The sequence below is a fragment of the Bacillus sp. C-3-6 genome (genome assembly GCF_054509685.1).
Genome location: NZ_CM137247.1, coordinates 2,781,941 through 2,897,283, shown reverse-complemented (window position 1 = coordinate 2,897,283; position 115,343 = coordinate 2,781,941). Strand labels below are relative to the sequence as shown.

Sequence of the window (115,343 nt, the reverse complement as noted above, 5' to 3'; positions counted from 1 at the left end):
ATATCGGATCACCTGATGCTGAATTACGTGATGATTTAATTTATAGTACGCTTCACACATGGATTACAAATGATGTATTTAGACAAAAAGAGTTAAGAGGATTAATGTTACAAGCAATTAGTCCTGATTATTTATTTTATAAAATTGGTGAAAAGGGAACAGACTCTGTATTTAAACGTGCATTCTCCGTATTAATTCCACCACTTATTTTATCTGTTCATGAAAGAGAACCGTTGTTATCGGAAGAACAATTGTACAGTGTGGCAGAACAAGTGTTGGAATATGTATATTTAGAAGAAGATGTAAGGGGCTACGTAGAAGGAAAAGGCTGGGCACACTCTACTGCACATGCAGCAGATGCGCTCGATGCGTTAGCACGTACAATTCAAAATCGTGAGTTTTCATATGCGATTCTTGCGGCTGTTCGTCAGAAGGTTCGATTGAGTGATTACGTATATGTACACTTTGAGGATGAGAGATTAGTAAAGCCAATTATGTCGTTACATAACCAAAAGCTTTTAACTGAAGAAGAGTGGAGCAATTGGCTACATAGTATAGCAACTGTTGAGGACATCCGACATCCGCAGCATGCTATTTTAGTACAAAATATTAGAGCTTTCTTAAGAAGTTTATATTTTAGAGTTTTAGAGACAGAGGGTAATACAGCCTTTACAGATGATGTATTGGAGACTTTGAAAGGGTTGCGTAGGTATTAAAAATTCGTTTTTCTAACAGAAAAGTACATAAAACCAACACCTCCCAACCATACTAATAAAATGTTTTGGAGGTGAGTTTAATGGACAAAAAAGACTTTGAAAAAGTATATAATGATTATTTACATCAAGGGGAAGAGCAAGCTCAATTTGAAATAGCTCAGGAAGTTACTTCAGGAGCAGAACAAATTGTTGCTGTTCGTAAAAATGATGAAGGTGATTTGATTGCTTTTAAAACAAGTAGCGGGAGAGAGTTAGATTATATGACTGCTCTTAATGAAGCGAAATCAGGGAAGTTAGCTCATGTGGACGTATTTCATAAGTATGGCAGAGATATTATACGTAGTGAACCGGATGGAATAAAAGAAAATAACTTAGATAATTTACCTTCATTTTAAACGGGTAAACCTCAAGAAGAGAATGTTCATTACGATATTCTCTTCTTTGTTTTGCGAAGTTTTCCTAGCAAATAGACGATTCATTTTTAAAGTGCGATCATACTTTTAAAGAGCGCTCTAAATTTCTCTTTATCTTCTGCTGTAAATGGTTTCGGTCCTTTTGTACGCTTACCACTTTTTCGAACCATTGCACTTAAATATCGTGTTTGTAACAATTGTTCAATGTTATCATTCGTATACTTATAGCCTTTATGGTGTAGTACGATACAGCCTTTTGCTAAAGCGAGCGAAGCAAGACCGTAATCTTGTGTTACGATTAAATCTTCTTTTTTTGCTAACTGCATAATTCGGTAATCAGCAGCATCTGCTCCGGAATCAACATATATTGTTTCCACACCTTTTGGTTGTTCCGCATTAGAATAATGAGAAAAGCTAGTAACGAGGGTTACAGGGATTTCTGCATTCGTAGCTTCAAAAATAATTACATCTTTTACAGGACAAGCATCTGCATCAACGTAAATTTTCATTTTTATCACTCCTATAACTAGGTTCGTGTTGATAATAATGGTAGATTTTTCTTTTGTCAAACGAGAAAGCTTTATCTCACGTTATTTTTCACAAACCAAAATAGCCTCCCGCAAACGAGAAATACCTTCCTCAATTTGATTAATATTCACTTTTCCATAAGATAAACGTATATAACCATCTTTTGCGCCGAAAATACTACCTGGCATAAAAGCAATTTCTTGTTTTAAACTTTGCATAATAAGTTGTTTTTCGTTTATCGGTTCTTTTAATTTCCCCCAAATGTATATACCACCAGTAGGGTTTGAAAAAGAGATTTTATCATGAAGTTGCTCGTTTAGGGCACGAACGATAACGTCTCTTTTTTCTGCTAGTTGTTTTCGTAACGGTACGATATGCGACTGAAATGGTACAGTTTCAAAAAATTGTTGCATAAGCCACTGTGGGAAAATGCTCATACCTAATTCCATTTGGTGCCTTGCGTCGGATAACCTTTCTACTACAGACTGCGGGGCAACGAGCCAACCAACTCGTAAGCCTGGTGCAATCATTTTTGATAAAGAATGTACATAAATGACAGTTCCATTTTCATCAATTGATTTCAAAGTAGGGCAAGGTTGTTTCTTTTCTAGCGTAAGTAAACTAGACGGATCATCTTCCACAATCGCAATTCGTAAGTCTGCACAAAGTGATAATAGTTTTTTTCTACGGTTTGGATGAAGCATCGTCCCCGTAGGGTTTTGGAAATTTGGATTTAAAAAAATCATTTTAATGCGGTGCTTTCTATATAACTCCTGTACATCATCTGGGTTAATGCCGTGTTCATCAACAGGTAATGGGAAAATACGAGTACCTGCTGATTGGAATAGAGGCAGGGAATAACAGTGTGAAGGACTTTCGAAAGCAACAGCATCACCTGGATTTAATAAACATTGCACGATAAGGTGAAGTGCTTGCTGTGCGCCAGATGTAATCATAATGGATTGTTCAGTTGCCTCAACTTTTAAATATTCCTTCATATATTTTACGACCGCTTGTCTTAGCGGGAGATAGCCTTGCGGATGATCGTAACTTAATGAATGCGTTAACGGTTGTTCACGTAAAATCGCTTGTAGTTGATCGTGGGGATAAAGATTACAACCGAGCTCTCCGTTTGCAAAATCAATAATATTTTCATTTTGTTGTACTTCTGCCCGAATATGGCGAAGTAGTGGTAAGTTTGGTAAAAAAGTACCACCTTCTACGAAATTTCTCCAGTTCGGCGTTAATGTTGGAGAAACGCCCCACATATGTGTACTCACACGTGTACCTTTACCAGTCGTACTTTCTACAATTCCCATAGCACGTAGTTCATTATAAGCAGTCGTTACTGTACTTCTGTTTACATTTAACTGCGTAGCTAATTTCCGTTCTGAAGGGAGGAAGCTTCCTGGAGGAAGTTCTCCATATGTAATACGTTTTTCAATAAAGTCAACAACTTGCTGATAAATAGGGATTTTACTATCGTTATCTAGCTTCCATTCCATAAAAAACGCCTCCGTATCTCTTATATAAATTCAGTATAGCAAATTGGCTGGGTAAAAAAACAGCCAATTGGACGGTGTTATATCCAGCCAATTTTACTATGCTAAATAGGGAAGGGGAGATTCGGATGAAACGATGGCAAATGGAATGGCTCCTAGTATCAGTTGCATTAGTATGGGGAGCAAATTATACAATAGGAAAGTATGGCGTGGCATTTATGTCATCCATTCAATTTAATAGTTTACGATTTTTAGTAGCATCACCGGTATTATTACTTATTACTTTTATAATGGAACGCTCATTACGTATTGAAAGAAAAGATTGGTTACGATTAGTAGCAGTCGGTATCGTTGGTACGACAATGTATCAAACGATGTTTATGCTATCTGTGAAATATACTTCAGCAACGAACGCCTCATTATTAATTGCGATGTCACCTATATTTACAGGGATATTAGCGGTATTACACAAACAAGAACGTTTTTCCATGAAAGTACAGATTGGTTCAATAGTAGCGTTTATTGGTGCAGCATTCGTTTTATTAACAGGACATACAGGAGGAACTACTTACGAATATGCGTGGCTCGGAAACATAATTGGATTAGTCGCAGCGATTGCGTGGGGATGGTATCCAATATTAGCGCAACCTCTTATAACAAAATATTCCGCAATGAGAGTCACATCTTGGTCAACTTTAATTGGAATTGTACCTCTCGTTGTATATTGTTTATTCAACGTAAATACATTAACGTGGCCAGCAGACATGCCAAGCTGGGGGTCTCTAGCATATTCAATCGTCTTCGCGACCATCTTCGGACTTGCAATGTGGTATGTCGGTATTAGTAAAATAGGCTCAACGAAAGTAATGGTTTATATGTATCTTGTACCATTGTTCGCAGTTATCTTCGCGGCATTAACTATCGGAGAGAAAATCAACATAATGCAACTCGTTGGCGGACTTATAATCTTTATCGGTTTATATGTTGTAAAAAAGGGTGGAATTCAAAAGCCAGCTCTCAATTTGAAAAAAGTAAGTTAACAATAAAAAGGATCTCTTTCATATAGAAGGAGATCCTTTTGGTTTTTGTAATAAAAGCGCTTGTTCAACAGCCCATTTTTGATGATCATGAATGAGAAGCTCTACAGCAAGTAAAGGAGACATCCACCGCAAAACATGATCTTCCTCACAGTTTTCAGTTTGTGTCTGCACCATGTTCGCAATATAAAAGAACCCATCGTTTAAAGAATAAGTATCTTCTTTTTCCGCATAAAAATATCGCATTGCATTACCGATATATTGATTAATTTCAATTACCCATCCTAATTCCTCTAGTAGTTCACGATGTAAGCATTCATCTTTTGTTTCGGTACCTTCCATACCGCCACCAGGTAAAAAATAACGGTCTCCTTTTTGGATAATAGCAATGTTTGAAGAAGTTGAGTTAAAAATAATTGCATAACAACTAGGCCGTAATACATATTGCTCAGTAGGCTTTTTATAACCAAAAATAAGTTTAGATATCATAAAACACGTCACCTCTCTATAAAATACACAAAAGGAATAATAAGGTAAAAATAGAATTGTATAAGTATAATCTTACGAGATTGGAGTGATAACAAAATGATAAATCGAAAGTGTTCGCGCTGTAAAGAAATTACAGGTACATTGCACGGTGGTAAAAAAATTAAGGAAGAATTTCTATGTGAGGACTGTTTGCAAAAAGGAATTGCGAGTGGAGAAATCGAATTATCACAAGTGGAAGAAAAACAAACTTCGTATCTTTCTATAAAAATATTAAAAATAATGAGTGTGATTTATTTAATAGGATCTATTTTAATGGCTTTTTCAACTGGTCCATTTATACATAATCTGGGGTTTGATGAAATGTCCATTTCAGGATCAGAATTAGGTTTAATAAGTATTGTTATGCTAGGTTCTATATTTCAGTCAGTTCTCGTATTTTGCGGGATATGGGTATTCATCCTATTAGTAGAAACAGTCATTAAAATTTATGAAAAAATGAAGTGAGTGAGAGGGAGAAACATATGCGAGTAAGAAACATCCAAGGGGAAGATTATGTAAAGATTCATTCTGTTTTAAATGATTGGTGGGGCGGGAGAGACATGGCTGCCATGTTGCCAAAATTGTTCTTCATTCACTTTCAAGAAACGAGTTTTATTATTGAAGAAGAGGGAGAAACGTTAGGTTTCTTATGCGGTTTTTTTTCACAAACATATAAAGATGAAGCATACGTTCATTTTATCGGTGTGAATCCGAAGTATAGAAGAAGAGGAATTGCATCGACATTGTATTCTTATTTCTTTGATATCGCTCGTGCAAATAACCGTAAAGTTGTAAAAGCAATCACGTCACCAGTAAATAAAAAATCAATACAGTTTCATAGGGAGATTGGCTTTCAAATTGAGGCTGGGGATGATGAGATAGAGGGTGTATCGGTACATACAAATTATGATGGGAATGGCGGTAGTAGAGTATTATTTTTGAAAAATGTGTAAAAGTAGGCTAGCACAAAGTTAGCCTTTTTGTTGTGAGGAGCTAGAAATATGGAGAGTAAACAAAGTAGAAATGAGTATTTAAGACGCATACATAAGGTTCAAGATTATATAGAATCAAACATAGACAGTTCACTATCCATTGAAAAGCTAGCGGATATAGCAGGATTTTCGAAGTTTCATTTTCATAGAATTTTTAAAGGAATAGTAGACGAGCCGTTATCACGATATGTAAATCGATTGAAGTTAGAAAGGGCAACAAACCTTCTTACATATCGATTGGATATGACGATTACGGATATCGCTTACCATTTTGGTTTCACAGATTCAGCAGTTTTCTCCCGAACATTTAAAAATTATTACGGTGTAAGTCCGTCTCAATATCGAAATGACAATAGCAAGAATTGCAAAGACGTAAGGGGAATTCCTCAATACAATGAATGTAAGAAGGTTCGAGGAAATGTTGAAATTGTAACAGCGGACGATATAAACGTCGCATACATAAGACATATCGGTACATATGAAGAGTTAACGCTAGCTTTTCCAAACATGATAGAGAAATTATTTCATTACGCAGCAGAGGAAAACTATCATGTATTTGAGGATACGAAAGTATTAACCATTTACCACGATCATCATGAATTTACTGAGGACTATCATTTAAGAACAAGTCTATGTGTAACAATTTCAGATGAATCCACAGTAGAAACGAACGACGTTGGAATAATGGTAATACCTTCTGGAAAATATGCAGTAGGACATTTTGAAATATTCCAAGATGAATATAAAGGAGCATGGGATTTCTTATACGGTGAATGGCTGCCAAATAGCGGATATAAACCGAGAGACTCGTATCCTTTTGAAGTATATAGAAATGATCCAAAGCAGCATCCAAAGCATAAACATTTAGTTGATATATATGTACCTATCGAACCTTTTTAATTATTGGTTAAAGGGGAAGGAATAATGAAAACTGCTGAAAAGTTAGATCAGATTATAAAAGAAGAATATGAAAATATGAATGGTATGTTAGTAGTGCAGAAAGGTAATGTTATTTTTGAAAAATATTATAACGGTTACGGTCCAGATGATGCATTTCACATAGCGTCAGTCACAAAAACGATAATCTCTGCGCTAATTGGGATATGTATAGATAAGGGCTATATAAAAAGCGTTGATCAAAGAGTAATAGAATTTTTCCCGGAATATAACGTTAATTCATCTGAAGTAACAGTAAGCCATCTTCTAACGATGACAGCTCCACATCCATTCGTAGACTGGCAGGAACCGTTAGAAGAACTATGTACACAACAAGATTGGATACAATATACGTTAAATAGGATAGGAAGCGGCGGAGAAATTGGATCTTTTAAATATTCATCTGCAGGAGCTCATATACTATCAGCGATCATAACGAACGCAACAGGAAAAAATGCGCGTGAATTTGCGAATGAATACTTATTTCAGCCACTAGGCATGAGAGAAATTCCAAACTATAATATGAAAGCATTTGGATTTGATGACTTATTCGGAAAAGATGTGAAAGGATGGGTTCACGATCCAAATGGTATTTCGACGGGCGGCTGGGGACTAACGTTAACGGTTAGAGATATGGCGAAGTTTGCACAGATTTATTTGAATGAAGGTATTCATAATGGAAAACAAATACTATCAAAATCATGGATAAAAGAATCGACAGAAATGAACCAAAATCAATATGGTTATTTATGGTGGTTACGAGAAGAAGAGGGTGTCTATTCGTATTGTGCAATGGGTGATGGTGGGAATATGATTTGTTGTATTCCAGAGAAGGAATTGGTTGTAGTAATTACTTCTGAAGTTATGCCGAATGCACGGGATAGATGGGAGTTAGTTAAAGGATACATACTTCCTTATTTAAAAGATTAATATGGGTATTTTTATGAAAATAAGAATGAAAGGTTTAGTTAAACTTGTTTTGTACTTCATGATAGAAAAAAGTGTGGTGTTAACAAAGTTATGTAACTAAGATTATAAAACTTCAACACCTATACGATTATTAAATAATTGCAAGGTGTTGAAGTACTTTTTAATCTATTAAGGCTGCTTTCAACTAAAAGAAGAAACATCTTTTTTCTTAGCTGTTTAACTATTTTTTAACTTTGTGCAGTATAAGATACATCGTGCCCAGCACAATTGCTAGTAAGGTAAATTTAATTAATTCTATTAGGCTGGCATCCCACTTGTTTTGTACTACATCTGTTAAATAAAATACATTAAACATACCATGTAAAATTGCTGGTGATATTACGGAACCACCATATTCCCTTGTGTACGTCAAAATGATAGATAGTATAAATAATAAAGCAAGATAACTTAATATTCCTACAAACCAAAACTCATAGTTTTTATAAAAGATTGCTACTGGAATATGCCATAAAGACCAGAGAAAAGCTATAATAATAGCTGTTTGTTTGAATGAATATTTTTTTCGTAAATAGTAATGAAAATTCCCACGCCATATAATCTCTTCTAATAATGCAGATAAAAATCCGACTGTAAGACCAACGAGCAAGAGAAATCCTAATTCATTCCAATGATGATATAAGAACTTTATATCATCATTATAAAAATAGAAATGGAGACATAGTCCTAGAAGTAGTGGCAATAATATGGAGAAAATTAGTGTTTTTATTTTGGGACGTGAAAATCCAAATGTGTGAACTAAGTTTTGTTTCTTAAATAATTTTTGAAATAAAATAACAGCTAAAAGTGGAACAACCATGGTAAACCCCAAATAATTACGACCATTTTCTATGTTCAGCAAGATGATATATACAAGTGATGTGAGAAAATAAATACATAATGTTGAATGATAAACTATGTGTTTATTAATATTTTTCACCTGCCTAAGTATGTATAAGTGGTTAATCGAATATCCGATATTTTAATTATATATGAAATGGAAATCGACAGAATGAATATTTCTATATTATTGTTTTTAACATAGAAAAAGTGTCGAAATTACATATATTGAACTTGTAGAAAAAATTAAGCTTTCCCCGTAACTTTCCACAACAAAAAATCGTTTAACAAAAGAAAGGATTTTCAATCATGAATGGGGGAGAACTATGAAGATATTAATTCTAGGTGGTACACGATTTTTAGGAAGAGCTTTCGTAGAAGAGGCTTTACAGAGAGGGCATGAAGTTACATTATTTAACCGCGGAACAAACAAAGAAATTTTTCCTGAAGTGGAGCAACTTATCGGTGACAGAAATGGTGATGTATCGAGTTTAGAGAATCGAAAATGGGATGTTGTCGTGGATACATGTGGGTTTTCTCCGCATCACATTCGGAATATTGGAGGTGTCTTAAAAGATAATATAAAACATTATATATTCATCTCAAGCCTTTCCGTATATAAAGATTGGATCTTGCATGACATAAAAGAAGACTATATATTACAACCTGAACCAACGGAAGAGCAAATAAAGGCTGTAGAGAATGGTAAAGTTTCTCCTTATGAGCATTATGGTGCGCTGAAAGTATTATGTGAAAAAGAAGCAGAGAAGTATTGGCCGAGGCGTGTTTTACACGTAAGAGCAGGACTTCTTTCAGGGATGTTTGATTATACAGATCGGCTTCCATACTGGATTCAGCGTGTAGCCAAAGGAGGTAAAGTGTTAGTTCCAGGAAGAAAAGATCGTCCAGTGCAAATAGTTGATATAAAAGATGTCGCGAGCTTTGGACTCAACATGGCAGAAAATAATAAAACAGGTACATTCAATATAACAGGTCCGAATGATGAATTGACGATGGAAGAACTATTAAATACGTGTAAAAAGTTTACGAATAGCGATGCTGAATTTGTTTGGATAGACGAATCGTTTATGAGTGAACATAATGTGCAGCCTTGGACAGAAATGCCTTTATGGATTCCAGAAACTTTTCCATTAGAAGGGGAAACGAAGCCGTGGAAAGGTGGGTTTTCTATTAGTATTGCAAGTGCTGTTAAAGAAGGACTTACTTTTAGAAGTTTAGAACATACAGTTACAGATGTGTATAAGTGGATGAAGAGTATGGAGAATTGGGAATTAAAAGCAGGGATTTCAAGGGAAAGAGAAAAGATGTTATTGGATAAGTGGTATGGAATAAAGAGAGTTTAAATAAGAATCTTGTGAAAAAAGGACTCTGTTTATTGGTTAAACAGAGTCCTAATATGAATCTACCACTCAATCGGTTCTTCCCCGTACATCTCCCATAGCTTAGGAAACATCTTTTTTAAACCTTCCTCATCGTCTTCATCCCAATCTAACTCGATATCAACTTCCTCAAACTCTTCATTTGTTAAGACATGGTATAGTGTAAAGTAAGTATCATCTTCATCCCCAGTCTTCTCCATGTAAACTTCTTGCCCGAAATATAGAGTAAGTTCTTCAATCTCTGGGACGTCATACTCACTCAAGTTTTCTAATACAGGAATTAATCGTTCTGGATTTTCAATACAAGCTTCGTATGTCTCTTTTCCTTGATATAATAACCATCCGCGGAAGTAATCGAAAGTATCATCTGAACAGCCACCCATAATAATGTAGGCTGCTGCCCATAAACGGGTGGTATAGGAATCTTTCAAAATACGATGCATATGCGTATCAAAAGCTACAATTTCATGTACTGTACGTTTAGCAAGGTGGGAAGTAAGCCATTCTATTTGTTCTTCTTGGTCCTCACCTTTCGTTTTTGCCCGATGAAGTAGTTCCCAAAATTCTTCTTCGGTTATCGTCTTTTCTTTTATGTAATCTTCCCCTTGAATAGGGTCTATATATCCTTTTTTACGTTTGGAAGCAACTAGTTTATTAGCTTCTTTCATACATTCTTCTTCTGTTTCAAACTCTTTCGCTTTCACACTGCCAGCTGTGCCAATTTTTCCGTAAAACACAACATAGTCTTTTTCTTTCACAACGATTTTCCAAAACTTATTTGATTTCTCAGTTTGCTGGATTAATAACGTTTCCATCCGTACCCCCATAATGTTTTCTAGTGTGCAATATGATTGTAACATATGTATATACACTTGTAATGATGAAAAATAATAGTTTAGAAAATTCGAAAATCATTGAATGAAGTGAATAAATTTAGTAACCTTATTTGTACAGTAATTACATAATTGTTTTGTAATAATTCGATATTTATATGAGGGGGCATTACGGATGGATCTTACGTTTAAAGTTGAGGAAACATGTTTTAATTACCGCGTTGGAGCAATTTGTAAACAGGATAATAAAATACTTATTCTTCAAAACAAAGGGGAAGATTATTGGTATGTACCAGGCGGAAGAGTGAAAATGCTAGAAAATAGTGAAGCTGCGTTAAAACGAGAACTTGCAGAAGAACTAGCTGTTCCTATGAAAGAGAAGAGATTAATATGGACAGTAGAAAATTTCTTTACACTTTCTGAGCGAAAGTTTCATGAGATTAGTTTTTATTATGAAGTAGAGCTACATGAATTACCTGCGAATGGAGCGGATCAATATATTTTGGAAGAAGAGGGTAGAACGTATTTGTTTAAGTGGGTGCCGGTAGAAGAGTTAGATGCATATAACTTACAGCCTGCATTTATAAAAGAGAAGGTAAAGGAGATAGCAGTTCATACAGAACATATCGTTTTACAAAATTAAATGTATTCGGAGGGGAAAAGGGTGAAGGGGACTAAAAAAGAAATACATATAGATGATAAAGTAATTCGTTACACACATATCGAAAAAGGTTCTAGTAGGATTTGCTTTATGTTCTCAGGTTCAGGATACAATTACGATAAACCGTTATTTTATTATGCAACGATGTTAATGCTTGAACATAAAATAGATGTTATACATATTCATTATTCCTTTGATGGACAATTAATGAATAAACCAATGGAAGAAGTAACGAAAGTAATGATGGATGATATTCATCCTATAATGAAAGAAGTATTAAAAGATGAGCAATACAACGAGACTTTGTTTTTAGGGAAATCACTCGGAACAATTCCGATTGCAAATGATTTAATGAGGAGAGACGATTTTTTACAGTCAAAAATGATAGTACTTACACCTTTACTAACTTTTGAATCTATTTTTGATTCTATTTTACATAGTAGTCACGAAGGGCTTTTAGTTATTGGGGATAAAGATCACCATTATAATGCAAATCAAATTGATCAGTTATATAAAACGAATTTAACGATCGACGTTTTCAAAAATGCAAATCATTCTGTAAATGTTGGGGAATATGAAACAGAGAATTCAATTGAAGCGATAGCAAATATAATAGAAAAGCTTAAAGAAGTTGTTAGGAAAAAATAACTTATCAATACATGCAAAAAGAGGTGCGAATTGCACCTCTTTTACTTTTAATAAGCCTTCAACACATGAAGCAAATAATCTTTTCGGTTCAGCGGATTATAATCAACACGTTTTCGAGTAGGGAAGGGAGCCATAAGCTTTGTGAAACCAGCTGGCTTCGTTGTAAATATGCCTTCTCCTTCTGTAAATGAATGTAGTATTCGTTTGAAACTCTCTGTTTTCGCAACAGGTAATGATCCTGTTAACTGATAAGAATTGTAATGGAATATAGGCTCTGCAAAAGTTGCTGGAACGGCAGCGAGTTTATACATTGCAATACTAATTGCGTGCTCCGGTACAGTTAATTCAAACTCATTTACTGGTTCATATACATATGTTTCAGCTTGCTTTAAAGCATCCATTAATACGATCGGTGTCAAATTTCTAAAGTCACTTGCTGTTGTAACAGGACTAGCATAACCAGTATGTGTTAACGTGACGATAATATCTGTAACTTCCCATCCATATAATCCTTGTTTTAACGTTTGAAATACCGTATCTTCAATTGCTTTATGGAATGCTAAAGGTAGTGATCCGAGTTCAACCCCTAAGTGATATGTTACGCCAGAGTTAAGTTCACCACGTTCAACTTTGAATCCGACTGTTGCGTAAAATGGATTCTCTTTTTCACCCATTACTTCAACAGAATTGCCTAAGCCAATTGGTTTCTCGATACATACAACTCGCGTATTTGAAAAAGTAACTTGCAAATTATATTTCTCATAAAGTGTTGTTTCAATTACTTCTTTTTGTACCTCACCGAAAAGGCGAATGTATAGTTCATTATGAACATCATCTTTCCACACTTTAATAAGTGGATCTTCTTCACATAGCTCCATAAGTGCAGCGTATAAATCATGAATTCTTTCTTTTGATACTGCATCAATGGAAGCTTCCATTTGTGGTTCGGCAAAGTGAATATCTTTTATATAATCCGTACGTTCACCAATAATATCACCAATTTTTATATCATTCAGTCCCCACACTTTGCAAAATTCTCCGCTAGGAACGATAGTAGATTGAACAGCATTTCCGCTATGAAACATACACATTTTTTTAATCTTTTCTTTATGTGGTAGAGACTCATCGCGCTGTATATCAACATATTTTCTAACATGTAAGCTACCTGAAAAAACTCTTATATAAGCAACCTTTTCTCCAGAAGGTTCACGTTCAATTTTAAAAACAACACCGGATAATGGTTCCTCTTGTGCCGATGTAAGAGCCGGCATTAGGGCCGGAAGTTTGTCAAGTAGTTCTGTTACTCCTATACCTGTCATTGCTGAACCGAAAAAGATTGGATACACACTTGCTTGCTGTATTTGCTGTTCTAGTTTTTCTCTTAATAGTGCGTCCGGTATTATTTCGTTATTTACATATGACTCAAGTAATGATTCATTAAATGGTGCTAACAGTTCCATACAATCGTCATATGATTTATATTCAATGATCCGGGCTTCTTTCGCTCCTTCGTTTAGAACAGAGTAGAAGGGGAATGCTTCATTTGAAAGAACCTCTTTTATTTGTTTCATAACTTTTTCAGTGTTTGCTCCACTACGATCAATTTTATTAACGAATAAAATTGTCGGTATGTTTAGTTTCTGTAATGTTCGCATTAAAATTTTTGTTTGTGCTTGCACACCTTCAACGGCAGAGATAACTAAAATCGCACCGTCTAGAACGCGGAATGATCGCTCCACTTCAGCGATAAAATCAGCGTGTCCAGGTGTATCAATGACATTTATTTTTACATCATCAATAAAGAAAGAAACGACAGATGCTTTAATCGTAATTCCGCGTTGTCTTTCTAATTCCATTGAGTCAGTTTGTGTATTACCACTATCTACTCGGCCAATTTCTTTAATCACATTCGTTTCATAAAGAATACGCTCAGTCAAACTCGTCTTGCCAGCGTCTACGTGCGCGACAATCCCTATATTTATTGTTGTCATATATCAATATCCTCATTTCATTTTCCATTTTCATTTCCTCATTTCTATTTGTGTATTGCCGCATTATCAATCACTCTCCAGTTCTTTAAATTAGTATTATTATAGTGCAATTAACATTATTTGTAACGCTACAAAGCGCCTTAATTTGGAAAAAATAAAATGAAAACAAAATGCTTGCATTCTAAATCGATATAGATTATATTAATTGACATATCAACTATTGATACATCAAATGTTTTCATTTTGATTGTAAAGGAGGGGTAATTTGACAAGTTCATGCTCAAAAGAAGCGATTATTTTATATAAATTACACTTTCTAAATAAAGAAGTAAGTTCGAAATTTGAAGGGTGTACGGGTATGAGCCAGTCTCGATTAGAGCTTATACTTCAGTTATATGAAGTAGGTGAAATTAGTCAAAAAGCACTTCAGCAAGAAGTGAATATTGATAATGCTGCGATAACGAGGCATTTAAAGCAGCTTGAGGCCAATGAAATGATTGTAAGACGTAAAAATCCAGATGATAACAGAATTACGTTAGTTTCTCTTACTGAAGAGGGACGAAATAAAATTCAAGCGTTTCAAGAGGAAAAAGAACGTTTTGCAGCATCTGCATTTAAAGGATTAAGTGAAGAAGAACGCGACAATCTTTTAAATATGTTAAACCACATTCAAGAAAATATAAAAGAATTATAAAAAAGGGAGAATACAACTATGACTAACTCAGTAAAAACAAATGATTTTAACGAAATTTTAACAGGACGTCGTTCAATTCGTAAGTACGACCCTTCAGTGAAAATTAGCAAAGAAGAAATGACAGAAATTCTTACAGAAGCAACACTTGCACCATCTTCAGTAAACATGCAACCATGGAGATTCCTTGTGATTGAAAGTGACGAAGCAAAAGCAACACTTGCACCACTTGCGAAATTCAATCAATCTCAAGTAGAAACATCTTCAGCAATGATCGCTGTATTCGGTGACTTAAACAACTTTGATAACGCAGAAGAAATTTATGGTACAGCAGTAGAGCGCGGACTTATGCCAGCTGAAGTAAAAGAAGATCAAATGAAAAAACTTTCAGGTTACTTTTCAATGGTTACACCAGAAGTAATGAAAGACACTGTATTAATTGACGGTGGTCTTGTAGCGATGCAATTTATGTTAGCAGCACGTGCTCACGGCTATGACACTTGTCCAATTGGTGGATTTGAGAAAGATCAAATCGCAGAAGCTTTCGGACTAGATAAAGACCGTCACGTACCAGTTATGTTAATTTCAATCGGAAAAGCTGCTGACAGTGGTTACCAATCAGTACGTCTTCCAATTGAAAAAGTTGCAGAGTGGAAGTAATTTTAAAGAAATAAGTGGAATATGAAAGGGGAAACACCATGATTATTATTCACGCAATATTTCAAGTAGATCCAGCAAAACAACAAGCATTTTTAGAAGAAATTCAGCCACTCATTCACGGTTCAAGAGAAGAAAGTGGAAATGTATCTTATGACTTATATAAAGATACAGAAAAAGAAAGTGTTTATACGATGGTAGAAGTGTGGAAAGATGAAGCAGCAGTTGCGAGCCATAATACGAGTGAACACTTCACATCTTTCGTTAGTAAAGCAGCACAATTTTTAACTGCTCCGCTTAATATAAAAGCTTATAATGGAGAGTTAGTAAAATAATGAGATAGAAAAAGATGACTTTAGCTTATAGTGCTAAGGTCATCTTTTTTATTTTTACAGGAATATATTTACTTTTATCAGCATGTGTTATAATTTGGAAAAAAATAATTCTTAATTTTCTGAATAAGCGAAGACGGGGGATAAATATATGAACATTTTAAAGAAAATCACTAATAATATTTCGAAAGTTATTATAGGAAAAGATGAATCCATAGAACTTGCAGCCATTGCTCTAATAGCAAAAGGACATATTTTATTAGAAGATGTACCGGGGACAGGAAAAACAACACTAGCGAAAAGTTTGGCTAAAAGCGTGGACGCAAAATTTCAAAGAATACAATTTACAGCGGATACTTTGCCCGGAGATGTTATTGGTCTTGAATATTTTAATGTGAAGGAATCGGATTTTAAAACGAGGTTAGGTCCTATTTTTGCAAATATAGTATTAGTGGATGAAATTAATCGGGCTGTACCGAGAACACAATCTTCGTTACTCGAAGTTATGGAAGAGCGTACTGTTACAATTGCGAAACAGACGCATTTATTACCAGAACCTTTTTTAGTAATTGCAACGCAAAATCCTCTTGAATCTGCTGGTACATTTCCTTTACCTGATGCTCAATTAGACCGATTTTTACTTACGATTCGCCAAGGTTATCCTACGAGAGAAGCTGAAAAGGAAATGATGAATCGGTTTCAAACGAATGATCCGTTAGAAACATTACACTCTATTATTTCAAGTGAAGAAATTATTATGATGCAAAAACGTGCAAGAGAAGTGTTAGTAGGAAATGATGTGCAAGATTATCTTCTTGAAATTATTGAGGCAACGCGTAAGCATGAGCTAATTGAAATTGGTGTAAGTCCGCGGGGGACGTTGGCATTTATGAGAGCGATTCAAGCACGGGCTATATTAAATGAAAGAGATTACTGTACGCCAGATGATATAAAGATACTTGCTGCATCTATATGCGCTCATCGTTTAACGTTGACAATTGAAGGGGAGATGAAAACAACAAAAGAACAAATCATGAAAGAAATTCTTCATACGATTAATGTGCCGGTGGAGAATGTACGATGAATCAACAACTTGTGTATACACCTTTAGCGGAGCCTTTCGTAATAGGAGTTATGTCAGTTGTAGCCGTTATTTTAAGTGTATTTTCAAGTAATCTACTCATATTATCTCTCGTATTTTTATATGTAATTTTAATAGGTGCTATGCATGTTTATATACGTAAAGTATCTCGTGTTAACTGGGAATACGATCAAGGAAATTCGAATGTTTTTATCGGTGAAACGAACAGGTGCAAAATAAAAATTTCAAACAAATCAATTTTCCCTATTTTTAATGTTGTATTCCGATTTAAATGTGAAAATAAGATAACTTGGAATCATGATGAAATAAATAAAAATAATAGTACAGGTTCAAATTATTATATGAATTTTAATTTAAAAGGAAGAGAGTCAGTTTCATTTGATTTACAAGCTGTGGCATTAAAAAGAGGCATTGCGAAATGGGAAGAGGTTGAAATTGTTATTACTGATCTCTTTGGATTTATAACGAACCATATCACATATAAACAAGTTGATACGCCCTCCTATTTAGTCTTACCAGCTGTTCCGAAAATACAAGTTCCTGAATTACAAGAATGGTCACGAGGATTTCGAAAAGCGATGTCATCACCCTTATATGATGAAACGAAAGTAATGGGAGTAAAGTCTTATAAAAATGAAGATTTTCGTTCTATCCACTGGAGTGCAACAGCGAAAACAGGGACGATAACTGCGAAAAAGTACGAGCGAACGCAATCAGATAAATACGCGATTTACCTCAACTTGCAAAATAAAAGCGGTATTTCTTTGCGAAATGATACAGAGGAACTAATTGAATTAACAGCAGGTATATGCAAACAACTTCTTATGCAAAACTGTTCGTTTGAAGTATGGATCAATAGTGTAAAAGATAACGGTTTGCTACATATAAAAAATGGGGATAATCGGAAACATTTGCAAAATATATTAAAAGTACTTGCCTCAATATCGGACCAAGATACTCCTGTATCTTCCACTTATTTTTACACAGCAGGCTTTCGTCGAAAAGAATTGGATGCAGTTCCTTTAATTCTTGGTACTTCCCCAAGGAAATACACCAGAACGAATAAATGGGTTGTAATTAAAGAATAAGAAGGGGTTTATGTCATGGTTAATAAAGAGAGACATATGGAAGTAAAGTTGTGGAGTGTTAGAGTATTAATACTACTTTTCTTTACGGTTAGTGCGATAACGTTTTCACAAGGTGTTGTGCATGTACAAGACATAGTAAAAGGGCTTTTTTCTAGTAAGACGGAGACAATATCAGAAAGAAATTATGATTTTACTAGTGTAGACTCACAGTTTGATGAACCTGAAAGAATTATAGATGAAGAAACAGGAGTTGTAGATACAAGAACAAAAATAGATAGGAAAATTCCACTTTTTGTACGAAAAAATTCATGGACTGATGTGTTTTCTGTTCTTTCAAATTCATGGATTAGTGTCGTTTTTTATGTAATTATTGCAGTGGTTATTCTATATGTTTTTTATAAATTAATGAGGAAAAAGGTAACGAAATCAGAAATACAACAGGATAAACAATCGATAACAAAAGAAAACACGGATAGAACTGAAAAGAACAAGAAAGTGAAGCATCAGTTTGAACAGCCGTTACCGACAGATACGATAAGAAAAACGTTAGTTGAATGGGAAAGAACATTACCATTTCATGAACAGAGAAGATCCTATGAAACGATGCAACAGTGGTTAAAAAGAATTAGTAGAACGAGAAATATTACTTCGCTATATGAGTCTGTTCGTTATGGTGAAAAGACGTATACGGAGTTAGATGTGGAAAAAATAATGAAGTGGGTAGAGGGAGATGGGAAGGTGGATATGTAAATATCCACCTTTACTTTTTAGTATAGAAATTTGATTATCATGAATCATTTTCAAATATAAAACTGCCTTCAAATAAGAAAATGAAATTAACTGTAAATTAACTTTATTTACTTATACTTCATTATATGTTAACCTATACTTAATTTTTATAAATTATAATTAATTTTTGATTTTTTAAGGGTGTGAAAATGTAATGAAATCGGTATTAAAAAGCATACTTATTTCCTTTGTTTTTTCAGCAGTAGGTATGTGTTGGTTGCTGTTCTTATTATTTCAAGGGGACGGTGATTGGTTATTATCTTGGATAGGCGTATTAATGTCATATTTATCTTTATATACTTTAATAGATTTATACTGTAAAAATACATACGATAAAAAATTAAATAAATGGCTTATAAAAACAGCGGTGACTAGCTTTAGTTTTGCAGTATTAGGAATCTCATTTTGCATCATACATGAGCTATTAACACCATGGAGTCTTAGTTTAATGGTGTGGTATTGGTTGCTAATGTTAGTATTATTTTTAACGACTATAATATCATTAATCAGTTTAGTATTTGTTAATCGTAAAAATCACAATTTCACCGTTGGATATAGAATGCTCATACTTCTAAATGTATTTCTTACATTAGGACCAGTATTATGGCCGTTATTACTTTCTATTATTGGAAATGGTATGAATGCTAGTGCAGGCTGGTAAAAAGGAATTTAGATTAGTTGTGTAAAGAATAGGATGAAAAGCTGATATAGAATTTTAAATGTTTATGAGAACATGTTTACATAAAAAGTGAAAACATGTTCTCTTTTTATTTGCATGCATAACTCTACCTCAGTTTACCCTATTTAAATTTAAACGTAAGTATTTTGTAAGGAATGAATAAGAAAAAAGAGAGGTTTATCGTATAGGATGAAAGTATAGCTTGAATCAATACGATATTAATAGAGGAGAGAAAGCCTTATGAAAACACGTAATCAAATTAAGTTGGCAAGTTTAGCAGTTTTATTAGCGGGTACTACTCTATTTACACCTGGTTTTACTGTGAAAGCAGAGTCTACTCAAAATATTTCTAATTCGTCACAAGAACCTAATCAAAAGAATCGGAATGGATGGAAACAAGTAATGCAGGAAACAATACAAATTGGGGCACCAGGGGTATTAGCTAAGACGTCTAATAAAGGGAAAGTTAATAGTTATACTGCTGGCGTGGCGGATTTAATTACAAAGAAACCGGTGAAATCGGATTTTCGCTTTCGGATTGGTAGTGTGACGAAAACTTTTACCGCCACTACTGTTCTTCAATTAGTAGGAGAAAATCGCGTACAACTTGACGATCCAATTGAAAAGTGGCTGCCGGGTCTCGTGCAAGGAAATGGGTATGATGGAAATCAAATTACGATACGACAACTTTTGAATCATACGAGTGGTATCGCTGAATATTTAAAGTCAAAAGACGCTGACGTAATGAATTCGAAAAAAACGTATACAGCAGAAGAAATAGTGAAAATAGGCCTTTCTCTGCCTCCAGATTTCTCGCCGGGCAAAGACTGGTTGTATTCAAACACAGGATATGTAATATTGGGAATGCTTATTGAAAAAATAACTGGTAATAGTTATGCGGAAGAAATTGAAAAGCGAATTATTGAACCTCTGGACTTGCCAAATACGTTTTTACCAGGAAATTCACCCGTCATCCCAGGAAAGAATCATGCTCGTGGATATGTGAAAATGGAAGAAACAGGCGAGTTGAAAGACATTACGTATTATAATCCGAGTTTAGCTAATGCAGCTGGAGATATGATTTCTAATGCGGATGATTTAAACAAATTCTTTTCATCTTTACTCGGTGGTAAGTTACTGAAGGAACGCGAGCTAAAAGAAATGTTTACTACAGTTCCTGTAGAAGGAAAAGGGGTTGGGGATGGATATGGTCTTGGAATCTATGAGACTAAACTTCCAAATGGTGTCTCAGTATGGGGGCACGGAGGATCAATTCCTGGGTTTATGACTTTTGCTGGTGGAGTAATTGGAGGCAAGCATACATTTGCTGTCAATGTTAATTCTTTAGGTCCGGTTGATATTCTTACACAGTTTGATAAAATGATGCAAGTTGAATTTAATAAATAGATGAAGAAAAAGCGAATAGGTTTCTGCAATAGCTGTAAATAAAAGAGATGCTTTTTAAATTTCACAAATAAGGACAGTATTAACATTCATAATATGGTATTAAGTATATGTAGAACATAAATATGATACAAGTGTATTTCAAAGTGCAATTCAATCTTATAGTTTAGTTTAAAAAAGATGTCAGTTGCATGACATCCTTTTTGTTGTGGGACAAAGAGGTGTTGTTTGTTTTGAAAATTGTTATTTTTGAGAGTGTTCCATATAATGAGAAGTATAGGGGCTATACAGGGGAGTTATGAATGGATAATACTTTAGTTTGTTAATTATTTTGTTTTAATAAAAAAGTAAATTGATTTGGAGTGAAATACATTGGGACAAAATCAGTTTAGATGGAGTAACAAGCAATTACGAGAACATGTTGAAATAATAGACGGTACAAGAAGTCCACACAAATTATTAAAGAATGCAACATACTTAAATTCCTATATACGTGAATGGATGCAAGCAAATATTTGGATTTATGATGACCGTATTATATATGTAGGAGAAAAGTTGCCAGAGCAACTATATAAATGTGAAGTCATTGATTGTGATGGAAAGTATGTCGTTCCCAGTTACATAGAACCGCATGCACATCCATATCAGTTGTATAACCCAGAGACGCTAGCAAATCATGCGATGCAATTTGGGACAACGACTTTTATTAATGATAATTTAACTCTATTTTTCACATTAAAACGTGAAGAATCATTTCGTTTATTAGAGGAATTTAAAAAGATTCCAGCTACTATGTATTGGTGGTGCCGTTTTGATGGACAGACTGAATTGCAAAACGGGGAATCTTTGTTTAATAGTAAAGAAATAATAGAATGGCTGAAACAAGAAGCTGTTCTTCAAGGTGGGGAGTTAACAGCATGGCCAAAATTATTACATGGTGATGATGAAATGTTAACTTGGGTGCAGGAAACGAAGCGATTGCAGAAGAAAGTAGAAGGCCATTTTCCGGGTGCATCTGAAACGACTTTAGCGAAGTTAAAACTGTTAGGTACAGATTGTGATCATGAAGCGATGACAGGGCAGGAAGCTTTCACTCGTCTTATGCAAGGTTACACCGTTTCTCTTAGAAATTCTTCCATTAGACCGGATTTAGAAGTTTTATTAAAAGAATTGTTGGAATTAGGCGTGAAACAGTTTGATAGATTTATACTTACTACAGACGGCTCACATCCTTCGTTTTATGAAAATGGAATGACAAACGTAATGATTTCTACCGCGATAAAACAAGGAGTGCCAGTAATAGATGCATACCATATGGCAAGTTATAATATTGCTCGCTATTATAATATGGAACATGTACATGGTTCGATTGCGACAGGTAGAATTGCTAATATCAATATTTTAGAAAGTAAAGAAAACCCAGTACCAATTAGTGTCCTTGCAAAGGGGAAATGGGTGAAGCGTGACGGTGTAAATACGCATGAAGCATTACATATAGACTGGAGTAAATATAAAGTAACTCCATTATCATTAGATTGGTCAATAGAAAAAGAGGATATGATTTTCTCTAATAAAACGGGGATACACTTATTAAATAACGTTATTACAAAACCATATACTAGTGAAATCAATATAGACTGTGATGAATTATCCACAGATCATGATGAATGCTTCCTCATGATGATTGCTCGTGATGGTACTTGGCGAGTAAATACAGTTGTAAAAGGTTTTGCGAAAGAATTAGGTGGTCTTGCTAGTTCTTATTCCGGCACAGGTGATATGATTCTCATTGGAAAAAGTAAAGAAGATATGCTTACAGCTTTTCGTAGAGTAAAAGAGCTCGGTGGTGGAATGGTCGTAGCAGAAAACAATGAAGTGTTACACGAAATAGCATTACCATTGCTCGGGATTATGTCTAATTTAAAAATGAGTGAATTAATACAGGAAGAGAAACAGATGGTGAAATTACTACAAGAGCGTGGCTACGCGTATGATGATCCAGCATTTACAATTTTATTCTTTTCTGCGACGCACTTGCCTTTTATACGAGTAACACCTATAGGATTATATGATGTAAAAAGTAGTAAGGTACTGGCTTCGCCGGTGAATTTAATAAAGCAATATTAAAAGGAAAGGCCCTATAATAGTCTAAATTATAGGGCCTTTTATATTATTAGTATAAGAATATTGTAAGCCTCAAATGATATAGTATCTAAATCATTTGAGGTGATATGTAAATATGAAAAAAATATTTTACATTTTAAGCATATTTATTCTGTGTGTATCGATACAACACGTTGTACATTCCCAATCAGATGCACCAAGGTTATCTTCGGATTGTCTCGAAGAAAGAAAAGTTCGAGATGAAAAGTATGTGAAGAATAAAATACAGGACATTAAATCCACATTTAATTTAAATATTGATGAACATAGTTTTTGGGAAGTAAGTAAAAGAGATCTGGAGGCTGCCCATTTGATGTATGGTGGAAAGGAAAATGATTCTTATTATAATTCGCTAACTAAAATTTATGATAGTGGTGGATTTAGCGAACAGCCCAGCTTATTTGTGAGGGCGCGAGAAGCATTTTTACTTTATAAAGAAAAAGATAATATCAATGTAATGAAACGCCTAAAACTAGACGTTGAAAAAGGGGAATGGCTCGTTATAAAAACGAAAAAGAAGAAAGGGAAAAAAGTGAAATTCAAGCCTTTGCAATGTGAAAAAGATTATATGAAAAAGAGAAATGAATAACAAAATACGTATTCATGCTGTTTTTATTCAATGATATTTTGCTGTTGATTTGAAATAGAAAAAGGTAAACGAACATATTAGCTTTATGGAATATGATTGTTTACCTTTTTTTGAGAGATTTAAAAATTGGGGATGTTTTTAGTTGGAAATTATGTACTGGCTAATGAACTTATAACATTCAATGAATTTGTTCTTCATAAACATTAGATTTTGTGTCAAATGATTTATACATTGCCGAACCACCTATGTATATTTTATTCTACAGTATTTATAAAAGAATATTGGCCATGCATAAGAAATATGATTGGCACAGTTTTTGCTTGTATTACATGTAAGGAAGGGAGATTGTATGTAAGGAATCTGTACTCGTAATAGTATAAAACAAGCTACTATTGCATTATTAATCATAGTTGTATTTATAGCGGAACTGTAAATACATACAAATAAGTAGGTTTTCGGTTTAAAAATTCTGAATTTTCTTTTAAATTATTAGGGGGCAATGGTATGGTTAAATATTCGAAAATTTCTAAGTGGATTCTTGGTGTTGGACTAGTGACAATAACATGTAATGGTTTGCAAATTCAAGCAGAGACAAAAGAGAAAAATGTGAAGAACGTATTACAAATGGAGCCGGTAGGAATACAGAAATCTGTTGATGAATTGGCGCACCCTTCAAAAGTACAAGAAAATGCATCTTTTACAAAACGGTTAAAATTAGCGGATTTATCGCAGCGTCCACTAGCACTAAACGATAATATTAAACCGTTAGCTGAAGAAAAAAAGTATTCAATGGCTGAGTTAAATCAATTAAATAATAAACAATTAACTGATCTTCTTGTGACAATTAAATGGTATCAAATTCCAGAATTATTTCAGTTTAATAGTGATAGTCTTAAATTCTATCAAGATGATAGTCGAATGCAAGCAATTATTAATAAACTAGCAGAACAAGGACAAGCTTATACGAAAGATGATTCAAAAGGGATTGAAACATTAGTAGAAGCTCTACGTGCAGCATTTTATTTAGGTTTTTACCATGATGAATTAAGCAAACTAAATGAGCGTAGCTACCATGATAAATGTTTACCAGCTTTAAAAACAATTGCAAAAAATCCAAATTTCAAACTTGGTACATCAGAACAAAATAAAGTAATTGCATCATATGGAAAATTAATTGGAAATGCATCAGCAGATGTTGAAACGGTTTTATATGCAGGTGAAATTTTTAAACAATATAATGATAATCTTGCAACTTTCATTGAAGACAGAACAAAAGGAGACGCTATATATGAGTTGATGAAGGGAATTGACTTTGATATTCAGACGGATATGTACACGACTGGAAAAGAGCCAAAAGATACGATGTGGTTTCGAAATATTGATAACTTTATTAATGAAGTAAATCGTTTTGCACTACTTGGTACAGTAACAAATAAAAACGGATGGTTAATTAATAATGGGATTTACTATGCTGGACGATTGGGCAAGCTTCATAGCACGCCGACAAAAGGACAACAAGTTGTTACAGATGCAATGCGAATTTATCCATATTTAGGAGAGCAATACTTTGTTGCGGCAGAACAAATTACTACAAATTATGGAGGAATAGATGCGAACGGAAAAACTGTAAATTTAGATCAAATTCGAGAAGAGGGTAAAAAGAAATATTTACCGAAAACGTATACGTTTGATGATGGAGCAATTGTCTTTAAAGCTGGGGATAAAGTTAGCGAAGAGAAAATTAAACGTCTATACTGGGCGGCAAAAGAAGTGCGTTCTCAATTTTATCGTACAGTTGGTAGCGATAAACCACTTGAAAGTGGACATGCTGATGATGTGTTAACGATGGTTATTTATAATAGCCCAGATGAGTATCAATTTAATCGTCAACTGTACGGATATGAAACGAATAATGGTGGGATTTATATTGAAGGGACAGGGACTTTCTTTACATATGAACGTACACCAGAGCAAAGTATTTATAGTTTGGAAGAATTATTCCGCCATGAATTTACGCACTACTTACAGGGAAGGTACGAAGTTCAGGGATTATGGGGACAAGGAGAAATGTATCAAAATGAACGTTTAACATGGTTTGAAGAAGGAAACGCAGAGTTCTTTGCAGGTGCAACGCGATTAGATAGTGTAGTACCGCGAAAAAGTATAATTGGTGGGTTATCTAATGATCCTGCAAAACGTTATACAGCATCACAAACATTAAATGCGAAATATGGAACGTGGGATTTTTATAATTATTCGTTTGCGCTGCAATCATATATGTATAATAAGCGCCCTGAAATGTTCGATAAAGTGCATGATTTGATTCGCGCAAATGATGTTTCAAGTTACGATGCATACCGTGCTACATTAAGCAAAGATAATAAGTTAAATGAAGAATATCAATCTTATATGCAAATGCTTATTGATAATCGCGATAAGTATACAATTCCACAAGTATCAGATGAGTATTTAACTCAGCATGATCCAAAATCGCTTTCCGACATTACTTCAGATATTACAAATGAAGCGAAATTAAAAGATGTGAAAGTAACAAAGAATAAATCACAATTCTTTAATACATTTACACTACAGGGGACATATACAGGAAGTGCGGCTAAAGGAGAAGTTGAGGACTGGAAAGTGATGAATGAAGCAACAAATGATATGTTGAAACGTCTTTCAGGAAAAGAGTGGACTGGATATAAAACATTGACTGCTTATTTTGTAAATTACCGTGTAAATAATGCTGGGCAATATGAATATGATGTTGTGTTTAGCGGAGTGAATACGGAAGAAGGTACGGCTGTAGAAAAAGAACCAAATAATTCATTTGAAACAGCAAACCCACTATCTTTGAATATTTTGTTAAGAGGAACCTTGAGTGATCAAGATCAGGGGGATAAATTTGTTATTGATGTAAAGGATCAAAAAGATTTACAAATTTCTGTTACGAACGAACAAAATCTTGGACTGAACTGGGTATTATATTCTGAATCAGATCTAAATAATTATGTAGCTTATGCAACAAAACGTGATGGAAACAAATTGCTTGGAAATTATAATGCAAAGCCAGGGAAATATTACTTAAGTGTATATAAGTATGGTGGTGGAACAGGGAATTATACGGTCCAAGTAAAATAGTTTACTATAATTTATTTTGAAAGGAAACTTATTGCATTTTTTAGCAAAATAAAGTATGTAATGTTAAAAATTAAACTATATCAATATATCCCTGTTCTAATTATAGAACAGGGATATATTGGCTTTATATTTTTAAATTAAATAATCTCATTGGATTTTGACAAGAAAATAATTAATATAGATTTGAATTCTCATTCGTAAAGAATACTTTAATCTTCTTAATGCTCTTTCATTTCTGTCTCAATGCTTGTTTTCAAATCAGTTGATACTTGATTGAAATACCCCAAAACGATCTCCCTAATATCATCGGATATAACTTTCAAATCACTAGCTAAGTTCTCAGCGAGATGTTCTTTTTCTATCGGTTTTAACTTCGTATAAAATTCACCAGCCTGCGTAAAGTCATTCTGTTTTGTTATAGAAGTTCTTTCAAGTTTACCTTCAACGTACCTTCCATCACCGCTTGTAATTTGATTAGCGGGTGTCCAATCTTGCTGTTGGTTAATCGTTAATTTGCGAAATTCGGGACCAATTCTTCTTCTTTGTGAATCACTGTAAATGTTAGCGCGCCCTTGCAGCATTTTATCATCTGATAGTTCTGCACCATCCAGTAAATTAGAAGGGGAGAATGCGACTTTCTCTACTTGTTCCATAAAATTTTCAGGATTTTTATTTAATACCATTTTCCCGACTGGTATGAGAGGATACGCCTGTTCATCCCATACTTTTGTGTCATCTAAAGGATCATAAGATAGGTAAGCTTCATCTTTCGGATCCATGAGCTGGACGTATAAACCATACTCCACTGGTTTACCATTTTCAATAGCATCATATAAATCTTTCCCGCTATAATCAGGATTTTCAGCAGCTAGTTTAATTGCTTCTTTATTAGTAATGTACTGTACACCTTCAAATGGGTACCAATGATACTTTACATACTTTCGATTACCTTCCGCATTTCTCCATACATATGTATTAACACTATGTCCTGGAATGTGGCGAAGACTTTTGGCCGTACCATTATTAGAGTATAAACGGACAACAAAATGAATAGATTCAGGTGCTTTAGCGACAAAATTCCAAAATCTATTAGGGTCTATTAAGTTATTTTTAGGTGAAGGCAATAATGCTTGAATCGTTTCAGGGAAACGCATTGGGTCACGAACAGAAAAAACAGGAATGTGATTACATAAAAGGTCAAAAATTCCTTCTTTTGTATAAAATTTTGTAGAAAAACCGCGTACATTTCTAGCAGTATCCGGTGTTCCTTTTGTACTAACAGCTAACGAAAATCGCACCATAACAGGAACTTTCTCATTAGAATTTTGTAAAAAACTTAATTTAGTATGTTCAGACATCGAATATATCGTTTGAAAATAACCGAACGCACCAAATCCTTTTACATGAACAGGTCTTTCTAAAATTTTTTCATGAATAAATTCTTGTAATGACTCATGCAGTACACTATCTTGCTCTAGTACGGGTCCACGTGAACCAACTGTTTGAGAGTGAAGTTTAGCTTGTTCATTACGTTCGTCATTTTCATTAAAGTCTTTCCCTAGTATAGATTGCCCCTGTTTATCATAGTTTTCATCCATCGATATAGCCTCCAAATCTTTTTTGTCCATTGTTACTAAATATGATTCTATAGCCTTAATTATGTATGACACGCACAGTTCAAAGCAGTAACATACCGCTAGATGAAAAAAACACATATGTAGTGGACCTGTTGAAATAGAAGAAATTATGGAAAAATGAATATCGGGAAGAGAAAGCACACGTTTTACTAAAAAGGTGGAAGAAAACCACTATTAAAATTTCAATCTTAAAACTTAATTTATAAACGATTATATAGAGAATGAACGTTAAAAAAGGGAAAATAACTAGGAGGAATTTAATATGTCGGATTGGTTTCAATTAGATAAAGAATATATGATGTCTACATATTGTCGTACAGAGGTTGCAATGGAAAAAGGAGAAGGGTGTAAACTGTATGATGTAGATGGTAAAGAGTATTTAGATTTATTTTCTGGCGTAGGAGTAAATGTATTAGGATACAATCATCCTAAAATTGTACAAATGACAATGGAGCAAGTTGCGAAATCGTTGCATTTACCGTTTCATTTTTTAAACCCAGTTGCAATTGAGTATGCAAAGAAATTAGTAGATTGTACTTTAAAAAGCGGAAAAGTCTTTTTTACAAACTCTGGTACGGAAGCGACAGAAACGACATTAAAATTAATTGATAAATATAGATTTATTGCGAATGAAGAGCGTGATGGAGTAGTTGTGTTAAAAGATAGTTTTCACGGGAGAACGTTAGGGGCACTGCATTTTACGAGACAAGAAAAGGTATATCAAAATTTCCCTAAAACATCTATTCCTGTATATGAAGTAGAGCGCGAGAATATAGACCAATTAGAAGAAACCATTATTAAAGAAAATCCAATTGCAATTATGCTAGAGCCTGTTTTAGGTAGCGGGGGGATTTATCCTTTATCAAATGAATATTTACATGGTGTTCAAAATTTATGTGAAAAATATAATGTACTTCTTGTCGTTGATGAAGTTCAAAGTGGTATGGGTCGAACGGGAAAATTATTTGCTTATCAAAATTTTAATATCACACCGGACATTATTCAAATTGGTAAAGGAGCAGGAGGCGGGATACCGCTAGGAGGAATTATTGTAGGTGAAAGGTTATGTGATGTATTTTCACCAGGAGATCACGGGACAACATTTGCTCATTCATCAATGGGAACAGCTTTAGGTTTAACTGTATTAAATACATTACTTGATGATGGGTTAATGCAAGAAGCTTATGAAACGTCACTATATTTGAATGACAAACTGCAAGATATTCAGAAAGAAAATGCTTATTATATTCAGGAAGTACGTCATGCGGGGATGATGTTTGGGATAAGTGTGAATGACACGAAAGAAAATGTGAAGAAATTACAGATTGAGTTAATGAATAAAGGGATGTTAGTCGATGTAACACAAGGGAATATTATTCGATTACTTCCGCCGTATATTATTACGAAAGAGGAAATTGACGCATTCACTTATGAGTTTATTTCCTGTATTCATAACATAGCTGCTACAGCAAGTATTTAAAAAAATATAAAAAAATATAAAAAAATATAAAAGCTGAAGAAGGCGCTATTTTAGCGGCTTCTTCAGCTTTTTAAAATAGTAAATTACTTAACCTAGAGAGCATCTCATTGGACAAATAATTAATTATGTGAAACAATAATAACAGATAAGGAGACGTTAATTTTCCTTAAGTGCTTCGAATTAATTTTATTCAATAAGAGAAGGTGTGCTTAAAGAAGTTAAATTAAAAAGGAGCTGTTTTATTATATGCAACAAAATAATGATTTAAATTTTGAACCTCAAGACGTTAATATTGTCAATCCTAAACAAGCCAGGAAAGCAGTAATTGCTACTGGTATAGGAAACGCAATGGAGTGGTTTGACTTCGGATTATACGCGTATTTAGCGGTTATCTTAAGTCAATTATTCTTCTCAGGTGTTGATAATAGTGGATTGCAACTTGTACTTACATTCGGTACATTTGCAGCAGCCTTTCTCGTTCGACCAATCGGAGGTGTATTCTTTGGTAGAATAGGAGATAAGTACGGCCGAAAAATCGTGTTAAGTACTACTATTATTTTAATGGCACTTTCTACATTATTCATCGCATTACTACCAACCTATGAACAAATTGGTGTATGGGCACCAATACTACTTTTAGTTGCCCGAATGATTCAAGGCTTCTCTACAGGCGGCGAATATTCAGGAGCAATGGTTTATATCGCAGAATCTTCTCCAGATAAAAAGCGTGGTATACTCGGTAGTGGTCTTGAAATTGGAACACTCTCAGGTTACATTGCTGCATCGGTAATTGTTACCATTTTGACGTTATTGTTAACAGATGAGCAAATGCTCAGCTGGGGATGGCGTATTCCGTTCTTAGTAGCTGCACCAATTGGTTTGGTCGGTTTATACTTACGCCGTCATCTAGATGAATCTCCAATCTTTGAAGAGATGGAAAAAGCACAAGAGGAATCTGAAGACAATGAACAATTTTCATTTATGGATATTATTAAATATCACAAAAAAGACTTCTTATTAAGCACAGTAATTGTCGCCTTCTTTAATATTACGAATTATATGATTCTTTCGTATATTCCTTCTTATCTAACTCAAGTACTTAAAGTCAAAGAAACAACGGGCTTATTAATTATTTCTATTACGATGGCACTTATGATTCCACTAGCACTATATTTCGGTAAATTAAGTGATAAAATTGGTAATAAACGCGTCGTGCAAATTGGTTTACTTGGTTTAACTGTATTTGCAATTCCAGCATTTTTACTAATAGGTAACGGACATATTGCAGCTATATTTGCAGGTATTTTCGTACTAGGTTTCTTCTTAAGTGTATATGAAGGAACATTACCTTCATTATTACCATCACTCTTTTTCACTGATGTACGTTATCGAGCACTTTCGATTTCATTTAATATTTCTGTATCGATATTCGGTGGAACAACACCGCTCGTATGTTCATACTTAGTTCATGCAACTGGTAACCCGCTTGCGCCAGCATTTTATTTGACGGGTGTAAGTATTATTGGATTAGTTGTATTTAGTGTATTATTTGTTACGACTTCAGGGCGTGCGCTAAAAGGTTCATATCCTACAGTAGAAACGAAAAAAGAAGCACACCTAATCGCTAAAGAAGACCCTGAAGAAACACTTTGGTGGCATGAAGAGTCATTAGAAATTGAAGCAGGGAAGAATGCTTCAATTTAAAAAGCAACGTAGAAGTATAAAAAGACTCCTATGAATATAGGAGTCTTTTTGTTACGTTATTTCTTTCGTTTCTTCAAACTTTTCTGATAGGCATAAAGCTTATGAATCTCTTCCTTAAATTCATGCAGAAGTACAATGCTTTTACCATTTGAATAGCGCACCGTATTATAAGCATCTATAATAATATCACTTTGAATATTTACATCTTCTTCATCATTTATTCTTTCTAGCCAAGCTTCAACAGTTTCTCCCCGTTTTCTATTTAAAGGAGGGGTTAACTTACTCTCTAGCTTGAAAATTTCCTTCCGAATTTCGTTATGCGGCGGTTTATTTCGTTTAAAACGATTTTGGTTCGTTCCTTCTTTATTAGTAATGATAGTAGATTCGAAGGCGGGCATATTTGGTAAACTGAATTGTTTTCGTTTTTTTACTATTTTCCAAACGACGTAAATAGCGATAGCTGTACATGCTATTATGGTAATGCTATTTATGAGTGTGGGGTCAAAATCAGGAAGTTTTTCCCCATTGTCTTCAATTTTAGGTTTTAAGAGATGCCCTTTACTTGCCCAAACCCCTTCAGTATCTTTCAATTCAGCTGCTATGAGAAATGGATTTATAACATAACCGACTCCTAACGCAACTACTTCTGTGATAAAGCTAAAAATAAGACGAATAAAAGGAAAAACTAAAACAAGTACTATACTCATTACACCAATCGTAATGATAGAAATGAAACGTAATAACTGTTGATTCCGATTTGCCCCAGTTAACCAAAATGTAATCATAATGTGTATAACTAATAGTAACAGCTTCCACAAAGGTGGAAAGGGCGCATAAAATATGGCTGAAATACTAAACCAAACAATACCGCCTAACGATTTTTGAACTGGATATCCTGGTCCGACTACATGTACGATAAAGAAGAAAAGCGGTAACATAATTGTGCCGAATAGAGAGAATGGGAGAAGGAAAGAACAACCAATTATTTGAGTAATGAACAGTATGACAAATCCGGTTGTTTTTTTCTTCATAAATTTATGAATAAGAAATATGCCTACATAGCCTGTTGCTAAAAATATGGCAATAGCAACAAGGTCATCCCTTTCTGTTAATAATGAAAGGAGGAGAAGCAAAATAAAGTCATTAACGTGATAGAGCCAAGTTTTCAACCGATTCCACCATCCCTTCGCTATTAATGAGGAACGTTGGCTGCGAGAGAAGAGGGAGTTCATTTTTCTGTAAACCAATGTATATCATTGTAGACGAACGTTCTCTCTTTCTCGTTACATAATGAAGGAATCCTTGTTTCGGAAGTAACGTACTATCATCTGAAATACGTGCTAATTCTTCTAAAGCTTTTGCATATTGTGTTTGCCCTTCATGTAACGATAAATGTAATGCACCACCTTCTGCTAATACACTAATAAATAATTCAAACGGTATGTGATGCTTCGTTGCATATTGGCAAATGTATGTTGCGAATGAAATTAAATCTTCAACATTATCTTTCCAACCAAATCCACGATCGGCAGCTAAAGAAAGACAAATCGTCCAACTATAATTTTTTACAGGTTCAAATTGCTTCGCTTGTAATTCTTGCATTTTAGCAGATGCCTTCCAATGAATAGAGCGGAAAGACTCACGCTCATATCGCTTTACACCGATAATAGATGTTTCATCATTGTAAAAAGAAAAATTAGTTCGATAAGAACCAGTTAGAAGTTGCTGAAGTTCTTGCAAACCTGCTACTTCTTTAGGAGAAGGATACACAATAATTTCAGTTTTTAACTTATCGAAAACAGGTAAGTGTACATTTAATAAATGAAAAGGATCTTTTAAAACGCATTCGAACTGTTCAATTTGAAACACACCACGTTTCGTTGCGGTTAATGTTAAATCCCATTTTTGCGCCGAATGTGCAGGTTGTGAAAATGGAAAAGAGAATAACGTTTTTGATATTCGTTCAATTCCTTGATCTTTATGCTGTATAAGAGACGAATCTAAATGAAAATAACAAACACCATTAACGAGAGGGATATGTGCACCGTTTTTCAAATGAATAAAAAACTTTCCAGATTCATCAGGGAAAAGCCGAGTTGTTTGTCTCTCGTTTATAACTTCAAATTTTTTCTCTATGTAAGCGACATATTTATAAATGAAAATCGCAAATAAATAATAGGAGAAAAAGAGAAACATTATAATTCGTTGCGGCATAAAAAAGGTAAATAGTATAGCGCCTGGCACAGTTAGTTGAATAATATGGAGTTGAAAAAATAAAGGTACAGTTACAACACGCTGTCCATTCATGCTTGCTCAATCTCCACAGGTACGTCAACTTCTTTTAAAATACTTTGCATTATATCATTTTTAGTCGTGCGCAGGGCACCTTCCATTGATAAGACAATACGGTGATTCCAAACAGAAGGAGTTAAAAATTGTATATCTTCAGGGGTGCAATATTCTCTCCCGCGTAAGAAGGCTAATGCTTGAACTGCGCGCACTAAAGAAAGTGTGGCACGTGGGCTTACACCGTTAGCGATGTAATCGTGATTTCGAGTAGCTTGTGCAAGTTTAATTATGTAATGTTCTAACGGTTCTGATATGAAAATTTCTTTTATTCGTTTCTGTGATTCTAATATATCTTCTAAAGAGATAACAGGTGTGACACGTTCTAGCGGTATATCGTTACGAAAACGTCGCATCATTTGTAACTCATCTTCAGGAGTTGGATAACCAATTGAAATCGTCATTAAAAAGCGATCAAGCTGTGCATCTGGAAGAGGGAAAGTCCCTTGTGATTCAATTGGGTTTTGCGTTGCAATAACAAAGAACGGTTTTGGGAGAGGAGTAGACTGTTTTTCAAGCGTCACTTGTCGCTCTTCCATCGCTTCTAACAAACTAGATTGTGTTCTCGGCATTGCACGGTTAATTTCATCTGCTAGCAAAATGTTTGTCATAACGGGTCCAATTCTTAACTCAAATTCACTTGTTTTTGGGTTAAAGTATTCAATACCTGTTACATCACTTGGAAGTACATCAGGGGTAAATTGAACACGAGAAAAACTACCGCCAATACTTTTTGAAATGGTTTTCGCCAGTAACGTTTTCCCAGTACCAGGCACGTCTTCGAGTAGTACATGTCCATCAGCAAGCAGTGAAACAAGCAGTAGATCAATAACATTTTCTTTACCAACAAACACAGATCCTATGTTTTCTTTCAATTTATTTATCATATGTACCATTCCTTTCAGTATAAAAGAGCTAATATTTCTATATTTTAACAAATTATTCGGAAAATTAGTATGATTTTTTAATTCAAAGAAATAGATATTTAATTATTAAATTAAGCTTGCATATTTTGGAATATGATTATACAATATCGGTATACGATGTATCGTGAGTCGATATATCATAAAGCGATGTATCGGAGGTAGTTATAATGAATGCGAAGGCGCAAAAATATATTCCGTTAACTGAGGCGACATACTACATATTATTGTCACTTGTAAAGCCAATGCATGGTTATGGAATTATGCAAATGGTAGAAGAGATGACAAATGGAGAAGTAAAACTCGGTCCTGGTACGTTATACGGGAATACGACGAAATTACTTAAAGAAAAATTAATTGTTGAAGTTGCCTCTACAGATAGAAAGAAGTGCTATGAGTTAACGCCGTTTGGGAGAGAAGTGTTAGAGCTCGAGTATAACAGGTTACAGAGATCTGTAAGGAATGGGAATAGTATATTAGGGGAGTGAATGAGAGATGGAGACAAAGAAGGTATTTAAATTTTTCATGGCATGGAGTTTAGAAAAAGAAGAAGCTTTTTTACGGAAAATGCATCAAAAAGGTTGGGCGTTACAAAGGTATAATTTGTTGTATACGTTTAAGAAAACAGAACCGAAAGATGTAATATATAAAGCGGATTTTAGATTGGTTTATTGGGATTCAAAAGAAAAACAACAGGAGTACTTTGAAATATATGAAATGTCTGGTTGGAAACGTGTCACAAGTTTTACAAGATGGAATTATTTTTGTAAGGAAGTAGAGAAGGGAATTGAGTTACCTGACATATATTCAGAGAAGGACACGAAGGTGCAAAAAATGAAGGAATTATTACAATTTTTCGCATTAATTTCAATAACTATATTACCCTCAATGTATAGCGTATTTTTAAGTTCAACAGAATCAAGAGTGCCAATTTGGGCGAAAGTTATGACAGGGCTTGTAGGTTGTATGTATGCTTATTTCTTCATGAGAATTTATTGGAAAATCAAGAAATTGAAAAGTGAAATATTATAATAAAGATTAGACTCTAGAAGAAGATAATGATGACAATGACATCATTATCTTCTTCTTTAATTTTTATGTAATTCTATTTTGTTAACTATTTTTTATATAATAAAAATATATATTTAATTCATAGAACTAACAGTTACAAAGATAATACCAGTAACAATACCTAAAAAAAATCATAAATGAAGAAGAAATAATTAATAATAAAGAATTAGCAATAAATATCACTTTATTAGATTTTTGATTTTTAAAATGGTAATAAAGTAAAAGACCACAAATAGTAGAAACAATCCATATTGTTAGACCGTAAGGAGTCGTTATTTTTTCAAAATCGAAGATCCAAAAGTAAAAGATGACTATGTGGCAAGTTACTAGTAGAAATGTTGATGGAAGCATTATCTTTTTATTTAAAATCATTTGTTATCCCCCCCTTATGTAAATATTACCAAAAGGGTGTGGGTTTTAATATATAATAAGGAAGAAATACATCTTTAATTAACTTATTAAATGGAAAAATCCCTTATAGAAAAATCTATTTCTACAAGGGATAATAATGTTTTTATTAGAAAGACTGATTTTGAGCAGGTTTAATAAATTGTTCAGGGTTTTCAACAAGCCCACATACAGCGCATTGAACGCGGTATGTAGGTCCTTGATAGGCCATATGAAAAGCATTCATCGTTTCATTTGTGTATTCTTCTTCTACTTGACCAGTTTGTGGATTTAATTTGACTGGTTTTACTTGTTGTTCAAGAATATTAAAGCGAGTACGGTTCGTTTTACAGCTTGGACATAGCATTGGTTCCATATGTATACACCTCCATTTGTATCATTTCTTAAAATCTTTAATTTTATGCAAGCAAAAAACTTTCTCAATATAAATAGGTGTTTAATGTATTTAAAATTCAGAAAAAATAAAATATAATAAAAGTACGAACTGGTTATGTCCAAACCAAATCTCCTGTTTTATGCCAATAAGCTGGGGGGCCGAGAAATCGGCCTCATTTTTTTTGCTCATTACTACAAGGAACAAGGTTTTTGTGAGACTTTTGTCGAAATTTTAGGGATAGATATAAAGGGGGATGTAAAATGGATTTGAAAATGAAGTACATCATTTTATATGTAGAAAAGTTTGAGGAATGTTTAAAATTCTATAAAGATATTTTACAGTTACCTATAAAAGCAGAGCACGGTACATATATTGAATTTAATACTGGAACTACCATTTTAGCGATGAATACGCGGCAAGATGTGAAAGAATTAACAGGACTACCGCTTACAGAAGGTGAATTAAAGTCTTCTCATTTCGAATTAGGATTCGTTGTTGAGAATGTACAAGAAACGATTGAGCAATTTAGAGAACAAGGAATCAAGATTTTAGTTGAACCTATTGTAAAACCGTGGGGACAAACAATTGCCTACATTGCTGATCCAGATGGAAATTATATTGAAATTTGCAGTTCATTAGAATAGAGGGAGAAAGAGAGATGGGATTTCCAAAACTAGAAACAGAACGTTTACTCTTAAGAGAACTTACACTATTAGATGCAGAAACGATGTTCCAATATTTTTCGAAAGAATCAGTTATACGTTATTTCGGAATGGATTCTTTTGAAAATATTGAGCAAGCGAAAACAACGATTCAAACTTTTAAAAATCGTTATGAAGAGGGCAGTGTATTTCGCTGGGGAATCGAGAAAAAAGGGACGGGCCAATTAATCGGAACGTGCGGATTTCATTTAATTAATAATAATCATAAACGAGCTGAAATTGGTTATGAATTAGATGATACATATTGGGGACAAGGATATGCATCGGAAGCATTACAAGCGATTTTAGCTTACGGATTTGAAATGCTGCAACTGATAAGAATCGCAGCGGTTGTATATGTAGAAAATAAAGCTTCTCAAAAGTTGTTAATAAAAGCAGGATTTCAAGAAGAAGGATTACTTCGAAAACATATGATTCAAAATGGAGTTGCTCATGATACCATTTTATATTCTTTATTAAAAGAAGAGTGGAAGAAGTAATGAGTACAAACGAACTTATAACGATTATGAAGAATCATAGGGAAAATAGATTCATTTTAGGTATAGATGGTTTAAGTCGTTCAGGAAAAACAACATTCGTAGCAAATTTAAAAGAAAATATGAAACAAGAAGGCATTCCGTTTCATATTTTCCATATTGATGATCATATAGTGGAGCGTAATCGACGCTATTATACAAACCATGAAGAATGGTATGAGTATTATTGTTTACAGTGGGATATTACATACTTGAGGCAGAAGTTTTTTCAGAAGTTACAACATGAGACAAAATTAACTTTGCCTTTTTATCAAGAGGAAACAGACTCATGTGAAATGAAAAAAGTACAGATTCCTATTGTAGGCGTAATTGTTATTGAAGGAGTTTTTCTGCAGCGAAAAGAATGGAGAGATTTCTTTCATTATATGGTCTATTTGGACTGTCCAAGAGAGACAAGGTTTCTACGTGAGAGTGAGGAGACACAGAAAAACCTTTCAAAGTTTGAAAATAGGTATTGGAAAGCAGAGGATTATTACTTAGAAATGGAATCGCCGAGGAATAGGGCGGATTTAGTCATTAAATGATTTGAACATAGAAGGTGAATAGAATGAATATTTTATGGGATTTTGATGGGACGTTATTTGATACGTATCCTGCATATACAATGATGCTTTCTGAAATATTAGGTGATTCAGTAGAAAAACAAGAAATATACAAAAACTTAAAAATATCATACTCTCATGCAATTCAGTATTATAATATTTCATGCGAGCAGGAAGAAAAGATTAAAGTTTTGAAGGGAAAATTCACGTCAAAAGATATGAAACCTTTTGCAGGTGTCGAAGAGGTTTTGAAATTTGCAAATAAAAATGTGATTATGACCCATAAACATAGGGAAGGGGTTATGGGCATTTTAAAATATTACGGCTGGGAAAAATACTTCGTAGATATGGTTACAATTGACGATGGCTTTCCTCGGAAGCCAAACTCTTTAGCTTATAATCATCTGCATAAAAAATACAATATTGATTTAGCTATTGGAGATAGAGAATTAGATTTATTACCTGCAAAAGAATTAGGTATTTCAACATGTATGTTTCAAGGTAATTGTGATGTAGCGGATTATTCTTTATCACATTACTCGGAGTTTTTTAAGGTAGTGAGTGATAGAGAGTTTTCTTTATAAAAAAAGTTATTAATAAAGACTGTATCTTTCATTTTAAAGGTACAGTCTTTATTTTTTAGAGCTATTATATACCAATTGCCGTGGATTAAAGAATGATTGTATATCTTTAGTAAAGAAATAGTTAGTTGTTAGATAGAAATAAACTGACAGATAAAGTGATAGTGTCCGTTTTATCTGCTTTTTATCATAACCAAATTATGGTTATTCATGCTAATATAAACTCATAGCTATATAGAAGGGGTGGGATTAGTATGAAAACAGAAATAGTTCCTAAAAAGAAGTACAGTATAATAAGCTATATATCTTTACTCATCGGCATTTTGTGTTTTCTATTCGTTTTTATAACGCCAACAAGGATAGCGAATGCAGGTAATATAGTTGGAGATTATATTACAATTGTCCTGACAGGTGTAGGTATCATGCTTTCAATAATCACAATGACGAAAAAAACAGAGAAGAAGGGGATTGCTATTCTTTCATTAATATTGTCCTCATCATTTTTTATATTTTGGATCATAGCAATTATCCTATTGTTTACTGGTCAAATTAGTTTTGCGCCGTAATGTGAAATAAAAAGAGTCCTTTTCGTATGATAACGGGTATAGTTACGGGAGTGAAAATATAAAATAACATACAAATTAGGGATGTAAATCACTTATGATTTAGCATCCCTTTTTTTATTGTTATTTCAGTGTTTAAGCGCTTTCATATAGTTAAATAGCGTTCTAAATAATAAGATAAATGGAAAATTTATGTTAAAATAATTATAGAGATTGTGAAAAAATGTTCTTAAACTAGCGTTCAGATTACTTTAAGAAGGTTTTTCAAAGGAAATGGTAAATATCATCTTTTGAAGGGGTGATTGTAGTGGATTAAGTGATTTTTTTAATCTTGGTTCAATACTTTGAAGATAAGGGTTTATAACTATGAATACAAAACTAATAATAGTAGAAGGGTTACCTGGATTTGGAAAATCAACCACTGCAAAGCTAATAAATGAAATTCTAAGCCAAAATAAAATTGAGGTTGAACTATTTTTAGAGGGAAATTTGAACCACCCAGCCGACTATGATGGTGTATCTTGTTTTAATAAATTTGAGTTCAATAGATTATTATCTAACAGTGGAGATTTTAAAGAAGTGCTCCTTAAGAAAGTTCTAAAAAAAGGAAGCAATTATTTATTACCATACAGAAAGATGAAAAATGAGTTTGGTGACCAGTTTTCGGACGAATTATTTAACATTATTTTAAAAAATGATATATACGAATTACCATTCGATAAAAATGTTGAATTAATTGCTGACAAATGGAATGACTTTGCTGAAATCGCTCTAGAAGACAATAAGTTTTATATCTTTGAATGTTGTTTCATACAAAATCCATTAACTATTGGGATGATTAAATATGGTGAACAAAAAGAAAAAATAATAAATTATGTAATGAAAGTTGCAAAAATCATAGAGAATTTAAATCCAATGTTATTGTATGTAGAACAAGATAATCTTGAATTTTCATTTAGGAAGGCGTTAAAAGAAAGAACTCCAGAATGGTCCACAGGAATTATCGACTATTACACTAACCAAGGCTATGGAAAAGAACATAACCATTCAGGTGTAGAAGGAGCGATAAAAGTTCTTGAAGCTAGAAGGAATTTAGAATTAGAAATATTCGATATGTTAAAAATGAAAAAAGAAAAAATCAATAATACAAAATATGAAATTGACTCATATAGGTCAATGTTAAAAGATAAGTTAGCCATACAAATGGTGAAATAGCTTTTTACACTAACGGGTGCTTTAATTGAAGAAGGAAATAAAAACGCTCAGAATATTTTCTGAGCGTTTTAGTTTGTTATTTCTAATGTTTATTAGCATTTTTTTCTTCCTAAACTGAACCCATTACTCGTATGAAGGACTCTTTTTACTCGGTATCTTCAGGTTGATATTCTAAAATATCCCCCGGTTGGCATTCTAATGCTTTACATATTGCTTCTAAAGTTGAAAAACGGACTGCTTTTGCTTTTCCATTTTTCAAGATAGAAAGGTTAGCCATTGTAATTCCAACCTTCTCCGAAAGTTCTGTTACACTCATTTTTCTTTTTGCTAACATTACATCAATATTAATAATAATTGCCATATTATTCACCTCAGACCGTTAAATCATTTTCTGATTTTATATCTATAGCATCTTTTAATAGTCTTTGGAGAACGGCAGCAAAGACCGCGATTACCATTGAAGAAAAAATCATAATCATTCCGATAATAATAATGCCAGGGGCGTCATCTCTCTCTGCCACGAGATAGAAAAGTGGCATACCTAATACATATAATACACTAATTGCCAATGCGCTGTACTTAATATTTTTTAAAGCTTTAACAGATAACTCTGAGAATGCGTTGTTTTTATCAATATAGTTTAAAAGCTTAAATGTTTGGTACAGTGCGAAGTAATAAGGTATTGCTGTTGCGTATAAGTTGATAAATACAAGGTATTTAATATATGCAATATCCGGATATAATTCTGCGGCGAAGTTTCCTATTTTAGGGACTAAAAAAATGCACATAGCAAGAACGGGGATTCCGATCAGAATCACAACGGTCTTTAAAAAGAGTGTGGATCCTTGTTTCATAAAAAGCACCTCATTTATTTAATATCTTATTAATTTAACATGGAATTTATTGTTTAACAATAAAATTTTATTTCTTTTAATCGAGGATTTATTGTTAAACAAGTAATTAATGAAATGAATGCTAAATCTTTTTTATAAGATAGATGACACATACCGATATTTGATTAAGGAAAGAAATAGAAAGTAACTATTGTTAGCTTTATGAGAATTGGGAACTAATAAAACATATGTAGGTTGTGGAATGAGAAAGGAAATAAGGTGTATTGAAATGAATGCAAAGTTTATGGAGGAACAATCATGTTGAATTATGGTGTGAAGATGAAAAAGTTACTATTAGTGGGAGCTATAATAGTAAGCGTATTAAGTACGGAAAGTATGATGAATTATCATGCGGCCAAAGCTAAGGTGAAAAAAGTAGAACACCAGCCTAAAAATATAATTATGATGGTTATGGACGGAACAAGTTCAACGGCGACAACATTGGCTCGCTGGTATAAAGGGGCACCGCTTACGTTAGATCAAATTGTAACAGGAGGTGTTCGTACATATTCTGCAGAATCAGCTATTACAGACTCAGCACCAGCAGCGACAGCATTAGCAACTGGAAATAAATCGAATTCAGGATATGTAGGCGTACTACCTTCTACTGTAAATTCACCTAACTTAAAGCCAATAAAAGAAGAGGACAAGTTACGGCCGGTCGCAAACGTATTGGAAGGTGCAAAACGTACTGGCCGTGCAACTGGAATTGTTGCTACATCTGAAATTCAGCATGCTACTCCGGCGGGATTCTCGGCTCACCATGTCAATCGCAAGCAATTTGATGTAATTGCGAAGCAGCAAGTATATCAAAATATAGATGTCGTATTAGGCGGGGGAAAAGCGGCGCTGCTACCTATGAAAAGTAATGGAATCCGAAAAGATGGTGAAAATTTAGTAAAGGTGATTCAAGACAAAGGATACGATTTTGTTGAAACGAAAGATGCGTTATTGAACTCCAAATCTAATAAAATTTGGGGCTCTTTCTCAAATCATGCTCTTGCGTTTGATATGGATCGTATAGCAACAAATCCAGAACAACCAACACTTTCTCAAATGACAGAAAAAGCAATTCAAACATTATCAAAAGATAAAGATGGCTTCTTTTTATTCGTAGAAGGTAGTAAGCCTGATTGGGCAGCTCATGCTAATGATCCAATTGGGATGATTAGTGATATATTGGCATTTGATGAAGCGGTAGCAAAGGCGTTACAATTTGCGAAGAAAGATGGGGATACGATGCTCATCGCTTTAACTGATCATGGTAACAGCGGTATCTCTATAGGGAATAGAAATACGACAAAAGGATACAATACTACACCGGTTTCTGCATACATTGATTCATTGAAAAAGGCGAAAATGACACTTGAAGGAACTATAAATAAACTGAAATCTGATTTATCAAATGTAGAAGATGTAGCTAAACTATACGGTTTGGATAATCTAACTCATGATGAAAAAGAAAAATTAAAAGCGGCAAAAAAGAAAATGGATGTAGGACGAATTCTTACTACATTATTGGCTAATCGTACAAATATCGGCTTTACGACAGGAGGACATACAGGTGAGGATGTATTTTTACATTCTTATGGACCTCAAAAACCAGAAGGCTTAATCCAAAATACAGACATTGCGAAGACGATGGCGAAAGCGATGGGCTTTAACTTAGAAGAAGTAACGAATAAAATATTTTTAGAGAGTGAACAAGCCTTTAAGAAAGTCGGTGCAACTGTAACAGCCGAAAAAACCGAAGGAGCAAACCCGTTACTCGTAGTAAAACATAATAAAGTAGAAGCACAATTATTTGGTAACAAAAATATAATTCGTATCAATGGTAAAGGGTATGAATTAGGAAGTATTATTGTAGAGAGTAATGGAAAGTGCTATGTACCAGAAGAAGCAATTCAACTATTTGTAAAGCATTCTCGTTAAAAAATTGCCAACCAGTTAAGCTAACTGGTGGCAATTTTTTTGTGTTTATTCTAAATATAAGGGTTCGGATTGTTTTGGAAAGTTTTCCAGATGAGACTTGTATAAATGTGAAAGGGGAATTATATTTTTTTCTTACATTAAAAAATTTCGTTTTGTAGAATAGAGAATTTATACATATAGTAAAGTCTAATGTATTATCAATTAATATTTATGAAAAATATATTAATACTTTAGAATTTCTTTAATTTTCATTATTTTTTATTTAATATTATTCGTTATATTTATAATATGTTTATTTCAATTTATCGTATTGTAGCGCAGTTTCATATAATTATAAAGCAATCATCAAAATAAAATCTCCACTAGAGTAAATTTATTATTTTTTTGCGTCTTTTTTATCCCGCTATTTGCTGGGCAGTAAGACCCCCACCTCAAAATTCAGCGAAAGCAAAGAAGTTAGGTGGGGATCGGGCTGCCTGTAAAAGCCCGATTGGTGAGGGCTGATTAAAGTTTCACTTTATTTACGAAAATTATTATGCAGCTAAGAAAACTGTAGTTCATTGAATTAGAGGTATATTGAAATTTAGTTGAAGAAAGAGAGAGGGAATAAAATGAATATAGTGCACTTACGTCCTAAACAGCGGTCTAAGTATCGCATTATGCTAGGGACGTGGTATTACTCTACAAAGAGATACATTCAGTGGTTAGTAGACGGAAAAACATATGCAAAAAGGCTCCAACAAGAAAAGCTACCTTGTACAGCAATTCAGCACCGAACGATATTACTTCGTAAGCTCAAAGATGTAGATATGTGGTATCAACAGAATAAGGTTGTTAATTTGAAAATTGCTGTAAAAAAACTAAATGGTATCGTCATTAGACCAGGAGAAACATTTTCTTACTGGCGTTTAATAGGTAAGCCTACGAGGAAAAAAGGATATGTAGAAGGTATGGTATTACACTACGGATCTTTTCAAACAGGTATTGGAGGAGGTCTTTGTCAGCTTTCGAATTTAATATATTGGATGACTTTACATACACCACTGACAGTAACAGAACGATATCGTCATAGCTTTGATGTCTTTCCTGATTCGAGGCGAACTCAACCGTTTGGGAGTGGAGCGACTTGTTCCTATAACTATTTGGATTTACAAATTAAAAATGAAACGGACCAACCGTATCAACTTCACCTTTATATGACAGATGAACATTTAGTTGGTGAATGGAGAACAGTCTATCCGCAACTTTATCAATATGAAGTGTATGAGAAAGAACACTCAATTCAACCTGCATACTGGGGCGGTTATATACGACATAATGTGATTCAACGTAAAGTATATAATCAACAGAAACAGTTAATAGAAGATCAATATGTAACGGAGAATCACGCTATAATGATGTATGAACCACTATTAGCTTGTAATAATGAGAATAGTGAGTAATATGATAATCCATAGATTAAATAGTATAGAAAATATTTAATTCTTATTTTTATTAAAAAAATATAAATCTCAGATTTACTGGATTTTGATTGTAACTAAGAACATATAAAAGTTCACTGTTATTTATTGGAGAGCCTGTTTGTTTTTCTATCTTTTGTATTTCACTCTGCATAAAAAAATATTTCTCAACATTTTATTTGTTGAAAAAGATTGAATATTCGTATTATAACGAATATTATGTTGTTATCGGCAAAAAACGATAATTTGCAGACACTGGGGAGGAAATACATTGAAAAAGAAAAAGAAATTAAAACCATTAGCGGTATTAACAACAGCAGCGGTACTAAGTAGTACGTTTGCTTTTGGAGGTCACGCAGCGTATGCTGAGACACCAACATCATCTCTACCAATAGATGAGCACTTAATACCGGAGGAGCGTTTGGCAGAAGCGCTAAAACAACGGGGGGTAATTGATCAATCTGCATCACAAGCTGAGACGTCAAAAGCTGTCGAAAAATATGTTGAGAAAAAGAAAGGGGAAAACCCTGGGAAAGAAATCTTAACAGGAGATAGTCTTACACAAGAAGCTTCTGATTTTATGAAAAAAGTAAAAGATGCAAAAATGAAGGAAAATGAACAGGCACAGCAGCCTGAAGTAGGCCCAGTAGCTGGACAAGGTGCAGCATTAAATCCAGGGAAATTAAATGGAAAAGTACCTACTACATCAGCGAAGCAAGAAGAATACAATGGAGCTGTTCGAAAAGATAAAGTACTTGTTTTACTTGTAGAATTTAGCGATTTTAAGCATAACAATATTGATCAAGAGCCAGGATACATGTATTCTAAGGACTTTAATCGTGAACATTATCAAAAAATGTTATTTGGTGATGAACCATTCACTTTATTTGATGGATCGAAGATTAACACATTTAAGCAATATTATGAAGAACAATCTGGTGGTAGCTATACAGTTGATGGGACTGTAACAGAATGGCTTACTGTTCCAGGAAAAGCATCAGATTATGGTGCTGATGCGGGTACTGGTCATGATAACAAGGGGCCTTTAGGACCAAAAGATTTTGTGAAAGAAGCATTAAAAGCAGCGGTAGCAAAAGGAATCAATTTAGCAGACTATGACCAATTTGATCAATACGATCAAGATGGTGATGGAAATAAAAATGAGCCAGATGGAATTATTGATCATTTAATGGTTGTACATGCTGGCGTTGGTCAAGAAGCTGGCGGCGGTAAATTGAAAGATGATGCGATTTGGTCACATCGTTCAAAACTCGGTTCAAAACCATATGCAATTGATGGCACGAAATCTTCTGTTTCGAACTGGGGCGGAAAGATGGCTGCATACGATTATACAATCGAGCCTGAAGACGGAGCGGTTGGTGTGTTTGCACATGAGTATGGCCATGATTTAGGCTTACCAGATGAATATGATACAAAGTACTCAGGACAAGGTGAACCTGTTGAGTCATGGTCTATTATGAGTGGTGGTAGCTGGGCTGGAAAAATTGCAGGAACAGAGCCAACGAGTTTCTCACCACAAAATAAAGAGTTTTTCCAAAAGAATATGAAGGGGAATTGGGCGAATATCCTTGAAGTAGATTATGACAAACTTAGCAAAGGCATCGGTGTTGCGACATATGTAGATCAAAGTACTACAAAATCTAAACGACCTGGAATCGTTCGTGTTAACTTGCCGGACAAAGATATAAAAAATATCGAATCGGCGTTTGGTAAGAAGTTCTATTATAGTACAAAAGGAAATGACATTCATACAACACTTGAGACGCCAGTATTTGACTTAACAAATGCAAAGGATGCTAAGTTCGATTATAAGGCATTTTACGAACTTGAAGCGAAGTATGATTTCCTTGACGTATATGCGATTGCAGAAGATGGAACGAAGACACGCATTGATAGAATGGGCGAAAAAGATGTAAAAGGCGGCGCGGATACAACTGATGGTAAATGGGTTGATAAATCATACGATTTAAGCCAATTCAAAGGAAAAAAAGTAAAACTGCAATTTGAGTACTTAACAGATATTGCAGTAGCTTATAAAGGATTTGCGTTAGATAATGCAGCCTTAACTGTAGATGGAAAAGTTGTTTTCTCTGATGATGCAGAAGGTCAGCCAGCAATGACGTTAAAAGGCTTTACTGTGTCTAACGGATTTGAACAGAAAAAACATAATTACTATGTAGAGTGGAGAAATTACGCTGGTTCTGACACTGCGTTACAACATGCACGTGGCCCAGTATTTAATACAGGAATGGTTGTATGGTATGCGGATCAAAGCTTTACAGATAACTGGGTAGGCGTTCATCCAGGTGAAGGGTTCTTAGGAGTTGTAGATTCTCATCCAGAGGCAATTGTAGGGACATTAAACGGACAACCTACTGTGAAGAGCAGTACGCGTTATCAAATTGCCGATGCGGCATTCTCATTTGATCAAACGCCAGCATGGAAAGTAAATTCACCAACTCGCGGTATCTTTGATTATAAAGGATTACCAGGAGTGGCGAAATTTGATGATTCTAAGCAATACATCAACAGCATTATTCCTGATGCAGGACGTAAGTTACCAAAATTAGGACTGAAGTTTGAAGTGGTAGGCCAAGCTGAAGACAAGTCTGCAGGTGCAGTTTGGCTTCATCGATAAAATAAGGTGAAAAGAAGAGGAGCTGCCATAAGTCGGTGAAATTGACTTATGGTAGCTCTTTTCTTCTTGTGAAAAAACTCTCTGTTTTTTTATGTACTTATTGGAAAAATTCGAAGTTTCTTTGATATATATAATGCTCCGTTTGTCCAATTATAGAAGCTATTTTGGACGTAAGAAATTTGTAAGTAATGAGTAAGAAAAAAGAGATTTTTATAGTATAAAATATTTATTATAGCTACTTTTAACACCTGATACTAATAGTGTGCTATAATATGAATTAGCAACAAAAAGGAAAGGAATTAGAACAATGACCTTAGAAAATACTAAAAATTTAAAAAAACAAGTTGCTCCTTTTGAAAAATCAACGATTAAAAAAAGTGTTTGGCAACTGATCAACACAATCGTGCCATTTATTATTTTATGGTACCTTGCTTATAAAAGTTTGTCAGTTTCTTATTGGTTAACATTAGTTCCAGCATTGTTAGCCGCTGGATTTATGACAAGGATTTTCATTATTTTTCATGATTGCACCCATTATTCGTTTTTTAAAAGTCGACGTGCAAATAGAATAGTTGGAACGTGTATGGGTGTTTTAACATTATTCCCATTTGATCAGTGGGGGCATGAGCATTCTATTCACCACGCTACGAGTGGTAATTTGGATAAAAGGGGTACAGGAGATATTTGGACGCTTACAGTAGATGAATATGTAGCAGCACCATTTAGACTTCGTTTAGCATATCGTTTATATCGCAATCCATTCGTTATGTTTGGGTTAGGCCCGATTTATGTTTTCCTGCTTAAAAATAGATTTAACCGAAAAGGTGCTAGAAAAAAAGAACGTATGAACACTTATTTAACGAATATTTTAATCGTTGCTATTATAGGAATGCTTTGCTGGGCAATTGGATGGCAATCGTTTCTTTTAGTACATGGTTCTATATTTTTAATAGCAGGTTCAATAGGTATTTGGTTGTTTTACGTACAGCACACATTTGAGGATTCTTATTTTGAAGAGGATAAAGATTGGGAATATGTGAAAGCGGCAGTGGAAGGAAGTTCTTTTTATAAGCTTCCTAAAATTTTGCAATTCTTAACTGGTAATATTGGATTCCATCATGTTCACCATTTAAGCCCAAGAGTACCTAACTATAAACTAGAAGAGGCACACAATAATACGCTTCCGTTAAAAAATGTACCAACGATTACGCTTGCTACAAGCTTACAATCACTACGTTTCCGTCTTTGGGATGAGAAAAGTAACAATTTTGTTAGCTTTAAAGATGTCAAAAATATAATTAAAAATAATGTTTCTGTTCGAGTGAAATCTGAACTATAATTGCATCGTATATAAAACTCCCCTTAATCATTTTCGATTTAAGGGGAGTTTTTGTTTAAAGAGTAGATGCCAGATAAGAAGAAAAATTAAATGATTCAAATTATAATTGAAGCAGATTAGAAAATTGCTTGTATGTAAGTACAAATGTAAGTTGACAGTAAATACATTATGTTAACAAATGGAGTTGTCATGAATTTTCCGTTATGATAATTGTTCATAAATCCGACGAAAATTAATAGCAAAAAGGGGGGGTACACATGCCTATCAACTTAAAAATGAAAACAAAGTGTACTTTCTGTGTACACTTGTTTTTTCATACGCTCACGAAGTTGTTTTTCTGTAAATCGATACATAATCACCCGAGTGAATAGTTTTTTATCCTTTCCAATATAAGCTTCTTTTATTTCATAGGACTGTCCTGATTTTAAGGTATCCATGATGTGCTCTAAATCAACTTTGATGTCCTGATATTGTTTTTTTATTGTTCCGTTTCGAAAGTATTCAGGAAATTCATTTTTGACATATATCCTATTGTTTAATTTGAGTCGCGGTATATAGTACACACCACGTTGATCCATTAGAACAAATTATCCTTTTCCATACCGATCACACATCTTTTGTAGAATGATAGTATCAGCATATCCCAGTTTAAGAGGTTACTTGCAAAAATATTTAGAATTTTTTTGCGATAATCCTCCGAAATGTAATACGGACTTTAAATACTTTCATTTATAATTCTCTATTTGTCTATACTTTTCATATCGCTGTTGTATAAGCTCTTCCGAGGATAATAGTATCAATTTTTTTAGAGATGATTCGATTACAGATTCAATCATTTTTGCCTGTGATTGTATATCATTTTGTGCTCCACCTTTAATTTCAGGAATGATTTCATCAATAATTCCTAAATGTTTTAAATCTTTTGCTGAAATTTTCATATGTTCAGCAGCTTCTGGAGCATACTTAGCGTCCTTCCATAGGATAGATGCTGCTCCTTCGGGCGAAATTACCGAGTACCATGAATACTCTAACATATGGATATGGTTACCGACACTAATGCCAAGAGCTCCACCACTTGATGCCTCTCCAATTACAATACAAACAATTGGCACTTTAAGTGTAGTCATTTCAAATAGATTTCGAGCTATCGCTTCAGAAATTCCACGTTCTTCAGACCCTATCCCTGGATAGGCGCCTATTGTATCAATAAATGTAATAATAGGGCGATTAAATTTATCAGCTTGTTTCATAAGTCTTAGCGCTTTTCTATAACCTTCTGGATGTGCCATTCCAAAATTTCTTTCTATACTTTCCTTTGTATTTCTACCTCTTTGATGACCAATAACCGTAACGGGCATTCCTTTAAATTTTGCAATACCACCTATCATTGCTTTATCATCACCATATAATCGATCACCATGAAGTTCGAGAAAGTTTGTAAACAATAAAGGTATATAGTCCAATGTCGTGGGTCGATTACGTAGCCTTGCAATTTGAACTCGTTGAAAAGGTGTAATATTAGAATAAATTTTATCTTGCATTTTATTTAAACGTTTTTCTAATTCATGAATTTCTGACGATAAATCTACATTATTTTCTTTCATAATTTTCTTTAATTCATCAAATTTCTCTTTTAATTCAATAATAGGACGTTCAAAATGCAAACTCATTTTATCCTCCAAATGTTATGACTTACCTCACTCTAATCAAAAGGCTTAGAAATAGAATCAATAAATAATTCAAAACCATCCACAACTATTTTTTGTTCTGATTCTGATAAATTATTGAGAATACTTTGATAAAATGTAATGGATTGCTCTCTTAAGCAATTAACAGTTATGTGACCTTTTTCTGTGAGGTGCAGAAAAAGTTCTCTTCTATTTTTTTCATTTACTTCACGATAAATAAGCCCCTTTTTTACTAACTTATCTACCAATCTACTTACAGTTGAAGTCTCTAATCTAAGTTTATTGGATAGTTGCCAAACAGTTAATTTTTCCACCTCTAGTTCTTCTAACGCCATCATTTGAGAAGTTGGTAAAGGTTTTTCAAATGGTCCATTGGGCAATTTTTGAGATTCAAAAACCCCAGTTATTATAATCATTTTCTTAATATCTTTTCTTAGTTTTAAGGCATCTTCTCTTTTCAAAAAGGTCACCCTCCTACAACTATTGTATCATACATCAATTGTATTATACATGAATATGATTTTTTCACAAGCTTAACGTAAGCCAATATTACAACATGGACGAGATATTTCTTCTTGTTAAAATGGTATAAGTGGATTGTTTTCTACAAATAGCAGAACATCAATTATGTATCAGGGGCCTTTATGGGGTAACGCTCATCGAAATCAAGCTAAGAAAATAAAACTACCCCCAAAAACGAAATTTTGTGACAACTTGTGACGAAATTTCGTTTTTGGGGGGGGAATTCTAAATTCTTAAGTTGATGGGCATGGGAATCGTACAACATTATATCCAAAAATAAGAAAAGACTTGAACGGAAATTCCATTCATTTTTCTTGGTGTTCCTCATTCCATACACTTAAATAGGACGCATATTCTAATTCATCTGGATTCTCATGTAACATAGAAATGAATTCTAATTTATTTCCATCACAATCTAGAAAGTATACACTTGCAGCAGGCATCCACCTTTGGACAATTGGCTTTTGATTTCCTTTTCCTTGACTTCCTATCACTGCTATTCCACGTTCCTCTAACCACGCTTTAGAAGTCATTAAAAACTCTAAATTTACACCAAAAGCAAAATGTCTCGGCTCAAAGTCTTCAATGTTTTGTACTTCCCATAGTCCAAGCATTTGTTGTTTATTTTCTCCGACCCAAAAGAAAGCCACTCTTCTTTTGGAGAATTTTCTTGCTAACGTTAATCCTAGCTTGTTTTGATAGAAATTTATTGCGTTTTCTAAATTTCTTACATGTAAATGAGTTTCGTATATGTTCTGTATTATTATGATCATTCCTTTCTTTATTTGTAACTACCAATTAAATAGTGAATGTAATTCTAAAGTTGAAATATGTATAAGCCTAGTAATGTACATCTATATCCGATATACCTATTTACTATTATATTGAAATTGGAATGTGATAAATCCCACTGAGGTAGTAAGTGTTTAAATGAACACTCTACTACTTTTGTAGGAGAGGGGATATATCTATTAAATTCAGATGAAATCATATTTAAATAATGAAAAACGCTATTCTTTTCGTAAGAATAGCGTTTTTTTATGTTTTTAAGTTGGTGGCCATAGGGTAGAATTTGAAAAATGAGGATTTACAAAGCTAAGAAGTTTAACTCCACAAAAAAATCGATTTCCTGTGGAGTTAAAGGAATCGACTTTTTTATTTACCTTGATGTATTAACGCAGCTGTTAACTTAATAGTAAATAAGTAGAATCCACTATTTCTCCCAAAGTTCGATCAATCGACCTTCAGGATCCTTAATCCAAATAAACTTTCCAAATTCACTGATTTCTTCTTTCTTCTCAAGAGGTACACCAATATTCTCAAGATGCTTTATAGTCTCGTTTAGATTATGTACTTCGAAATTTAACATCACTTGTTGTTCTTTTGGAAAATAATTGTCATTATCTGTAAAGAAAGAAAAGATGGTCTCATTTCCTAACTGGGGTTTAATCACAGTTCCATTCCAATCTTCTATATCAAGTTTCAACACTTCACTGTACCATTTTTTTATAACATCAAGATTCTTAGTTCTCCAAAATATTCCTCCAAAACCTTTTATCATCGTATCTAACTCCTGTCTGTCTTTAAATATATATTAAATATATCAAAACAAAACAGTAATAGTAAGCAGAATCATCAACTTATGAATAGTAAAAATAGTAATTGCTAGTATTATAGTATTTACTACATTAACACTTTCTACAACATCATTAGCAGAACTTGAAATTTTGGGAAAGGTATAGAAATGCTCATTTTTCAACCAAAAGTTCACCTGAGCAATCCAGAACTTAAAGTGTTATAAATAATTCTTTCAATAGTAGGGGGAAATGAGAGAAGGAACGATAAAAGACCACACATGAAGTGAAACGCCACGTGTGGTCTTTTATGTATCGTCAAATATTACGAAGTCTCGCTAATTTTACTTTCACTATGAGTGTTAGTAGATATTCTTTTCTTAACTTTAAAGTGATAGTAGGTATAGCAAAAGATGATAAATGGTACAGTGCAATAGATTCCAAGTCGTTGTTCTGGGATAAAAATAAGACTGATTAATATAATGCCATACAATCCAAAACCAAGAATTGGTACGAGTGGATAAAGTGGTGTTTTAAATTTTAAGTCTTCTAATTTTCCACCGTCTGCTAAATAATGTTTGCGGAAAAAGAATTGAGAAACACAAATTGACATCCAAACAATAATGGTAATGACTCCGGAAATTGAAATGAGCCATAAGTAAACCGTTTCAGCAGCTACTACGCTTGTCAAAAGAGAAAAAGCAGAAATAGCTATCGTCATGATTAAAGCGTTGAGAGGAATCCCACGTGATGATAATTTCTTTAAAAAGGCTGGAGCCATTTCGTTTTTTGATAAAGACCAAAGCATTCGAGTAGCAGCGTATAGTCCTGAGTTTGCAACAGAAAGAACAGCAGTAAGAATAACAAAGTTCATAATATCAGCTGCATATGGAATACCGATATTATCAAAAACAGCAACGAATGGGCTCTTTGTTAATCCAGCTTCTTCCCAAGGAATTAAAGCAACAAGAACAAAGATTGCTAAGACGAAGAAAAACATTGTGCGCCATATAATATTTCTAATAGAACGAGGTAAAGTTTTTGCTGGATCTTCACTTTCACCTGCTGCGATTCCAACAAGTTCTGTACCTTGGAAGGAATAGTTGACTGTAACCATTGTTAAAAGAATAGCGGCAAGTCCATTTGGGAATAAACCACCATGATTTACGAAATTTGATAATAGCGGAGCGGGTTCGTCACCTTTTAAATCAATAAAACCGAACATAGCGGCGCCGCCAAGAATAATGAAAGCGATAATGGCAGATACTTTTATACTTGAAAACCAAAATTCTGTTTCTGCATAACTACGAGCAGATAATGCGTTAATAGTGAAGATTGTAACGCCAAATATTAAACACCAAACCCAAACAGGAATATCAGGAAACCAGCGCTGCATTGTAATGCCGGCAGTTGTAAATTCAAGACCGGTCGTATTCGCCCAGCTTAACCAATACAACCATCCGATTGTAAAGCCAGTTGCAGGATTGATGAACTTAGTGGCATATTCTTGGAAAGAACCTGAAACAGGCATGGCTACAGCAAGTTCACCAAGACATAGCATAACGAAATACATTAATAATCCACCGGCCATAAAGGCAAGTACGGATCCGCCAGGTCCAGCTTGACTTATAATAAAGCCAGATCCGTTAAATAACCCCGTTCCAATCACACCACCGAGTGCAATCATGAATAAGTGTCTACTTTTCATCGTCCGTTTTAATTCATTGTTTGTATTGCTTACTTGCGCCATTGTTTTCCTCACTTTCATAGGTGATAGAATAAAGTTTGATGTTTTTCCGTATTATGGAATGTATTCCGTGATGTGAAATCTTGTTATAATTTTCAGATAATTAAAAAGAAAAGTCAATATTTTTTTGTTTGCGTTTTCAATTCTTTGTTAGTGATATGTTTTTATTGTTAGAAAATTAAATAAATAGATTGATTTCATTTCGAATGTTTGCTAAATTGATAGTTAATTAAGCATACTAACATATTACGAGTAAAGTTGAGGCGAGTTATGGTACAGTCCATTGATCGAGCGATAAGTATTATTAAATTATTGAATTCTACAAATGAAAAAGAGTATTGGGCTATTTCTGATATAGCTGATGGAACACATCTCCCGGTTAGTACAGTACATAGATTACTTAACTCTTTAATGGAGCATGGGTTAGTTACACAAATTTCAGAGACAAAACAGTACAAAATTGGACCAATGTGGATGGAAATAGGGTTACGTCAATTGGAGAAGGTAGACTACAGATCTGTTGCAAGAGAAGTGATGAAACGTTTAGCTGCTGAAGTGGAGGAAAGTGTCTATTTAAATATTCCAAACGGAACACATTCTATTATCATTGAAAGAATTGATAGTCCTTTAAAAATTCGAGTTATCGATAATCTAGGGGAACAAATTCCACTTTCAATTGGTGCCGCAAATAAAACGATGCTTGCCAATATGAAAACGAATGAAATGGAACATATTGTAGAAAATTTACTTTCTTCATTACCAGAACAAAAGCAAATTCTTCTTAATCAAATAAAGCAAATAAAAAATGAAGGATATGCTGTCAGTTATGGTGAAAAAACAGAAGGGACAGCTTCAGTAGCTGCACCTATTATCGGATTTAATCATAAAGTAGTAGGAGCATTAAGTGTTGGGTTAATTAGTCATCGTATTAATGATGATCGACTATCTTTTCTTATTAGCAAGGTAAAACAAGCGGCTCATGAAATATCAATAAAAATCGGCAGTACATCAGAACTATAATTTTGATAGCTGTCGTCATTTTTTTATTCATATAATGGAATTAGTTTTCATAATGCGGAAAAATAGGGGGATTTATATGTCAAAGTGGCAATCAAAAGAACAATTGATTCAATTATTAAGCGGTCTTGTTGAAATTCCTAGTATTACCGGTTCAGAAGCTGAAGTAATATTGCCAGACTTTGTTGTGGAACAGTTATCTGATTTACAGTACTTCAAAGAAAACCCGCATCATTTACAAAAAAATCCGACAGGGGACGGACGATATTTTGTTACAGCACTAGTAAAGAAAAGCGATAGTACAAAAAATACTGTAATTCTAGTAAGTCACTTTGATGTTGTAGATGTACAAGATTACGGAGTGTGGAAAGAAGATGCATTTAATCCTAAAAAGTTAACATCTATGTTTTATTCTCATAAAGATGAACTTCCAGACCATGTACGTGAAGATATAGAACATGGGGAATGGCTGTTTGGTAGAGGAACAATGGATATGAAATGCGGCCTCGCATTACAAATGGCAATGATTGAACAAGCATGTGAAGGAAGATTCGATGGGAATGTTCTTTTATTGGCTGTACCAGATGAAGAAGTGAATTCTGTAGGGATGAGGGCCGCTGTTCCAAGACTGTTAGATTTAGCTAGAGAGCATAACTTAGATTATAAAACGGTCTTAAACTCAGAGCCTATGTTTTCAAGACATCCTGGTGACCAAAATAAGTATATTTACACTGGCTCTATTGGTAAAGTATTACCTGGTTTTCTTTGCTATGGAAAAGAGACACATGTAGGTGAACCTTTTGCAGGCTTAAATGGGAGTTATATGGCTTCATTAATAACAGCAGAATTAGAGTTAAACACAGACCTTTGTGACATTGTAGAAGGGGAAGCGAGTCCTCCGCCAACTAACTTACTTCAAAGGGACTTAAAAGAGGATTATTCTGTACAAATTCCGCATCGTGCAGTTACATTATTTAATTTGTTTTTATTAGAAAAATCAATGACAGATGTAGTTTCATTGTTACGTCAAAAAGTAACGAAAGTAGCAGAGAAAATAGAAGAGTCGTATGAAAAACATGCATATCGTTTTTCTAAATATAATCCATTTATACCACCTAATCTCAAAGTAAATGTATTAACTTATGAAGAGCTTATCACATATGCAATTGAGCAACATGGACAAGAAAAAATAAATCATATTCAATCTAATATTATAAAAAATAGAGAAGATAAAGATGATCGTGCGGTAACGATTGATTTAGTAGATAAATTAGCGATTTTATGTAAAGAAAAGGCACCGATGATTGTACTTTTCTTCGCTCCGCCGTACTATCCAGCTGTGAGTTCACGCAACAATCCTTTAATAAAAGAGGTAGTTGTAGAAATGGAAAAGTATGCACACTACAATCATAAGATTACATTTGAAAACCAAAATTATTTTGGGGGGATTTCAGATTTAAGCTATGTAGGCTTGCAGTATCCACTGGATTCAATGAGTTCGCTTGTAGACAATATGCCATTATGGGATAAAGGTTATTCAATTCCGCTTCAGGAATTAGAAGAGTTTGATGTTCCAGTATTAAATATGGGGCCGGTAGGAAAAGATGCACATCAATGGACAGAACGTCTAGATGTAAACTACGCATTTGAAACACTAATAGATATGTTACCGAAATGCATTGAAAAATTATTAGTTTCTAATAAAATTACACAATCATAGTAGGGAATAGGTAAGGGATAAAATAGAACCTTTAAAGAAGATTTGAATTAAATTATTTTAATATAATTAAAAAGCGGAACGGCCAAGCTCAATTTTATATGAGTTTGGCCGTTTATCATGTAGTGAATTTTTAATTAAAATTATGTGAATTCATAGCTAACGTAATCTCTTTTATAGTTTTATTTTTTAGTTTGACCAGATAGTTCAACAGACTTTTGCGTACAACGTTGCATAGCTGAAATAATCGCTGTTCGTAATCCTTTTTCCTCTAATGTTGCTACAGCTTCTATTGTCGTTCCACCAGGAGAACAAACCATATCTTTCAATTCACCTGGATGTATTCCTGTTTCTAGTACCATTTTTGCAGAGCCTAACACAGCTTGAGCAGCGAATTTATATGCTTGATTTCTTGGCATACCATCTAGTACAGCAGCATCTGCCATCGCTTCTATAATCATATATACATAAGCTGGTGAAGAACCACTTACGGATGTGACAACATCCATTAATTTTTCACTTACGATCTCTGTTTGACCAAAACTATTGAAAATGTTTAGTACATCTTCTAAATCTTTTTCTGTCACCATTTCATTCGGGCATAATGCAGACATTCCTTCTCCAACAAGAGCAGGAGTATTAGGCATTACCCTTACAACCTTTACTTTTTTATTAAATGCATTTTCAGTACTTTCAATACTTTTCCCAGCAGCGATCGTAACGATGATAGCATCGTTTTTGATTACTTCTTTTATTTCATTAATTATTGACGCGTATAGGTCTGGTTTGATTGATAAAATTAAAATATCAGCATTTTTAGCTACTTCATTGTTGTCGGTAGTTGTAGTTAGCCCATATTTTTCACTAGCATTTTTTAAATTAGCAGTGTTTAAATCTGAACAAATAATTTGATTTGAAGACACTATATTTTTGTTTATCATTCCGCCAATCATAGCCATTCCCATATTTCCGCAACCGATGAATCCAATTTGTTTATCCATAATAACTCAATCTTGCTCCTTTTATAATCAATTATATCGGTTTGATATTATTTTCTTAGAATAAGAATAACATCCCTGTGCAATATAAAGAAACATTCTAAGAGAATATATTCCTTTTTGCAACACTAAAAGATAAAAATTAATTATATTCGACATTATGTAAATATATACACTATAATTTAAGGTTTTATGTTTATGAATATGAGTTAAACTTATATCAATTTGTATTTTCATTCAGTAGGGCAATAATTTCATACAAGTAACTTGTGGCTCTATTTATTTTTAAAAATACCTCTTGACACCGAATCGAACTATATCGCATAATATAAAAAAATTAGATCGAAAATCGTTGAAGGGAATTAGTACATATGTCTTCTTGCGAAAGAGAGTGGAATTCACCGGCTGAAAGATTCCTCGTATAGAATGTATCGAACCTATCCCTGAGTCTTAAATGAAAGTTTAGGCGTTCGCCTGCGTTATAGGCACCAAGTGGATATCTATGTATATCAATTAAGGTGGTACCGCGGAACAATGACCGTTTCGTCCTTTTTATTTTATTAAGGGCGAAGCGGTCATTTTTATTTTGCTCTTAAATACTTCAGTGCTGCATTGATGAGAATAGATATAGTTGCAAAGTGGATGAAGTGTAAATTATAAAAACTTTGATTTTAGACTTGGGGGATAAAAAAGTGAAAAAACAACGAATTGTTGTAAAGATTGGAAGTAGTTCCTTGGCAGATAGTCATGGAGGCATCTCTACAGAACAGCTTTCAGATCATGTTGCCGCATTGGCTCGGTTGAAAGAAGATGGGCACGAGGTTGTGTTAATTACATCTGGAGCTGTCGCTGCAGGTTTTTCAGCGCTAGGATATCCTAGCAGACCTGTAACGATTAAAGGGAAACAGGCTGCAGCAGCTGTCGGACAAAGTTTGTTAATGCAGGCGTACACGGAGGAATTCCGTAAATATGGCATCGTTACTGCGCAACTTTTGTTGACGAGAAGTGATTTTTCTAGAAAAGAACAGTATAGTAATGCTTACGCTACGTTAGGAGAATTATTAAACCGTTCCGCTCTTCCAATTATTAATGAAAATGATTCCATCTCTTTAGAGGAGCTGACGTTCGGTGATAATGATATGCTGTCAGCTTTAGTAAGCGGGCTTGTTTCGGCGGATATGCTTATGATCTTTACAGATGTGAACGGGTTATATGACAAAAATCCTCAGAAAAATGCGGATGCAAAAAAATATTATTTTCTTCCTGAAGTTACGGAAGAAATTTCTTCTCTTGCAGGAGATGCTGGCTCAAAACTTGGGACTGGCGGTATGAAATCAAAAATCGATGCTGCAAAGACAGCACTCTCTCTTGGTGTGAGTGTATTTATCGGAACAGGACGTGGACAGGAAAAGTTTGTAGATGTTTTGAAGGGTAAGGGTGATGGAACGTATGTCGGTAATGCTCCTCAAAAAGAAATGAAGATGAACAAGCAATGGATTGCCTTGCATTCGCTTGTTAGCGGACAAATTGAAGTAGATGCTGGGGCAGCTACTGCCATCATTCAGCATGGTAAGAGTTTACTTCCAGCTGGTGTTACGAATGTATCAGGATTTTTCCAAGTGGGTGAAGTTGTAGAGGTTGTAACGCAACAAGGGCGCGTAATAGGAAAAGGACAATGCACATATAGTGCAGAGGAACTAAGAGATGTAAAAGGTATGCAAAGCCAAGATATTCAAGTAAGAGGCGAGAGACATAGTTATGAAGTCATCCATAGGGATCATTGGGTTTCACTTTAAAAAGGAGGAAATAAAAATGAATGAAGTGTTGGCAAAGGGGATAAAAGCAAAAGAGGTTGTTAGGGAACTTGTACTAAAATCTACAAATCAAAAAAACGAAGCACTTGCTGCAATTGCAAATCAATTAATAAGTGAAACAGCTTATATTTTAGAGGAAAACAAACGGGATATAGAAGAAGGTAAGGCAAAAGGGTTTTCTGATTCTCTCATTGATCGCCTTATGCTGAATGAACAGCGTATTGTTGATATGACAGAAGGAATTAAGCAGCTAATTGAATTACGTGATCCTGTAGGAGAATGTGTAAGTGCATGGGAAAGGCCAAATGGACTATCTATTCAGGAAATGCGCGTACCACTTGGTGTTGTTGGGATGATTTATGAGGCAAGACCGAATGTAACAGTGGATGCTGCTACAATTTGTTTGAAAACAGGAAACGCAGTCATATTACGTGGTAGTTCTTCTGCTATTCATTCTAATAAAGCGATCGTTGCCGTTATTCACAGGGCGCTCAAACAAACAAGCTTACCTCAAGAAAGCGTCCAGCTTATAGAAGATACAACGCGAGATAGCGCAAAGCAGTTGTTTACAATGAAGGATTATCTAGACGTTCTTATTCCAAGAGGTGGCAAACAATTAATCGATACTGTTGTGAGAGAAGCGTCTGTTCCAGTACTTGAAACAGGTGCGGGAAATTGTCATATTTTCATTGATGAAACAGCGGATAAACAAATGGCATTGGATATTATTATAAATGCAAAAACGCAGCGTCCATCTGTATGTAATGCGATTGAAACGATTGTTCTTCATGAGAAGTGGGCAGAGAAATATGGTAGCGAGTTGTTTTCTTCTTTGAAGGGTAGAGGTGTGGAGCTACGTGGTGATCAAAAAGCATTTGCAATGGATTCTTCAATTGTACTTGCTTCAGAAGAAGACTGGGGGACAGAATTTTTATCTCTTACACTAGCAGTGAAAGTGGTTTCCACTGTTGAAGAAGCGATTCATCATATAAATACGTATGGATCTATGCATTCTGAAGCAATTATTACTGAAAACGAGGAAAACGTCAGCAAGTTTTTTACTTCTGTAGATGCCGCGGCACTTTATCATAATGCATCGACTCGTTTTACAGATGGATCCGAATTTGGATTCGGAGCGGAAATTGGTATCAGTACACAAAAGTTACACGTAAGAGGCCCAATGGGGCTTCCAGCATTAACTTCTACAAAATATGTGATTCGTGGAAATGGACAAATTCGAAAATAATAATAAAAGACACTCAATTGGCTTGGGTGTCTTTTATTATAAAAATTATTTACCATACAAATAGCCCAACGAGCATAGCACTTAATAAAGAAACAGCCATCCCGCTAACAAGAAGCTTCCAAACATTTTTACCGATGACTGATGATTTTTCTCCGCCAAATAATGAATTGTAAGTTCCGTAAATCATACCTACTGTACTAAAGTTAGCAAAAGAAGCTAGAAATGTCGTTGCAACCGCAACCGTATGCGGTTGTAGCGACTTTAAGTTTGATTTTAAATCCATCATTGCAACAAATTCATTCGTCGTTATTTTGATCCCCATTAATTCAGCTACATACATAGCATCACTGCCTGATAAACCGAGTAAAAATGCAAAAGGACTAAAGATAATGGAGAAGATTTTTTGAATTGTTAACCCCGTTACAAAAAATCCTAAAATCCCATTTAAACATGCTGTTAAAGCTACATAACCAATTACCATAGCTAAAATAACGATAACCATATTCATCCCAACTAACATACTGTTTGAAATAGTAGAAAAGAAATCCTTTTTTTCATGTTTTGAAGGTGTGTAAACAACGTCTTCTTCTTTCGAAACTTCCACAGGATTTAATACATTGGCTAAAATTAATGCGTTAATACAGTTTAATGGGATTGCGCTGAAAATATATGTTGCTGGAACCATTGATAAATAAGCACCAAGAATGGATCCGCTAACGCTACTCATACTCATAATTCCAAAAGTTAATAATCGATTTTCTTTTAAAACAGATAATTGATCACGAACAACCGCAAGTGCTTCGGTGTTTCCTAAAAACATCATTTGAATCGAAAAGAAACTTTCTAACTTTGGTAAACGAGAAATCTTTGAAATAACTGCACCTACTTTATCAATAATCCAAGTTAAGATTCCAAAATAAGAAAGAATATCAAAGAACGTGATAACAAAAATGATAGGAAGTAACGCGCTAAAGAAGAAATCAATGTGTGGACTGTCCATAGCGGAAGGAAATGCAAATCGAATTCCTTCATTCGCACATGCCAGTAGCCAACTGAAAAATGACGCAATTTTATTAATGATAATACTGCCTAGCTTTGTGCCCAACATAAACCACGTAATAAAAAGCTCCAATATGATGAGGATTACAATTGGTCTCCATTTTATATGTTTTTTATTAGGTGAACATAAGAAAACGATTAATATGACAACGAAAATCCCTAACATATTTAATATGAAATGCATGTCAACCACTCCTTGAGCTTTATTATTTGTATATAAAAAAGCTCTTATTCTTCTTAATTTAGAATGAATGTGGTTTAATTTATATTTTTGTAAATTCTAAAAGAATAGAAGGTAAAATTCGATAAAAATAGAATTTAATACATAGCAAACAAGGAGGGGATAAAAATGGAGGTCTATCACATAAAGAGTAAAAAGAGGGAAACATACAACGTTCAGGTGAAATATTCGATACTTTTCGAATGTGCACTTGGCATTGCAGCAATTACTCATAAAAGGTTAATTGATACTCTTGAAAAGACTGAAAGTGAATGGAAAGGAATTAGACAATCATTAACAGATGAGATGGAAGAACACTTACAGTTTGTAGAAGAACATAATACGTGGAAAGCATTGCTTCAGTTATTGTATGAAGAGGATTTTCAAGATTTATCGCAGTTTAATTTTAAAATTGATTTACTTTCAGAAGAAGATTTGAAATTTATATGTTTACCGTTTTTAGGGGAGAAGTATGAAGAGAAAAGACGTTTAGCCGCAAGTAGAGATGTAACTGCAATACATGAACTAAAGGAGTTAACGCAGGATCATCCGTTTTTTTCTACTTATATTAGCTTTATATGTGATGTAGATGTACAAGTGCTGAAATCTCATATAATCACTGTAATGAAAGGTTGGTATGAGAGCATAATTAAGAATGAGGAAGAAGAAATACTTTCTATATTAAAACGAGATTATGAAGCAAAAAATGAAATGAATAAAAAGATGAAACCGGAAGAGTTTGTCGAGTGGGCAACTGGCGGAGTGAACTATATGCCAGAGCCAAGTGTTCATCACGTACTTCTTATTCCGCAAATGACGTACAGACCGTGGAATATTGAAGCAGATATTGAAGATACGAAAGTATTTCATTATCCAGTTGCGAATGAAAGCATTCATCCTGAAGATTCGTATGAACCGAATTATTTTTTAGTTCAAAAACATAAGGCTCTTGGGGATGAAGCGAGATTGCGAATTGTAAAAATGTTGTTTGAAAAAGAACGTACTTTACAGGAAATAACGGAAAGATTGCAGCTTGGTAAATCGACAGTACACCATCATTTGAAATTGTTACGTGCAGCGAAGTTAGTTGATATACATGACGGAAAATATGTATTAAGGAAGAAAGCAGTACAGTCGTTAGCAAAAGAATTAGAAGCGTTTTTGAATAGATAATATGCAACAAGAATGTACATAAAGGGAGGAATTTAAGAGAAAAGTTGGTGAGCTATAGTGAAGAGTGTATTGAAAAATCGTTCTTTCTTTTTTATGTGGATTGGTAGTGCAATCTCAGAATTAGGAGGGGCTTTCGGAACGTTATGTAATTCAATTCTAGTATATGAATTAACAGGATCGGAAATGGCTTTAAGTAGTATGTGGCTATTATATTTCATCCCATCACTCATATTGCAATTAATAAGTGGCCCATTTATTGATAAATGGAGCCGGAAGTGGATTATGATATTTTCACAATGGATACGAGCGTCTGTATTTTTATTACCTTTGGTGATGCTAGTTACAGGTAGTATAGAAGTTTGGCACATTTATGTTGTTCAAATTGTAGTGGGACTTATTACACCACTTTATACACCTGCAAGTCAAGCAATTACACCGAGCATTGTAGGGAAAGAACAACTTCAAGATGCAAATGCGTACATTGATGGAATGACTCGCCTTATGATGTTTCTTGCGCCAGTATTAGGCGGAGTAGTCATTCATTTGATTGGAACAGAACTTACATTATCTTTCGTATGTATTTGTCTATTTGTTAGTGGTGCTTTCTTATTTTATATAAAAGAAAATAGAACGTCGCAACCTATTCGGAAAACGTGGCTAGAACAATTTCTTCACGGTTTTACATATTTTTTCACAAAACCAATCATCGTTTGGCTCGGTATATTTCTTACTTTCGTGCAATTTGGAGTTGGGGTAACGATGGTCACAAATCTTCCTTATATAAAAGACGAGCTATCAGCGGGATATGCGGAATATGGTTATTTTATGGCCGGATTCCCACTTGGCTATGTAGTTGGATCTATACTAGTCGGAAAAGTAACATATAAAAGCCGGCGTATACTTATGCTCGGAGGATTGTTTATAGGGGGACTCACATACATTTCATTAGGATTCAATCATAGTATTATCATTGCAATAATAATTGAAGTAATAGCAGGGATTTGTATTGCATTTTTCAATGTTCATAACACGACAATATGCCAACAAACCGTCCCAAATAATATGATAGGACAAGTATTTTCAGTGCGTTTATTTTTTATACGATCCGCTATGCCATTAGGTGTGTTAGTAGGGGGAATATTGAGTGAAATGTGGGGAGTAAGAGCGCTATATGTAATCATCGGTGCAATTATATGTGTTACATCTTTAATAGGGATGTTACTTCCATATTTCAAATTTTTAGATGAGGCGATAGAAAAGAAATCAGCATAATTCAAAAAATTAAAACTTTACAATTGAAAATAATTATCATAATCAATTATAATAGAAGAATACTAGTATTCGTATAACAAAGAGGGAGTGGGATATATGTTTATCGAAACGAAAACATTTACAGTAAAAGAAGGTACATCAAATATAGTTGTAGAACGTTTCACTGGAGAAGGTATTATTGAAAAATTTGAAGGCTTCATCGATTTAAGTGTTCTTGTGAAAAAAGTAAGACGCGGCGACGAAGAAGTTGTCGTAATGATTCGCTGGGAATCTGAAGAAGCATGGAAAAACTGGGAAACAAGTGAAGAACATTTAGCTGGACATAGAGCAGGCCGTGGTAAACCAAAACCAGATCATATTATTAATGTGGATCATGCAGTTTATTATGTAAAATCATCGAAAGCGGCTTATCAACAGTCGTAATATACAAGCAGAGGATACATGTTGTAGAAGCAATCATGTATCCTCTTTTTTATTACTGGGGGGATGGGAATGATAGAAAAACTTGCATTCATTACATATGAACAACATAAAAATTAGTGCAAACAATAGTAGCGGAAGTCTTATCTATGGAAAAGGTAAATGGATTCATGCTAATTGGATCTGTTGCAAGAGGCGATGCATATCCTGAATCTGATTTAGACTTCTATATTCTTTTAGAAGACGGACAAAAGAAGAAATTTCATTCTGAAATGAGAGAAGATATTTTAGTTGAATATAAGGGTGCAGATTTTAATCAAATTCAAGTAAACTTTAAAAACAATCCGATGGAACTATACTCATTTCTAGAAGGGAAAATTTTGTTTGATAAAAGCGGTGAGTTAAAAAAGTTAAAGGAAATAGCTACATATGAATTTGAAAACTATCGTGTTTCAAGTGACAAAATGAAGGGCATTTCTCATTGGTTGCATAGTTCGCTTATTAAAATTCAATCTGCTTTAAAAGCAAATGATGAGTTAAAAGCTTCATACTTAGTTCATACGTCAACTTGGACATTGTTAGAAGGGATATGGGCTATTAATAATAAGCCAGTACCGCCAGCGGGATCTGCTTTAAGGTATATTCAAACGTTGCCGAATAAGCCAATTTATTTAGATGAGTTACTTAATAAGCTATTTTTAGGTGATACAACAGAGCGCATCCCTTCAGCAATTTTCTTGGTTGAGTGGGTTCTACACAATCTGGAAAATAAATAATGAGACTATTTTATATAGGTACATTAATATTTCACGTCGAACGGTTTATATAATTGCAGTCATAAAAAACGTTCTAGGCTATGGAGAAAAGTATTAGACTTATAAAGCATAGTCTTAGATGGAACGCTTGAATATCTTGCCTTACATATTTAAGTGTTATGAAAATGAGTCTATATACCTTCTGTTTAAAAGGAGATGAGTACATGAAGCTGAATCATTTAAATTTATGTGTTGATGACTTATCAGAAGCGAGACATTTCTTTGAAACATTTTTTGATTTTCAATTTTTGGAACAAAAAGGGAAAGCACTTGTAGTTATGAGTGATGAGAGTGGATTTATACTTGTGCTAAGTGATCCAAAAGCATTTAAAGGGAATAAGGAAGTTACGTATCCGGAAGCTTTTCATATTGGTTTTTTAGTGGATACTTCAAATGAAGTTGATCAAGCGTATAATCGTTTAGTAGCAGGCGGCATTGAAATAGATAAGGAACCTTATTCGATGCGAGGTAGTAGTTATGGTTTTTATTTTACAGTATTTAATGGCTTATTAATTGAAGTGTCTTGTCTTGATTATAGAGAAGGTAAGAAAGTTTCAAAGCTTAATAGTAATCACCAAGAGTAATCATTTGAAGGTGTATATTTAGCCCCTTATCCAGTTTGGAAAGGGGCTTGTTTATTTTATTACCTTATTTATCTTACTATTTGTGGATTGATTAAAGTCTCACTTTATTTGTCTATCTGAATTTCAAATTCAAGCACAGCTTGATCTTTCCTAAACGGCATACTGAGTTCTTTAAATCGTAAGCTTATTCCAGACAAATTATCAGGAAGGACAGGAGATATAACGAATTGATGATTCATATGTCCATCGGTGCCGCCACCACCTTCTGACCAGCAATCGTATGTATCATCTATTGATAATTGGAAGAAACTATGAGGCTTATTTTCAATAAAATCTTCATCCGTGGAATCCCAATCGCTATATAAATAAACTACACTAGCATTTGCATATTGCTGAATAAAAGTTACAGTATACATGACGCCATTATGTTCATAAGTTTTAAAAACAGGTACATGTTTTTTGAAGCCAGTTGGTTCAACGCGAGGTTTAAATTCTTCTTCATCCATCATGGAAGAGAATAATGAGTTTAGATAGTCTGGATAGAATTCGTATTGCTTAGCCCATTTATAAATCGCTTCATCATGTGGAAAACCTGGGTCATCACCTGAAAGTTCTTTTCGTTCTTTTAATAGGGCGCAAATTTTTTCATCAATAGAGTATAAGCGTTCATCGTAATGATCGGTAGGACGTTCGAAAGTCATTCTTCGCATAATCATTCCTCCTTTACTTTATTTTAACAAAAAAGACAGACTAATAAATAGTCTGTCTTTTCACATTAATTCTTCACATCATCATAAAGTTCAAGTGCCTCTTTCACATTCAATCCATTTTTCACAATACCATGTATTGCTTGAATCATCGCAGCTGGGTGCTCGGATTGCCATATGTTTCGGCCCATATCTACTCCGATAGCGCCTTCTTGCAATGCATTGTACGTAATGTTTAATGCGTCTTCAATTGAATCTAGTTTTGGGCCGCCCGCGATGACGACTGGGGCAGGGCATGTGCTCGTTATTTTTTCGAATCCTTCGCAGTAATACGTTTTAATAATATCAGCACCCATTTCAACACATACGCGGGAAGCAAGTGCTAGAAAGCGAGCTTCACGTTTTTGTAATTCCTTTGCGACTGCGGTAATGCCGAGTACTGGTAGGCCGTAATCATGAGCTTCAGAAACTACATTTGCGAGATTTGTAACAGTTTGTGTTTCATAGTCTGATCCGACAAAAACAGAAACGCCAACGCCAATTGCGTTTTGCTTCACTGCTTCCTTCACAGGTGTAACAATTGTTTCATTCGCTAAATCTTTACCGACGACAGTAGCGCCACCGGATACACGCATAACCATTGGTGTGCTGCAGTTTTCAGGAATACAGGAGCTAAGTACACCGCGTGTTAAAAAGAGGGAGTCTGTATAAGGAAGTAAGTTTTTAACTGTTTCAAGTGGTTGTTCTAGCCCGTGAATTGGCCCTAAAAAGTAGCCGTGATCTATTGCTAACATAACCGCTCTACCATCAGGTAAAATTGTATTTAATCGATTTTTAAATCCCCAAGTCATTCAAAATCACTCCTTCGTTAATGTTGGATTTTCCGTTTGTACCGTATCTTTATTTGGTAAATGTGGTGACTTTATAAAAACAGCTTTAAAAGGTTTGTCAGAATGGTTAATCAGATAGTGAGATTCATGAGGGCGAACTTGCAGGACATCACCTTGTTTAATCGGAACTCTTTCGTTATTTACATAGAAGTCTATTTCACCTTCTAACGCATAAAAAACTTCTTCACACGTTGTATGGTAATGATTTTGAAATTCTTGCCCAGGCTGAATGACAACAAGGCCAAGATCAATATTTGGACCTTGTATTAAATATTTCGGCCCGTTATCACCGAAGCGATAGGAGAAGTCATTTTCATTCGCTTTTAACATACAGTTCACTCCTTTATGTAATGTGTTACAGTGCACCAGGTGCAATCCACATATGTGTTGTAAGTCCTTTATCAGCTAAAGCGAGCTGACTGCTATACACGGTTTTCCATGTTTCATAGAATTCTTTGTATAGCTCGTGATTTTCAGTGACTGGTTCAAATGTATTTTCCCACTGTACAAATTGTTCGGCAGTCTCTTCCATAGATGAATATATGCCAGCGCCAACTCCAGCAGCAATTGCAGTTCCTAAAGCAGCCGCTTCTTTCACAACTGGTACTTTTACAGGAATGCCGAGTACGTCTGATAGAATTTGTGGCCATAGTTTCCCTTTAGCGGCACCGCCAGCAAAAACAACTTCAGAAGGGAATGTACCAGTAAGATTTTCAATTAGTTTTAAGTTTCCAAGTGTAACGAAGGCCGCATTTTCTTCAATAGCACGGAACATTTCCTTTTTTCCGCATTTGTCAGCGTCTAAACTTAAATTTAAGAATGAAGGTGCGGCATGACGCCAAGAAATGTAGTTCATAATGTTTGAAAAAGTAGGGATAATACCATATGAACCGACAGGTACGTCTTTCGCTTGTTCTTCTAATAATTCATAAGCGTCTACACCGAGTTTTTCAGCGAACTTTTTTTCTTCTTGGCAAAAAGCGTCTCGAAACCAACGCATAACGAGGCCAGGGAAAAAGGCAATCGTTTCATATTGCCAAAGGTTCGGAACGACGTGACAATTTACTCGAATTGCAGCATTTGGATCCGTTGTTGACTCTGTAATATTCACTTCCTGTTGCCAAAAGCTGCCGCCGCATATTAAAGTTTGATTTGGCTTTACGACTCCAGTCCCGAGTGCTGCCATTTGAGCATCACCGCCACCAGCGACGACAGGAATCCCTTCAAGTAAACCAGTTAGTGCTGCACACTCTTTTGTAACATTACCAATTACAGTTCCAGCTTCATTTACTTTTGGTGAAAATGGCAACGTTATACCACATTCTTTAGCGACTTCGTTATCCCAATTTCTATTTTGTAAATCAAAGATTCCGGACGTACAACCGTTGGAAGGATCGATTTGCAGTACGCCGCTTAATTTATACAAAATCCAATCATTTAACATCGAAAAGGATTGAATATTGTTGTAGATGTCTGGTTCATGTTTTTTAATCCAAAGTAGACGTGGTAAAGCACCCAATGAAAAAGTTTGCCCAGATTTTCTGTATAAATCTTCTTCAAGATGTGAGCGGATTTCTTTTAGCTCACTAACTTCAGCGGATGCACGGCCATCAACATTTGCACATGCCCATATTTCTTGCCCATTTTTATCATATAAAACAAAACCTTCCCGCATACTTGTAGCGCTAATAGCTTGAATAGAAGAGGGAAGTATATTACTTTTTTGCAGAACTTCTTTCGTACACTGTTGTACAAGTTGCCAGTTTTCTTTTTCATCAAAATTCATAGAACCGGGGTAACGAGGATCAGTTTTATGAACCCATTCTTTTTGGCTTACTGCAATTTGATTGCCATGTAAATCAAAGAGAACAGCTCGAATGCTTCCTGTACCAGCATCGAAAGCTAATAAAGTAGACATTAAGAATCACCTTCCTTTCTTAATAAGGAGAGCGCAGTTTCTTCATCAGTAATTAATGTATGAATAAATTTCCCTTTTAAAGCCCCATAAATGGCATCTATCTTTTGAGTACCTCCAGCCACACCAATGACATGCTTCATGCTGCGAAGAATCGTAAGTGGTGTGCCAATTAGACGATTATGATGCGAGAGCTCTAATAAATCACCATTCGTATTATAAAACTGTCCTAAAATATCGCCCGCCCCGTTTTGACTTCGAATATATGTCATTTCACGTAGCGTTAATTTTTCTTTTTTTACAATCGTAGCGTCTTGAGATAACCCGCCAATACCGACAACTGCCGTATGTGCAAGTGAAGCGACATGAAGCATATCTTTCACACTTGGTTCTGATAAAATACTTTGTGCCATTTCAGTAGAAGATGCTAGAAAAGGAGTAGGAATAATATGAAGATCACCTTGCATGTAGTGTAAATAGTTTTGTTTTCTTGGAAGATAGTGGTTTACTCCGCCTGTTAGCGTTACGAATGAAAGATTAATAGAACTTTCAAAATGAATGTTTTCTAGCATTTTACTTATTGTTTCACCCCAGCCGATGCCGAGTAAATCACCTTGTTGGAGATGAGTCTCTAAATATTGTGCAGCGGCTTTTCCGAGAGAAGTAGCATAATTGTCTATTGGAGTAGGGATAATAAAGGCATCTTTCAAGTGGAACTTTTTCATTAAGTCACGTTCAATGCTCAAGCAATGCAAACCGGTTCCTTTTACGTGAAATGTAACGATACCTTCACTGCGTGCCTTATCTAATAACCGGACGACTTTATTTCTTGAAATATGAAGAAGTGAAGCAATCTCTTGTTGTGTTAATTGATCTTTATAATAGTACCAGGCTACTTTAGTTAATAAATTTTCTTCAAAGTTCAGCTGTGACATACTCTTCATCCCTTTCAACAATTGACCAATGCTTAAACATATGTAGCATATATTTTGTTTATTCCAGTTGAAACGATTAATAGCACATTGAAAAAAGTGTTCTAGATATGAAAAAAGGAATATACAATGCTACAAAACAAGTAGAACAAATAATCATTTTCTCAAAAAATGTTCTGGATAGAGGCAGGTGACATCATGTGGAGAATGTGCCCTTATTACAAGTGAAGAAAATGAGTAAGGCGTTTTCGAATCAACTTGTGCTAAAGGAAGTGAACTTACAAGTAGAGCATGGTGATATATACGCTTTAGTTGGTGGCAATGGCGCCGGGAAATCGACATTAATGAAAATATTAACGGGGTTATATTCGTATGATAGTGGAGAAATGTATGTGAAAGGAAAGAGACAGCAGTTTGTAAATCCAAAAGAAGCACACCAAGAAGGGATTTATTTAATACCACAAGAACCGCTCATTTTTCCGCATATGACCATTGAAGAAAATATATGTATCGGGTTAAAAGAAAAGAAAAAGAAACTAAAAGTACAGATTCAGCAATTGATTAGCAGCTTAGGATGGGATATTGACCTTAATAAACTAGGAGGAACATTATCGATTGCGCAACAACAGTTAGTAGAAATCGTTAGAGGATTAATAAGAGAAGCTGAGATTCTTATTCTAGATGAGCCAACATCGACATTAACAACACACGAAATTAAGAGTCTTTTTGTGTTGATGAAAAGTTTACAAGAAAAAGGAATTGGGATGATTTATATTACGCATCGTTTTCCAGAAATCTTTGAAATTGCCAACAAAGTAGCAATACTACGTGATGGAATGGTTGTAAGCCAAGGTGATGTATGTGACTATACATATGACATGCTGATGGAGGGACTATTGCCAAAAGGATATAAACAGAAAGAGAAAATAGAAGTAGTTCAAGAGACAGCAAAGACGAAAAAAATATTAGAAGTGGTTGATATAAATGGTCACGCATTCGAAAATATATCATTCACTGTACATGCGGGTGAGGTTGTAGGTGTTGCTGGCATTATAGGATCTGGCAGAACGGAATTAGCGGAAGCGATATTCGGATTGAAAGCTATAAAATCAGGTTCTATTTTATTAGAAGGAAAATCAATTGATACATGTTCTTTGCATAAAAGACTAAGTGAAGGGCTCGTTTATGTGCCGGAAGATAGGGCGAGAAATGGAATTTTCTCAATTGCTTCTGTTAAAGAAAATATTGCAGCAGCAAGTTTATATCAAAATAATCGCTTTTTTATAAATCAAGAAAAAGAAAGCGCTTTAGTTAATTCGTTTATAGAACAGTTCCGAATTGTTGTACAGAATATGAATAAAGAACTGGCATCTTTATCAGGAGGTAATCAGCAGAAGGTCGTGCTTGCGAAGTATCTTGCATGTAATCCTAAAATTATTATTCTTGATGAGCCGACTCGCGGAATTGATGCGAAAGCAAGGCTTGAAGTGTATGAGACGATAAAAAAAATGAAAAGGGATGGACTCGCAATTTTATTAATCTCTTCAGATGTTGAAGAAATTGTCCAATTAGTAAACCGTGTATATGTAATGAGAAATGGGCGATTTGTTTCTCATATGGAAAAAGAACAACTGAGTGTGAATGAAGTTACACGCCTTGCATACGGAGGTGTAGCGGAATGAAACATATGTTAAAAATGCATGAAACGTCTATCATACTGTTACTACTAATTTATATAGCTATTGTAGGAATGATAAACCCTAGTTTTATTCAATTTAACTCGTTATCTTTACTGATGAAATCAAGCGTTATTTTAGTCGTTCTAGCAATTGGCCAATCGTTCGTTTTATTTACGAAAAATATAGACGTATCAGTTGGCTCAATTATGGGATTAAGCGCGGCAGTTTGCGGGATGTTGTTAACGAACGGGTATAATGCATTCATGTCAATTCTTGCTGCGATAATGCTTGGTGCTATTATCGGTTTCATAAACGGGATTGGCGTTGCAAAGTTTCGGGTACCAGCCATTATTATGACATTAGGGATGCTAGGAATTGTTAGAGGTGCAATGTTAATCTTCACAGGCGGGAAGTGGATTGAAGATATTCCAAACGATTTTAAGCAGCTGTCATCTATCATCATTCTTGGTTTACCTATAACTGTATGGTTCGTTTTTATTATTTTACTACTACTATACTTCTTTTTAAGAAAAGTGCCATTGGGAAGATACTTTTATGCGGTAGGTGATAATGAAGATGGCGCGAGGCTTATTGGTATACCTGTTAATAAAGTGAAGATATATGCGTTTATGATTTCAGGCATAAGCGCTGCGCTCGCTGGTTGCATATTTGTTATGAATATCGGGTTCGTCCCAAATCAAACAGGTACAGGATTAGAATTACAAGTAATCGCAGCCGCTGTACTAGGAGGAATTCATTTAAAAGGAGGAACAGGTTCTATATTTGGAGCCGCATTAGGAGCATTGTTTCTAGAAGTGATAAGCAGCTCACTCGTCTTTTTAAAAATACCAGCATTTTGGAATAATGCCATTTCAGGCTTTTTATTATTACTCATCATCATATTAGATAGTGTTATGAGAAAGTGGAAGGCAAAAAGGAGGATGAATCTATGAAGTATTTATATAGATGGGAAGGGGTTCTAATTGTATTACTTCTTATAGAATTCATCCTTTTTAGTTTTATAAATAGTGATTTCTTAAATATTAGTAATCTCCTTTTTAGTACAAATGATTTCCTATTTATCGCAATTGCGGCGATACCAATGACTTTCGTTATTGTAACAGGAGGAATTGATGTATCGGTCGGATCAATAATGGGGCTCACTTCGATCTTGATTGGTGTACTTTGGATGAACGGAATACCTATTTTGTTTGCTGTCATAATCGCCCTAATAATTAGTTGTTTAGCAGGAGCTTTAAATGGACTCATTATAAAAATGACAGATGTAGAACCACTAGTCGTTACACTCGGAACGATGTTTTTATACGGAGGAATTGCGCTTGTCATTTCAGGAGGGGCGGGTGCTTCTGGATATGAAGGGATAAGCGGTTTACCTGATACTTATGTACAACTAGCAAATGGTAGTTTTATAGGAATACCCAATTTATTATGGTTACTTATTTCATTAACAATTGTATACACAATTTTGTTTCACCGAACGATATATGGACGCTACGTAAAATTAACAGGTGCGAATGAAAATACAGCAAAATACACCGGGATTAAGACGAAGAAAGTAGTAATCATTGCTTACATACTTTCTGGGTTAGGAGGTGGATTAGGGGGAGTTTTCTTAACTGCATATTTCGGTTCTGCACGTGCTGATATAGGAAGTGAAACAATATTACCAATCATTACAGCAGTCGTATTAGGCGGGACACTTATTACAGGTGGAAAAGGAAGTATTTTCGGTACTGTACTTGCAAGTATTTTTATAGGCCTTATGCAATATGGCCTACAAATGACAGGCTTAACAAATGAACAATCAAATGTCGTAATAGGTATTATCCTTATTCTTTCAGTTATTATGAGACATTTCAAATTACATCAATTTTTAGCGGGGAAAAGACAGAGTTGGCATAAGGGGGAAATGTCATGAAGAGAAAACTGGGGATTGTATTGATTGTATGTATTTGTTTAATAGGTTTAATCGCTTGTTCCAGTCAAACGGCAGATAAGAAAAAAGCGGATGATGTGAAATTTGCATTTATCCCGAAATTAACTGGAGTTGGCTTCTTTACATCGGGCGGTGAAGGAGCAAAGGAGATGGGAGATAAGCTAGGCGTACAAGTGAAATATGATGGGCCGTCTGAAGCGAGTGTATCAGGGCAAGTAAAGTATATAAATAATTTTATTAACCAAAATTATGATGCACTTATGGTTTCCTCTACATCAGTTGATGGTTTATCGCAATCATTGCAACGTGCTAAGAAAAAAGGAATGACTGTCTTAACGTGGGATTCTGATGTGAATCCCAAAGACCGTTCTTTTTATATAAGTCAAGGGACACCAGACCAACTTGCTAACTTATTAATTGAAATGACTTCCAAGCAAATTGGAGATAAAGGGAAAGTAGCGTTCTTTTATTCTAGTCCAACAGTAACGGATCAAAACCAATGGGTAACGAAAGCGAAAGAAATTATTAAAAAGAAATATCCGAACTGGGAAATTGTAACGACGCAGTACGGTGAAAATAATGCACAAAAATCTTTATCCGTAGGGGAGAACATATTAAAAACGTATCCAGATATTAACGCAGTTATTTGTCCAGATGCAACAGCACTCCCAGCCATGGCGCAAGCAGCTGAAAACTTAAAAATGGATAAAAAAGTAGTGGTAACTGGATTTTCTACACCGAACGTTATGCGTGATTATGTAAAACGAGGAACAGTACAACAATTCGGATTATGGGATGTCAAACAGCAAGGTGCGTTGGCAACTTATGTAGCAAATGAAATTGTTGTAAAAGGGAAGAAGTTAAAAGTAGGGGATAGCTTTGAAGTAAAAGGAATTGGAATAGTGAAAGTAGAGCCAAACTCCATTCAAGGATATGACTATGAGGCAGAAGGGAACGGAATTATCGTATTACCAGACCGAGTTGTATTTACGAAAGATAATATTGATAAGTATAATTTTTAGTAGACAAAAAAACGTCCGAATATATCGGACGTTTTTTAATTTCTTCATTAATTATGAACAGTTTCTTTTTCGTTTAATCCAAGTGTACGACCAGTCGAAGTGTGAAGATCTTGGAACAATCTTGGATTTTCAGTTAGTGAAATGCCATATGAAGGAATCATTTCTTTTATTTTTTCTTCCCATTCTACCATGCGGCTTGGGAAACATTTTTCTAATACTTCAAGCATGACGTGAACAGCAGTAGAAGCACCTGGTGATGCACCTAGTAATGCGGCGATTGAGCCGTCAGCTGCACTTACTACTTCTGTACCAAATTGAAGTGTTCCTTTACCGCCAGCATCAGTATCTTTAATTACTTGTACACGTTGTCCAGCAACTACAATATCCCAATCTTCACTTTTCGCGTTCGGAATGAATTCGCGTAATTCTTCCATACGTTTTTCGTGCGATAACATAACTTGCTGAATTAAGTATTTTGTAAGTCCCATTTCTTTTACACCAGCAGCTAACATCGTTAAGACGTTATTCGGTTTTACAGAACCGATTAAGTCAAGGTTTGAGCCAGTTTTTAAGAATTTAGGTGAGAAGCCTGCGAATGGTCCAAACAGTAAAGCTTTTTTATTGTCTATATATCTCGTATCTAGATGAGGTACAGACATTGGCGGAGCGCCAACTTTAGCTTTACCGTATACTTTCGCATGATGTTGCTCTACAACTTTTTGGTTTTTACATACCATAAATAGTCCACTTACCGGGAATCCTCCGATATGCTTTGATTCAGGGATACCAGTCTTTTGAAGTAGAGGTAGACTACCGCCACCACCGCCAATAAAGACGAATTTAGCAGTATGATGCTCAATTTTACCACTATTCATATCGTGTACTTTTACTTCCCACAAACCATTTTTCGTGCGCTTAATATTTTCGACACTATGCTTGTAGTTTAGCTCGACATTTTTTGTTTTTAAGTAATCAAACAACATACGTGTTAATGCACCGAAGTTAACATCTGTTCCAGAGTCAATCTTCGTTGCCGCCATCGGTTCATTAGATGTGCGGCCTTCCATAATGAGTGGAAGCCATTTTTTTAATGTTTCAGGAGCATCAGAAAATTCCATTCCTTGAAACAGTGGATTTTTTGAAAGCGCTTCAAAACGGTTTTTTAGAAATTCAACATTTTTTTCCCCTTGTACTAAACTCATATGAGGTAGTGGCATAATAAAATCTTGTGGATTACGAATTAATTTGCTCTTTACAAGATATGCCCAAAATTGTCTTGAAAGCTGGAATTGCTCATTCACTTTTACAGCCTTACTAATATCTATAGATCCGTCAGATTTTTCGGAAGTATAGTTCAGTTCGCATAGCGCAGAATGCCCTGTACCTGCATTATTCCATTCGTTAGAGCTTTCTTCCCCGGCACTTGCGAGTTTTTCAAAAACTTTAATTTCCCATTCTGGTGCTAATTCTTTTAGTAATGAGCCTAACGTTGCACTCATAATTCCTGCACCAATTAAGATAACGTCTGTTTTTTGCTGCATGTTGCTCATGATAATCTCTCCATCCCCTATATTGGCAAAAAAGTGTAGGTGTTTTCTATGTCTAAGCCGTAAAAGAGAAACACCGCCTAGGCCCCACCTAGGTGTATACCTTTTTTGTCTCAATTATATAACCATCTCATACTCTATTATAATAATTAATAGACTAAAATATCTAGTGTTATCTGATAATTTTAAACTATTTAACGTTTTATTCGCTAAAAATCTTATTTAACAAGCTCTTTTAAGGTGATAAATAGAAAAAAATTACAGTTTGAAATTATCTCGAAAAAGCTTACGTATCCTTAAGTGACTAAATCGAGTACCTTTTTATGGGATTATTCTTTCTGTAATGGTAAGATTATTCTGAAAAATAAAAAGGAGGGACTCTAATGTGTACAAAAGAACAAATTTCAAACTTATTTCGAAACTTTTCAATAAAGGAATGTAAAGGGTCAAGTGATTTATATGAATATTTATCAATGAAAATTGCTGAAGATGAGGAAGTACTTACACTATCGTCCTCTGCTCAGGTAGGTCAACCAGTCCCAAACTTACTATTAGGTGCAGTACATTATTTATTGTTAGCAGGGAAAGAACATCATTTAAAAACGTATTATAGTAGTTTAGTTGAAAATGCCGATACAAATTTAAATAAAGCTTTTGATCATTTTAAAGATTTCTGTAAAGAGTACCGAGAAGAAATCATTACATTGTTACAAACGAAACTCGTTCAAACGAATGAAGTAAGACGGTGTGCATACTTATACCCAAGTTTCTGCTACATATTTAACAAAGTGAAGAAGCCGTTAGCGTTAATTGAAATTGGGACAAGTTCTGGGTTGCAACTGTTCTGGGACCAATATAGTTATTCGTACGGGACGGATGAAATGTACGGAAATATAAATTCAAATGTGCATGTAACTTCTGAAATAAGAGGGGAGAATGTACCGCATTTTCTAAAAGAAAGCCCATCTGTCGTAGAAAGAATCGGACTGGACTTACATGTGAATGATTTACATAATGAGGAAGATTATTTATGGTTACGTGCTTTAATTTGGCCAGAACATAAAGAAAGGCTTGAGATGTTTGATCAAGCTGCATCTTTAGTGAAAAATGAATCTGTCCAATTCATAGAAGGAGACGGTGTAGAGCTATTATCATCTATTATTGAACAAATAAGTGAAGAAGCTGTTATTTGTATTTTCCATACACACGTCGCAAATCAAATACCAGAACAAGTAAAACATAAGTTAGAAAAACAAATACAAGAAATTGGCGCAAAACGTGATGTATTCCACCTTTATAACAACATGTGGGATCGTGACCTTCATATTGATTATTATATTAACGGAAACGAATATCGTGAAACGGTTGGAGAAACAGAAGGGCATGGGAAATGGTTTAGCTGGAAGATTGGAAATGAGACGCCTATTTAGATTAATAGGGGCGCCCTCACTTGTAAAAGGTGGGGCCATAGGCTCAATCATGGACTAAATGGTTAAGGAAATAAATTTATTAGTAACATACAAAAAATGCTTCGGAGAAATCCTAAGCATTTTTTGAATTACATTTAAACCCCATAATGGATCATGTACTTCTGTTCTGCTGCGGCTTGTTCAATTTTTGAAGCTAACTCAATCAGCTCATCAGAATTTTTGAAGAGCTTTGAAGATGTAACTGTTTCATAGAATATTGCTAATGATTCAGGCGGGATAATTGTAATACCGTAATAAACTAAACCGTATTCCTGATTTTTGACTGTATGAAAGTAGGTTTTCATAATTGATAAATTTCGATTTAAGCTACTGATAATATCATCATCAACAGAAATACAATGATATTTCTCTGGTGTATAATCTTCGTAATTTTTTTGAGAAGTAAAATCGTCAATTATTCCAAAATCATGGACACATGCCATCATTATCATCCTTTCAGCATTAATAAAGTGAGTTCTATTAAAGTAAAATGGTCATTCGTTTAAGTGTAATAGAAATAGTTATGTAGTTCATAAAATATCTTCGGTTCTTCTTCGTGAAGACAGTTTATTTATCGATAAACTCATCGGGAGCCCAAGTGGCGATTTCATTCCCAGGTGCAGCGACTACAAGCCATTGCTCACATAGAACACCAGATTGCCAACATTCATAATAATCATGAAAACCATTTACAAAAATAATTTGTCCACTCTCTAATGTAATAATTAAATGAGGGCTTTCTAAGCCGAGTCGTATAGCGGTAACTTTTTGTCTTCTTATCTTAAATATTCTTTCATATTCTTCTTCCTCAGAATAAACTTCAAATTCATCTTCATTTAATGGGTATCTTTTTTGAGGTTTATTAAATAAACACCATTTGGATTCGATATTGATATATAATTGTCTGTCATAATCAACTGAGTCGTGAAAGTTTGTGAAATGAATCTTTATAGCGGCTGGAGAAATACCAAATTGTAATCCATCAACTTGTGATCCGATGAATAGATTTTCCAACACTTTTTCAGCGTAAATTTTATCCTCTTGATTCATTCTTGAAATCCTCCTTTTCTTAAAAATATACCTTATATTTTTATTGTAATAAATAAATTTTCATGTAAAATGAACCTTTTGTGAAAAACGAGCGAATATAGTGTGAAAGATTACGAGAGGGGAACGAAACTTTGGATGAAGTACAATTAAAAGAATGGCTATATAAAAGAAAGTATGTTGCCCAAAAAAGAGTTTGAGAAAGTATTACTTTGGATTGTTGAATAGATATTTAGCAAAAAAAGTAACTAATAATTATATTATGTAAACTTAGTTTATAAAACACCCATTTAAAAAATGGATGTTTTATATTTTGATATATTAGGTGGAATATATAGTTTAAAAAAGCGGAATACTTTGCGGAAAGTTAAAGACATTTTTCGGATCATATTTTGCTTTTACTTCCATTAATCGGTCAAAGTTGCAACTGAAGTATGCATCTGGCCAATTTTTAATGGATAGGTCAGGAGTATTAACATAGACACCTTTTGTAAATGGAAGCATTGCCAAACGGAAGTCTTCAACCCATCGAATACTTCCACCAGCACCTTCTGGTTGCTCCCAAGTAGCGAATATTGACATGTTTGATAGTGCTTTTCGGTAAAAGTAAGCAGTCGCCTCATTTGGCACCTCAGCAACAGCACCGCCTAATCCGTGGAAAAATACAGAGGTAGTGGAAAAGGGAGGTGGATTATTAATAAAGTGATCGATAATGGATAGTCCTTCTTCTGGTAATAGTTCATACACATATGGACCAACACTTTTAAATGGTAAAGGTGTTGCAGGTTGCTTCTCAGCTATTTTCGTTGCTGCTTCTGCCCATGGTATTTCTTCGATAGTTACTTGCATGGGTGAACCGGCTTCTAATAATGGCTGTAGTAGCGTCTGCAATTCTTGAACAGAACCGAGAAATACACCTTGCATTAATAATGATGGTTCTAATCCTGCAGACATAAAAAGAGTAGTTGTAAGGCGTTTATTAGCGCAAGGTAGCGTATATTCTTGCCAAGAGGTTAATACGGGTTTTAAATCTGATATCCCCCAGCTTATTTCTGCAAATCCTACCGTATTAATTTTATGTGTTCGAAACTTAAACGAAGTACATATTCCAAAGTTACCACCACCAGCACCGCGCGAAGCCCAATAGAGATCGGAGTTACACTTGGCGTTAGCACGTATTATACAACCATTCGCGTCTACCATTTCTAATTCAAGTAAATGATCGAGAGTTAATCCAAACGGACGAGAGAGAATACTATGTCCGCCACCTAAAGTAACACCTGCAATCCCGGGAGTAGGACAAACACCACTCGGTACAACTAATCCTTCAGCAGCAAGTGTTTCAATTAAAGAAATATTTCTCCATCCAGTCCCAATAGTTACAGTTCCATTATTGTGATCTATTTCTAATTGTTTCATTTCACTTACATCAATTACAAGACCAGCATTACTGACGGATAATGCCTCATAATTATGACGTCCAGAGCGCATGCGTATAGGAACGTTATGTAGCCTTGACCAGCGAACGGCGTTTACTACATCCTGTGTATTTTGAGCAAAAACAATGATTAACGGAAATTTGTTGAAGAATGTATTGAATTCTTCACGCGCTGAATTATAATCAGGATCATTAGGTGTAACGATACGACCAGTAAGTTCAATTTTTTGATTATTCATTTCAGTCATCTCTCCTTGACGTGAAATATTTATAATGTGGAAATACAGAACATAAAGAAGAACTGACAATACTTTATAAGTAAATGAATAAAGGAAGAGGATTATTCCAATAAAGAAAAAGGCAGTGCTACATAAGTAGCACTGCCTTTTTGTAATTATATGTATGTGCTCAAAATCTCCCCAGGTAATCCATCAATCTCACAAACTTTCTCCGATGTAAAACCTACGCTTAGTAAAATTTTGCGAGAAGGGATATTATTTGGATCAATCATTGCTTTTAGTACGTTTACATCTGTTTGCTTCGCTATTAAAGCTAGTTGTTAATTTTTGATTATGTACGTACATACAATGTGTAATTAAGTGAATGATCAACATAGTAATTACAGAAAGGGTGAATGAAGCGTATGAATCAATTTGAGCAAATGATGTACGTTGGTGTCATCATGTCTACTGTACTATCCGTAATGATTTTAGGGTCCTTATATTATAATCCTCGACTTTCATTAACTGATTATCCGAAAGATATTCAAAAAGTAGTTTTTCCAAAATCGATTCATGAAAAAAAGCAAACCATTTACTTTAATATTGTATATAATGCTATTCTTTTCGGTTGTCCTTTCGTTTCTACATATATATTACATAAGCATGAAAAATTATTGTATATGGATGCTTATTTACACACTTTTGGTATTTTAATGATTTTCAATTTAGTAGATTTACTTATAATTGATTGGCTAATTTTTTGCTGGATTACTCCAAGGTTTGTTGTGATTCCTAGTACGGAAGGAATGAAGGGATATAAAGATTATAAGTTTCATTTAAGAGGGGCTATAGTCGCTACTCAATTTTTAGCAATTGTAAGTTTATTTTTGGCGGGAATTGCAACAACTATTTAGTGTGAAGAAGGGCATGAAGCTTTTATAAAAGATAAGGAGATTTATAATATATAGAATTAGAAATAAGAATTTGTTAGTATTGAAGTGAGGAGTTTTAATAACAGTATATTAAGCCGTATTAATATACTGTTGCAAATGTTTTGATATTATGTAAAATTATACAATTTTACAGAGACATTTGATAAAATTCAAAAAAATATAATGGAGGCTAATATGAAAAAAGTAATTGGCGCAGCAACAGCAACTATTTTTGGATTGGGGGCGTTTACCACAACTGCTACCGCAGAAACAATCGTAACAGCAGATGTACTTAACGTACGTGAAAAACCGACTACAGAATCAAAAGTGGTCGAAAAAGTAAAGAATGGGCAAGAGTTAAAAGTCATCAATACCGAAGATGGCTGGTCAAAAATTGAATTGAACGGTAAAGAAGTGTTTGTAAGTTCGGAGTTTACAAAAGATGTGTATCATGTAACGGCGAATTTGTTAAATGTACGTACCGAAGCAAACACAGATTCAGAAATTCTTGGCAGACTAAAAAAAGATGATGTAATTGAATCAACGCATCAAGTAAAAGACGGATGGTTGGAATTTGAGTATAAAGGAAAAATTGCTTATGCAAACGTTTCTTTCCTATCAAGTACAGCACCAACTGAAAAGAAAACTGAAGAGAAAACGAAGCAAGTAGCGAAAGTACAAAAATCAGTTAAAGAAAAGAAAGAAGTAAAGACGCAGAAAGTAGCAAAAGCGAAAGAAACAACGAAAGCACAAGAAATAGTAAAGCCTAAAGAAGAAGTAAAAGTTAAAGAAAAACCGAAAGCACAAGAAATAGTAAAGCCTAAAGAAGAGGCAAAAGTCAAAGAAGAAGTAAAAGTTAAAGAAGAAGTAAAAGCACAAGAAATAGTAAAGCCTAAAGAAGAGGCAAAAGTCAAAGAAGAAGTAAAAGTTAAAGAAGAACCGAAAGCGCAAGAAATAGTAAAGCCTAAAGAAGAGGCAAAAGTCAAAGAAGAAGTAAAAGTTAAAGAAGAACCGAAAGCGCAAGAAATAGTAAAGCCTAAAGAAGAGGCAAAAGTCAAAGAAGAAGTAAAAGTTAAAGAAGAACCGAAAGCGCAAGAAATGGTAAAGCCTAAAGAAGAAGTAAAAGCTAAAGAAGAAGAAAAAGCGCAAGAAATAGCAAAAGCTAAAGAAGAAGAGAAAGCAAGAGAAATAGCAAGAGCTAAAGAAGAAGAGAAAGCAAAAGAAATAGCAAAAGCAAAAGAAATAGCAAAAGCTAAAGAAGAAGAGAGAGCAAGAGAAATAGCAAAAGCAAAAGAAGAAGAAAAAGCAAGAGAAATAGCAAAAGCAAAAGCTAAAGAAGAAGAGAGAGCAAGAGAAATAGCAAAAGCTAAAGAAGAAGAGAGAGCGAAAGAAGTATCAAAAAACAACATACAGTCTGCTAAACGTGAATTAACGGTAGTAGCGACAGCGTATACTGCTGATCCAAGTGAAAATGGTACATATGGTGGACGCGTTTTAACTGCGATGGGGCATGATTTAACGGCAAATCCGAATATGAGAATTATCGCAGTTGACCCGAAAGTAATCCCATTAGGATCTAAAGTATGGGTAGAAGGTTATGGAGAAGCTATCGCTGGTGATACTGGAAGCGCAATTAAAGGTAATCGTATTGATGTATTAATGGGGTCAAAAAGTAAAGCTATGAATTGGGGAAGAAAAACTGTTAAAGTAAAAATTTTATAGTAACTATAATGATCCAAATAGAAGTCAGTTCTCCTTATTGAGGCTGGCTTTTATTTTTTTAGTGGAAGTATAATAGGATTTTTAAATGACTTATTAATAAACCTGTAATAAAACATAAAAATTGTCTCATGTTTAGAAAAACTATTAAGAATGAGGTAAGGAAGTAGAACAGAAGGTTATTGAGAAGTAGAGAAGAATAGTATGTTGAAAACGAAGGGTTAACGTATAATGAAATATATAAATCGGATCAAATCGTTTACTAAACACTTTCACTCATAATAGTGTAATTAAGTTCAAAGGATAGGTGTATTTCATGAAAGAAGTAAGAGAATATATTGAAACAAAGAAACAAGGTGTATTGGAGTTGCAAATAAAAGAAACGGAAGAAAAGCTAGGTGCTGCTTTCCCAAATCAATATAGGGATCTTATTAAATTAGTTAATAATGCTGAAATAGGGGAATGGATACTATATCCGATTAAAGATAATAGAAATGTAACGAAAACTTTGGATGATATTGTTAGAAAAAACATTGACATGAGAGATGAGTCTATACCAGAAAATCTTATCATAATTGGTGACGATGGTTCAGGGGATAAATTGTGCTTTAAAATAAATAATGGAAAAACGGATGATAAAATATATATTTGGTATCACGCGGATGACGAAATGGAAGAAATATCTCCGAGTTTAAAAGAATTTATTATGGAAACTATTCAGGAAGACGATGTTTTTTAGTCTTAATTATTATCATTTTGTGAATCATTCTTATAAAAGGCGAGGATAGAATATGACAATAGAATTATATGGCGCACATTGTAATGAGCGGAAAGGGTATAGAGTAATTGAAGGAAGAGGTTCATATAATCATTACTTTGGCGGTCAAGATTGCAATTTGCCAGTATGTAAGTTATGCGGTGAGAAGATGCACCAAATTCTCTGTTTTGATTTAAAAGATGAGAGACTTGCTGAACTTAAAAGTAGTGAACTAAATATTTTACCATTCGTTTCATGCTTGAACTGCGCGATGGTGTGGGAACCGCAATATTTTCAGTTAAGTGATGGAGGTAAAACAGTTCAAATCATACAGCAGCAAAATACAGAAGAATGGATAATGGAAGAGGAAGATAAGTTACCAGTTTCATTACCAAAAACAACGGTAAAGCTTATAAATATGAAGATATACCTACAGATGAAGATAGGTACTGGGAAGCTTTCGACTTGTTCGGTTCGGAATATGTATGTAGATTGTTAGGGGCACCATTATATGATGATCTTCCAGAGGATTTGGCGTGTCCAACTTGTTCTAAAGAGATGAAGTATGCTGCTACAATTACACAAGATATCGAGGAACGTGAACTTATTTCAGTAGTTGATTTCCAGTTTGGGGAAATGAATATCTATTTTTATTTATGTAAAGATTGTTCAATTATAAAAACGGAAACACAAAGTACATAACAAGACTAACATATTATATTAGTCTTGTTTTTGTATCGCAACATCGTTAAGAATCGCATCAAATATATCTTTTTGTGTAAAATTATCTGTAAAAATAGTTTCACTAGCAACTTCAATTGTATCGTGCGGATTATACCATTTTTGAAGGGAATATTCACCAAATTCATGTCGTTTGTCCCTTGTGTTATGTCGTCTAATGGTTTCCTCGAGTGATAAATCAAAGTAATATGTATATGCATTTCCATCAAAATAACGAATTAATTCTTTCAACATATCACCGTATCTACGATTGTTTAAAATACCTTCTAAAATAACAAACTTACATTTTCCTTTTCCGTACTTCGTAATTTCAAATAGTAGATCATGAGATAAGTTCCCCATCGTGTCGTGTACTCTTAACATATCTCTACGTACGACGTCTTGAGAGACTAAAAGTGTCCCTTGTCCGAAATGTTCTTGTAGTTGCTTTGCGATCGTTGTTTTACCACTTGCGGAGTTTCCTCTAAGAATGATTAAAGTGGATGTAAGTATAGGTTTAGACATAATGTATTCCCCCAACGGTATTAATTATATAGAAAATTTTAACAAATAAAGTGAGGAAAGTGTATAATTAATATGATGAATATTTAAGGAGGGGATTAGATGGGGGATATATTAAAAAATGCACAACCTATATGGAAACGGACTTGGTTTCGTTATCTAGGGGCATTTTTTATTGTTCAGTTACTGTTTATTTTGTGTGAAATAACTGCGTGGGCACCAAACTTTAGGCCAGGCGGAGAGTTTTTTAATAGAATATTAAATTCTCAATTTTTCACTGAATGGTTCACACTCTATACAATCCCGCAATTTAACGTATTTACAGCATTTTTTGCGATTACATTACTACCATATGCATTAGTAGGTGCAATGAAAGATGTAACATCAAGAAAAAATATAAAGGAATAATAGAGGTATAATATGCTTTTTCAAAAAGAAGGTTTATTGATTAGATACGTAATGGAAAATGATGCAGCTATCATTTCTAAATGTTTAACGGACCCAGCAGTCCTGCGGTATTACGAAGGGCGAGATAATCCGCAATCTGTAGAAAAGGTGCTTGATCATTTTATGCATAATCCAAACAGTAATGAAAATAGATGTTTAATAGAATTTGATACCGTTCCGATTGGTTACATACAAATGTACCCAGTTGATTCAGAGTGGAAAGCGATATATGGCTATAAAGAATCACAAAATGTATGGGGAATGGATCAATTTATCGGTGAACCAGTCTATTGGGGAAAAGGAATTGGACAAAAACTCGTTCAGGCAGCAATTACATACATTATGGGTGAAATGGGAGCAGAAGCAATCGCAATGGATCCGAAAGTAAATAATGAACGAGCGATAAAGTGTTATGAAAAATGCGGATTTAAAAAAGTAAAGATTTTAAAGGAACATGAGCTACATGAGGGGGAACTAGAAGATTGTTGGATGATGGAATACAAACAATTATAATGAATATGCAATGGCTTATATAAACGAAGGGAGCTGTGTGAAATGAAAAAAGCATTAATCGTAATTGATGTGCAAGCCGGTATGTATACAGCTGGAATGCCAGTACATAATGGGGAAAAGTTTTTACAAACATTGCAAGAGCTTATTGGGGAATGTCGTACAAATGATATTCCAGTTATTTATGTCCAACATAACGGTCCTAAAGACCATCCGTTAGAAAAAGGTACGGATGGATGGCGAATCCATGCAACAATCGCTCCGCAAGAAGGGGATGATATTGTTGAAAAGACGACGCCAGATTCATTCCATAAGACAAACTTAAGCGAAGTGTTACAAGAGAAAGGAATTGAACACGTTATTCTTTCGGGAATGCAAACAGAGTATTGTGTAGATACGACAACGCGCAGAGCATGTAGTGAAGGATATAAAGTAACGTTAGTTAGTGATGCGCATAGTACATTTGATGCAGAAGTGTTACGTGCTGAAGATATTGTGAAACATCATAACGCAGTATTGGGAGCGTTTGCGGATGTTGTTGCATTAAAAGACTTGAAAGTGGCTGCCTCTAAATAAGAGGCAGTTTTTTTATTAGAAAAATAGCGTCAAATATTGTCGGTAAGTCGATATTTTGAAATAATCGTTTATATAATTTCACGTACCATAATGAAAAAATACAAAAAAAGGAGCACCACATAATTAAAAAGGGCGCTCCTGCATTAAAATGTTACTTCTTCTTGTCTTTATCCAATATATTTTGTTCTTCAGCAAACTCCGTACCATATGCAAAGCGGCGATTAATACGAATGTTATCATTGTTGTGCCTTGTATGAGAGTTAGAGAAGCGATGAACGATTACTTCAGATAAAGTGAAGACGATGGCAGAAAGGATACTGCCCCATGCAATTTGCATATAGTTGTCTAATAAAATATTACCGAAAATCCATACGCTTAAATATGTTAATAAGAAATCCGACATAATGGCACCAGTATTGCCAATTCGATTTAAAATAATTTTATCAACGAACATGTAGGATACGATTGTAACAAAGAGACTGAATGAAATAATTTGAACAAACGTTGCAGGGAAAAATAAAGCAAGCCCAATGCTAAATGCGATAATGCATGATATAAACTTGATAAGCACTACTGTGAAATCATTCAAAATTTACACCTCCGATTTATACATAGTTTTTCAATAAATTCTGTAGTTCATACATTGTAACGGATTTATTTACATAAAACTTTTTCATGTTCGGAATTTAGTCTAAATATTATAAAAATAACGAAAAAATGTTATAGTAAAATGAGAGTGTATGACATTTTTAGGTAAGGGGGAATCCAGGATGTGGATTACTTCAGAAGTAGAAATTCCAGATGAGTTAATTGATCACATTGAGCAAGGAAAGTTAGTGTTATTTGTTGGAGCGGGAGTTTCTATGAAAGGGAAATCAAACTTACCAAATTTTGATGATTTAGTTGATGAAATTGCAAAAACGTTATATGTCGAAAAGCGTGAAATAACAGAACCACATGATTATTATCTTGGTAAAATTGCGAAAACAAAAGATGTACATCAAGTCGCAAGAGATCTTGTTCATATAGAGAAATCAAAACCGAATCCATTACATTATGCAATTCCAAGGTTATTTCCTTTAGATACAGATATCCGCATTGTAACAACAAATTTTGATCAACATTTTACAACTGCAATTAAAGAAATAAATAGAGATATCAATGTTTATTACGCTCCAGCTTTACCGACTGGGAGAGCTTTTAAAGGTCTTGCTTATATACATGGTAATGTAGAACAGGAGAAAGAGGCTTTAATTTTAACAGACGGTGATTTTGGAAGGGCTTACTTAACGGAAGGTTGGGCGAGAAGATTTTTAGTCGATCTATTCTCAAATTACACCGTTTTATTCGTTGGATATAGTCATAATGACCCAGTAATGAAATATTTAGCAACTGGTTTACCACCAAGTACAAGACGATTTGCTTTTGTCGCACAAGGAGAAAATACGTACCACTGGGAACATTTAGGGATAAGACCGATTGTGTATCCGAATAAAGTGAATAATCATCAATCTCTCGTAAAAGCGGTAAAACGCTGGGCGGAATTAATGGGTGATAATTATATTACGAAAAGAATGCGTATTCGGGATATTGTAACGGTTCCCCCGTCAGTAGAACAGGAACAATTATCATACATAAAGCAATCAATTAAAAAAATTGAAACAGTTCGTTACTTTGTGGAATTTGCTCACGATTATGAATGGGTCGAATGGTTAGAAGCAGAAGGTAAATTACAAAATTTGTTTATGCTTACGCCAAACTATAATGAAGTAGATGAATTACTTGCAGAATGGTTAGTGGAACAATTTCTTTTTAGTCATCAGAAAGAATTATTTCAATTAATTTATAAAAATTATTCTAAAATATCAACGTTATTATGGAAAACAATTTGTAACTACTTAAACGAAACGAAGAGTGAGATGGACCCATTGTTGTTTGCCAGGTGGACACTCCTTTTATTAGAAACTGCTGAAAAAGATAGTAGCTCTATAGAAAAGATTTCTAAGTTATTGCAAAAATGTTCTTTTCCTGAGCATAAAGAAATTGCCTTATTGTTACTAACTTTTATTTTAGACGGAAAGCTGAAGTTGAAACGTGTAAGAAAATGGGGAAATGATACGCAAGAATCAATAGAACTCGAGGAATCGAGTCGCTTACCAGTATCTACATTTTCTCATGTGGAGCAAATTTGGAACGAAAAGATGAGGCCATATATCGCCTATTATGCTGTTCCAATTATGATGATTGGATTAGAAAAATTGAGAATGTTGTCATTAAGACAAACGGCACTGAAAAAGAGAAATAAGGAAGATGTAGAAAAAGAGTTTCATCAAAATGATCTTGCATTTTTAATACAAATTGTAAAAGAGTGTCTAACTTATTTATGTGAAAACAATGAGAAAAAAGCGGATTATTATATTACAGAAATGATAGAAGCGAATAGTGTACTTCAAAAGCGAATTGCAATTGATGCGATGAATAAAAATATTTTTGTTCGTGTAGATGACAAAATGAAATGGTTGTTACAGGAAGGACTTCTTTTAGATTTCACTTATAAACATGAAGTTTTCCAACTTTTAAAAAGTCATTATGCAAATTGTTTGGAAAAAACAAAAGAAGAAGTCATTCGAACTGTAATAAAGCGTCTTACAGAAGAGAGAGTATTTGATGCATGTCTCGTATTAGACTTATTATTCAAGTGTGATTCAAATAGTCCATCTACGGCAAATGGGTATGAGTTAATGAAGCAAAAGCATCCTCATTTTCATTCTGAACGATACAGTGTACAAAAGAAAGAGGATACAGCGCAAAGCATTACTTGTAATGTAACAGCTGACGGATTATTGCAGCTGAAAGATGTTGAAATTATGAAGCAAGTTCGGCAATTTTCGCAAGATGGTGTTTTTGAACAACGCCATTTTTTAGAGATGTTATCAAAAGCATGTAAATTGAATACAGAGTGGAGTATTTCATTCGCATATCAATTAGTAGGAGTGCAAGAAATAAGTAATGAAGTATGGTTTGTTTGTATTAGAGAATGGCGAAATAACAGAGGATTGACAAATGATCAAATCCAAAAAATTATTCCGTTATTGCAGAAATTTGTTAGAAATACTGCTTTTCATTGGTTAATTAGTAGTTTTCTATATGAAATTAGTAATCGACTAGAAGAGTTAGAAGAGAATAGTATACGTGTTGTAAAACGCTTTGCTTTTTCAGTGTTTCCTCAAGTTATGAAGAGTGATACGGATTTTAAGCTTGGAAAACAAGATTTTTACAATGAATCAATTCAGCATCCTGTTGGAAAAATGACGGCTGTATTATTAAAGTTGTTATCATATGATCATTTATACGATCGTAATGTATATGAATATTTATTTTTATTTGAAGAACAAGTAAGAGTTAATTCAGTACGAACAAACTTTATGTTTGCTCGTTTAATAGCAGATATTACATTTCTATATCATATTGAAAAGCAATGGTGCCGAAAATATTTGTTACCATACTTAGATTTAAAAAAACAAAATGAAATTACGGAATATGCATGGGCTGGTTTATGTTACACGCAAATAAATTTACCTTTATTTACAGAAATGAAGCGTTTTATTAAGTATGCGATAGAATATTTGGAAGTATTACATCCGCATACGAGGGAAGCTTTCTTGAAGTGGCTTAGCTTTGTATTTATTAAATGTGTACTATATTGGGAGCAAAAAACAGATTGGTTATACCCTTTACTCGTATTAGAAAATGAAGAAAATAAAATTAAATTTATGCAGTTTTTATGCTATTACGTCAAAACATTAAGTGTAAAAGAACAACAAAAATTTTGGACAGCTTGGCTCAGTGTATTTTTGCGAGAACGACCAAAAATGGGTGAGATAACAGCGAGAGAATATGTAATGCTTTTACGTATTATTTTATACATGGATGAAATATTAGAAAAAGGATTATGTATTATGTCTCGTGCATTTTCAAGTGTAAATGGTAAATGTACAGGTGAGGAAATGAAGCAGTTATTGATTGAAATGCTTCATAAGAAAGAAAGTATGAAAGCGCATAAAGAAATGTTTGCAAATGTGTTTTTTATTTTACTACAAACATGTCAAGAAGCCGTTTTATTTGAAAAAGAAATCATAAAAATAAAAGAATTATTAGTTCAGTATGGAGTAGAGGAATATGTTTTACATTTACTAGAAAATGAAATAATTCGCATAGGAATTGTAATGGGTGATTTACAAGAAGAATTATAGGACGAAAGTGGAATTTTAAAAAATATATAAAAAGTTGTTGACAGTGTTTTGAAAAGCGTTCTATAATACGAATCATACTTATTCAATTTCAAAAACATTTGAATAAACAAAGTGCAATGAAGAGATCACAGTAGTGGTTAGTCTTACTGTAACAGAGAGCTGGTGGTTGGTGTGAACCAGTACAGGGATAATCATGAATTACAGTCTTGGAGCATCTTTTTCGTAATAAAGATAGTTTGTCTTTATGAGGAAAAAGCGGTCAATTGATCGTTAACAGTGAAGAGAGGTAGACAGAAAGTTAGTCTACAACTAGGGTGGTACCGCGATAAATATCGTCCCTACTGATTTATTCAGTAGGGACTTTTTGTATTTTAGTGGTCCAACTTGAAAATAAAATAGTCATGCATTGAAAGGAAAAGCAGTAGTTGTTGTTTCCCTGTAACAGAGAGCTGGTGGTTGGTGCGAACCAGTACAAAAACAAGAGCGAATTACAGTCCTGGAGCATCTTTTTCGTAGTAAAGATAGTATTGTCTTTATGAAGGGAAAGACGGTCAGATGATCGTTAACAATGAAGAGAGGTAGACGAAAGAAGTCTACAACTAGGGTGGTACCGCGATAAATATCGTCCCTACTGATTGGATCAGTAGGGCTTTTTTGTACAAAAAAGTGGCTTTTTAACTAGTAGTTCATGTCTTTGTACGAATTATTAGTTTAAAATAAGAAGAGGTATCGATTCCACTATAAATTTGTATAATTAGCCAGTTCAGAAAATAGAGAATCTTTTATTCTCTTACTATACTTTTAAAACATTAGAGGAGGATTTCCAAATGGCAAATCATGAATTAGATCAATTACGTAAACAGGTAGATGAAATTAACTTACAACTATTACACCTTTTAAACAAACGTGGTGAAATCGTTCAAAAAATTGGAGAGCAAAAGCAAGTACAAGGTACGAAACGCTTTGATCCAGTACGTGAGCGTGAAGTACTTGATATGATTGCAGAGCATAACGAAGGACCATTCGAAACATCAACAGTTCAACATATTTTCAAAACGATTTTCAAAGCAAGCTTAGAGTTACAAGAAGATGATAACCGTAAAGCGTTACTAGTATCACGTAAAAAGAAACAAGAAAATACAATCGTTGATGTAAAAGGTGAATTGATTGGAAACGGAACACAAACGTTCATCATGGGACCTTGTGCAGTAGAAAGCTTAGAGCAAGTTCGTCAAGTAGGGCAAGCGATGAAAGACCAAGGCTTAAAATTAATGCGCGGTGGTGCATTCAAACCGAGAACATCTCCATACGATTTCCAAGGTTTAGGAGTAGAAGGACTACAAATTTTACGCCAAGTAGCAGACGAGTTCGACTTAGCAATTATTAGTGAAATTTTAAATCCGAACGATGTTGAAATGGCATTAGACTACGTTGATGTAATTCAAGTTGGCGCACGTAACATGCAAAACTTCGATTTATTACGAGCTGTAGGTAAAGTTAACAAACCAGTATTATTAAAACGTGGATTAGCAGCAACAATTGATGAGTTCATTAACGCAGCGGAATACATCATTGCGCAAGGTAACGATCAAATTATTCTTTGTGAGCGCGGTATCCGCACATACGAAAGAGCAACACGTAACACATTAGACATTTCTGCAGTACCAATTTTAAAGAAAGAAACACATTTACCAGTTATCGTTGATGTAACACATTCAACTGGACGCAGAGATTTATTATTACCAACAGCGAAAGCGGCACTTGCAATTGGCGCAGATGCAGTAATGGCTGAAGTTCATCCAGATCCAGCAGTTGCATTGTCAGATTCTGCACAACAAATGGACATTCCAGAATTCCATAGATTCATGGATGAGTTAAAAGGTTTCAAAAATAAATTATCTTAATTCCATATCATATATGCGTTGAAGAGGAAACAGTAGTGCTTATCTCACTGTTAAAGAGAGCTGATGGCTGGTGTGAATCAGTACAAAGGTAAGCATGAATTACAGCCTTGGAGCATCTTTCTCGACAACTTATGGAGGGGAAGACGGTCAAACGATCGTTAAAGAAGAAGAGAGGTAGACGACAGTTGTCTACAACTAGGGTGGTACCGCGATAAACATCGTCCCTACTGAGCGCTCAGTAGGGACTTTTTTGTACAAAAAAATAGTAAAGGGGCAAGAGAAATGAGATACATTACAGCTGGAGAATCACATGGACCGCAGTTAACAGTTATTTTAGAAGGTGTACCAGCAGGTTTGACACTTACGGCGGAACATATTAATAAAGAATTATTAAGAAGACAAAAAGGTCATGGACGCGGAAGACGCATGCAAATTGAAACAGATACAGTTGAAATTGTAAGTGGTGTTCGTCACGGGATGACACTTGGATCACCGATTACGTTAATCGTAAAAAATGATGATTTCAAACATTGGACGAAAGTAATGGGTGCTGAGCCAATTTCTGAAAAAGAAAGTAAAGACATGAAACGTACAATTACAAAACCACGTCCAGGACATGCGGATTTAAATGGAGCAATTAAATATGGTCATCGTGATATAAGAAACGTATTAGAGCGCTCATCTGCAAGAGAAACGACAGTTCGTGTAGCTGCTGGTGCAGTTGCAAAACAAATTTTAAGCGAATTAGGCGTAAAAATTGCAGGACATGTTCTTGAAATTGGTGGAGTAAAAGCAAAACATATTTCAAACTTACCGATTGAAGAAATTCAAACGATAACTGAAAACTCACCAGTTCGATGTTTAGATAAAGAAGTAGAGCAAGAAATGATGGATGCGATTGACAACGCAAAAAGTACCGGAGATTCAATCGGTGGTATTGTGGAAGTTATTGCAGAAGGTATGCCTATTGGCGTTGGTAGTTACGTTCATTACGATCGTAAATTAGATGCAAAACTTGCTGGTGCAATTATGAGTATAAATGCATTTAAAGGTGCTGAAATTGGCGTAGGTTTTGAAGCGGCAAGACAACCAGGAAGTAAAGTGCATGATGAAATTCTGTGGGATGAAGAAAAAGGATACACGAGAAAAACGAATAATGCCGGCGGTTTAGAAGGCGGTATGACAACAGGTATGCCAATTGTCGTAAGAGGCGTTATGAAGCCAATTCCTACATTATACAAACCGTTAGCAAGCGTTGATATTGATACGAAGGAAGCATTCCAAGCTAGTATTGAAAGATCTGATAGTTGCGCAGTACCAGCAGCGGGTGTAGTAGCTGAATCTGTTGTAGCATGGGAACTTGCAGATGCACTAGTCGAACAATTCGGAAAAGATCGTATGGAATTATTAAAACAAAACATTATGCAACACAATAACTACGCAAAAGAATTTTAATAAAAAGGTGGGTTTAACGTGCAAGTAAAAGATCAACTATCATCATTACAACCATATAAACCAGGTAAATCACCAGAACAAATGAAAGAAGTGTACGGAGATCATTCGTTTGTGAAATTAGCATCGAATGAAAATCCATTCGGTTGTTCACCGAGAGTTTTAGAAGAGTTGCAAAAATCTTGGTTGGAACATGCTTTATATCCTGACGGAGGTGCTACGACGCTCCGTCAAACAATCGCGGATAAGTTGCATGTGCAAATGGAACAAGTACTTTGTGGTAGTGGTTTAGATGAAATCATTCAAATAATAAGCCGCGCCGTATTACGAGCGGGAGATAACATTGTAACAGCAGGTGCAACATTCCCGCAATACCGTCATCATGCGATTATTGAAGGCTGTGAAGTGAAAGAAATTCCTTTAAATAACGGTGTATACGATTTAGACGAAATTTTGTCAGCGGTAAATAATAATACGAAAATCGTATGGATTTGTAATCCGAATAACCCGACGGGCACATATGTGAATGAGCAAAAATTAACTCAATTTATTGAAGGCATTAGTGAAAATACGTTAATTGTCATTGATGAAGCGTACTATGAATACGTAACAGCAAAAGATTTCCCTGAGACATTATCGCTTTTAGAAAAACATAAAAACATTCTTGTACTTAGAACGTTTTCTAAAGCATACGGATTAGCTTCTTTCCGCGTTGGATATGCGATCGGACAGGAAGAGCTAATTGAGAAATTAAATGTCGTACGTTTACCATTTAACGTATCTTCATTAGCGCAAAAAGCAGCTACGATTGCTTTTGGTGATAACGAGTTTATTGAAGAAATAGTTCACGTGAATACAGAAGGATTACAGCAATACGAGAGTTTCTGTAAGGAAAACGAAATACCATTTTATTCGTCACAAACTAATTTCATCTTCTTACCGGTAGAGAATGCTGGAGAGATTTATGAAGCTTGTGCACATGCAGGGTTTATTATTCGTCCATTCCCAAATGGTGTCCGTATTACAGTTGGAACAAGGGAGCAAAATGAAGGAGTGATTTCAGTGTTAAAACAACACTTTGAAAACAAAAAAAGTAAGTCTCGAGATGAGGCAAATGCGTAAAAAGGTAGTATTAATTGGAACAGGTTTAATAGGAGGCTCTCTCGCCTTAGCAATTAAGAAAGAGCACGATGTAACGATAACAGGGTACGATATATTTCAAGAGCAAGTAGAGCGTGCAAAAGAATTACATGTAGTAGATGAAGTAGCAGTTGATTTACAACATGCATGTGAAGAGGCACATTTAATTATTTTTGCTTCTCCAGTTGAAGAAACGAAGAAGCTATTACACAAACTTGCTTCATTCCGTTTACGAGAAGATGTTATAGTGACTGATGTTGGTAGTACAAAAGGGTCTATTATGAACGAAGCGGAAGCTTTATTTTCAAAGGAAGTTTCTTTCATTGGGGGACATCCGATGGCGGGTTCTCATAAAACGGGAGTTGAAAGCGCAAAGGCGCATTTATTTGAAAATGCATTTTACATTTTAACACCGATGAATCATATACCAAATGAACAAGTGGAAGACCTTAAAGTATGGTTAAAAGGAACAGGATCTCATTTTCTTGTTTTAAATACAGAAGAACATGATTATGTAACAGGGATTGTTAGTCATTTCCCGCATCTTATCGCAGCAGGTTTAGTAAAGCAAGTTGAGAAACATGCAGGAGATAATCCGCTCATTCATCAACTCGCTGCGGGAGGTTTCAAAGACATTACACGTATCGCATCTAGTAGTCCGAAAATGTGGAGTGATATTGTAAAGCAAAATCGAGAGCATTTAATGGTATTATTAAAAGAGTGGATCTCTGAAATGGAAGGTTTATATAAGACAGTTTCTACCGGAGATGCAGGCGAGATTCAAAACTATTTTGCAGATGCGAAAGAATACCGTGATTCTTTACCAGTAAGAAAGAGTGGTGCAATTCCTGCCTATCACGACTTATACGTTGATGTATTAGATAAGGTGGGGGCATTGGCTCATATTACGAGTATTTTAGCGCGCGAGGAAATTAGTATTACGAACTTGCAAATATTAGAAGCGCGTGAAGGACTGCTTGGGGTATTACGTATTAGTTTCCAAAGGGAAGAAGATCGTATGAAAGCAAAGCTAGCGCTTGGAGAAGAAGAATACCAAACTTATGAAACAATTTAAATGAGAAGGTGAAAAACGTGAAAGAAAGAATAATACAACCTGTTAATAACGGATTGAATGGCAATATTACAATCCCAGGTGATAAATCCATTTCACACCGTGCTGTTATGTTCGGTTCGATTGCAGAAGGGAAAACAACAATTAAAGGTTTCTTGCCCGGTGCAGACTGTTTAAGTACTATTTCATGTTTTAAAGAAATGGGAGTAGAAATTACGCAAAACGGTGATGAAGTTACTGTAGTTGGTAAAGGATTAGAAGGTTTACAAGAACCGAAAGCTGTATTAGATGTTGGTAATTCTGGTACAACAATTCGATTAATGTCAGGTATATTAGCTAACACACCATTTTTCTCTTGCGTACAAGGTGATGAGTCTATCGCAAAAAGACCGATGAAGCGTGTAACAAACCCATTAAAACAAATGGGTGCAAACATTGACGGCAGAGAAGAAGGAACATTTACACCGCTAACAATACGTGGCGGAGATTTAAAAGCAATTGAATATATTTCTCCTGTTGCAAGTGCACAAGTAAAGTCAGCTATTTTACTTGCAGGTCTTCGTGCAGAAGGTGTAACAGCTGTTACAGAACCACATATTTCACGCGACCATACGGAAAGAATGCTTGAAGCATTTGGTGTTAAAGTAACTCGCGAAGGGAAAACAGTGAGGCTGTCAGGTGGACAAAAATTAACAGCAACAGACATTCAAGTGCCAGGTGACGTATCATCAGCAGCATTTTTCTTAGTAGCAGGTGCAATCATCCCAAATAGTAAACTAGTATTACAAAATGTAGGAATGAATCCAACTCGTACAGGTATTATTGATGTTTTAGAGAAAATGGGTGCTACGTTCACTGTAGATATAATTAACGAAGGGGCATCAGAACCAGCTGCAAATATTACAATTGAAACATCTTCATTAAAAGGAATTGAAATTGGCGGAGATATTATCCCTAGATTAATCGATGAGATTCCTGTAATCGCATTAGCGGCAACGCAAGCGGAAGGAATTACAGTAATTAAAGATGCACACGAATTAAAAGTAAAAGAAACAAATCGTATTGATACAGTCGTTGCTGAGTTAACGAAACTAGGAGCTCGCATAGAAGCAACTGATGACGGCATGATCATTTACGGAAAATCAGCTCTAAAAGGCAATACAGTAAATAGTTATGGTGATCATCGCATCGGAATGATGCTTGCGATTGCTGGCTGCCTGGCAGAAGGAAAAACAATTATTGAAGATGCAGAAGCAGTAGGTGTATCATATCCTACATTCTTTGATGAACTTCAAAAGTTAGCTAAATAATAAGGATGGAAAGCAGATACGTGATGTATCTGCTTTTTTTGTTAAAATGTCTTTCTAATTTCACTTACCGAACTAAAATAGAAAGAATTGTGATACAATTCAAACAGGGAATGGAGGAGAATTATATGAATGTCATACAATTAAAAGAAGATAAGTTCAGAGAAGCATTACGTTTATCAGAATACGCTTTTCAATATAAAGTAGATGAGGAACGATTACAGCAGCAACTTACAAAGATGAAGGAAAGTCATGAAATATACGGCATTATGGAAGGGGAAGACTTAGCAGCAAAATTACATCTTATTTCGTTTCATATTTACATAGGTAAAGAAAAATTTAAAATGGGTGGCGTTGCAGGGGTAGCGACGTATCCTGAGTATAGAAGAAGTGGGTATGTAAAAGAGCTACTTCAACATTCACTTCAAACGATGAAAAAAGATGGCTATACAGTCTCTATGTTACATCCATTTGCGGTTTCATTTTACCGTAAATACGGCTGGGAACTTTGTGCGAATTTAGTCACATGTCATATGATTAAGAGCGATTTAGTGATGAAAAAACAAGTAAATGGAACTGTGAAACGTTTTAATAAAGAAAATCATCCAGAAGAGGTCGAAAAGCTCTATGAAGTATTTACAGAACGTTTTTCAGGTATGCTAGTTCGAGAGAAGAACTGGTGGTTACAAGCGGTTTATGATGATTTAACATTAGCGATTTACTATGATGAAAATAAAAGGGCAGCAGGTTACATGTTATACAAAATAGAAAACTATAAAATGACAGTAGAAGAATTTGTACCACTACATAATGAAGCACGAAATGGTCTGTGGAACTTTATTTGCCAGCATGATTCTATGATTAAAGAACTTGAAATGACAGTAAGTGAAAACGAACCGTTGTTATATTCATTGCAAGAGCCACGCGTGAAGACAGAAATAAAACCATATTTTATGGGAAGAATTGTAGATGTAGAGCAGTTCTTAAAACAATATGAGTTGAATTGGAACAATGTACAGCAAGAAGTGATCCTACACATTACAGACGCATTTGCTCCGTGGAATAACGTAACAGTGAGACTTGCAAATCATGAAATAACAATTGTAGAAGAAACAACGGAAAAAGGAATAAAACTGGATATAAATGCACTATCGGCAATAATGTTTGGTTATAAACGCCCATTAGAACTAAATGAACTTGAATTAATAAGTGGAAGTGACGAGGCAATACGGTCAATTGAGAATCTAGTACCAGTGCGTAAGCCATTTATTTATGATTTCTTTTAATTTGTATGTATGAAGGTGGGCTATCCTAAGTGAAATTTCGGGATAGCTTCCTCTTATATTGTGAATTTTTGTCGGTAAGTCAATATATCATGAGAATCGCTGATATAATTTTAAGTTGCGCCAATATATCCAGAAAGTCACTCATATAATTTCATTCACAAATAGAGGATAAAAAATCACAGTTATACTTTGTCACGCACTTGACTTTTAATTCATGTAATTTATAATTAAAAACGGAATGAATTTTCATTCCTGGAAATTGAGGTGGAAAAATGGCTAAAAACAAACAAGAGGATATTTTTGATGCTGCAATACAACTTTTTGCAGAACGAGGTTATGATGGTACAACAATTCCGATGATTGCTGAAAAAGCAAAAGTAGGCGCAGGTACGATCTACCGTTATTTTGAAAATAAAGAAGCGCTTGTTAATTCTTTATTTACGAAAAGTGTTTTACAACTATCGGAATTAATAAAAAATGATTTCCCGGTCGGTGCAAATATTCGTGAACAGTTTAGCCATACATACAACCGTTTATTTGAATTTGCGAGACAAAATGCAGATGCTTTTCTTTTTACAAATTCTCACTGTGATAGTTATTTTCTAGATGAACATAGCAATGAAATATTCGAGGACTTCATGGGTTTCTTCATGAACTTGATTGAAGATGGAATCGAAAAAGGTTTGCTTCGTCCATTACCACCAATTGCTTTAATTATTATTGTATATCAACCAATTGAAAAATTAATTAAAGTAATGGAAACAGGGCAGTTAGAATATACAGATGAATTAGTAAAGGAATTGGAAGAAAGTTGTTGGAATGCTATTAGAATCATTTGATTCTATAGCATTATAAGGACAGGAATGAACATTCATTCCGAGAGAGGTATGAAAAAGAATAACAGGAGATGATAAATCTTTACAACTAAAGTAATGAATATTCATTCCGTATTACCTAGTTTAATAAAGTTAATGAATAATTTAATAGAATGATAGGAATGAACGTTCATTCCGTGTGTAAATTTCATAATGGGAGATGATTTAAATGAGCAAGTTAAAAAGTTGGAGAAGTTTATCTTTTCTATTATGGATAGTTATTACTATTACAATGGTTGTAACGATGCCTAATATGGATAAATTAGTGAAGGAAAAAGGGAAAATTACAATCCCTAATACAGAACAAAGCAGCATTGCTGACAAGATGATTAAAGAGATGGATAAAGAAGGGGTTGAAAAGTATGAAATTATAGCCGTTTTTAATAGTGGCAATAAGGCAGCTTTAACAGATGAACAAAAGAAGGAAATAACAAAAACGATCAACGCCCTGCAAAATGAAAAAGAGCAATTAGGAATTAAGGAAGTTGTTTCGCATTTAGATAATAAAGACTTGGAGAAACAATTAGTTTCTAAAGATAATACGACTATTTTAACGCAAATATCGATAGATAAAAAACATGGTGAAATATCAAGGGTTTCAAATAATCTGCATGAAAAGGTGCAAACGAAAGGAGTAAAAACGTATTTAACAGGAAGTGACTTAATAGCGGGTGATTTTCTTAAATCCTCTCAAGAGGGAGTGAAAAAGACAGAAGTTATTTCAATCATTTTCATTCTTGTAGTATTAATCCTCGTATTTCGTTCACCAGTTGTTCCGATTGTTTCTCTTCTTACAGTCGGTGTGTCGTATTTAGTTTCAATGGGGATTATTGCTCAGCTTGTAGATCAATTTAATTTCCCATTTTCAAACTTTACACAAGTGTTCGTAGTCGTCGTCCTCTTTGGAGTAGGAACAGATTATAACATTTTATTATATACGAGGTTTAAAGAAGAATTAAGTAAACAAGAAAATGCATTTTTGGCCACGAAAGAAACATTTAAATCGGCAGGTAAAACCGTATTATATAGCGGTATAGCGGTGCTAATTGGTTTTGCATCACTTGCGTTAGCGAGTTTTAAATTATATCAATCTACTTCAGCGGTAGCAATTGGTGTTTTAGTATTACTACTCGTATTAACGACTTTAAATCCATTTTTTATGGTGCTTTTAGGAAAAGGAATGTTTTATCCAGTTAAAACATTTAAAGGTCATGAGGATAGTCGCTTATGGGGATTCTTTGCGAAAAACTCAGTAGCAAGGCCATTTGTCGCTTTAATCATCGTATTTGTAATATCGATTCCTTTCATATTAAAATACTCTAATACACTAAATTACAATGATTTATTTGAAGTAGATAATAAGTATGAATCAAAGATGGGTATTAACGTAATAGAGGATCATTTTCCGCCTGGTTTCTCTTCACCGAGTACATTAGTCATTCAATCTGATAAAAAGCTGGATGAAGGAACTTCTCTACAAATTTTAGACGAATTAACTGATAAAATTTTGAAAGTTAAAGGTGTATCAGAAGTATATGCACCAACACGTCCAACTGGTGAGAAGATAAAAGAATTATATTTAAATAAGCAAGCGGGAGAATTGAATACAGGATTAGGAGATGCCGATGGTGGCATAAAGGAAATTAATGATGGATTAACGGATGCGAAAAATAAAATGGGAAGTAATGATTCAAATAGTCTTGCGAATGTTCAAAAATTAATTGATGGAACGAACGAGGCGAAAAACGGGGTATCAGCATTAGGAACAGCTTTACATCAATTATCAAATGGCATAAACGACGGTGCACAAGGGGCACAGCAAATTGAGAGTGGCTTAGCTTCAGTAAACGAAAATATAAATGTTCTATCTAATGCAACGTCGCAGCTGCATGCTGGTTATGCACAGTTAGAAAAAGGTTTAAGCTCTTACGATCAATACTTCGGAAGTATTTCTCAAGCAATTGATGGTGCGAAAAAGGGATATGAACAAATTGAAATGTTAATGACCAATTTCGTTCAAACGAAACCAGAACTAGCGAATGATTCAAACATACAACAAACGATAGGGATTGCTAAAGAAGCTCAAAAAAAATTAAATATACTTTCAAAAGAATTAAATCAATTAGCAACGCAGCATAAAGCAGCGATGAGTTCATTTAAAGAAGCGAATCAATCGTTACTGAAAGTGGATAACGGCTTAAAAGAAATGAACAATGGAATTAATAAGTTACAAAAGGGAGCAGCGGATCTTAAAAATGGATTAAATGAAGGTTCTGCAGGTTCAAAACAAATTGCGAATAAATCAGCTGAGTTACAATCTGGATTAACGAAAATAAACGATGGGCAAGGGCAACTTTTAACGGGCCTTAAAGACCTGCAGGAAAAGATGGGGCAATTACAATCTGGTTTATCTAAAAGTACAGAAGGGCTTGGAAAAGTAAGCAATGGCCTGCATGACGCGCAGAAATATTTAGGGGAGCTCAATGAATCGAAAAGCTCTGAGAAGTTTTATATTCCAAAAGAAGTGTTAGAGGGAGAAGATTTCCAAAAAGCATTGAACACGTACATGTCACAAGATAGAAAGATTGCTAAAATGACCATCATTTTAGATGTAAATCCGTATTCAAAAGAAGCAATGCCGATTATTCAAGAAATCAATAAAACAATCGAAGGCACTGTAAAGGGAACGGAATTAAAGGATGCGAAAACAGCAATTGGCGGAACAACAGCTAGAAACGTTGATTTAAAAGAAGTAACGGGGCAAGATTTCTTACGTACAGCTACGATTATGTTATTTGGAATTGCGATTGTATTAATGGTAATTACACGTTCATTATTAAATACAATATATATTATTGGCTCATTACTATTATCGTACTTTGCATCGCTTGGTATAAGCGAACAAATTAGTGCACATGTATTACATGTAGAGTCATTAAGCTGGAATGTTCCATTCTTTAGCTTCATTATGATTGTCGCTTTAGGAGTGGATTATAGTATTTTCGTAATGATGCGCTATAACGAGGTAGAAGGGGATTCGGTAACGAAAATTATAACTGCATCTCGTCATATAGGAGGAGTTGTATTATCAGCGGCGCTAATTTTAGTAGGGACATTTGCAGCATTAATCCCTTCAGGTGTATTAACACTTATACAAGTAGCATCAGTTGTTGGCGTTGCACTATTACTATTAGCTTTAATCGTGATGCCGATATTGTTACCTGCTTTAATGGGATTAACGAGTAAATTGAAGAGTTATAAAGAAAAGATAATAAATACGAAATAAGTGAAGACTGTAGGGGATGATTTCTCTACAGTTTTTCTATATATAAAATTTCGAATGAAAAATGAATCCAATGTATTACAGAATGAGAAGTGAATGGTTATATGAGAAAGAGGTCGATGATATACATACAATAGCTAGAGGAATGGATAAAAACTATCCGATTTCATTATAGAAAGGTAATCAACCGTTGCTATTCATCCAGCTTCTACTATATAATAGCTATAGTCTACAATAATTGAGTCGTAATATGCGATTTTTTAAGACAATCGGTGAGAAAACGCTGAAATAAGCGGTATTAGTAGGAGGACACAAATGATTACAGTAAGTAACGTTAGTTTGCGTTTCGCGGATCGCAAATTATTTGAAGATGTTAACATAAAATTCACGCCAGGTAACTGCTACGGTTTAATTGGAGCAAACGGTGCTGGTAAATCAACATTTCTAAAGATTTTATCTGGAGAAATTGAACCATCAACAGGTGACATACATATTACGCCAGGTGAGCGTCTAGCAGTATTAAAACAGAACCACTTCGAATATGAAGAGTTCCCAGTATTAGAAACAGTAATTATGGGTCACACGCAACTTTACAAAGTAATGCAAGAGAAAAATGCTATTTACATGAAAGAAGACTTTAGTGATGAAGATGGTATGCGTGCTGCAGAACTTGAAGGTGAGTTCGCTGAGCTTAACGGTTGGGAAGCTGAGTCAGAAGCTGCAATCCTTCTAAAAGGTCTTGGTATTGGTGAAGATCTTCATGACAAAAAATTATCAGAATTGACTGGTGCAGAGAAAGTAAAAGTATTACTTGCTCAAGCATTATTCGGTAAACCTGACATTCTATTACTAGATGAGCCTACCAACCACTTGGACTTAAAAGCGATTCAATGGTTAGAAAACTTCTTAATGAACTTTGAAAATACAGTAATCGTTGTATCCCATGACCGTCACTTCTTAAATAAAGTATGTACGCACATGGCTGATCTTGATTTCGGTAAAATTCAACTTTATGTTGGTAACTATGACTTCTGGTATGAGTCAAGCCAATTAGCTTTAAAATTAACACAAGATGCTAATAAGAAAAAAGAAGAGAAAGTAAAAGAGTTACAAAACTTCATTGCACGCTTTAGCTCAAACGCATCTAAAGCGAAACAAGCAACTTCTCGTAAAAAATTATTAGATAAAATTACATTAGATGATATTAGACCATCATCACGTCGTTACCCATTCGTTGGCTTCACACCTGAGCGTGAAATAGGAAATGACTTATTAACTGTTGAAGGCCTTTCTAAAACAATTGATGGCGAAAAAGTGTTAGATAATGTGTACTTCACTTTAAATAAAGGTGATAAAGTTGCATTTATCGGTCGTAACGATATCGCGATGACAACATTATTTAAAATCCTTATGGGTGAAATGGAGCCAGATAGCGGTTCATTCAAATGGGGTGTTACAACATCTCAATCTTACTTCCCAAGAGATAACTCTAAGTACTTTGAGAACAGTGACTATAACTTAGTTGATTGGTTACGCCAATTCTCTCCACAAGATGAGTCAGAAAGCTTCTTACGTGGTTTCTTAGGCCGTATGTTATTCTCAGGTGAAGAAGTTAAGAAGAACGTTTCTGTATTATCTGGAGGCGAAAAAGTTCGTTGTATGTTATCTAAAATGATGTTAAGTGGTGCGAACGTAATCACACTTGACGATCCAACGAACCACTTAGACCTTGAGTCTATCACTGCATTAAACAACGGTTTAATTGCTTTCAAAGGTACAATGTTATTCACATCTCATGACCATCAGTTCGTACAAACAATTGCAAACCGCATTATCGAAGTAACACCAAACGGTGTAATCGATAAAGAGGCAACTTACGATGAGTACTTAGAAAATGAAGAACTTCAAAAACAAGTAGATGCAATGTACAAAGGTCAATAATATATCATGAAAAAACTCGCTCTTTTTAGAGCGAGTTTTTTTGTCGAGAAAACATAACACTACTGGTAGGGTAAATGAATAATTATTCAAATATAATATTAGTGAACATGAGGGTTTTTCATGTATGGAAGAGATGTAATGACTTTAAGATTTAGTTGAAGCAGGGGAATGTAAGGTGAGCAATATAATTAAATAACATTATTTTGTCATGTGAAATATGTACCAAAATTGGAGATAGAATAGTTTGCGAATGAGTTTATAAAGGTATATAGTATGGGATGTCATAATTAGTGGATGAATCTTGGGAGAAAACAGGAAATGTTACAAATTTATTTTGTTAAATAGAAACCAAGGTCAAAATGTTTAAAAAGAAATAGTTGAATAAATACTAGCTTCAAATTATAATTACTAATATTCTTCATATAGTTAAATAAAGATAATCTATTTGAAGAAGAAAATTTGAATAGAGAGACAGACTTATAAAAAATAAGCCTTGGATGATTAAAAGAGGTGGAGAAATGAAACAGTTCTTATTAAAGAGCAAAAGTGTGTTAAGCAATCATTTTGGATTCTTTCTGTTTGCCGTTATTTTATTTTGGCTCAAAACATATGCCGCGTATGTAACGGAATTTAATTTAGGAATTTCAAACACAATCCAAAAATTCTTGCTGTTTTTTAACCCGCTTAGTTCAGCAGTTCTATTTTTAGGACTTGCATTATTTGCAAAAGGGAAACGATCTTATATTTGGCTAATTGTCATCAACTTGTTATTGTCAATTCTTTTATACGCAAACGTAGTATACTATCGCTTTTTCAGTGACTTTATTACGTTCCCGACATTAACACAAACGAATAACTTTGGAGATTTAGGTGGTAGTATTCTTGCATTGCTACATCTTTATGATCCACTATACTTTTTAGACACGATTATATTAATTGTGTTAGTCGCAACAAAATTTGCAAATCCAAAACCAATTCGTGTTGCGAAGCATAAATTATCTCTAGTATTTGTAGCAGGTATTTTATTATTCAGTGTTAACTTAGGTCTTGCAGAGTCTGACCGTCCTGAATTATTAACAAGAACGTTTGACCGTAATTATATTGTGAAATATTTAGGGGCATACAACTACACAATTTATGATGGAATTCAAAGTGCGAAAGCATCGACAGAACGAGCATTAGCTGATGGCGATAATATGACAGAAGTACGAAATTATTTAACATCAACTTATGCAAGTCCAAATCCTGAGTATTTCGGTAAAGGAAAGGGAATGAACGTAATTTATATTCATTTAGAGTCATTCCAAAACTTCTTAATTGATTACAAATTAAATGGTCAAGAAGTTACACCGTTCTTAAACTCATTTACAAAAGATGCGAATACACTATACTTTGATAACTTCTTCCATCAAACAGGACAAGGGAAAACATCTGATGCGGAGTTTATGTTAGAGAATTCAATGTTTGGTTTACCGCAAGGTTCTGTCTTTACAACGAAATCTCATAATACGTATCAATCAGCACCAGCTATTTTAGGACAACAAGGATACACATCAGCAGTATTCCACGGTAACTACAAAACATTCTGGAACCGTGACGATATTTATAAATCATTTGGTTTTAATAAATTTTTTGATGCGTCATACTACGATATGAATGAAAAAGACGTAGTAAACTATGGATTAAAAGATAAACCGTTCTTTAATGAATCTATTCCGTTATTACAAACGTTGAAACAACCGTTCTATACGAAGTTTATTACGTTATCGAACCATTTCCCTTATCCAATCGATAAGGCAGAAGCAACAATTGAACCAGCGACAACAGGCGATTCATCAGTAGATACGTACTTCCAAACAGCACGCTATTTAGATGAATCTGTAAAAGGTTTCATCGATTACTTGAAACAATCTGGTTTATATGATAACTCAATTATCGTTATGTACGGAGACCATTACGGTATTTCAGATAATCATAACGCAGCAATGTCAAAAGTAATGGGTAAAGAAATGAACTCATTTGAAAATGCACAGTTACAACGTGTGCCTTTAATCGTTCGTGTACCAGGAGTGAAAGGTGGCGTACAACATCAATATGGCGGTGAAATTGACGTTCTTCCTACGTTATTACACTTACTAGGTACAGATACGAAAAACTATGTTCAATTCGGTTCAGATTTATTATCACCAGAGCATAAACAAGTCGTTGCGTTCCGTAACGGTAACTACGTAAGCCCAACTGTTACTGCACTAAACGGCAAATACTATGATACAACAACTGGAAAACCTGTAGAATTTACAGATGAAATAAAGAAAAATGAACAAATGGTTCAAAACTCACTAAAATACTCTGACCAAGTCGTAAATGGTGACTTATTACGATTCTACACACCGGAAGGATTCACTCCAGTAGACCGTTCGAAGTATAACTATAACAATCGTGATAAAAACAAAACGAAGGTAAAAACGACTCCGGAAGGGGAAGCTAAATAATAAAAAGCGCTATTCATATGAATAGCGCTTTTTATTTGTAAATATACCATCATTATTAGACAGAACTAGCTGTTGCTTTTTGTTTTGCCTTTCCGAAGAAAACTACACCGACGATGATAATAATGATAAATGTCCATTTAATGAAAGGGTTACTTTCAAAAAATCCAGCAAACCATTTCTCATCTACAATCATTTTTGCAGCAGTATAAGCTAAAACCGCTGCTCCAATCGTAATGATGACAGGAAAACGATCCACCCATTTTAAAATCAATGTACTGCCCCATACGACTACAGGAATAGAAACTAATAGACCAATGATTACTAAAGAAAAGTTACCATGGGCAGCTCCTGCAACAGCGAGTACATTATCAATGCCCATTAACGCATCAGCGATAATAATGGTTTTAATAGCAGACCAAAATCCTTCTTCGGCTTTAATATCATGATTTTTGCCCTCAGCAATCAACTTGTAAGCGATCCATATGAGAAGTACACCGCCAATTAGGAGTAAACCAGGTATTTTTAATAACCAAACGACAACTAAGGTAGCGAGGGCTCTAATAGCGATCGCCCCGACAGTACCCCATATGATAACTTTTTTTTGTTGGTCTTTCGGTAATCTTCTTGCTGCTAATCCAATTACGATGGCATTATCTCCGGCTAACACTAAATCGATTACAATGATGGCAAGCAAGGCAGACAAATATTCAGATGAGAGAAACTCCATATACATATCACTCCTTATGGTTAATATGTGCTAAGCTATATTAAAAATTCTAAAGATCTTTTTGTCATTGCTGTAAATGAATAATGAGGGGAACTTTAGAATTAAAGGAAAATAAAGTATTCCATCGGGGGAATGTATGCTGAAGTAATTTTTAAAGCACAATCATTGCACTACAGAGAAAACAAAATTTGGACTTATATTTGGAGGTAATAAAAGATATTATATTAATAGAAAACGATTACAAAATCTAATTTTGCAAAGTTAGTATCTATACTTGCAAGTCAATTAGTGAACAAGTATAGAAAGGGTGTACACCATATATGATATTAGGTAATCGAAGTGTAAATATTTTGCAACAGATTATTCAAGCAGAAGGTTATGTGTCTATAAATCAATTAATTGATGTAATTCGAGTTTCTAAGCGAACAATTTATTATGATATTAAGAAGATTGAAGATTGGTTAGAAGAGGAAGGGCTACATTCAATTGAATATATCCGGCCTCTAGGTTATTGCTTAAATAATGAAACGAAACAGATAATAGTAAAAAAATTAAATGAATTTACGAGTGATCAATATGAATATTCTCCACAAGAAAGAAAAATATGGTTAATTTTATGCTTACTCATAAAGGAAAACAGAATTTTATTAGAAGACTTAATTGACCTTTTACAAGTAAGTCGTAATACTGTGCTTACAGATTTAAAAAAGCTAAAAGTAGAACTAAATAAGTATGATTTATTATTACAATTTGGGCGTAAACAAGGCTATCAAATTGCTGGAGATGAACAGGATAAACGAAATTTGTTAATTTCCAGTCTCTCTCACATTATTTCCAAAAACGGCTGGGAGTATTTAATATCACAAGTAAAATGCATTATAACTGACATGAGGAATGAAAAAGATACTCTGGAACGAGAAACACTTTACAACATAAAAAATATTCTTTCAAACTGTGAAGAGTTTTTAGGTATCCAATATACAGATGAGGTGCTTGAAAATTTAAGCGTTTACATGTATTTGTTCCATAGACGTATTTTAAAAGGACAGTACATTGAAATGGAAGAAGCAGAAAAAAATGTTCTTCGAGATTCAAAGCAATTTGAAGCAGCAAAGTATATCGCGAAGCAGTTTGAGCGAAAGTTTGCTGTTAAATTCCCAAGTGATGAAATTTATTATATTACGACGCATTTGTTAGGGGCAAAAGTAAATTACCAGGAAAATATGTATGAAAAAAATAATAAGGATGAAATACATTTGGTTGTTGACAGGATGATTAAAGAATTTCAGGACTATGCTTGCGTTATATTTGAAGATTTTAACGGGCTGTCTTCAGACCTATATTTGCATATGAAACCCGCATTTTATCGGGTGAAGTATGGAATAGATATTGAAAATCCATTACTGAATACGATTCAGCAAAATTATAAAGAGGTATATTGTCTTACAAAAAAAGTGATTCATCATTTTGAAGAATATGTGAGAAAATCTGTTTCAGATGATGAGATTGCATATATTACTATGCATTTTGGAGCGTGGATGAGGAAAGAAGGAATCGTTCCCAATCCGCGGAAAACTGCGCTACTTGTATGTCCGAATGGCATTGGAACATCACGTATGTTGCAATACCAATTAGAAAAATTATTTTCAAATGTGGATATATTAAATGCAATTTCAAAGCGAGAATATGAATCAAATACATTTGATGTAGATTGTATTATTACAACTACTGAAATTGAGAAGAGAGGGGTACCTGTTTTTAAGGTGAATCCAATTCTAACTGATTCTGAAAAAGCATCTCTTTTAAGAAACGTAAATGGAGTATTCTATGGTGAGAATCAAAAGGATTCTGTTGATGTAGTCATGGGAATTATTCGAAAATATTCCGATGTAGTAGATGAGCAATCTTTAAAAAGAGAATTGACTGAATTTATGAGTGGTCCGGTGTATTTTGAGAAGGAGGAGAAATATAAACCAATGTTAAACGAACTTTTAACTAAAGAGTTTATTCAACTTCAAAATCGAGTTGATAATTGGAAAGATGCGATAAAGGTAGCAGCTGAACCGTTATTACAAAATCAATATATCATTGAAGAATATATTGATGAAATGATTGTAAATGTAGAAAAATTAGGTCCCTATATTGTTATTGCACCTAAAATTGCAATACCACATGCTCGTCCAGAAGCAGGAGTTAAGCAGCTAGGAATGAGTTTACTACAGTTAAAAGAAAGTGTTTCATTTTCAGAAAAACAAGAGCATGCTGCTAATTTGATTATTGTGCTAGCGGCTATAGATAATGAAACACATTTAAAAGCATTAGCACAATTAAGTGAGATGCTATCTGAACAAAACAATGTGGAAATGTTAATACATTCAGATTCAAAAGATAAATTATTAGAAATGATAGCTAAATATTCTAATTAAAGGGGAAATTAAAATGAAAAAAGTATTAGTTGTATGTGGAAATGGTTTAGGAAGTAGTTTTATTGTGGAAATGAATGTGAAGAAAATTTTAAATGAACTAGGATTACAAGCAGAAGTATCTCATACAGATTTAGCTTCTAGTAAATCTGAGCAAGCTGATTTATATTTAGGTGCAAAAGATATTATTTGTAATCTTGAAGATGGCACACGCACAGTTGCTGGTTTAACAAATATTTTAGATCAAAATGAAATTAAAGAAGCATTACAAAAACACCTGATGTAGTACAGTGAAAGGGGAGTAATGCTATGTTTGATATAATAATGAAGGATATTTTGGGACAGCCTGCAATATTAGTTGGATTATTTGCTATGTGTGGTTTACTACTGCAAAAGAAAAACTTTGCAGACACAGTTTCAGGAACCTTAAAAACAATTATGGGCTTTGTCGTTTTAGGAGGCGGAGCTACTATATTAGTAGGAGCTTTAGACGTTTTTGGTAAAATATTTGATAAAGCATTCCATATTAAAGGTATAATTCCAAATAATGAAGCTGTTGTTGCAATAGCTCAGCAAACATTAGGAAAAGAAACGGCATTAATCATGGTATTTGGTATGATTACAAATTTAATAATCGCACGATTTACGAAATTTAAATATGTATTTTTAACTGGTCATCATACGCTCTTCATGGCATGTTTAATTTCAGCGGTATTTTCAACTACAGGGATGCAAGGCGCTTCACTAGTCATTATTGGGTCAGTTATTTTAGGGGCACTCATGGTGATTTTTCCAGCATTACTACAACCGTATGTTAGAAAGATTACAGGGATGGATGATATTGCAATTGGCCATTTCGGTTCTGTTGGATATTTAGCGGCAGGGTTTGTTGGAAGTAAATTTGGAAATAAAGAAAAATCAACAGAACAAATTCAAGTTCCGAAATCACTTGGTTTCTTGCGTGATACATCAGTATCTATGTCATTAACGATGGCTGTATTGTTCTTTATTGTCGCGCCATTTGCTGGTAAGGGGTTTATCGAAACTGAATTAAGTAACGGACAAAATTATCTCGTTTATTCTTTCATGCAGGCCATTACGTTTGCAGCAGGTGTATATATTATTCTAGCAGGTGTACGTATGTTAATTGCAGAAATTGTACCTGCATTTAAAGGGATTGCGGATAAACTTGTACCAAATGCAAAACCGGCATTAGATTGTCCAACAATCTTTCCGTTTGCACCAAATGCAGTTATTATTGGCTTTTTAACAAGTTTTATTGCTGGACTCCTTTCCATGTTTCTGCTTCCATTTATCGGTTTAAGTGTAATAGTACCAGGATTAATTCCTCACTTCTTCACAGGAGCAACAGCAGCTGTATTTGGAAATGCAACAGGAGGTAGAAGGGGAGCGATACTTGGCGCTTTTGTAAATGGGTTACTAATTTCATTCCTACCAGCGATATTATTACCTATATTAGGTGGTTTAGGATTTGAGAATACAACATTCGGGGATTCTGATTTCGCAGTGGTCGGTATTTTGATTAGTGAAATTGTGAAGTTAGTTGGCTATATTTTTTAATATATGGAATAAAAAAAGACTTGATAACCTACTAGAGGGAATCAAGTCTTTTCATTACATACGATTATCATGCCAGAAGTTTAATGGGAAATGTTCGTTCTCATTATATGCTTCTAATTCATATCCTTTTTCTTTCAGTCCTTTAATAATTCCAGGTACTGCTTTTACTGATTGTGGATGAATATCATGCATAAGGATAACTTCTGTTGGATTTGTAGCACCATGTAACACGTTCTCTACAATTTTAGCAGATGCAGCATCAACTTGCATTTTGTTGTATTTCCAGTCTAAAGAATCAATTGTCCAATCCCAAACTTTTAAGCCATTTTCTACAACTTTGTTGCGAAGAGCTTCGTTTAATCCTGGCATAGAGCCGTAAGATGGACGAGTTAATACTGGTGATTTACCTAAAACACCAGCGATTAAGCCTTGGTCTTCCTTCATTTCATCTACGTAATGACCTTCTGTGTAAAGTTTCTTGTAGTTATGAGTCATACTGTGCATCCCAACGTAGTGGCCTTCAGCATCTTCGCGTTTTACAAGATCAGGGAAAGCTTTTACGTTTGAACCAATTAGGAAGAATGTTGCTTTTGCATTTTCTTTCTTTAACATATCTAAAAGCTCAGCTGTGTATTTTCCAGGACCATCATCAAATGTTAAATAAGCGACTTTTCTAACTTGCCCGTTATAATGTTTAGGAGCTTCTTTCGGAGCAAGAGATGTTTGAATCTCACTTACAAGTTGAACAGATTTTGCTTCATCCTCTGTACTAGCTAGAGCAGTATGTACTGATCCCAAAGCCGCTTCGTATGTGAATAATACCCCCGCACAAACTAACATAGCCCTTTTTACTAAAGTTGTCATTCGAATTCCATTGTGCATAATTTTCCTTCTCTCTATAAAAGTTCTACTCTACTATATTAGCAATTATAGGTAGGGAAATGCAAAAAAACTTTTTTACAAGTGTAAAAAAGTTTACTCAAAAGTATGCAAGATTTTATATCAATTGCAGTTTTGAAAAATAGGATGAATTTAAACTTTATTATTTAAACTTTCAATCATCAAATTTAAATCTTCTAATAAGGATGCATGCGCTTTTTTAGGAGAACCTGTATCAAAGGGAGGCTGAGGGTCGTATTCTAACATGAGTTGAACTGCTTTGCTTTTTTCATCTCCAAATTCCCAAGCTATTAACTGAAGGGCCATATCAATACCTGCAGATACACCAGCAGCTGTTATAATTTTTTCATGGCGCACGAATCTCTCTTCAGTTGGAATAGCTCCGAGAGAACGAAGTAAGTTAAAACAGCTCCAATGACTAGTAGCATTAACACCATTTAGTAGACCAGTAGCACCTAAGATTAAGGAGCCCGTACATACAGTTGTAGTCCACTTTGTCGTTTTATGTATTTGGAGAATCCAATTAAGAGTTTCTTCATCCTTCATAAGTTGTGTAAAGTTTGGTGGACGACATCCGGGAATAATAAGAATATCTGCTGAAGTAATTTCATTAAAATTGTAATCAGCATGTAAATAGCCCATTTTCGAATCTAATTTTATTAATCCCTTCGTTTTAGCAACAAATTTTATGTTGTTGTTGCTTTCTGCAGCAAATACTTCGTATGGACCAATAGCATCTAATGCAGTAATTCCATCATAGAGCATAATAACGATTTCCATTAAAACCTCTCCTTTATTTGTTACGAATTGAATCTAGTAAC

The 115,343-nt window shown here is 34.4% G+C and carries 102 protein-coding genes, 5 pseudogenes and 4 other annotated features (1 of these 111 cut by a window edge); of the genes and pseudogenes, 70 read left to right on the top strand and 37 right to left on the bottom strand.

The genetic code is table 11. The annotated features are described in order from the left end of the window. Together ACW0JX_RS14935 and ACW0JX_RS14930 are read left to right on the top strand one after the other, a co-directional pair. Window positions 1-716 carry the 3' portion of a DUF2785 domain-containing protein gene (locus ACW0JX_RS14935; RefSeq protein WP_001006685.1) on the top strand. The gene continues 109 nt to the left of window position 1, outside the view, so 716 of the gene's 825 nt are visible here — the last part of the coding sequence; its start codon lies beyond the left edge, outside the window; its stop codon occupies window positions 714-716. Between the two features lie 80 nt (window positions 717-796). Continuing rightward, entirely contained in the window at window positions 797-1,111 is a 315-nt protein-coding gene (locus ACW0JX_RS14930) for a DUF3892 domain-containing protein (RefSeq protein WP_000358161.1), read from the top strand. A gap of 86 nt (window positions 1,112-1,197) precedes the next feature. Here the strand turns inward: ACW0JX_RS14930 and ACW0JX_RS14925 are convergent, their stop codons facing one another. Both ACW0JX_RS14925 and pdxR read right to left on the bottom strand, forming a co-directional pair. Further along, window positions 1,198-1,638 carry a YaiI/YqxD family protein gene (locus ACW0JX_RS14925; protein WP_000708761.1) on the bottom strand — a complete coding sequence of 147 codons (441 nt, stop codon included), beginning with the start codon at window positions 1,636-1,638 and terminating at the stop codon, window positions 1,198-1,200. An 81-nt stretch (window positions 1,639-1,719) separates the two neighbouring features. Then, complete coding sequence (pdxR, locus tag ACW0JX_RS14920; RefSeq protein ID WP_095690635.1) at window positions 1,720-3,162, bottom strand: MocR-like pyridoxine biosynthesis transcription factor PdxR; 1,443 nt, start codon at window positions 3,160-3,162, stop codon at window positions 1,720-1,722. A 125-nt stretch (window positions 3,163-3,287) separates the two neighbouring features. Here pdxR and ACW0JX_RS14915 point away from each other — a divergent pair, with 125 nt between their 5' ends. Beyond that, a complete protein-coding gene (locus ACW0JX_RS14915) occupies window positions 3,288-4,199 on the top strand; it encodes a DMT family transporter (RefSeq protein ID WP_095690636.1) in 912 nt (303 codons plus the stop codon). 18 nt (window positions 4,200-4,217) lie between these two features. Here the strand turns inward: ACW0JX_RS14915 and ACW0JX_RS14910 are convergent, their stop codons facing one another. Next, the gene (locus ACW0JX_RS14910) at window positions 4,218-4,685 is read right to left on the bottom strand and encodes an NUDIX hydrolase (RefSeq protein ID WP_459244865.1); all 468 of its coding nucleotides are present in this window, start codon (window positions 4,683-4,685) and stop codon (window positions 4,218-4,220) included. Between the two features lie 96 nt (window positions 4,686-4,781). On the opposite strand from ACW0JX_RS14910, the gene ACW0JX_RS14905 reads away from it, so the two are divergent. The 4 genes from ACW0JX_RS14905 to ACW0JX_RS14890 are packed head-to-tail and all read left to right on the top strand — an operon-like array spanning window position 4,782 to window position 7,582. Further along, the gene (locus ACW0JX_RS14905) at window positions 4,782-5,189 is read left to right on the top strand and encodes a DUF3980 domain-containing protein (protein WP_000610492.1); all 408 of its coding nucleotides are present in this window, start codon (window positions 4,782-4,784) and stop codon (window positions 5,187-5,189) included. 17 nt (window positions 5,190-5,206) lie between these two features. Further along, complete coding sequence (locus tag ACW0JX_RS14900; RefSeq protein ID WP_069355841.1) at window positions 5,207-5,677, top strand: GNAT family N-acetyltransferase; 471 nt, start codon at window positions 5,207-5,209, stop codon at window positions 5,675-5,677. A gap of 48 nt (window positions 5,678-5,725) precedes the next feature. Continuing rightward, window positions 5,726-6,616, top strand: coding sequence for an AraC family transcriptional regulator (locus ACW0JX_RS14895; RefSeq protein WP_098976365.1), 891 nt, complete (start codon window positions 5,726-5,728; stop codon window positions 6,614-6,616). A gap of 24 nt (window positions 6,617-6,640) precedes the next feature. Then, a complete protein-coding gene (locus tag ACW0JX_RS14890) occupies window positions 6,641-7,582 on the top strand; it encodes a serine hydrolase domain-containing protein (RefSeq protein ID WP_098976366.1) in 942 nt (313 codons plus the stop codon). Between the two features lie 220 nt (window positions 7,583-7,802). Here ACW0JX_RS14890 and ACW0JX_RS14885 read toward each other — a convergent pair whose 3' ends face one another. Then, complete coding sequence (locus tag ACW0JX_RS14885; protein WP_084746152.1) at window positions 7,803-8,558, bottom strand: CPBP family intramembrane glutamic endopeptidase; 756 nt, start codon at window positions 8,556-8,558, stop codon at window positions 7,803-7,805. A gap of 226 nt (window positions 8,559-8,784) precedes the next feature. Here ACW0JX_RS14885 and ACW0JX_RS14880 point away from each other — a divergent pair, with 226 nt between their 5' ends. Further along, window positions 8,785-9,822, top strand: a complete 1,038-nt coding sequence (locus ACW0JX_RS14880; protein ID WP_168410581.1) for an NAD-dependent epimerase/dehydratase family protein — start codon at window positions 8,785-8,787, stop codon at window positions 9,820-9,822. 59 nt (window positions 9,823-9,881) lie between these two features. On the opposite strand, the gene ACW0JX_RS14875 is transcribed toward ACW0JX_RS14880, so the two are convergent. Beyond that, window positions 9,882-10,673 (bottom strand): DUF4240 domain-containing protein, encoded by a 792-nt coding sequence (locus ACW0JX_RS14875; RefSeq protein WP_053564125.1) that lies wholly within the window; start codon window positions 10,671-10,673, stop codon window positions 9,882-9,884. A gap of 193 nt (window positions 10,674-10,866) precedes the next feature. Here ACW0JX_RS14875 and ACW0JX_RS14870 point away from each other — a divergent pair, with 193 nt between their 5' ends. Together ACW0JX_RS14870 and ACW0JX_RS14865 are read left to right on the top strand one after the other, a co-directional pair. Then, window positions 10,867-11,334, top strand: coding sequence for an NUDIX hydrolase (locus tag ACW0JX_RS14870; RefSeq protein WP_098976368.1), 468 nt, complete (start codon window positions 10,867-10,869; stop codon window positions 11,332-11,334). Then, the gene (locus ACW0JX_RS14865) at window positions 11,335-12,000 is read left to right on the top strand and encodes an alpha/beta hydrolase (RefSeq protein WP_141558569.1); all 666 of its coding nucleotides are present in this window, start codon (window positions 11,335-11,337) and stop codon (window positions 11,998-12,000) included. 47 nt (window positions 12,001-12,047) lie between these two features. Here the strand turns inward: ACW0JX_RS14865 and ACW0JX_RS14860 are convergent, their stop codons facing one another. Then, window positions 12,048-13,991 (bottom strand): GTP-binding protein, encoded by a 1,944-nt coding sequence (locus tag ACW0JX_RS14860; RefSeq protein ID WP_459244864.1) that lies wholly within the window; start codon window positions 13,989-13,991, stop codon window positions 12,048-12,050. A 265-nt stretch (window positions 13,992-14,256) separates the two neighbouring features. Here ACW0JX_RS14860 and ACW0JX_RS14855 point away from each other — a divergent pair, with 265 nt between their 5' ends. The 11 genes from ACW0JX_RS14855 (at window position 14,257) to colA (ending at window position 26,626) form a co-directional block, all read left to right on the top strand. Continuing rightward, on the top strand, window positions 14,257-14,685 hold the full coding sequence (locus tag ACW0JX_RS14855; protein ID WP_000204172.1) for a MarR family winged helix-turn-helix transcriptional regulator: 429 nt from the start codon (window positions 14,257-14,259) through the stop codon (window positions 14,683-14,685). 18 nt (window positions 14,686-14,703) lie between these two features. Beyond that, window positions 14,704-15,342, top strand: coding sequence for a nitroreductase family protein (locus tag ACW0JX_RS14850; protein WP_095690641.1), 639 nt, complete (start codon window positions 14,704-14,706; stop codon window positions 15,340-15,342). Window positions 15,343-15,380: 38 nt separating this feature from the next. Next, entirely contained in the window at window positions 15,381-15,674 is a 294-nt protein-coding gene (locus ACW0JX_RS14845; protein WP_000583805.1) for a putative quinol monooxygenase, read from the top strand. A 148-nt stretch (window positions 15,675-15,822) separates the two neighbouring features. Next, complete coding sequence (locus ACW0JX_RS14840) at window positions 15,823-16,755, top strand: AAA family ATPase (protein WP_459244863.1); 933 nt, start codon at window positions 15,823-15,825, stop codon at window positions 16,753-16,755. Next, complete coding sequence (locus ACW0JX_RS14835) at window positions 16,752-17,861, top strand: DUF58 domain-containing protein (protein ID WP_095690643.1); 1,110 nt, start codon at window positions 16,752-16,754, stop codon at window positions 17,859-17,861. The genes ACW0JX_RS14840 and ACW0JX_RS14835 overlap by 4 nt, the downstream gene beginning before the upstream one ends. Window positions 17,862-17,876: 15 nt before the next feature. Further along, the gene (locus tag ACW0JX_RS14830; RefSeq protein ID WP_141241026.1) at window positions 17,877-18,611 is read left to right on the top strand and encodes a signal peptidase II; all 735 of its coding nucleotides are present in this window, start codon (window positions 17,877-17,879) and stop codon (window positions 18,609-18,611) included. 193 nt (window positions 18,612-18,804) lie between these two features. Continuing rightward, complete coding sequence (locus tag ACW0JX_RS14825; protein ID WP_000843829.1) at window positions 18,805-19,311, top strand: DUF3902 family protein; 507 nt, start codon at window positions 18,805-18,807, stop codon at window positions 19,309-19,311. A gap of 258 nt (window positions 19,312-19,569) precedes the next feature. Beyond that, complete coding sequence (locus ACW0JX_RS14820; protein ID WP_459244862.1) at window positions 19,570-20,736, top strand: serine hydrolase domain-containing protein; 1,167 nt, start codon at window positions 19,570-19,572, stop codon at window positions 20,734-20,736. Between the two features lie 369 nt (window positions 20,737-21,105). Beyond that, complete coding sequence (locus ACW0JX_RS14815; RefSeq protein ID WP_053564129.1) at window positions 21,106-22,860, top strand: adenine deaminase C-terminal domain-containing protein; 1,755 nt, start codon at window positions 21,106-21,108, stop codon at window positions 22,858-22,860. A 112-nt stretch (window positions 22,861-22,972) separates the two neighbouring features. Then, on the top strand, window positions 22,973-23,485 hold the full coding sequence (locus ACW0JX_RS14810) for a hypothetical protein (protein WP_098976370.1): 513 nt from the start codon (window positions 22,973-22,975) through the stop codon (window positions 23,483-23,485). 504 nt (window positions 23,486-23,989) lie between these two features. Further along, window positions 23,990-26,626, top strand: a complete 2,637-nt coding sequence (colA, locus tag ACW0JX_RS14805; RefSeq protein WP_095690646.1) for a collagenase ColA — start codon at window positions 23,990-23,992, stop codon at window positions 26,624-26,626. Between the two features lie 218 nt (window positions 26,627-26,844). Here colA and ACW0JX_RS14800 read toward each other — a convergent pair whose 3' ends face one another. Further along, entirely contained in the window at window positions 26,845-28,224 is a 1,380-nt protein-coding gene (locus tag ACW0JX_RS14800; protein WP_000344192.1) for a catalase, read from the bottom strand. 301 nt (window positions 28,225-28,525) lie between these two features. Here ACW0JX_RS14800 and ACW0JX_RS14795 point away from each other — a divergent pair, with 301 nt between their 5' ends. Both ACW0JX_RS14795 and ACW0JX_RS14790 read left to right on the top strand, forming a co-directional pair. Continuing rightward, entirely contained in the window at window positions 28,526-29,743 is a 1,218-nt protein-coding gene (locus ACW0JX_RS14795; RefSeq protein WP_053564132.1) for an aspartate aminotransferase family protein, read from the top strand. Between the two features lie 246 nt (window positions 29,744-29,989). After that, window positions 29,990-31,447, top strand: coding sequence for an MFS transporter (locus ACW0JX_RS14790; RefSeq protein WP_001186932.1), 1,458 nt, complete (start codon window positions 29,990-29,992; stop codon window positions 31,445-31,447). Between the two features lie 56 nt (window positions 31,448-31,503). On the opposite strand, the gene ACW0JX_RS14785 is transcribed toward ACW0JX_RS14790, so the two are convergent. The 3 genes from ACW0JX_RS14785 to ACW0JX_RS14775 are packed head-to-tail and all read right to left on the bottom strand — an operon-like array spanning window position 31,504 to window position 34,680. Continuing rightward, window positions 31,504-32,616, bottom strand: coding sequence for a DUF4018 domain-containing protein (locus ACW0JX_RS14785; protein ID WP_095690647.1), 1,113 nt, complete (start codon window positions 32,614-32,616; stop codon window positions 31,504-31,506). Beyond that, window positions 32,591-33,754 (bottom strand): DUF58 domain-containing protein, encoded by a 1,164-nt coding sequence (locus ACW0JX_RS14780; RefSeq protein WP_089171324.1) that lies wholly within the window; start codon window positions 33,752-33,754, stop codon window positions 32,591-32,593. Before ACW0JX_RS14780 ends, ACW0JX_RS14785 begins: the two co-directional genes overlap by 26 nt. Next, window positions 33,751-34,680: an AAA family ATPase gene (locus tag ACW0JX_RS14775; protein WP_053564135.1), complete on the bottom strand. Its 930-nt coding sequence runs from the start codon at window positions 34,678-34,680 to the stop codon at window positions 33,751-33,753. Before ACW0JX_RS14775 ends, ACW0JX_RS14780 begins: the two co-directional genes overlap by 4 nt. Before the next feature lie 206 nt (window positions 34,681-34,886). On the opposite strand from ACW0JX_RS14775, the gene ACW0JX_RS14770 reads away from it, so the two are divergent. Then, entirely contained in the window at window positions 34,887-35,204 is a 318-nt protein-coding gene (locus tag ACW0JX_RS14770) for a PadR family transcriptional regulator (RefSeq protein ID WP_000991891.1), read from the top strand. Between the two features lie 7 nt (window positions 35,205-35,211). Then, window positions 35,212-35,748 (top strand): DUF2812 domain-containing protein, encoded by a 537-nt coding sequence (locus tag ACW0JX_RS14765; RefSeq protein ID WP_168410577.1) that lies wholly within the window; start codon window positions 35,212-35,214, stop codon window positions 35,746-35,748. Window positions 35,749-35,861: 113 nt separating this feature from the next. Here ACW0JX_RS14765 and ACW0JX_RS14760 read toward each other — a convergent pair. Both ACW0JX_RS14760 and ACW0JX_RS14755 read right to left on the bottom strand, forming a co-directional pair. Beyond that, window positions 35,862-36,159: pseudogene (locus tag ACW0JX_RS14760) on the bottom strand (hypothetical protein). Between the two features lie 145 nt (window positions 36,160-36,304). Beyond that, window positions 36,305-36,550 carry a hypothetical protein gene (locus ACW0JX_RS14755; RefSeq protein ID WP_000433609.1) on the bottom strand — a complete coding sequence of 82 codons (246 nt, stop codon included), beginning with the start codon at window positions 36,548-36,550 and terminating at the stop codon, window positions 36,305-36,307. Window positions 36,551-36,831: 281 nt separating this feature from the next. Here ACW0JX_RS14755 and ACW0JX_RS14750 point away from each other — a divergent pair, with 281 nt between their 5' ends. The 6 genes from ACW0JX_RS14750 (at window position 36,832) to ACW0JX_RS14725 (ending at window position 40,730) form a co-directional block, all read left to right on the top strand. Beyond that, window positions 36,832-37,215 carry a VOC family protein gene (locus tag ACW0JX_RS14750; RefSeq protein WP_000364497.1) on the top strand — a complete coding sequence of 128 codons (384 nt, stop codon included), beginning with the start codon at window positions 36,832-36,834 and terminating at the stop codon, window positions 37,213-37,215. 14 nt (window positions 37,216-37,229) lie between these two features. Next, window positions 37,230-37,772, top strand: a complete 543-nt coding sequence (locus ACW0JX_RS14745) for a GNAT family N-acetyltransferase (protein WP_000506652.1) — start codon at window positions 37,230-37,232, stop codon at window positions 37,770-37,772. Beyond that, window positions 37,772-38,353 carry a kinase gene (locus ACW0JX_RS14740; protein WP_071732026.1) on the top strand — a complete coding sequence of 194 codons (582 nt, stop codon included), beginning with the start codon at window positions 37,772-37,774 and terminating at the stop codon, window positions 38,351-38,353. The genes ACW0JX_RS14745 and ACW0JX_RS14740 overlap by 1 nt, the downstream gene beginning before the upstream one ends. Window positions 38,354-38,376: 23 nt before the next feature. Then, window positions 38,377-38,955 (top strand): HAD-IA family hydrolase, encoded by a 579-nt coding sequence (locus tag ACW0JX_RS14735; protein ID WP_016512647.1) that lies wholly within the window; start codon window positions 38,377-38,379, stop codon window positions 38,953-38,955. 251 nt (window positions 38,956-39,206) lie between these two features. Then, window positions 39,207-39,518, top strand: a complete 312-nt coding sequence (locus tag ACW0JX_RS14730) for a hypothetical protein (protein ID WP_168410576.1) — start codon at window positions 39,207-39,209, stop codon at window positions 39,516-39,518. Between the two features lie 363 nt (window positions 39,519-39,881). Continuing rightward, on the top strand, window positions 39,882-40,730 hold the full coding sequence (locus tag ACW0JX_RS14725; protein WP_168410575.1) for a P-loop NTPase family protein: 849 nt from the start codon (window positions 39,882-39,884) through the stop codon (window positions 40,728-40,730). Between the two features lie 145 nt (window positions 40,731-40,875). Here ACW0JX_RS14725 and ACW0JX_RS14720 read toward each other — a convergent pair whose 3' ends face one another. Together ACW0JX_RS14720 and ACW0JX_RS14715 are read right to left on the bottom strand one after the other, a co-directional pair. Next, complete coding sequence (locus ACW0JX_RS14720; RefSeq protein WP_000974619.1) at window positions 40,876-41,091, bottom strand: helix-turn-helix domain-containing protein; 216 nt, start codon at window positions 41,089-41,091, stop codon at window positions 40,876-40,878. A 10-nt stretch (window positions 41,092-41,101) separates the two neighbouring features. Continuing rightward, on the bottom strand, window positions 41,102-41,584 hold the full coding sequence (locus ACW0JX_RS14715; RefSeq protein WP_048565490.1) for a DUF2975 domain-containing protein: 483 nt from the start codon (window positions 41,582-41,584) through the stop codon (window positions 41,102-41,104). Window positions 41,585-41,881: 297 nt separating this feature from the next. Here ACW0JX_RS14715 and ACW0JX_RS14710 point away from each other — a divergent pair, with 297 nt between their 5' ends. From ACW0JX_RS14710 to desA, 4 genes are all read left to right on the top strand, one after another. Then, the gene (locus ACW0JX_RS14710) at window positions 41,882-43,555 is read left to right on the top strand and encodes an alkaline phosphatase (protein ID WP_168410574.1); all 1,674 of its coding nucleotides are present in this window, start codon (window positions 41,882-41,884) and stop codon (window positions 43,553-43,555) included. Between the two features lie 611 nt (window positions 43,556-44,166). Continuing rightward, the gene (locus ACW0JX_RS14705; protein WP_088022222.1) at window positions 44,167-44,997 is read left to right on the top strand and encodes a VanW family protein; all 831 of its coding nucleotides are present in this window, start codon (window positions 44,167-44,169) and stop codon (window positions 44,995-44,997) included. A 289-nt stretch (window positions 44,998-45,286) separates the two neighbouring features. Then, entirely contained in the window at window positions 45,287-47,674 is a 2,388-nt protein-coding gene (locus ACW0JX_RS14700; protein WP_000727446.1) for an immune inhibitor A domain-containing protein, read from the top strand. Window positions 47,675-47,981: 307 nt separating this feature from the next. Further along, entirely contained in the window at window positions 47,982-49,013 is a 1,032-nt protein-coding gene (desA, locus tag ACW0JX_RS14695; RefSeq protein ID WP_000171496.1) for a Delta(5) desaturase DesA, read from the top strand. Between the two features lie 290 nt (window positions 49,014-49,303). Here desA and ACW0JX_RS14690 read toward each other — a convergent pair. The 6 genes and pseudogenes from ACW0JX_RS14690 to ACW0JX_RS14665 form a co-directional block, all read right to left on the bottom strand. Then, window positions 49,304-49,591, bottom strand: a pseudogene (locus ACW0JX_RS14690) (IS4 family transposase); the annotation flags it as partial. Between the two features lie 147 nt (window positions 49,592-49,738). Beyond that, window positions 49,739-50,683 (bottom strand): acetyl-CoA carboxylase carboxyltransferase subunit alpha, encoded by a 945-nt coding sequence (locus ACW0JX_RS14685; RefSeq protein ID WP_000052088.1) that lies wholly within the window; start codon window positions 50,681-50,683, stop codon window positions 49,739-49,741. A gap of 32 nt (window positions 50,684-50,715) precedes the next feature. Next, on the bottom strand, window positions 50,716-51,162 hold the full coding sequence (locus tag ACW0JX_RS14680; RefSeq protein ID WP_095690649.1) for a MarR family winged helix-turn-helix transcriptional regulator: 447 nt from the start codon (window positions 51,160-51,162) through the stop codon (window positions 50,716-50,718). A 366-nt stretch (window positions 51,163-51,528) separates the two neighbouring features. Beyond that, entirely contained in the window at window positions 51,529-51,987 is a 459-nt protein-coding gene (locus ACW0JX_RS14675) for a VOC family protein (RefSeq protein WP_141241136.1), read from the bottom strand. A gap of 449 nt (window positions 51,988-52,436) precedes the next feature. Beyond that, entirely contained in the window at window positions 52,437-52,784 is a 348-nt protein-coding gene (locus ACW0JX_RS14670; RefSeq protein WP_098838288.1) for a VOC family protein, read from the bottom strand. Between the two features lie 338 nt (window positions 52,785-53,122). Continuing rightward, window positions 53,123-54,547, bottom strand: coding sequence for an amino acid permease (locus ACW0JX_RS14665; protein WP_016081145.1), 1,425 nt, complete (start codon window positions 54,545-54,547; stop codon window positions 53,123-53,125). 267 nt (window positions 54,548-54,814) lie between these two features. On the opposite strand from ACW0JX_RS14665, the gene ACW0JX_RS14660 reads away from it, so the two are divergent. Both ACW0JX_RS14660 and ACW0JX_RS14655 read left to right on the top strand, forming a co-directional pair. Continuing rightward, on the top strand, window positions 54,815-55,564 hold the full coding sequence (locus ACW0JX_RS14660) for an IclR family transcriptional regulator (protein WP_000250751.1): 750 nt from the start codon (window positions 54,815-54,817) through the stop codon (window positions 55,562-55,564). 52 nt (window positions 55,565-55,616) lie between these two features. After that, complete coding sequence (locus ACW0JX_RS14655) at window positions 55,617-57,281, top strand: M20/M25/M40 family metallo-hydrolase (protein WP_140155489.1); 1,665 nt, start codon at window positions 55,617-55,619, stop codon at window positions 57,279-57,281. A 179-nt stretch (window positions 57,282-57,460) separates the two neighbouring features. On the opposite strand, the gene proC is transcribed toward ACW0JX_RS14655, so the two are convergent. Next, window positions 57,461-58,279, bottom strand: coding sequence for a pyrroline-5-carboxylate reductase (proC, locus tag ACW0JX_RS14650; protein ID WP_000360725.1), 819 nt, complete (start codon window positions 58,277-58,279; stop codon window positions 57,461-57,463). 340 nt (window positions 58,280-58,619) lie between these two features. Then, window positions 58,620-58,830: a binding site (T-box leader), on the top strand. A 138-nt stretch (window positions 58,831-58,968) separates the two neighbouring features. Between proC and proB the strand changes: the two genes are divergently transcribed. Together proB and ACW0JX_RS14640 are read left to right on the top strand one after the other, a co-directional pair. Next, window positions 58,969-60,072: a glutamate 5-kinase gene (gene proB / locus ACW0JX_RS14645; RefSeq protein WP_000744736.1), complete on the top strand. Its 1,104-nt coding sequence runs from the start codon at window positions 58,969-58,971 to the stop codon at window positions 60,070-60,072. 16 nt (window positions 60,073-60,088) lie between these two features. Next, window positions 60,089-61,336 (top strand): glutamate-5-semialdehyde dehydrogenase, encoded by a 1,248-nt coding sequence (locus tag ACW0JX_RS14640; protein ID WP_001006624.1) that lies wholly within the window; start codon window positions 60,089-60,091, stop codon window positions 61,334-61,336. 49 nt (window positions 61,337-61,385) lie between these two features. Here ACW0JX_RS14640 and ACW0JX_RS14635 read toward each other — a convergent pair whose 3' ends face one another. Continuing rightward, window positions 61,386-62,579, bottom strand: coding sequence for a NupC/NupG family nucleoside CNT transporter (locus tag ACW0JX_RS14635; protein WP_000545482.1), 1,194 nt, complete (start codon window positions 62,577-62,579; stop codon window positions 61,386-61,388). Between the two features lie 165 nt (window positions 62,580-62,744). On the opposite strand from ACW0JX_RS14635, the gene ACW0JX_RS14630 reads away from it, so the two are divergent. The 5 genes and pseudogenes from ACW0JX_RS14630 to ACW0JX_RS14610 all read left to right on the top strand — a co-directional run bounded on the left by ACW0JX_RS14630 (window position 62,745) and on the right by ACW0JX_RS14610 (window position 66,879). Beyond that, window positions 62,745-63,788, top strand: coding sequence for an ArsR/SmtB family transcription factor (locus ACW0JX_RS14630; protein WP_095690654.1), 1,044 nt, complete (start codon window positions 62,745-62,747; stop codon window positions 63,786-63,788). 57 nt (window positions 63,789-63,845) lie between these two features. Next, the gene (locus tag ACW0JX_RS14625; protein ID WP_071732037.1) at window positions 63,846-65,060 is read left to right on the top strand and encodes an MFS transporter; all 1,215 of its coding nucleotides are present in this window, start codon (window positions 63,846-63,848) and stop codon (window positions 65,058-65,060) included. Window positions 65,061-65,156: 96 nt separating this feature from the next. After that, a complete protein-coding gene (hmoA, locus tag ACW0JX_RS14620; RefSeq protein ID WP_000469496.1) occupies window positions 65,157-65,483 on the top strand; it encodes a heme-degrading monooxygenase HmoA in 327 nt (108 codons plus the stop codon). A gap of 69 nt (window positions 65,484-65,552) precedes the next feature. Beyond that, window positions 65,553-66,256, top strand: a pseudogene (locus ACW0JX_RS14615) (nucleotidyltransferase family protein). A gap of 203 nt (window positions 66,257-66,459) precedes the next feature. Further along, window positions 66,460-66,879 (top strand): VOC family protein, encoded by a 420-nt coding sequence (locus ACW0JX_RS14610; protein WP_000773084.1) that lies wholly within the window; start codon window positions 66,460-66,462, stop codon window positions 66,877-66,879. A 104-nt stretch (window positions 66,880-66,983) separates the two neighbouring features. Here the strand turns inward: ACW0JX_RS14610 and ACW0JX_RS14605 are convergent, their stop codons facing one another. The 5 genes from ACW0JX_RS14605 to ACW0JX_RS14585 all read right to left on the bottom strand — a co-directional run bounded on the left by ACW0JX_RS14605 (window position 66,984) and on the right by ACW0JX_RS14585 (window position 71,344). Further along, window positions 66,984-67,589, bottom strand: a complete 606-nt coding sequence (locus ACW0JX_RS14605) for a hypothetical protein (RefSeq protein ID WP_168410572.1) — start codon at window positions 67,587-67,589, stop codon at window positions 66,984-66,986. Window positions 67,590-67,654: 65 nt separating this feature from the next. Beyond that, entirely contained in the window at window positions 67,655-68,437 is a 783-nt protein-coding gene (gene lsrF, locus ACW0JX_RS14600) for a 3-hydroxy-5-phosphonooxypentane-2,4-dione thiolase (RefSeq protein ID WP_000219782.1), read from the bottom strand. A gap of 6 nt (window positions 68,438-68,443) precedes the next feature. Then, window positions 68,444-68,806, bottom strand: coding sequence for a cupin domain-containing protein (locus ACW0JX_RS14595; protein WP_000909986.1), 363 nt, complete (start codon window positions 68,804-68,806; stop codon window positions 68,444-68,446). A 25-nt stretch (window positions 68,807-68,831) separates the two neighbouring features. Beyond that, a complete protein-coding gene (gene lsrK, locus ACW0JX_RS14590) occupies window positions 68,832-70,394 on the bottom strand; it encodes an autoinducer-2 kinase (protein WP_000105700.1) in 1,563 nt (520 codons plus the stop codon). After that, window positions 70,394-71,344 carry a sugar-binding transcriptional regulator gene (locus ACW0JX_RS14585; protein WP_141241028.1) on the bottom strand — a complete coding sequence of 317 codons (951 nt, stop codon included), beginning with the start codon at window positions 71,342-71,344 and terminating at the stop codon, window positions 70,394-70,396. The genes lsrK and ACW0JX_RS14585 overlap by 1 nt, the downstream gene beginning before the upstream one ends. A gap of 179 nt (window positions 71,345-71,523) precedes the next feature. Here ACW0JX_RS14585 and ACW0JX_RS14580 point away from each other — a divergent pair, with 179 nt between their 5' ends. From ACW0JX_RS14580 to lsrB, 4 genes are read left to right on the top strand one after another with little or no spacing between them, the layout of a single operon-like run. Then, complete coding sequence (locus tag ACW0JX_RS14580; RefSeq protein WP_142947091.1) at window positions 71,524-73,005, top strand: sugar ABC transporter ATP-binding protein; 1,482 nt, start codon at window positions 71,524-71,526, stop codon at window positions 73,003-73,005. Next, the gene (locus ACW0JX_RS14575; RefSeq protein WP_000682140.1) at window positions 73,002-73,955 is read left to right on the top strand and encodes an ABC transporter permease subunit; all 954 of its coding nucleotides are present in this window, start codon (window positions 73,002-73,004) and stop codon (window positions 73,953-73,955) included. The genes ACW0JX_RS14580 and ACW0JX_RS14575 overlap by 4 nt, the downstream gene beginning before the upstream one ends. Beyond that, window positions 73,952-74,941 (top strand): ABC transporter permease, encoded by a 990-nt coding sequence (locus tag ACW0JX_RS14570; protein WP_000876510.1) that lies wholly within the window; start codon window positions 73,952-73,954, stop codon window positions 74,939-74,941. Before ACW0JX_RS14575 ends, ACW0JX_RS14570 begins: the two co-directional genes overlap by 4 nt. Next, window positions 74,938-75,981: an autoinducer 2 ABC transporter substrate-binding protein LsrB gene (gene lsrB / locus ACW0JX_RS14565; protein WP_069355819.1), complete on the top strand. Its 1,044-nt coding sequence runs from the start codon at window positions 74,938-74,940 to the stop codon at window positions 75,979-75,981. The genes ACW0JX_RS14570 and lsrB overlap by 4 nt, the downstream gene beginning before the upstream one ends. A 47-nt stretch (window positions 75,982-76,028) precedes the next feature. On the opposite strand, the gene ACW0JX_RS14560 is transcribed toward lsrB, so the two are convergent. Next, a complete protein-coding gene (locus tag ACW0JX_RS14560) occupies window positions 76,029-77,531 on the bottom strand; it encodes a malate:quinone oxidoreductase (protein ID WP_000069161.1) in 1,503 nt (500 codons plus the stop codon). Window positions 77,532-77,911: 380 nt separating this feature from the next. On the opposite strand from ACW0JX_RS14560, the gene ACW0JX_RS14555 reads away from it, so the two are divergent. Beyond that, entirely contained in the window at window positions 77,912-78,958 is a 1,047-nt protein-coding gene (locus tag ACW0JX_RS14555) for a DUF2332 domain-containing protein (protein ID WP_000337428.1), read from the top strand. Window positions 78,959-79,092: 134 nt separating this feature from the next. Here the strand turns inward: ACW0JX_RS14555 and ACW0JX_RS14550 are convergent, their stop codons facing one another. The 4 genes and pseudogenes from ACW0JX_RS14550 to ACW0JX_RS14535 all read right to left on the bottom strand — a co-directional run. Further along, entirely contained in the window at window positions 79,093-79,443 is a 351-nt protein-coding gene (locus ACW0JX_RS14550; RefSeq protein ID WP_157676107.1) for a short-chain dehydrogenase, read from the bottom strand. A 121-nt stretch (window positions 79,444-79,564) separates the two neighbouring features. Next, on the bottom strand, window positions 79,565-80,047 hold the full coding sequence (locus ACW0JX_RS14545; RefSeq protein WP_142947089.1) for a hypothetical protein: 483 nt from the start codon (window positions 80,045-80,047) through the stop codon (window positions 79,565-79,567). Window positions 80,048-80,383: 336 nt separating this feature from the next. Next, on the bottom strand, window positions 80,384-81,721 hold the full coding sequence (locus ACW0JX_RS14540; protein ID WP_144465296.1) for an FAD-binding oxidoreductase: 1,338 nt from the start codon (window positions 81,719-81,721) through the stop codon (window positions 80,384-80,386). Window positions 81,722-81,876: 155 nt separating this feature from the next. Beyond that, window positions 81,877-82,041 (bottom strand): annotated as a pseudogene (locus ACW0JX_RS14535) (GNAT family N-acetyltransferase); the annotation flags it as partial. 84 nt (window positions 82,042-82,125) lie between these two features. Between ACW0JX_RS14535 and ACW0JX_RS14530 the strand changes: the two are divergent. The 4 genes and pseudogenes from ACW0JX_RS14530 (at window position 82,126) to ACW0JX_RS14515 (ending at window position 85,813) form a co-directional block, all read left to right on the top strand. Beyond that, entirely contained in the window at window positions 82,126-82,617 is a 492-nt protein-coding gene (locus ACW0JX_RS14530) for a nitroreductase (protein WP_141558571.1), read from the top strand. 213 nt (window positions 82,618-82,830) lie between these two features. After that, on the top strand, window positions 82,831-84,357 hold the full coding sequence (entB, locus tag ACW0JX_RS14525) for a cell wall-binding protein EntB (protein WP_459244861.1): 1,527 nt from the start codon (window positions 82,831-82,833) through the stop codon (window positions 84,355-84,357). A 313-nt stretch (window positions 84,358-84,670) separates the two neighbouring features. Next, a complete protein-coding gene (locus tag ACW0JX_RS14520; protein WP_440605337.1) occupies window positions 84,671-85,093 on the top strand; it encodes an SMI1/KNR4 family protein in 423 nt (140 codons plus the stop codon). Window positions 85,094-85,145: 52 nt separating this feature from the next. After that, window positions 85,146-85,813 (top strand): annotated as a pseudogene (locus ACW0JX_RS14515) (hypothetical protein). Between the two features lie 18 nt (window positions 85,814-85,831). Here ACW0JX_RS14515 and ACW0JX_RS14510 read toward each other — a convergent pair. Then, a complete protein-coding gene (locus ACW0JX_RS14510) occupies window positions 85,832-86,356 on the bottom strand; it encodes a kinase (protein ID WP_069355812.1) in 525 nt (174 codons plus the stop codon). A 99-nt stretch (window positions 86,357-86,455) separates the two neighbouring features. On the opposite strand from ACW0JX_RS14510, the gene ACW0JX_RS14505 reads away from it, so the two are divergent. The 3 genes from ACW0JX_RS14505 to ACW0JX_RS14495 are packed head-to-tail and all read left to right on the top strand — an operon-like array spanning window position 86,456 to window position 87,886. Then, window positions 86,456-86,761 carry a YfzA family protein gene (locus tag ACW0JX_RS14505; RefSeq protein ID WP_000502339.1) on the top strand — a complete coding sequence of 102 codons (306 nt, stop codon included), beginning with the start codon at window positions 86,456-86,458 and terminating at the stop codon, window positions 86,759-86,761. Window positions 86,762-86,773: 12 nt separating this feature from the next. Beyond that, window positions 86,774-87,313: a GNAT family N-acetyltransferase gene (locus ACW0JX_RS14500; RefSeq protein ID WP_459244860.1), complete on the top strand. Its 540-nt coding sequence runs from the start codon at window positions 86,774-86,776 to the stop codon at window positions 87,311-87,313. A gap of 42 nt (window positions 87,314-87,355) precedes the next feature. Beyond that, window positions 87,356-87,886 (top strand): cysteine hydrolase family protein, encoded by a 531-nt coding sequence (locus ACW0JX_RS14495; RefSeq protein WP_098126627.1) that lies wholly within the window; start codon window positions 87,356-87,358, stop codon window positions 87,884-87,886. A gap of 151 nt (window positions 87,887-88,037) precedes the next feature. Here the strand turns inward: ACW0JX_RS14495 and ACW0JX_RS14490 are convergent, their stop codons facing one another. Further along, the gene (locus ACW0JX_RS14490; protein WP_000997702.1) at window positions 88,038-88,475 is read right to left on the bottom strand and encodes a YndM family protein; all 438 of its coding nucleotides are present in this window, start codon (window positions 88,473-88,475) and stop codon (window positions 88,038-88,040) included. A 181-nt stretch (window positions 88,476-88,656) separates the two neighbouring features. On the opposite strand from ACW0JX_RS14490, the gene ACW0JX_RS14485 reads away from it, so the two are divergent. The 11 genes from ACW0JX_RS14485 (at window position 88,657) to ACW0JX_RS14435 (ending at window position 108,891) form a co-directional block, all read left to right on the top strand. Then, window positions 88,657-92,139, top strand: coding sequence for a DUF4020 domain-containing protein (locus ACW0JX_RS14485; RefSeq protein WP_459244859.1), 3,483 nt, complete (start codon window positions 88,657-88,659; stop codon window positions 92,137-92,139). 107 nt (window positions 92,140-92,246) lie between these two features. After that, window positions 92,247-92,482: a binding site (T-box leader), on the top strand. 54 nt (window positions 92,483-92,536) lie between these two features. After that, window positions 92,537-92,772, top strand: a binding site (T-box leader). A gap of 194 nt (window positions 92,773-92,966) precedes the next feature. Continuing rightward, window positions 92,967-94,043, top strand: coding sequence for a bifunctional 3-deoxy-7-phosphoheptulonate synthase/chorismate mutase (locus tag ACW0JX_RS14480; protein ID WP_001273575.1), 1,077 nt, complete (start codon window positions 92,967-92,969; stop codon window positions 94,041-94,043). A gap of 9 nt (window positions 94,044-94,052) precedes the next feature. Continuing rightward, window positions 94,053-94,272: a binding site (T-box leader), on the top strand. Window positions 94,273-94,325: 53 nt separating this feature from the next. Then, window positions 94,326-95,498 (top strand): chorismate synthase, encoded by a 1,173-nt coding sequence (gene aroC / locus ACW0JX_RS14475; protein WP_071732051.1) that lies wholly within the window; start codon window positions 94,326-94,328, stop codon window positions 95,496-95,498. An 18-nt stretch (window positions 95,499-95,516) separates the two neighbouring features. Next, entirely contained in the window at window positions 95,517-96,617 is a 1,101-nt protein-coding gene (gene hisC / locus ACW0JX_RS14470; protein ID WP_098976097.1) for a histidinol-phosphate transaminase, read from the top strand. Beyond that, complete coding sequence (gene tyrA, locus ACW0JX_RS14465) at window positions 96,610-97,710, top strand: prephenate dehydrogenase (protein WP_071732053.1); 1,101 nt, start codon at window positions 96,610-96,612, stop codon at window positions 97,708-97,710. The genes hisC and tyrA overlap by 8 nt, the downstream gene beginning before the upstream one ends. Window positions 97,711-97,727: 17 nt before the next feature. Next, window positions 97,728-99,017: a 3-phosphoshikimate 1-carboxyvinyltransferase gene (aroA, locus tag ACW0JX_RS14460; RefSeq protein WP_098976098.1), complete on the top strand. Its 1,290-nt coding sequence runs from the start codon at window positions 97,728-97,730 to the stop codon at window positions 99,015-99,017. 125 nt (window positions 99,018-99,142) lie between these two features. After that, window positions 99,143-100,300 carry a GNAT family N-acetyltransferase gene (locus ACW0JX_RS14455; protein WP_459244858.1) on the top strand — a complete coding sequence of 386 codons (1,158 nt, stop codon included), beginning with the start codon at window positions 99,143-99,145 and terminating at the stop codon, window positions 100,298-100,300. A 272-nt stretch (window positions 100,301-100,572) separates the two neighbouring features. Further along, on the top strand, window positions 100,573-101,139 hold the full coding sequence (locus ACW0JX_RS14450; protein ID WP_001107291.1) for a TetR/AcrR family transcriptional regulator: 567 nt from the start codon (window positions 100,573-100,575) through the stop codon (window positions 101,137-101,139). A gap of 205 nt (window positions 101,140-101,344) precedes the next feature. After that, on the top strand, window positions 101,345-104,461 hold the full coding sequence (locus tag ACW0JX_RS14445; RefSeq protein WP_459244857.1) for an MMPL family transporter: 3,117 nt from the start codon (window positions 101,345-101,347) through the stop codon (window positions 104,459-104,461). Window positions 104,462-104,773: 312 nt separating this feature from the next. After that, a complete protein-coding gene (locus ACW0JX_RS14440) occupies window positions 104,774-106,399 on the top strand; it encodes an ABC-F family ATP-binding cassette domain-containing protein (RefSeq protein WP_000633860.1) in 1,626 nt (541 codons plus the stop codon). 518 nt (window positions 106,400-106,917) lie between these two features. Next, window positions 106,918-108,891 carry an LTA synthase family protein gene (locus ACW0JX_RS14435; RefSeq protein WP_000808748.1) on the top strand — a complete coding sequence of 658 codons (1,974 nt, stop codon included), beginning with the start codon at window positions 106,918-106,920 and terminating at the stop codon, window positions 108,889-108,891. Between the two features lie 55 nt (window positions 108,892-108,946). On the opposite strand, the gene ACW0JX_RS14430 is transcribed toward ACW0JX_RS14435, so the two are convergent. After that, window positions 108,947-109,618 (bottom strand): TerC family protein, encoded by a 672-nt coding sequence (locus tag ACW0JX_RS14430; RefSeq protein WP_340783517.1) that lies wholly within the window; start codon window positions 109,616-109,618, stop codon window positions 108,947-108,949. A 320-nt stretch (window positions 109,619-109,938) separates the two neighbouring features. Here ACW0JX_RS14430 and ACW0JX_RS14425 point away from each other — a divergent pair, with 320 nt between their 5' ends. The 3 genes from ACW0JX_RS14425 to ACW0JX_RS14415 are packed head-to-tail and all read left to right on the top strand — an operon-like array spanning window position 109,939 to window position 113,622. Beyond that, window positions 109,939-112,044 (top strand): BglG family transcription antiterminator, encoded by a 2,106-nt coding sequence (locus tag ACW0JX_RS14425; RefSeq protein WP_095690674.1) that lies wholly within the window; start codon window positions 109,939-109,941, stop codon window positions 112,042-112,044. A gap of 13 nt (window positions 112,045-112,057) precedes the next feature. Continuing rightward, complete coding sequence (locus tag ACW0JX_RS14420; protein WP_000757316.1) at window positions 112,058-112,327, top strand: PTS sugar transporter subunit IIB; 270 nt, start codon at window positions 112,058-112,060, stop codon at window positions 112,325-112,327. Between the two features lie 23 nt (window positions 112,328-112,350). Continuing rightward, window positions 112,351-113,622, top strand: coding sequence for a PTS ascorbate transporter subunit IIC (locus ACW0JX_RS14415; protein WP_340783522.1), 1,272 nt, complete (start codon window positions 112,351-112,353; stop codon window positions 113,620-113,622). A 54-nt stretch (window positions 113,623-113,676) separates the two neighbouring features. Here the strand turns inward: ACW0JX_RS14415 and ACW0JX_RS14410 are convergent, their stop codons facing one another. Continuing rightward, on the bottom strand, window positions 113,677-114,504 hold the full coding sequence (locus ACW0JX_RS14410) for a peptidoglycan-N-acetylglucosamine deacetylase (RefSeq protein WP_000551449.1): 828 nt from the start codon (window positions 114,502-114,504) through the stop codon (window positions 113,677-113,679). A 150-nt stretch (window positions 114,505-114,654) separates the two neighbouring features. Further along, the gene (locus ACW0JX_RS14405) at window positions 114,655-115,302 is read right to left on the bottom strand and encodes a DJ-1/PfpI family protein (RefSeq protein ID WP_000407025.1); all 648 of its coding nucleotides are present in this window, start codon (window positions 115,300-115,302) and stop codon (window positions 114,655-114,657) included. Window positions 115,303-115,343: the final 41 nt, after the last annotated feature.

Coding starts and splice junctions, on each gene's coding strand:
- ACW0JX_RS14930 (WP_000358161.1), top strand. CDS start 797: ATGGACAAAAAAGACTTTGAAAAAGTATATAATGATTATTTACATCAA.
- ACW0JX_RS14925 (WP_000708761.1), bottom strand. CDS start 1,638: ATGAAAATTTACGTTGATGCAGATGCTTGTCCTGTAAAAGATGTAATT.
- pdxR (WP_095690635.1), bottom strand. CDS start 3,162: ATGGAATGGAAGCTAGATAACGATAGTAAAATCCCTATTTATCAGCAA.
- ACW0JX_RS14915 (WP_095690636.1), top strand. CDS start 3,288: ATGAAACGATGGCAAATGGAATGGCTCCTAGTATCAGTTGCATTAGTA.
- ACW0JX_RS14910 (WP_459244865.1), bottom strand. CDS start 4,685: ATGATATCTAAACTTATTTTTGGTTATAAAAAGCCTACTGAGCAATAT.
- ACW0JX_RS14905 (WP_000610492.1), top strand. CDS start 4,782: ATGATAAATCGAAAGTGTTCGCGCTGTAAAGAAATTACAGGTACATTG.
- ACW0JX_RS14900 (WP_069355841.1), top strand. CDS start 5,207: ATGCGAGTAAGAAACATCCAAGGGGAAGATTATGTAAAGATTCATTCT.
- ACW0JX_RS14895 (WP_098976365.1), top strand. CDS start 5,726: ATGGAGAGTAAACAAAGTAGAAATGAGTATTTAAGACGCATACATAAG.
- ACW0JX_RS14890 (WP_098976366.1), top strand. CDS start 6,641: ATGAAAACTGCTGAAAAGTTAGATCAGATTATAAAAGAAGAATATGAA.
- ACW0JX_RS14880 (WP_168410581.1), top strand. CDS start 8,785: ATGAAGATATTAATTCTAGGTGGTACACGATTTTTAGGAAGAGCTTTC.
- ACW0JX_RS14875 (WP_053564125.1), bottom strand. CDS start 10,673: ATGGAAACGTTATTAATCCAGCAAACTGAGAAATCAAATAAGTTTTGG.
- ACW0JX_RS14870 (WP_098976368.1), top strand. CDS start 10,867: ATGGATCTTACGTTTAAAGTTGAGGAAACATGTTTTAATTACCGCGTT.
- ACW0JX_RS14865 (WP_141558569.1), top strand. CDS start 11,335: ATGTATTCGGAGGGGAAAAGGGTGAAGGGGACTAAAAAAGAAATACAT.
- ACW0JX_RS14860 (WP_459244864.1), bottom strand. CDS start 13,991: ATGACAACAATAAATATAGGGATTGTCGCGCACGTAGACGCTGGCAAG.
- ACW0JX_RS14850 (WP_095690641.1), top strand. CDS start 14,704: ATGACTAACTCAGTAAAAACAAATGATTTTAACGAAATTTTAACAGGA.
- ACW0JX_RS14845 (WP_000583805.1), top strand. CDS start 15,381: ATGATTATTATTCACGCAATATTTCAAGTAGATCCAGCAAAACAACAA.
- ACW0JX_RS14840 (WP_459244863.1), top strand. CDS start 15,823: ATGAACATTTTAAAGAAAATCACTAATAATATTTCGAAAGTTATTATA.
- ACW0JX_RS14835 (WP_095690643.1), top strand. CDS start 16,752: ATGAATCAACAACTTGTGTATACACCTTTAGCGGAGCCTTTCGTAATA.
- ACW0JX_RS14830 (WP_141241026.1), top strand. CDS start 17,877: ATGGTTAATAAAGAGAGACATATGGAAGTAAAGTTGTGGAGTGTTAGA.
- ACW0JX_RS14825 (WP_000843829.1), top strand. CDS start 18,805: ATGAAATCGGTATTAAAAAGCATACTTATTTCCTTTGTTTTTTCAGCA.
- ACW0JX_RS14820 (WP_459244862.1), top strand. CDS start 19,570: ATGAAAACACGTAATCAAATTAAGTTGGCAAGTTTAGCAGTTTTATTA.
- ACW0JX_RS14810 (WP_098976370.1), top strand. CDS start 22,973: ATGAAAAAAATATTTTACATTTTAAGCATATTTATTCTGTGTGTATCG.
- colA (WP_095690646.1), top strand. CDS start 23,990: ATGGTTAAATATTCGAAAATTTCTAAGTGGATTCTTGGTGTTGGACTA.
- ACW0JX_RS14800 (WP_000344192.1), bottom strand. CDS start 28,224: ATGGATGAAAACTATGATAAACAGGGGCAATCTATACTAGGGAAAGAC.
- ACW0JX_RS14795 (WP_053564132.1), top strand. CDS start 28,526: ATGTCGGATTGGTTTCAATTAGATAAAGAATATATGATGTCTACATAT.
- ACW0JX_RS14790 (WP_001186932.1), top strand. CDS start 29,990: ATGCAACAAAATAATGATTTAAATTTTGAACCTCAAGACGTTAATATT.
- ACW0JX_RS14780 (WP_089171324.1), bottom strand. CDS start 33,754: ATGAATGGACAGCGTGTTGTAACTGTACCTTTATTTTTTCAACTCCAT.
- ACW0JX_RS14775 (WP_053564135.1), bottom strand. CDS start 34,680: ATGATAAATAAATTGAAAGAAAACATAGGATCTGTGTTTGTTGGTAAA.
- ACW0JX_RS14770 (WP_000991891.1), top strand. CDS start 34,887: ATGAATGCGAAGGCGCAAAAATATATTCCGTTAACTGAGGCGACATAC.
- ACW0JX_RS14765 (WP_168410577.1), top strand. CDS start 35,212: ATGGAGACAAAGAAGGTATTTAAATTTTTCATGGCATGGAGTTTAGAA.
- ACW0JX_RS14755 (WP_000433609.1), bottom strand. CDS start 36,550: ATGGAACCAATGCTATGTCCAAGCTGTAAAACGAACCGTACTCGCTTT.
- ACW0JX_RS14750 (WP_000364497.1), top strand. CDS start 36,832: ATGGATTTGAAAATGAAGTACATCATTTTATATGTAGAAAAGTTTGAG.
- ACW0JX_RS14745 (WP_000506652.1), top strand. CDS start 37,230: ATGGGATTTCCAAAACTAGAAACAGAACGTTTACTCTTAAGAGAACTT.
- ACW0JX_RS14740 (WP_071732026.1), top strand. CDS start 37,772: ATGAGTACAAACGAACTTATAACGATTATGAAGAATCATAGGGAAAAT.
- ACW0JX_RS14735 (WP_016512647.1), top strand. CDS start 38,377: ATGAATATTTTATGGGATTTTGATGGGACGTTATTTGATACGTATCCT.
- ACW0JX_RS14730 (WP_168410576.1), top strand. CDS start 39,207: ATGAAAACAGAAATAGTTCCTAAAAAGAAGTACAGTATAATAAGCTAT.
- ACW0JX_RS14725 (WP_168410575.1), top strand. CDS start 39,882: ATGAATACAAAACTAATAATAGTAGAAGGGTTACCTGGATTTGGAAAA.
- ACW0JX_RS14720 (WP_000974619.1), bottom strand. CDS start 41,091: ATGGCAATTATTATTAATATTGATGTAATGTTAGCAAAAAGAAAAATG.
- ACW0JX_RS14715 (WP_048565490.1), bottom strand. CDS start 41,584: ATGAAACAAGGATCCACACTCTTTTTAAAGACCGTTGTGATTCTGATC.
- ACW0JX_RS14710 (WP_168410574.1), top strand. CDS start 41,882: ATGTTGAATTATGGTGTGAAGATGAAAAAGTTACTATTAGTGGGAGCT.
- ACW0JX_RS14705 (WP_088022222.1), top strand. CDS start 44,167: ATGAATATAGTGCACTTACGTCCTAAACAGCGGTCTAAGTATCGCATT.
- desA (WP_000171496.1), top strand. CDS start 47,982: ATGACCTTAGAAAATACTAAAAATTTAAAAAAACAAGTTGCTCCTTTT.
- ACW0JX_RS14685 (WP_000052088.1), bottom strand. CDS start 50,683: ATGAGTTTGCATTTTGAACGTCCTATTATTGAATTAAAAGAGAAATTT.
- ACW0JX_RS14670 (WP_098838288.1), bottom strand. CDS start 52,784: ATGATAAAAGGTTTTGGAGGAATATTTTGGAGAACTAAGAATCTTGAT.
- ACW0JX_RS14665 (WP_016081145.1), bottom strand. CDS start 54,547: ATGGCGCAAGTAAGCAATACAAACAATGAATTAAAACGGACGATGAAA.
- ACW0JX_RS14660 (WP_000250751.1), top strand. CDS start 54,815: ATGGTACAGTCCATTGATCGAGCGATAAGTATTATTAAATTATTGAAT.
- ACW0JX_RS14655 (WP_140155489.1), top strand. CDS start 55,617: ATGCGGAAAAATAGGGGGATTTATATGTCAAAGTGGCAATCAAAAGAA.
- proC (WP_000360725.1), bottom strand. CDS start 58,279: ATGGATAAACAAATTGGATTCATCGGTTGCGGAAATATGGGAATGGCT.
- ACW0JX_RS14640 (WP_001006624.1), top strand. CDS start 60,089: ATGAATGAAGTGTTGGCAAAGGGGATAAAAGCAAAAGAGGTTGTTAGG.
- ACW0JX_RS14635 (WP_000545482.1), bottom strand. CDS start 62,579: ATGCATTTCATATTAAATATGTTAGGGATTTTCGTTGTCATATTAATC.
- ACW0JX_RS14630 (WP_095690654.1), top strand. CDS start 62,745: ATGGAGGTCTATCACATAAAGAGTAAAAAGAGGGAAACATACAACGTT.
- hmoA (WP_000469496.1), top strand. CDS start 65,157: ATGTTTATCGAAACGAAAACATTTACAGTAAAAGAAGGTACATCAAAT.
- ACW0JX_RS14610 (WP_000773084.1), top strand. CDS start 66,460: ATGAAGCTGAATCATTTAAATTTATGTGTTGATGACTTATCAGAAGCG.
- ACW0JX_RS14605 (WP_168410572.1), bottom strand. CDS start 67,589: ATGCGAAGAATGACTTTCGAACGTCCTACCGATCATTACGATGAACGC.
- lsrF (WP_000219782.1), bottom strand. CDS start 68,437: ATGACTTGGGGATTTAAAAATCGATTAAATACAATTTTACCTGATGGT.
- ACW0JX_RS14595 (WP_000909986.1), bottom strand. CDS start 68,806: ATGTTAAAAGCGAATGAAAATGACTTCTCCTATCGCTTCGGTGATAAC.
- lsrK (WP_000105700.1), bottom strand. CDS start 70,394: ATGTCTACTTTATTAGCTTTCGATGCTGGTACAGGAAGCATTCGAGCT.
- ACW0JX_RS14575 (WP_000682140.1), top strand. CDS start 73,002: ATGAAACATATGTTAAAAATGCATGAAACGTCTATCATACTGTTACTA.
- ACW0JX_RS14570 (WP_000876510.1), top strand. CDS start 73,952: ATGAAGTATTTATATAGATGGGAAGGGGTTCTAATTGTATTACTTCTT.
- lsrB (WP_069355819.1), top strand. CDS start 74,938: ATGAAGAGAAAACTGGGGATTGTATTGATTGTATGTATTTGTTTAATA.
- ACW0JX_RS14560 (WP_000069161.1), bottom strand. CDS start 77,531: ATGAGCAACATGCAGCAAAAAACAGACGTTATCTTAATTGGTGCAGGA.
- ACW0JX_RS14555 (WP_000337428.1), top strand. CDS start 77,912: ATGTGTACAAAAGAACAAATTTCAAACTTATTTCGAAACTTTTCAATA.
- ACW0JX_RS14550 (WP_157676107.1), bottom strand. CDS start 79,443: ATGATGGCATGTGTCCATGATTTTGGAATAATTGACGATTTTACTTCT.
- ACW0JX_RS14545 (WP_142947089.1), bottom strand. CDS start 80,047: ATGAATCAAGAGGATAAAATTTACGCTGAAAAAGTGTTGGAAAATCTA.
- ACW0JX_RS14540 (WP_144465296.1), bottom strand. CDS start 81,721: ATGAATAATCAAAAAATTGAACTTACTGGTCGTATCGTTACACCTAAT.
- ACW0JX_RS14530 (WP_141558571.1), top strand. CDS start 82,126: ATGAATCAATTTGAGCAAATGATGTACGTTGGTGTCATCATGTCTACT.
- entB (WP_459244861.1), top strand. CDS start 82,831: ATGAAAAAAGTAATTGGCGCAGCAACAGCAACTATTTTTGGATTGGGG.
- ACW0JX_RS14520 (WP_440605337.1), top strand. CDS start 84,671: ATGAAAGAAGTAAGAGAATATATTGAAACAAAGAAACAAGGTGTATTG.
- ACW0JX_RS14510 (WP_069355812.1), bottom strand. CDS start 86,356: ATGTCTAAACCTATACTTACATCCACTTTAATCATTCTTAGAGGAAAC.
- ACW0JX_RS14505 (WP_000502339.1), top strand. CDS start 86,456: ATGGGGGATATATTAAAAAATGCACAACCTATATGGAAACGGACTTGG.
- ACW0JX_RS14500 (WP_459244860.1), top strand. CDS start 86,774: ATGCTTTTTCAAAAAGAAGGTTTATTGATTAGATACGTAATGGAAAAT.
- ACW0JX_RS14495 (WP_098126627.1), top strand. CDS start 87,356: ATGAAAAAAGCATTAATCGTAATTGATGTGCAAGCCGGTATGTATACA.
- ACW0JX_RS14485 (WP_459244859.1), top strand. CDS start 88,657: ATGTGGATTACTTCAGAAGTAGAAATTCCAGATGAGTTAATTGATCAC.
- ACW0JX_RS14480 (WP_001273575.1), top strand. CDS start 92,967: ATGGCAAATCATGAATTAGATCAATTACGTAAACAGGTAGATGAAATT.
- aroC (WP_071732051.1), top strand. CDS start 94,326: ATGAGATACATTACAGCTGGAGAATCACATGGACCGCAGTTAACAGTT.
- tyrA (WP_071732053.1), top strand. CDS start 96,610: ATGCGTAAAAAGGTAGTATTAATTGGAACAGGTTTAATAGGAGGCTCT.
- ACW0JX_RS14455 (WP_459244858.1), top strand. CDS start 99,143: ATGAATGTCATACAATTAAAAGAAGATAAGTTCAGAGAAGCATTACGT.
- ACW0JX_RS14450 (WP_001107291.1), top strand. CDS start 100,573: ATGGCTAAAAACAAACAAGAGGATATTTTTGATGCTGCAATACAACTT.
- ACW0JX_RS14445 (WP_459244857.1), top strand. CDS start 101,345: ATGAGCAAGTTAAAAAGTTGGAGAAGTTTATCTTTTCTATTATGGATA.
- ACW0JX_RS14440 (WP_000633860.1), top strand. CDS start 104,774: ATGATTACAGTAAGTAACGTTAGTTTGCGTTTCGCGGATCGCAAATTA.
- ACW0JX_RS14435 (WP_000808748.1), top strand. CDS start 106,918: ATGAAACAGTTCTTATTAAAGAGCAAAAGTGTGTTAAGCAATCATTTT.
- ACW0JX_RS14430 (WP_340783517.1), bottom strand. CDS start 109,618: ATGGAGTTTCTCTCATCTGAATATTTGTCTGCCTTGCTTGCCATCATT.
- ACW0JX_RS14425 (WP_095690674.1), top strand. CDS start 109,939: ATGATATTAGGTAATCGAAGTGTAAATATTTTGCAACAGATTATTCAA.
- ACW0JX_RS14420 (WP_000757316.1), top strand. CDS start 112,058: ATGAAAAAAGTATTAGTTGTATGTGGAAATGGTTTAGGAAGTAGTTTT.
- ACW0JX_RS14415 (WP_340783522.1), top strand. CDS start 112,351: ATGTTTGATATAATAATGAAGGATATTTTGGGACAGCCTGCAATATTA.
- ACW0JX_RS14410 (WP_000551449.1), bottom strand. CDS start 114,504: ATGCACAATGGAATTCGAATGACAACTTTAGTAAAAAGGGCTATGTTA.
- ACW0JX_RS14405 (WP_000407025.1), bottom strand. CDS start 115,302: ATGGAAATCGTTATTATGCTCTATGATGGAATTACTGCATTAGATGCT.